We start from the raw sequence: 115,343 nt of genomic DNA on the forward strand, positions 1-115,343 counted from the left end.
TGGTTCCACGTTCATGAGGCATCGGTGGCGTTCCGTGAGAAGCGACGCAGTCGCTCGTACGAGGTGATGTGGCCGAGCCGGTCGGCGTCGACCCGATAGGTAGCCATGACGCTGCTGGTCGCGGGGATGCGCTCCAGCTCCGTCACGTCGACGAGGAATGACCATCCGTCACCGTCGGGCCGCGCTCCGGTCATGGCCTCCGGGGCGAGCCCGGTGAGCTCCGCGAACTCCCCCAACGCGGTCCGGGCGACCTGCGCGAGCGTGACGACACGAGGCGGTGAATCGCTTTTGTCTACTTTGTCTTGTTCGTGCCTTCGTGTCGCCATACCAGCCGAGTTTGCCATATGGGCGGACTTCGGTAACCGTTCGGATGATGTGGGATATGGCACTAACGGCTTGTCCACTTAGTACGAATGACATATAGGCGCATCGGCAACGAGGCCGGCATTGGGGCCAACCGTGGCCGCCAGGAGGCCGTCGCCACCATCCAGATGTGACAGTCAACCGTGGAATTACGCCACTCGGAGCGACGGTGATATTACTTAAAGTAGTCTTCGCTCAAGGCGCGACCGCGACAGGGCGGCAGACGTGTGCTGATGCCCTACGCGGGGCACCTTCCGGTCATGAAGACCACGTGGGAGCCGCATGAAGAGCACGGGGACCTGTCCACGGGCGAACCAGCTACTCCAGCATGGTGACCACGGTGGGACCGATGTCGTCTCCGACGAGTTCCAACGAGTTGGCGGCGCGTGCAGCGAGTTCAAGTGGTCCGACGTTCGAGGAGAGCTTTGCGTGCACGAGCCGGTCGAGACCAGCGCCAACCAGCGGCGCGACGGTGCGCAGAGTTGCGTCCATGCCGATCGACGCAGTCGTGCACCGTGAACGACGATGTTGCGTTGGCGGTATAGCCGGCGCAGGACCGACTCAAAGACTGCCCGCACGTCGGCGAGTTCCTTATAGGGGTTGGCCAGCACAGCGGACATGCGCAGGGCTGCCGCCGCATCACTCGGATCGCGAATGGTGAGGGCCTGCCCAGCGCTGAGTGCATCAGCGACCGCTCGGCAACGGTCGAGGTTCTTGTGAAGACCCTCCAATAGGTTGCTCAGGGCGTCGGGCACAACAGGCTTGTGCCGGTATGACAGTGCCGTCAGCTCGGCGCGTGGCCACGAGCAAGTGACGATCGCGGCCAGCCGGTCAGCCGCGACGACGCGGCCCGGCCTCCCCTCTGCGGTGTCGGATGCCTGCGACAGCAAGGACTCGATCGCTGACCATCCGCCGGAAACCGCTGGAGCCGGTGGTCCGGCGTTCAGCGGTGCCGCCATCTCCAGCGCGTCGTCGAGCAGGTCATGGCTGGACGTGGAGTACATCGTCCTCTCCCGAATCAGAGAGAGCACATCGACACCGCGTGCCGGTGGTGCCACCGGCAGTGCTGGATGGCCTGCGATCCACACCTGACCGACCGGCTCGAGCCGGGATCCGGATCCGCCGCGGGCGTAAGCGGCACGAGCCTGCAGACGCTGCACAAGAGTACCGGCGGCGCGAGCAGCCGCGGTGGGGTCCTTTGCAGTGATCGCGAAAAGGAAGGAACCGTACTGTCGGGGAGGCTTGGTGATGTCGTTAGTTACGAACCAGGAGGCGAGCCCCAACGTGCGCGGCGTGGGGATCTGTGGCCAGGCTTGCAGCCAGACGCGAGGTCGGAGACGTCACGGGGTGTTATGCTTTCATGCAGAGCAGCAGACGCTCGACGTCTAAAGCAGGGGAGTCGCCCACCAGGGCCACTCCCCTCTTTCTTTTGTCCAGAGTCGCCACGGGCCACCTCACCGTTGATCCGAACACTAGAACTGCGAACGATTCGGGCCTGCTTGGCAGATTCCACACATTGCTGCCCCAGCGGGCGGCGGCCCGATGGGTCGGGCTGGACGATGACCACTGACACGCCCATCCCCACCCCTCCCCAAAAGAACGTCCGCTTCCAACGACGGATGCCTCCCACCCGATCGGGTGGGAGGCATCCGTCGTTGGGCCCCAGCTATGGATATGTCAAACCCTGAGCACCTCTAAAAACTACTCATGGGAGACATGCAGTAACTTCCCATGTTCAGCTGCAGCCGCTGGTCGAGCCGCAGCCCTCGCAGACGTAGCAGCTACCGGCGCGCCGCATCTTCGTGCCGCAGGTGAAGCAGAGCGGCGCGTCGGCCGCCATGCCCTGCACCACCTCCAGCAGCTCGGTCGAGGAGTGCGCGACCTTGGCCGGAGCCGGCGCCGGGACCTCCTCCTTGGCCGGCGCCGCAGCGGCCGGCTTCTCCACGACCGTGCCCTCCACCGGGGCCGACGAGGCCATCGCGGTCAGGTCGACCGACACCTCGCCGTTCTCCTCGCGCAGCTGGGCGGCCCGCTCCGCGGCGGTCAGGATGCCCAGCTCGGCCCGCTGCTCGTACGGCAGGAAGTCCAGCGCCAGCCGGCGGAAGATGTAGTCGACCACCGAGGAGGCCATGCGGATGTCCGGGTCGTCGGTCATACCGGCCGGCTCGAACCGCATGTTGGTGAACTTGCTGACGTAGGTCTCCAGCGGCACGCCGTACTGCAGGCCGATCGACAGGGCCACCGAGAAGGCGTCCATCACACCGGCGAGCGTCGAGCCCTGCTTCGACATCTTGAGGAAGACCTCGCCGAGGCCGTCGTCCGGGTAGGACGACGCGGTGAGGTAACCCTCGGCGCCACCGACCGAGAACGAGACGGTCTCGCTGGGCCGCTTCTTCGGCAGCCGCTTGCGCACCGGCCGGTACTCGATGACCTTCTCCACCGCGGGCGCCTGCTCGGCGACGGCGACGGCCTCTTCCTTCTTCGCCGGCTTGGCGTTGGACAGCGGCTGGCCGACCTTGCAGTTGTCGCGGTAGATCGCGAGCGCCTTGAGGCCGAGCTTCCAGCCCTCGAAGTAGATCTTCTCGACCTCTTCGACGGTCGCCGACGCCGGCATGTTGACCGTCTTGGAGATCGCGCCGGAGATGAAGGGCTGGATCGCCGCCATCATCCGCACGTGGCCTATGGGAGCGATCGCCCGCTCGCCCATGGCGCAGTCGAACACGCCGTAGTGCTCGGGGCGCAGCCCCGGCGCGTCGACGACGTGGCCGTGCTCGGAGATGTACTCGACGACCGCCTCGACCTGCTCCTCCTGGTAGCCCAGGGTGCGCAGGGCCCGCGGCACGGTCTGGTTGACGATCTGCATCGAGCCGCCGCCGACCAGCTTCTTGAACTTGACCAGCGCCAGGTCGGGCTCAACACCGGTGGTGTCGCAGTCCATCATCAGGCCGATCGTGCCGGTGGGGGCGAGCACGCTGGCCTGCGAGTTCCGCCAGCCGTTCTTCTCGCCGATCGCGAGGCACGCCTGCCACTGCTTCGCGGCCTCGTCCACGATCACGGTGTCGACCTTGCCGAGCGGCCGGATCGCGTCGTTGGCGGCCGCGTGCTTGCGCATGACGCGCTTGTGCGGCTTGGCGTTGCGGGCGTACCCGTCGTACGCGCCGACCACACCGGCGACCTCCGCCGAGCGGCGGTAGGCGGTGCCGGTCATCAGGCTCGTGATCGCCGCGGCCACGGACCGGCCGGCGTCGGAGTCGTACGCCAGGCCACTGGCCATCAGCAGGGCGCCGAGGTTCGCGTACCCGATGCCGAGCTGGCGGTAGGCGCGGGTGGTCTCACCGATCTTCTCGGTCGGGAAGTCAGCGAAGCAGATGGAGATGTCCATCGCGGTGATGACGAACTCCACCGACTTGACGAACTTCTCGACCTCGAAGGAGCCGTCCTCGCGCAGGAACTTCATCAGGTTGAGGCTGGCGAGGTTGCAGGACGAGTTGTCCAGGTGCAGGTACTCGCTGCACGGGTTCGACGCGGTGATCCGGCCGGTCTCCGGGCAGGTGTGCCAGTCGTTGATCGTGTCGTCGTACTGCAGACCGGGGTCGGCGCACTCCCACGCCGCCTGGCCGATCGCGTGGAACAGCTCCTTGGCGTCGACCGTCTCGATGGTGCGGCCGTCCAGGCGCCCGCGCAGGCCGAACGTGCCGCCCGTCTCGACCGCGCGCATGAACTCGTCGGAGACACGGACCGAGTTGTTCGCGTTCTGGTACTGGACGCTGACGATGTCGTTGCCGCCCAGGTCCATGTCGAAGCCGGCGTCGCGCAGCGCGCGGATCTTGTCCTCTTCGCGCGCCTTCGTCTGGACGAACTCCTGGATGTCGGGGTGGTCGACGTCAAGGATGACCATCTTCGCGGCGCGACGGGTGGCGCCACCGGACTTGATCGTGCCGGCGCTGGCGTCGGCACCGCGCATGAAGCTCACCGGGCCGGAGGCGGTGCCGCCGGACGAGAGCAGCTCCTTGGAGGACCGGATGCGCGACAGGTTGACGCCCGAGCCGGAGCCACCCTTGAAGATCAGACCCTCTTCCTTGTACCAGTCGAGGATCGAATCCATCGAGTCGTCGACCGACAGGATGAAGCAGGCGCTGACCTGCTGCGGCGAGGCGGTGCCGACGTTGAACCACACCGGCGAGTTGAAGCTGAACACCTGGTGCAGCAGCATCCAGGTCAGCTCGAGTTCGAAGATGTTGGCGTCCTCGCGGCTGGCGAAGTAGCCGTGCTCCTCACCGGCGGCGCGGTAGGTCTTCACGACCCGGTCGATGAGCTGCTTGAGCGACGTCTCCCGCTGCGGCGTCCCCACGGCCCCACGGAAGTACTTGGTGGTGACGATGTTCGCCGCGTTGACGCTCCAGAAGGCGGGGAACTCCACGCCGCGCTGCTCGAAGTTGATCGAGCCGTCACGCCAGTTCGTCATGACGACGTCGCGGCGCTCCCAGGTCACCTCGTCGTACGGGTGGACCCCCTCGGTCGTCCACACCCGCTCGACGCGCAGTCCCCGGGCCGCGGCGGCCTTGGCGGTGCCGTTGGCACGCGCACCGTTCCCCCCGCGCGCCTTGCCCGATGACGTGCGTACTGCCTCTGTCATGCCTTCCCCCACCATCTTCAATGCTCTCTCCGTCGGCGCGGAATCTGTCCCGCCCGCGTTATATCCGTCGTCCCTGACACTTCCGCTGTCCTCGCCCGCATGAGCGGGTGAGCGCCGCCGCGGTCGGCGCCCGTCGCGTCAGCCGCTCGCGGCTGACGCGACCTCACGCCCCGACGCCCGCTCCTGCCGGTCGGCCCGCAGCGCGACGATCTCGCGCTCGAAGTCCCCCAGGCAGTCGAACGAGCGGTAGACGCTCGCAAACCTCAGGTACGCCACCTCGTCCAGTTCGCGCAGCGGCCCGAGGATCGCCAGGCCCACCTCGTGGCTGGGCACCTCGGCGGCGCCCCGGGCGCGGACGGCCTCCTCGACCCGCTGCGCCAGCACGGCGAGGGCGTCGTCGTCGACCGGCCGACCCTGGCACGCCTTGCGTACGCCCGAAATGATCTTCGAACGGCTGAACGGCTCCGTGACCCCGCTGCGCTTGACCACCGCGAGCACCGCCTCCTCGACGGTGGTGAACCGGCGGCCGCACTCCGGACACGAACGGCGCCGCCTGATCAACTGACCGTCGTCAGCCTCACGCGAGTCGACGACCCGGGAGTCCGGGTGCCGGCAGTACGGGCAGCGCATCGTCTCGGCCTCTCGTGCATGTCATGGACACGCTGAGCACAGCGACACCTACCCGCCTGGGGGCATCACTGTGCATAACGTGTGGATGAACTGTGGGCGACCGACCCCAACCTGTGGACGTCTTACACCCATGTAACTACTACATCTGGGGGTTGACGTTAGGGCGTGCACCGATCATTCGCAAGTCAACTCGCCCATGTCCGCGGCGCGTCACATCGTCTGTCGCGTGTCTAACGCTCGTAAGCACAATCGGTCGCTGCAAGCCGCGCGCGATGGCACCATGTCGGGGCGATCCGGAGCGGCGACCCCTCCCTTCGTACGGGCGTTCTATCGCACAGATGTACGATGAGATACCAGAGATGGCCACCCCGTGTCGAGCGTCGCGCCACGACACGCCGGCGGACTAGTACAGATGTTTGAAACTGTCCGGCCGTGACGCTACGGTCAATCCGCGAATCGATCACGCATCACGGACCCGGGCCCCCACCCGGGCGGACCGATGCGACAAGGGAGGATGGACGTGGCCACCGACGACCCCGCGAATGCGCTCCCAGCCGACGGCCGGGGCCCTGAGCCCGAGCACACGCCCACCGACAGCCGCCCCGCCGCGGCCCCGTCGGCTCCACGTGCCGGCCGCCCCGCGACCCGCCGCGCCGGCTCGGGCCGCCAGCGCGGTGGCCAACCTGAGATCCGCCCTGTCAAGGCGGTCGTCACCGCGTTTCCGGACGTCGCCGCGGATGACCTAACTCAGCGCCAGCGGCGGATCCTGGAGTTCATCCGGGGAGCCGTCGAACGCAACGGATACCCGCCGAGTGTGCGTGAAATCGGCGAGGCGGTGGGCCTGGTCTCCCCCTCCAGCGTCGCTTACCAGCTGAAGGAGCTGGAGCGGAAGGGCTACCTGCGCCGCGACCCCAACCGCCCGCGCGCCGTCGACGTGCGCCCACCGAGCGAACTGGTCGCAGACCAGGAGGAGGCCGCCCGGGCGGCCCGACCGGCGCCGGCGTACGTGCCGATGCTCGGTCGCATCGCGGCCGGTGGCCCGATCCTCGCCGAGCAGGCCGTCGAGGACGTCTTCCCGCTCCCCCGCGAACTCGTCGGAGAGGGCACCCTGTTCCTGCTTCAGGTCAAGGGTGACTCGATGCTCGACGCGGCCATCTGCGACGGCGACTGGGTCGTCGTGCGCCAGCAGCCGACGGCCAACAACGGCGAGATCGTCGCGGCGATGCTCGACGGTGAGGCGACCGTCAAGACCTATCGCAACCGCGACGGTCACGTATGGCTGATCCCGCACAACCCGGCCTTCGACCCGATCCCCGGCGACGACGCCACCATCCTGGGCCGCGTCGTCACGGTCATGCGCCGGATCTGACCGCAAAACGAACGGGGTGGTGGACTGTGCCACCACCCCGTTCGGAAGGTCTAGATGCGTTCAGAGAAGTAACGGCCGTCGCCGTCGTACTCTGGGCGGTATCCGGGCTGGGCGTACTCCTGACGCCCGCCACGCTGGTCGTACCCCGACTGCGGACGGCCGCCACCGTAGACGTTCCCGCCACCACCTCCACCGCCGCGGCCAGGCTGTGCCGGCCCGCCGCGCTGCGGGCTCGCCGGCGGCACCGCGCCACGGCCCTGCCGCTGCTGCTCCGCGTGCGGCGCGACGGTCGCACGACCCGGCCGCCGACCGTCGGCGGGCGCGGCCGTGGCCCGACCCTGCCGCTGCTGCTCCGCGTGCGGCGCGATAGTGGCCCGACCCGGTGACCGGGGATCGGCGGGGACGGGCGCCCCGGCCGGCGCCGGGCCTTGGCCGCCGCTGCCCTTACCCGGCACGCCAGCCTGACCACCCGTACCCGACACGCTCGCCTGAGCGCCCTTACCGGGCTGGCTCGACGGGCCCTCGTCGACCGCGTTTCGCCGCGCCTTGCGGGACCGCCGGATGCCGATCACACCCGCCACGACCAGCACGAGGCCGAGCACACCGACGCCGGCGACGATGTTGATGATCTGCGGCAGGGATAGCTTCTGGTACCAGGGACGGTTATCGGCCTTGTTGCCCGTACTACCCGCCGCCGCGGGCACCTGCGCAGCGGCCGCGGACACGGGCTGGTAACGCAAGATCTTGCTCGGGCCGTTCTGACTCGCGCAGGTCAAGAACGATTTGCCGTCCGCGGTGTAGGCGATCCCCTCGCCCTGCGCCTCACCGGTCAGCGGCGTGATCCGCGGTTTGCCGGTGGTGATCGCCTTGACGACGTCACCGTCGGGAACGTCCCACTCGTACGCGTCGGAGTAGGTGCGCAGCACGACCCGCTTCCGGTCGGGCGACTGGGCCGCACCGGTCACCAGGATCTGACCGGCGGCACCGAGGAAGTTGGCGGTTCCGGTGCGCTTCGGCTGCCAGGAGCCGACGTTCTTGAGCGGCACACCCTGCGCCGTGCGGGGCTGCAGCGGTGCGCTGGGCTCATAGATCTGCGCGGTCCCGCCCGCCTCCTTGGTGACGATGATCGGGACGTCGTCCGGGCCGAACAGCAGCGCCCGGGCGTCATGCGCGCCGTCCGGGTAGCTGAGGCGGTGGATGATCGGGGTGCCGCCACCGGCCGGCACCTTCCACAGCGCGATGGTCGCCCGCCGGTCGGCCTTGTTGGTCGACGGGTCGCCGGTGTCGGCCACCCACACCGTGCCGTCCGAGGCGACCGCCAGGTCCTCCGGGTCGCGGGGGCTCGCCGGGTAGGACACCGTACGGGTCACCTTGCACTTGCTGTCCAGGTAGTAGACCCGCACCGGGTTCGCCTGGTTCGGACTGGTGTTGACGACCACGTAGCCGCCGTCGGACTTCGCGGTCAGTCCGGACAAGCCCGTTAGTTGGCTGTCATTGAGGGTACAAACCGTCTCGGCTGAACCTGGACCGGCCGCCGCAGGGCTGGGCTCGGCGAGAGCCGGAGTCGCCGAACCTAAGACGGCAACCCCTACCCCGGTGATCAGCAGGCCCAATCGTCGCATCGCAACAGTCTTGCAGAGAGAACGCCGATTCGGGGGTTGGCCGTGCCGACTATGCGGCGTGGCCTGCCGTGGGCCCGCTTACAAGCGAGTACGGAGCCAACTCCGCCGCGAGCGACTCGGGCACCCGTACGTGCATGACCGTGCCATCGCTCGTGTGCTCGGTGCCCAGCACCTCGCCCGTCGAGTGGACGCGCGCCACCAGGTCGCCACGGTCGTACGGCACGCACGCGTGCAGCTCGATCGCCGGCCAGGGCAGCCGGTCCTCGATCGCCGCCCGGACGTCGGCCAGGCCGGCACCCCTGCGGGCGGACACGAAGATCGCCTCCGGCCACTCCCGCTTGAGCCGCAGGAGCGTCTCCTCGTCAGCCGCGTCGATCTTGTTGACGACCAGCAGTTCGGCCACCGTGTCGGCGCCCACCTCCGCGAGCACCTCGCGCACCGCGCGCACCTGCTCTTCGGGGTCGGGGTGGCTCGCGTCGACCACGTGCAGGACGAGGTCGGCCTCGGACACCTCCTCCAGCGTCGAGCGGAACGCCTCGACGAGCTGGTGCGGCAGGTGGCGGACGAACCCGACGGTGTCGGAGATCGTGTAGACCCGGCCGTCGGCGGCCCGGGCCCGCCGGGTTGTGGTGTCCAGGGTGGCGAACAGGGCGTTCTCCACCAGCAATCCGGCCCCGGTCAGGCGGTTGATCAGGCTGGACTTACCGGCGTTGGTGTAGCCGGCGATCGCGACGCTCGGCACCCGGCGCTCACGGCGCCCGGCCCGCTTGGTCTCACGGATCGTCGCCATGCCCGTAATCTCCCGCTTGAGCTTTGAGATGCGGGTACGGATGCGCCGGCGGTCGGTCTCCAGCTTGGTCTCACCGGGACCACGCAGACCCACGCCACCGTTGCCGCTGGCGGAGCCACCGGCCTGCCGGCTCATCGCCTCACCCCAACCGCGCAGGCGGGGCATGAGGTACTGCAGCTGGGCCAGCTCGACCTGGGCCTTACCCTCTTTGCTCTTGGCGTGCTGGGCGAAGATGTCCAGGATCAGCGCGGTCCGGTCGATGACCTTGACCTTGACCTTTTCTTCGAGATTGCGCAGCTGGGACGGGGACAGCTCACCGTCACAGATCACGGTGTCGGCGCCGGTCGCGACGACGACATCACGCAGGTCGGCGACCTTGCCACTACCGATGTAGGTGGACGGGTCGGGCCGGCCACGGCGCTGGATCAGCCCGTCGAGCACCTCGGAGCCGGCCGTCTCGGCCAGCGCCGCCAGCTCGGTCAGGCTGTTGTCGGCGTCCGCGGCGGTGCCTTCGGTCCAGACCCCGACGAGGACGACCCGCTCCAGCCGAAGCTGCCGGTACTCGACCTCGGTGATGTCCGACAGCTCCGTGGACAGGCCGGCGACCCGCCGCAGGGCGTGGCGCTCCTCGAGTTCCAACTCGCCCGTCGTGGCATCGTCGAACTCCCCGTCCAGCTTGAGTTCGAGGTCGAGGTCGTACGCGGATTCCAGGTTTCGTTCTCGCATCGCTTCCGATCGTGTCATGTCGTCGCAGGAGGCGCACCTGCATTGTCGGCCGGCCGTGGTGTCTCAATACCCCTGTACCCGACAAGATAATTACGAATATGGGCGGGGCGGGCGCTGCGGCCGTTCCGGGTGGCCTCAAAATAGAACGCCGTGACCGCACGTCGTCTTCCCAGCGCCGGGTTTTCCATCACCATCCGAGTGGCCGTGACCGCGGACTCTTCCGCGATCGGCCGCCTCACCACAGCCGTCGGCGAGGCGGGTGCCGTTGTCACCGCGCTCGACGTGGTCGACTCCGACCACACCTGCATCATCGCCGACCTCACCTGCGACACCGCCGATGCCGCCCACGCCGACCAGGTCGTTGCCGGCCTGGAAGCGTTGGACGGGGTCGAGGTCCGCAAAGTCTCCGACCGTACGTTCCTCCTCCACCTCGGCGGCAAGATCGAGGTCCAGTCGAAGGTTGCCCTGCGTACGCGCGACGAACTGTCCCGCGCGTACACGCCTGGGGTCGCCCGGGTCTGCCTGGCGATCGCCGAGAACCCCGACGACGCCCGCCGCCTGACGATCAAGCGCAACACCGTGGCGGTCGTCACGGACGGTTCGGCCGTCCTCGGGCTGGGCAACCTCGGCCCGGCCGCCGCACTGCCCGTCATGGAGGGCAAGGCGGCCCTGTTCAAGCGGTTCGCCGGGGTCGACGCGTGGCCGGTCGTCCTGGACACCCAGGACACCGACGAGATCGTCAACATCGTGAAGGCGATCGCGCCGGCGTACGGCGGGATCAACCTGGAGGACATCGCCGCCCCGCGCTGCTTCGAGATCGAGGCTCGGCTGCGGGAGATGCTCGACATCCCGGTCTTCCACGACGACCAGCACGGTACGGCGATCTGTGTGCTCGCCGCGCTCACCAACGCGCTTCGGGTGGTCGGCAAGCAGTTAGCCGATGTCCGCGTGGTGGTCTCCGGCTCGGGTGCTGCGGGCACCGCCATCATGAAACTGCTGCTCCGCCAGGGAGTGGGCGACCTGATCGCCACCGACCGCCCCGGCGCCCTCTACCGGGGCATGCCCGGCCTCAGCCCGTCCTGGCAGTGGTTAGCCGACCACACCAACCGGGACAACTACGCCGGCGACCTGCGCGGCGCGATCCGGGGCGCCGACGTGTTCATCGGGGTGAGCGCTCCCAACCTGCTCACCGGCGACGATATCGCCACGATGGCGCCCAAGTCGATCGTTTTCGCCCTCGCCAACCCCGACCCCGAGGTGGACCCCCGGGCGGCCCGCGAGCACGCGGCGATCGTGGCCACCGGCCGCTCCGACCAGCCGAACCAGATCAACAACGTGCTGGCGTTCCCCGGCGTGTTCCGCGGGATGCTCGACGCGCAGGCGCGCGGGTACACCGATGACATGGCGCTCGCGGCGGCGCGGGCGATCGCAGACACGGTCGGCGCGGACAAGCTCAACGCCAGCGTCATCGTGCCCAGCGTGTTCGACCCGCGGGTGGCGCCGGCGGTCGCGGCCGCCGTGCGCGCCGTCGCCAAGAGCGAGGCGTACGCGGCCACCGGGTTCCGGGGCGGCGTGACGAGCGACACCCCCGGAGGCGCCTTCGACGAGACGCCCGTCCTGCCGGACCCGGAGCTGTCCTGACCGTGCGGGGGCGGGCCGCGCGGCCCGCCCCCGTCGCGTCGCTGTTACGCGGCCCCGGCCTTCGCCGCCTCGACGTCCTTGCGGGCGTTCGAGCGCGGTAACCGCACGTCGAGCGCCTCGGGGGCGACCGCTCCGGTCGCCACGATCACCGCCGGCCCGGCCAGCCAGCACGTTTCCTCGTCGAGCGTGATGGTCAGACGGCCGCCCGGCACGTCCACGGCCACCCGGCCGGTGGAAAGCCCCACGTCGGCCAGGGCCACCGCCGCGACGGCGCAGGCACCCGAGCCGCACGACAGCGTCTCCCCCGAGCCGCGCTCGTAGACGCGCATGCGTACGTGCGCGTCCACCCCGGGCAGCGGGACGCCCGGCGCGGAGAACTCGACGTTCACGCCGGTGGGGAAGTCCGCGTCGCTGAACTCCGGCGACGTGGTCAGGTCGAGCCCAGCCAGCTCCTGGGTGTCGGACACCCGGCAGACCAGGTGCGGGTTTCCCACATCGACGGCCTCACCGAGGTAGCGGTACCCCGCCACCCTCGCCACGCTCTGCCCGTACACGCGGGGTTTGGACAGGCCCGCGGAGATCTCAGCGGGAGTGACCACGACGCGGACGACGCCGGCGCGGGTGGCCACCGTCAGCTCGCCGCCGTCGGCGAAGCCCGCCTCGACCAGGTACCGCGAGTACACCCGCACGCCGTTGCCGCACATCTCGGCGAACGTGCCGTCGGCGTTCCAGTAGTCCATGAACCACTCGGCCGCGCCGGCGTAGCGCGCGGCGTCCGGGTGGGCGTCGGTCCGGACCACACGCAGCACGCCGTCGGCGCCGATGCCGCGGCGCCGGTCACACAGCGCCGCGACCAGCCTCGGTGTGAGCGGCAGCGTTCCGTCAAGGTCGGGAAGGATCACGAAGTCGTTGCCGGTGCCGTGCCCCTTGGCGTAGGTCACCGTGGTGCCGTCGAGTAACACCTCGACATCATGACATCGTGAGGAAGGCTTCCGCTGCGCCGCGAGCATTCTGGACGAAGTCCGGGGCGGCGGCGTCCAACCAACTGACCCGGGAATCACGCCGGAACCAGGACCGCTGGCGGCGCACGAAGCGCCGGGTGGCCCTGATCGTCTCCGCGTGCGCCTCCTCCTCGGTGCACCCACCCGCCAGGAAGCGCAGGACCTGCTGGTAGCCGAGCGCCCGGCTGGCGGTGAGCCCGTCTCGCAGGCCGCGAGTTTCGAGGTGGCGGACCTCGTTGACCAGGCCCGCCGCCCACATGTGGTCGACCCGGGTGGCGATCCGCTCGTCGAGCAGCCCCGCATCGAGGTCCACCCCGAGCTGCAGGGAGCGGTAGCACGGCCGGGGCTGCTCCGGCAGCGCGGCGGCGAACGGCTCCCCGGTCAGCGCGATCACCTCCAGGGCGCGCACGATGCGCCGGCCGTTGGTGGGAAGGATGCGCTCCGCCGCGACCGGGTCCAGCGTGGTGAGCCGGGCATGCAGCGCCTCGGGGCCGAGCGCGGCGAGTTCGGCCTCCAACTCGGCGCGCAGCGCCGGGTCGGTGCCCGGGAACTCGAACTCTTCGAGCACCGCGCGTACGTACAGCCCCGAACCGCCCACCAGCAGCGGTACCCGGCCGCGGGCCAGGATGTCGTCGATGGCGGCGCGGGCCAGCCGCTGGTAGACCGCGACGCTGGCCGGCTCGGTGACGTCCCAGATGTCGAGTACGTGGTGTGGGACGTTCTCCCGTTCGTCCGGAGTGAGCTTGGCCGTTCCGATGTCCATGCCCCGGTACAGCTGCATCGAGTCGGCGTTGACCACCTCCGCACCGCGGGAGTGGGCGAGCGCGAGGCTCAGCGCCGACTTGCCGGCCGCGGTGGGGCCGACCACGGCGATCACGGGTCCTGGCAGCTCCGTCATGACCGGCCCACCCCGAAACATGTGGCCGGCAACCCCCCCAAGACGCACCGGGCGCGGTACGGTGACGACGACTCCCATATCCGGTGACCGTCGCCGTGCGTCACCAACCGCTGGCGGGTCGTCCACGACCGCGTCACGGTGTCGTCGTGCGCGGTCGGCAAAACGTTGATTTCGGTGACACCGGTGGCGAAACCGGGGATTGGGAGCGTCGGGTTCGGGCAGACGGCGGCAACGAGGGGCACGCCGAAAACGGTATCGGGTGGCTTAACCCGGTCCGTGCCGCACTGGGCGAAACCCCAGCGACGGCAACTCGACAGCAAGGTCACGGTTCGGCTGCGGCCGCTCGACGCGGATGGGGTCGGACCTGTGAGAATGATGCCCTGAGTGAACGAACACTGCTGTGCACTGGCGGCGATATCGGGGGTTAGCCGAACCCTGCGAACGCCGGGAAGACGAGGATGGGCACCATGAGCGAGCCGACGACCTTCGGTCGAATCGACGCGGACGGCACCGTGTACCTGAAGACCGCGGCGGGTGAACGCGTCGTCGGGTCGTGGCAGGCCGGCACCCCCGAGGAGGGGCTGGCCCACTTCGCCCGGCGCTTCGCCGACCTGGTCACCGAAGTGGACCTGATCGAGGCCCGCCTCGGAAGTGGCACCGCCGACGCGGCCCATTCCCTGAGCACCATCCGCCGCCTGCGCGGCAGCCTGGACACCGCCCACGTCATCGGGGACGTCGACGGGCTCGCCGCGCGCCTCGACAAGCTCGCCACGATCGCCGAGGAGAAGGCGGGCGCGGCGCGGGCGGCCCGTGACGCGGCCCGCGTGGAGGCCGCCGCGCGCAAGACCGCCCTGGTCGAGGAGGCCGAGAAGATCGCGGCCGAGGCGACCGGCTGGAAGGCTGCCGGCGACCGGCTCAAGGAGATCCTCGACGAGTGGAAGACGATCCACGGCGTCGACAAGAAGACCGACGGTGAGCTCTGGAAGCGGTACGCCGCCGCCAGAGACGGGTTCACCCGTCGCCGCGGCGCCCACTTCGCCGTCCTCGACGCGTCCCGCAAGCAGGCGCAGGGCCGCAAGGATGAGCTGGTCGCCGAGGCGGAGAGCCTGGCCGATTCGACCGAGTGGAACGCCACCGCCACGCGGCTCAAGGAGCTCATGAGCGAGTGGAAGGCGGCGCCGCGCGCCTCCAAGGAGGCCGAGCAGAAGCTGTGGGAGAGGTTCCGGGCCGCCCAGGACACCTTCTTCAGCCGCCGCAGCGAGGTCTTCTCCGCCCGTGACGCGGAGCTGAAGGGTCACCTCGATCGCAAGCAGGAACTCCTGGCCCAGGCCGAGGCGATCGACGTCGATGCCGATCCGCGGGCGGCGCAGGCCAAGCTGCGGGAGATCCAGGGCCAATGGCACGACATCGGTCGGGTTCCGCGCGACGCGGCGGCCGGCCTGGACCGGCGGCTACGCGCCATCGAGGACCGGGTGAAGCACGCCATGGACGCCGCCTGGCGCCGGACCGCACCCGAGGAGAGCCCGCTGCTGGCGCAGATGCGCGAGCAGGTCGCCGAGGCGGAACAGCGGCTCGCCAAGGCCCAGGCGGCCGGCGACGCCCGGCGGATCCGCGAGGCCCAACAGGCGCTGGAGGCCAAGCGGAAGTTCCTGGCGCTCGCCGAGCACAGCGGCTGACCGGACGCGAGGTACGGTCGGAAACCGTGACCATCGTCGAACGCCACGTCCCGTTCTCGACCGTCTTCAACTTCCGCGACCTCGGCGGCTACCCTGCGGCCGAGGGTCGCATGGTCTGCTGGGGGCGGCTGTACCGCTCCGACGGGCTGCACCGGCTGACCGGGGACGACTTCGAGGACTTCGCCGCGCTCGGCATTCGCACGGTGCTCGACCTGCGGCGCCCCGATGAGCTGGAGGCCGACGGCCGGGTGGCGGAGTCGATCGGGCTCGACTACCGCCACCTCAACTTCCACGCCGACCTCTGGCCGCAGCACTCACTGAGGCCGGACGACATGCCCCGATACCTGGCTGACCGCTACGCCGAGATGGCCGAAGGCGGCCTGACCGGCAGGAACGCCATCGCCTCGTCGCTGCGCGCGGTCGCCGACGCCGACGCGGCGCCGCTGGTGTTCCACTGTGCAGCCGGCAAGGACCGGACCGGGGTGCTTGCGGCGCTCGTCCTGAGCCTGCTCGGCGTCGACGACGAGGACATCGCGACCGACTACGCGCTCAGCGCGGAGTCCGAGCGGCGCTTCCGCGAGTGGCGGCGCCGGCTGGCCGCCGGCCAGCCCGAAGAGGACGGCCACGCGCCGGCCTGGGCCATCAACCCCTGCCCGCAGGAGGCGATGCACCTCTTCCTGACCGAGTTGCGCGGACGACACGGCTCGGTCGAGGCGTACGTGCGGCGGGTCGGCATCAGCGACGCCGAGGTGGCGAAGCTACGCGAGCACCTGCTCGACTGAGCGCTCTGAGGAGGGTGCCCTGTTGGGGCGCCCCTGTTGGGGGGCGCCCTCCTCACGTACCGGGGAAGCTAGTCGCAGCCGCAGGCCGCGGCGGTCGGGGTGCTCGCCGGCGCGGGCGCGCCCACTGTGGGTAGCCCGAGCGAGACCCCCTTGGTACGCACGGCGTGGCCGGCCTCCCAGACGTCGCCGGCCCGGGTGCGCCGGTGGGAGACCAGTGGACCGTCGGCGTTGAGGTGGTGCGGCGCCGCGTACGTGACCGTGGTGTGCACGATGTCACCGGGCCGCACATCGGGAGCGCCGACGCCGAGTTGGTCGTTCGCCGCTGGCGCGGCGAAGTGCACCAGACGCCCGTCGCGGGCCCGCCCGGACATCCGGCCGGTGGCCTCGTCCTTGCGCCCCTCCCCCGTCGCGACGAGCACCTCGACGGTCTGCCCGACGAGCTTCTTGTTCTCGGCCCAGGTGATCTCTTCCAGGCAGGCGATCAGCCGGTCGTACCGGTCCTGGACGACCTCCTTGGGTACCTGCTCGTCCATCGTGGCCGCCGGGGTGCCGGGGCGCTTGGAGTACTGGAACGTGAAGGCGCTCGCGAACCGGGCCTGCCGGACCACGTCGAGGGTGCCCTGGAAGTCCTCTTCGGTCTCGCCGGGGAAGCCGACGATGATGTCGGTGGTGATCGCGGCGTCCGGCATGGCCGCCCGTACGCGGTCGATGATGCCCAGGTAGCGCTCGGCGCGGTAGGACCGGCGCATCGCCTTCAGCACCCGGTCCGAGCCCGATTGCAACGGCATGTGCAGCTGGTGGCAGACGTTGGGCGTCTCGGCCATCGCCGCGATCACGTCGTCGGTGAAGGCCGCCGGGTGCGGCGAGGTGAAGCGCACCCGCTCCAGGCCCTCGATACCGCCGCAGGAGCGCAGCAGCTTGCCGAACGCGAACCGGTCGCCGAACTCGACGCCGTACGTGTTGACGTTCTGCCCGAGCAGGGTCACCTCGAGGATGCCCTCGGCCACCAGGGCCTCGACCTCGGCCAGGATCTCGCCGGGTCGGCGGTCCTTCTCCTTGCCGCGCAGCGACGGCACGATGCAGAAGGTGCAGGTGTTGTTGCAGCCGACCGAGATCGACACCCAGCCGGCGTACGTCGACTCACGGCGGGTCGGCAGGGTCGACGGGAAGACCTCGAGCGCCTCGAGGATCTCCACCTCGGCAGCGGCGTTGTGCCGGGCGCGTTCGAGCAGCGTGGGTAGCGAACCGATGTTGTGGGTACCGAAGACCACGTCCACCCACGGCGCGCGCTTGACGATCTCGCCCCGGTCCTTCTGTGCCAGGCAGCCGCCGACGGCGATCTGCATGTCCGGGTGGGCCTTCTTGACGGGGTGCAGGTGGCCGAGGTTGCCGTAGAGGCGGTTGTCGGCGTTCTCGCGTACCGCGCAGGTGTTGAACACGACCACGTCGGCCTGCTCGTCGCCGGTGACCGGCACGTACCCGGCGGTCTCCAGCAGACCCGAGATGCGCTCGGAGTCGTGCGCGTTCATCTGGCAGCCGTACGTGCGCACCTGGTAGGTGCGTGGCTGATCGGGGGCGCTGGCTCGCGCGGTCATGTTACTCATGTCGGTTGTACAGCGTATCCGCACGCGCCTGGAGGCGAAGAATGTGCCGCAGCATAAAAACGCTCCGCCCGCCGTTCGCCCCCGAGGTCAGCCAGGCTGACATCGAGGCCGCCGCGCTCCAGTACGTCCGCAAAATATCGGGTTTTCGGAAGCCTTCCGCCCGCAACACGGACGCTTTTGACCGCGCCGTGGCCCAAGTTGCGGAGGCAACCCGTACGCTGCTCAGCGAACTCGACGTACATGGTGTTACCCGTACGTGACCTCGGGGTACGACGATCGGGCACACACGCAGTTCGAAGGCGGGGTATATGGCAGGGACGTCAAACGGCGAGCCACTGATCGCCATGTCACAGGTCAACAAGTGGTTCGGCTCGCTGCACGTGCTCCGCGACATCGATCTGACCATCGACCGCGGCGAAGTGGTCGTGGTGATCGGTCCGTCCGGCTCAGGCAAGTCGACGCTGTGCCGGGCCATCAACCGGTTGGAGCCCATCGACAAGGGCGAGATCCGCTTCGACGGGCAGGTGCTGCCCGCGGAGGGGCGCCCGCTCGCCCGGCTGCGCAGCGAGGTCGGCATGGTGTTCCAGTCGTTCAACCTGTTCGCCCACAAGACGATCCTCGAAAACGTCATGCTGGGCCCGGTCAAGGTCCGCAAGGAGAAGCCCGCCGCCGTACGCGAGCGGGCGATGGGCCTGCTGCAGCGGGTGGGCATCGCCAACCAGGCCGACAAGTACCCCGCACAGCTTTCCGGCGGTCAGCAGCAGCGGGCGGCGATCGCCCGCGCGCTGGCGATGCAGCCCAAGGCGATGCTGTTCGACGAGCCGACGAGCGCGCTCGACCCCGAGATGGTCGGTGAGGTGCTCGACGTGATGACCTCCCTCGCCGCCGAGGGCATGACCATGATCGTGGTGACCCACGAGATGGGCTTCGCCCGGCACGCCGCCAACCGGGTCGTCTTCATGGCCGACGGCCAACTGGTCGAGCAGGCGCCGCCTACCGAGTTCTTCGCCAATCCGCGCAGCGAGCGCGCCCGCGACTTCCTCTCCAAGGTTCTGACCCACTGAAAGGACATCGAATGCGAGTTAACCGTCTCGCCTTGGTCGCGACGGTCGCGACGCTGGGCTTCGGCCTGGCGGCGTGCGGCAAGTCGGGCACGCCCACCGCGACGCCCGGCAACGGCGCGAGCAGCGGCGCGGCAACCGGCGACCAGTGCTCCTCGTCCGGCGTGACCCTCACCCCGGCCACGAACGCGGCGATCACCGGCAGCCCGACCTTCGACAAGATCAAGACGGCGGGCAAGGTCACCATCGGTGTCAAGGCCGACCAGCCCAACCTGGGCTACAAGGACGCCAGCGGCCAGCGCTGCGGGTTCGACGTCGAGATCGCCCAGCTGATCGCGGCGAAGCTCGGCGTCGCCAAGGACAAGATCGAGTACAAGGAGATCCCGTCCGCCAACCGGGAGACCGCGATCAAGGGCGGTGAGATCGACTACTACGTCGGCACCTACTCGATCACCGACAAGCGCAAGAACGACGTCTCCTTCGCCGGGCCGTACTTCATCGCCGGCCAGGACCTACTGGTCCGCAAGGACGACAACTCGATCACCGGCAAGGACTCGCTGAAGGGCAAGAAGGTCTGCTCCGCGACCGGCTCCACGCCGCTGCAGCGGGTGCGCGACCTGAAGCTGACCGAGGACAGCAACATCTCCGAGTTCAAGACCTACTCGGAGTGCGTGTCGCAGCTGCTCGACAAGCGGGTCGACGCGGTCACCACCGACGACGCCATCCTCAAGGGCTACGCGGCGCAGAACCCGAGCAAGCTCAAGGTCGTCGGCCAGCCGTTCAGCACCGAGAAGTACGGCATCGGCCTGCCGCACGACGACAAGGCGCTGCGCGACTACGTCAACAACGCGCTGGAGGCCGCCGAGAAGGACGGCACCTGGCAGAAGATCTACGACGGCACCCTGGGCAAGTCCGGCTCGTCGGCGACCGCGCCGCAGCTCGAGCGGTACTGACCCGTCGATTCGCACCCGGTGGCCGCGCAACGCGGCCACCGGGTGCGACGTACGTGAGGTTCGCATGAACAGCTTTCTCCACACGCTCACCGACAACGGCCCACTCTTCTGGGAAGGCTTCAAGACCACGGTCGAGCTCTTCCTGATCGCCGCCGTCGGCAGCCTGGTACTGGGCACGCTGCTCGCCGGCGCCCGGGTCTCGCCGGTGCCAATCCTGCGGGCGGTGGGTACGGCCTACGTCCAGACCGTGCGCAACACCCCGCTGACCCTGCTGTTCGCGTTCCTGGTCTTCGCCGTCCCCAAGCTCGACATCCCCATCGACTACTTTCCCAGCGCGTGCATCGCGTTGATCGCCTACACGTCGGCGTTCGTGTGCGAGGTGGTGCGCTCCGGCATCAACACGGTTGCGTCCGGCCAGGCCGAGGCCGCCCGCGCGCTTGGCATGACGTTCGGGCAGGTGCTCGGGCAGATCGTGCTCCCGCAGGCGTTCCGGTCCATCGTGCCGCCGTTGATGAGCGTCATGATCGCCATGCTGAAGAACACCACGATCGCGGCAGGCTTCTCGGTGCTCGAGGCGGGCGCGATCCCGGCGTACATGGCTGAGCGGGGCGAGAACCAGTTCGCCACCCTGATCTGGATCACCATCGGCTTCCTGGTGCTGATCGCCCCGCTGGTGGTGCTGCAGCACAGGATGGAGCGCAAGTGGGCGGTAACGCGATGAGCAACATCCTGTACGACCTGCCGGGACCACGGGCGCGCGCCCGCAACCTGGTCATCGGAGTGGTGACAGCAGTCGCCGTGGTCGCCGTGGCGGTCTACGTCGTCTCGCGTTTCATCGCCACCGACCAGTTCAGCACCCTACGGACGACCCAGTTCCAGTACACGGCCGTGCAGCAGGAACTGGCCAACGGCCTGCTCGCCACGCTGAAGGCCGCCGCGATCGCCACCGTGCTGGCGCTGGTCTTCGGCGCGGTGTTCGCCGCGGCACGGCTGAGCGACCACGCGGTGATCCGGGTACCGGCGGCGTGGATCGTCGAGCTGTTCCGCGCGATCCCGCTGCTCATCCTGATCTTCTTCTTCTACTATGTACCGCTGCAGTACAAGATGCACCTGCCCACGCTGTGGGCGCTGGTCTTCGGCCTCACCCTCTACAACGGCTCGGTGCTCGCCGAGATCTTCCGGGCCGGCATCCTGGCGGTGCCGCGCGGCCAGTCCGAGGCGGCGTACGCGATCGGCCTGCGCAAGAGCCAGGTGATGACGTCCGTCCTGCTGCCGCAGGCAGTCCGGGCGATGCTGCCCGCGATCGTGAGCCAGCTCGTGGTGCTGCTCAAGGACACCGCGCTCGGGTTCATCATCACGTACCCCGAGCTGCTGTACGTCGCCAAGCAGATCGGCGGCCGGGGCTCCTTCGACTTCCCGTACGTCGTCTCGTACCTGGTCGTCGCGGCGATCTACATCGGGATCTGCGGCGCGCTGTCGGCGTTCGCGTACTGGCTACAGAAGCGGATGGGCCGCAGCCGGCGGACCGCGGCGAAGCCGGTCCCGGTCGACCAGGGCAACGCCTCCACCGCCGGCGCGACCGTCTAGCCCGTTCTACGCGGTCTTGGACACTTGGCGGGCCTTATAACCCCGCCGAGTGTCCAAGACCGCGGAAGTTTCTACCGGGCGATCTCGGTGACCCGGGACTCGCGCACGACCGTCACCCGAATCTGACCGGGGTAGGTCAGCTCCTCCTCGATCTGCTTGGCCACATCGCGGGCCAGCACTGCGGCACCGATGTCGTCGACATCGTCCGGGCGGACCATCACCCGGATCTCCCGCCCGGCCTGCATGGCGAAGACCTTCTCCACGCCGGCCTTGCCACCGGCGATCTCCTCGATGCGCTCCAGGCGCTTCACGTAAGCTTCGAGGCTCTCGCGCCGCGCGCCGGGCCGCCCACCGGAGCAGGCATCCGAGGCCTGCGTCAGGACCGCCTCGATGGTCTGCGGGAGCACCTCGTTGTGGTGGGCCTCGATCGCGTGGACGACGTCGTCGGACTCCCCGTACTTGCGCGCCAGGTCCGCTCCGATCAGCGCGTGACTGCCCTCGACCTCGTGGGTGAGCGCCTTGCCGATGTCGTGCAGGAACGCACCGCGCTTGATCAGGGCAGGCTCCAGGCCGAGCTCCGCGGCCATGATGCCGGCTATGTGCGCGGTCTCCACCAGGTGCTTGAGCACGTTCTGGCCGTAGCTGGTCCGGTAGCGCAACCGGCCGAGCAGCTTCACCAGCTCCGGGTGCAGGTCGGTGATGCCCACCTCGACCAGCGCGTCCTCGGCGGCCCGCTGACACAGCCGCTCGACCTCGTGTTTGGCGAGGTCGAACACCTCCTCGATGCGGTGCGGGTGGATCCGGCCGTCGAGGACGAGCTTCTCCAGCGTCAGTCGGCCGATCTCCCGCCGTACCGGGTCGAAGCAGGACAGCAGCACCGCCTCCGGCGTGTCATCGATGATCAGGTTGACCCCGGTCACCGACTCGAACGCGCGGATGTTGCGGCCTTCCCGGCCGATGATCCGGCCCTTCATCTCGTCGCTGGGCAGGTGGAGCACGCTGACGACACTCTCGGCGGTCTGCTCGCTCGCGACCCGCTGTATGGCGTCCACGACGATGTGACGGGCCCGCTGCTCGGCGGTGGACCGCGCGTCGTGCTCGATGTCGCGTACCAGCAGCGCAGCCTCGCGCTTGGCCTGCCCCTCGATGGCCTCGATGAGTTCGGCTCGGGCGGCGTCGGCGGTCAGGCCGGCGATTCGCTCCAGCTCGCGCCGGCGGTGCTCCTCGACCTCCACCAGGACGGCTTCCCGCTCGACCAGCGCAGTCTCGCGGTCGGACAGGTCGGCCTCGGTGGTGGTGATCCGGCGATCCCGTTCGGCCAGCCGTTCGGCCTCCTCCGCGAGGAGGCGCTCCCGCTCGTCGAGGCGCCGTTGGCGCCGCTCGGCGTCCTGCGTCTGCTCCTTCGCGGCGGCGGTGAGCTGCGCGACCTCGCGCTCTCCGGCGCGGCGCGCCGCCACCCGCGCCTGCTCGGCATCGTGCTCGGCCTGCCGGTGCGCCCGGTCGAGCACGGCTTCGGCCTCCGCCCGCGCGGCGTCGAGAATCCGACGGGCATCTGCCCGGGCCGCGCTCGCCTCCGCCTTCGCCGCCGCGGCTTCGGTACGCGCAGCAGCGGCCGCCGCCCGCGCCTCGTCGACCGCCCGCGCCGCCTCTTCCGCGGCGCTGCGCAGCGACGTCAGCGAGTTCTCGTGCCGGTCCTTCTCCGCCAGGTAGGCGGCGTTTGCCTCGCCGTTTTCCGCTGCCTTCGGCGCTTCCTGGAGCCGGCGCATGACCTTCAGGCCGACGACGACGAGGATCGCCAGGAGGACGGCTACGACCGCGACAACCAACACAAGCAGGATCTCTGCCGGTTGCATGGCCTCCCCTCCCCGTCGGCGCCGATCGATCAGCGCGCCGTATACCGGTTTAGGAGATGCCCGAGTCCGCGGTGGGCCTCGTAAGGTCCGTCCCGCGGCGCCTGGCGGGCATCGCGAGCGGTATATGTGTTGGCAGGCGTCGGCGCGACCAGGCCGAACCCGCCATATCTACCCATATGCATAGCAAAACGTTGCTGATCTGTAATCAGATCTATGTTGTGCGGTTGAACCCGCGGTGGTGGGCGCTCTCCTCCAGTAAGGCGAAGGCTAGGTCGTAGAGGGCGCTTCGGTCAAGGAGTCATGATCAGACTCGGAGCGGGACGTACCGTGCACGTGACCGTCTGACGACCGAGTGTCCTGGTCGCGAGCGATTGAAGGTCGGCCGGCCGCCCAAAAATCAGTGCCTATCAGCGCATTTATAGCGGCCGATGCAACGGGCGCCGGGATCGGAGTGTGACGAGCCACTCGGCGGCCTCGGCAGCCCTCACTGCTCCGGCTCGGCTGCCTCGGCCAGCGCGTCGGGATCGATGCCGTCGGCGAACTCCGCACTCTCCGCCTCCGCGGCGAGCGCGTCCTTCACCACCCGGATCGCCAGCCCGGCCGGGTAACCCTTGCGCGCCAGCATGCCGACCAGCCGCCGGAACGCCGCATCCGGGGCGGCGTTTCGCTCGACCCGCATGCGCCGCGCCACCAGGGCCCGGGCAGTCTCCTCCTCCGTCTGGGGATCCAGCTCGTCAAGGGCTTCGTCGACCGCTTCCGCGTCGACCCCCTTACGGCGGAGTTCACCGGCGAGGGCCCGGCGGGCGAGCCCCTTGCCGTGGTGGCGACTGGTCACCCAGGCACGGGCAAAGGCCTCGTCGTTGATGATGCCGACCTCGTCATAGCGGTCGAGCACCTGGTCGACGACGTCCTCGGCGATGCCACGGCGGTGCAACGCCGTAGCCAACTCCGCCCGGGTACGTGGTCGGACAGCGAGTTGGCGCAGACAGATCTCCCGCGCCAACTCCGCCGGGTCTCGGGTGGGATCGGCGGCCGGAGCACCCCGGCCGCCGCGAGTAGACCTTGCGGTCGGGGAGTCCCCCTGAGACGGGTCAGTGGGACCCCCGCCGCGTCGGTAACGACGACCTGCCACGGTCAACCGATACTCAGAAGTCCACCGACGCCATGTCGATCGGGGCGCTGGCCGCGTCGCCCGAGCTCACCCCGACGCCGAGCTTCTCCAGGATCTTCTTTTCGATCTCGGCGGCGACGTCCGGGTTCTCCTTGAGGAAGTTGCGGGCGTTCTCCTTGCCCTGCCCCAGCTGGTCGCCCTCGTACGTGTACCACGCACCGGACTTGCGGATGATGTTCTGCTCGACCCCGACGTCGATGAGCGACCCCTCGCGGGAGATGCCCTTGCCGTACATGATGTCGAACTCGGCCTGCTTGAACGGCGAGGCCACCTTGTTCTTCACGACCTTGACGCGGGTGCGGTTACCCACGACGTCAGTGCCGTCCTTGAGGCTCTCGATACGCCGCACGTCCAGGCGCACCGAGGCGTAGAACTTCAGCGCCCGACCACCGGTGGTGGTCTCCGGGCTACCGAACATGACACCGATCTTCTCGCGGAGCTGGTTGATGAAGATCGCCGTGGTGCCGGAGTTGTTGAGAGCGCCGGTGATCTTCCGCAGCGCCTGGCTCATCAGCCGCGCCTGCAGGCCGACGTGGCTGTCGCCCATCTCGCCCTCGATCTCGGCGCGCGGCACCAGCGCGGCGACCGAGTCGATGACGATGATGTCCAGCGCGCCGGAGCGCACCAGCATGTCGGTGATCTCGAGAGCCTGCTCACCGGTGTCGGGCTGGGAGACCAGCATCGCGTCGGTGTCGACACCGAGCGCCTTGGCGTAGTCGGGGTCGAGCGCGTGCTCGGCGTCGATGAACGCCGCGATGCCGCCCTCGCGCTGCGCGCTGGCGATGGCGTGCAGTGCGACGGTGGTCTTACCGCTGGACTCCGGGCCGTAGATCTCAATGACGCGGCCCCTCGGCAGGCCGCCGATGCCCAGCGCCACGTCGAGCGCGATCGAGCCGGTGGGGATCACCTGCATCTGGGTGACCGGCCGCTCGCCCAGCCGCATGACCGAGCCCTTACCGAATTGCTTGTCGATCTGCGCCAGGGCAAGGCCCAGCGCCTTCTCGCGGTCTGGCATGCCTGCCATGTTTGTCACCCCTATGTTGGCCGTCTTCGCGGATGTGGTCGGTCGCTTCGTCACTCCGAACACGCTAGGCCCTGGGTCTGACAAAAACGCGCCGGCAGGCCGTAGCTGTGGATAGAGCGTCCGCTGTACCGCTGTGGACAATACCCGTACAAGTGTTCGAGACAAGGGGCGACACCCCACCGGCCCCGCTCAGGAGGGTGGATATTTTTTGACTTACGGCACAAACAGGAGAAATCGGGACGGAACACAGGTGCCGCGCCCGGCGGGAGGGAGCAGTGCGGGGCGACGCACATCACGATCCGGTGCCCACGTACGCGCCCCCACCACGATCAGCGGAGCTTCGGCGGCACCCGGTCGGGATAGGCGGCCACCACGGCCCGCCAGACCCTGACGGTCTGCTCACCGGCGGCCAGCGCCTGCTCGATCGTGCGGCCATTCAACTGCGAAAGGACTTGATCGTGGGCGACACTCCTCGCGTACCCAGGCCCGAAAACTTGGTCGAGCCGATCCCAGAAGTCCGTCAGCCGCACCCTCTAGCTCCCTTCCGACATCACCAAGGCCGGCGCCGGCCGGCTTGCCAGGGCGACCAGCGGCACCGTAGCGATCGCCGCCAGCAGAGCCAGGGTCGGGTATCCCCACCACTGCACGACCAGCCCGGAAAGCGCACCGGCCGCCGCCCCGCACAAGCCCATGATGAGGTCGGACAGGCCCTGCACCGCTGGTCGGACCACCGTACCCACCGACTCGGAAAGTAACGTCGATCCGGCGACCATGGTGCCCGACCAGCCCAGCCCCAACAGCGCCAGCCCCACCGAGAGCCGCACCGTGTGGTGCCCGGCGGTCCCCGCCACCGCGCACGCCAGGAGCAGGGTGGCCACGCCGCCGAGGATCACCGGACGCCGCCCCAGCCGATCGGTCAGCCAACCGACGAGCGGTGACAGCGCGTACATGCCGGCGATGTGCAGACTCAGCACGCCCCCGACCACCCGCAGCACGTCACCGTGCAGGTACTCGCCGATGTGCACCGGAGTCATCGACATGACGCCGACCATGACGAGGTGCCCGACGGCCACCGCCGAGATACCCAACCGTGCCGCCGGGTCCGCGCGGACCGCACGCACCGCTTCCCGCAGGCCGGCCGAGGGTACGACCTCAGCCCGCTCCCCCACCCCACGCGCGACGAGCAGCGGGTCGGGCCTGAGCGCGACGGTGATCGCGAGCGCGACGACGCCGAACGCGACGGCGCTGACCAGGAACGGGCCGGCGTACTCGGGCAGACCGATGCGGTGGGCGTACCGGTCGGCGAGCGGGGCAAGGTTGGGGCCGGCCACCGAGCCGGCGGTGGTGGCCCATACGACCAGCGACAACTGCCGACCGCGACGCGCGGTCTCGGCGAGGTCGACGGCGGCGTAGCGGGCCTGGAGGTTGGCGGCGGTACCACCGCCGAACAGGGCCATCCCGGCGAACAGCAGCGCCACCGAACCGGCCATCGCGGCGGCCACCACGACGAGCGCCCCGCACACGCCACAGGCGTACGCGAAGATCAGGCCCGGCCGGCGGCCCCGTAGACGGATCAGCCAGGTGGCCGGGATCGCGAGGAGCGCGCCACCGACGACGGAGGCGCTGGAGGCGAGGCCGGACACCCAGGTGCCGGCCATCCGAGCGGCGAGCAGCGCCCCGACGGCGATCCCGATCGCCACCCCGATGCCACCGACCATCTGGGTCACGAACAGCAGGGAAACCGTGCGCCGCTGTACCGCGGGAATGTCCACTGTGCTCACAGGCCCAGCGACCGTCCGATGATCTCCTTCATGATCTCGGTGGTGCCGCCGTAGATCGTCTGGACCCGACTGTCCAACCACGCCTTGGCGATCGGGTACTCGCGCATGTAGCCGTACCCACCGTGAAGTTGCACACAGCGATCGGCGACCTTGTTCTGCAGCTCGGTCGTCCACCACTTGCCCTTGGCCGCGTCGACCGCGGTGAGCCGGCCGGCGTTGAACTCGGCGACGCAGTGGTTGAGGAACGTACGCGCGATCGTCACCTCGGTGTCCAACTCGGCCAGCAGGAACCGGTTGTGCTGGAAGGTGCCAACCGGCTGGCCGAACGCCTGCCGCTCGGTCACGTAGGCCAGGGTCAGCGCGAGCATCCGCTCCGCCGCGGCCACCGCGGAGACCGCGATGCTGAGGCGCTCCCGGGGCAGGTTGCCCATGAGGTGGTAGAAGCCCTTGTTCTCGCCGCCGATGAGGTTGTCGGCCGGCACCCGGCAGTCATCGAAGAACAGTTCGGCGGTGTCGTTGCCCTTCAGGCCCACCTTGTCCAACCGCCGACCACGCGTGAATCCTGGCGCGCCCCGCTCCACAGCGATCAGGCTCACGCCGTGCGCGCCCCGCGCCGGATCGGTCTTCGCGACGACGATGACGAGGTCGGCGTGCTCGCCGTTGGTGATGAACGTCTTCTGACCGTTGATGACGTACTCGTCCCCGTCACGCACCGCCGTGGTGCGCACGCCCGCGAGGTCGGAGCCGGCGCCCGGCTCGGTCATCGCGATCGCCGTGATCAGCTCACCGGAGCAGAAGCCGGGCAGCCAGCGCTTGCGCTGCTCCGGTGTGGTCAGCTCGGTCAGGTAGGGCGCGACGACGTCGTTGTGGAGCCCGAACCCGAGGCCGGTGAGGCCGGCGCCGACCATCTCCTCGTCCAGCACCGCGTTGTACCGGAAGTCGCGCTGGCCACCCCCGCCGTACTCCGGGTCGACGTCCATGCCGAGCAGCCCGGCCGCCCCGGCCTTGCGCCAGACCTCGCGGTCGACGATGCCGGCCCGCTCCCACTCGTCGTGGTACGGCGCGGCCTCACGGGCCAGGAACTGCCGGCACAACTGCCGGAACTCGTCGTGGTCGGCTTCGTACAGGTGCTGGTCCAAGCGTTCGCTCCGGTGGGGACGGTGCCGGCGGGGGTTTCGCGAGGGTCAGGCGCCGAGGGTGCCGTACAGGCGGTCGGGCGCCTCGACGACCTCGGACGGTGCCGGCCTGGTCGCCGTCACCCTGGTGCCAAAGTCGGAGAACGTCGTGTGCGCGGTGACCTCACTGCCGTTGATCTTCATGGTCATATCCATGGTGGACAACCGGCCCTCGTTGTCCAGGGTTACGTCGAAGGGAACCGCCTTCGCCGAATCACCCATCAGTGACAGTCGCTTGGCGTTGGCCGCCGTGGCAGGAGCCTTCGTCAGGTCGAGGGTCCCCTTGTAGTGCCGGTCACCGACCTTCTGCACCGACGTGGCCGTCTTGAGCGTGTGGTAACCGCCGGTCGGGTCAGTCGGATCCTGCACGCCCAACTTGTCGGGCGAGACCTTCGACGGGTCGAGATGCACCCACTTGTCGCCACCGCCGAGAGCATCGGCGCCCGGCATGCCGGGCGGGAACTTCAGGTACATCTGCCCGTCGACCATCAGGAGCCTCATCGACGCCGCCATCTCCACCGTGGCCGTCTTGGTCACCGGGTCGGCGGCGCCGTCGACGGTGACGCCGGCGGTCGTCGCCGAGAACTTGAAGCTGGTGGTCCGCAGCTTCTCGGCCGCCGCGACCACCTCATCCGCGGCGCGCGTCGCCTTCGCCGTGGCCGAAGCGCCGGCCGAGCCCGATGCCGTTGGGCTCGCCGTGTCGTTGGCCTTGCAGCCGGCGGCCAGCAGAGCGCATCCGGCGAGTGCGAGCGCCGCGATCCACGTCCGGTTCCTCATCGACCCTCCCCGAATCGTGTAGGAACCGGCATGCTATCGCCCGGATGCCAACTGCTCGGTAACAACCCGCAGGTCATCCACGAGGCCCCGGTAGGCCGCTTCGCGGTCGTCCGCGCGCAGCACCGCCGACGGGTGGATGGTCGCCAGCACGAACGCGTCGTCGTGCGCCTCGCCGGTGAAGTCCTCCGGGCGGTACGCGGACTCAGGCCACGGCAGCGGGATCCCGCGCTGCTTGGTCACCCGGAAGGACGGGCCGAGCAGCGCCTTCGCCGCCACCGCGCCGAGGGCGACCACGGCGTGCGGATGCAGCACTTCGAACTCAGCCACCAGCCAGGGCCGGCACGCGACGATCTCGGTCCGGTTGGGACTCTCATGGATGCGGCGCTTGCCCGGCGCCGCCGGCTTGTGTTTGAAGTGCTTGACCGCTTCTCTGGACACTGTTGATGTTGCCGGTTAGCCTGGCAGCGATGATCAACGATCTCGCCAGCAACGGGTGGACCCTCCACTGGGCCAACCCCTCGACCCTCGGAGCGGACTTGCCCGAGTGGCGCGCTGGCGATCGGAAACGAGCAACAGACGGTCTGATGCTCGGCGAGAAGCGATTCCCTGTATTCATCGGCCCTGACGGGTGGCCGGACCGGGACCTTCTTAGATTTGCGACACGCGGGTGGTTGAGACCAAAAAGCCTGACCACCAAACGGAGTTACGCCATCGATATTCGGGTTTGGCTCCAATATCTCCATGTCGCCTGCAATGGAAAGCATTGGCTAGACGCCGATGTCGAGGACACGTTGGATTTCCATTACTGGCGTACGCGAGAGGCCGCCAATCGGGGACGGGTGTTCGGCGACGACGCTGCGCGTGGTCTGTCGGCGCTTGTCCTTCTCTATGGCTGGGCCATGGCTGAGGGTCTGATCGACGCTAGCCCGATCCGCCAGCGCCGCAGCCCCTCAGGGAAGCGCCTGACGACGGTCCAGCAGCCGCGCAACGCCGGCCATCACGACGTGAAGTGGTTGACACGGCGAGCGTTCGATCGATGGAAGCGGGTGGGGTTCGAGGGCTACGACGCCGCCGGGATGCCTCGATCGGCCAACCGGGTGCGAACCCAGAGCCGGAATGTCGCCTTCGCCAATCTGCTCTACGCGACAGGGCTTCGCCGCGCAGAAGGCGGTGCCCTGCTGGATGTCGAGATACCGGTGCCGACGGGAGAGGAACGGCTGCTGTCCGGCGACGTCGCCTCCGGCATCGCAAAGTACCGGAAACGCCGCAAGTTTTACCTAGAGCGGACGCATCTACGCACCGTGGAGGACTACATCCGGTTCGAGCGCGCCGGTGCCGTCCACGTCGCGAACGAGCGTGGCCTCTACGAGCGGCTGCCTGGACGGCTCGTTGTCACCGGCATCGTCGGCAGCGGCAAGGACCGGGTGGTCACATACCAGGACGAGCAAGGCAGGGTGACTCGACAGCGCCTGGACCTGCTGGATGCCGGCATCCGAGCCCGACTCCTGCGCAAGACCCCGCAGGGCTGGCAACCACTCTGGCTCTGGTTGACCGAGACCGGCCTTCCGTTCGAGGTCGATTCCTGGAACAAGACGTTCGAGCAGGCGTCGAGGCGGTGCCAGGTCGCAGGAGTCGACCTTGACGTGACGCCCCACATGCTGCGTCACTCGTATGCGCTGCACATGCTGGTGCAAGCCCAGCGGGCTTTCCTTCTCCGTACCGGGCTGACGGCGGACGAACGCACCCGGTACCAACGGCTGTTCGGCAACGTCTGGGAACTGGTCCGTGACCTGCTCGGGCACGCGTCCGTCGAGACCACCCGGAAGTATTACTTGGAGCCGGTCCGTGGCCTGCAATTGGACCTGCTGCTCACGGCCGCCGCCGACAGTCCGGTGACTGAGGTAGACGCAGTGATCGCGCGCATCGGCTCGGAATCTGGTCTGGTCCAGGACGTCCCCGAGGAGCCGACGTCATGACGGCGCGCGGAGTTCGGGCCACGCTGCCTGCCACGACCTACCACCGGCCCAGCCCACTCTCCCCCGAGTGGGTCGTGTCAGCCCTGGCCGAGGACGGAAGCAGCAACGGGCAGTACGACTTCGCGCGGCTACCCGGAAGTAACGCCTTGTGGGGGCCGTTGGCGGTTTCCTTCGCGCACCGCGTGGACGTCGGCGGCCCGTGGCGCAGGCGTTCGACGGTCGAGGGAGCCTGGGACGGACTATCGCACTTCCTGCGATGGCTGACCGGCGCGCATCCGGCCGTGACAACGCTCGCGTCGCTGACCGTAGCCCATTGGCGCGAGTACGTACTCGCGCAGCCCACGTCGGTGACGGCGTCCCGAGTGACGCGCGTCAAGGCGCTCCTGCTTGAATCCGGGGCGCTTCAGCCGGAGGTCGCTCGTGCCGTCGAAGGTCGCTCGAAGCGGTATCAAGCCAAGGTTCAGCCGTCGCTGACGAGCGAGCAGGCGCGGCTGCTGCAACGCGAGGCGCTACGCACCGTCGTGACAATGGCTCGCCGAGTCCGCCAGGGCTGGACGCTGCTGAACAAGCATCGGGCCTGTGCCCTCGATCCGGACAGCGCCGATGGCCAGTGGGGCGCACTGCTGCACCATGTCTACGAACATCACGACGTTCCCCGTTACACGAAAGGGCGCGCTGTCGCGAGCGAGGTCAGCGGCTTGACTGGTCACCGACGGTCGCTGGCTGTGTTCACCCGGCTCTACATGACCGCCGAGGAGGCCGCCGCAGCCTGCGCGGTCCTCGCGCTCGCCGAGGGGTTCAACCCTGACATCATCCGCAACCTCTCGGTCAACGACATCAGTCGGGTGGACGCCCAGGACGGCACCGAACCCACCGTATTCCGGGTGAAGATCGACAAGCCGCGACGACAAGCGCTGCGGTTCGGCTCGGCGAATCTCGTGGAGACCAGTCGGCACACGCCAGCGCACGTGCTGCGCCTCGTGCTGGAATCGACAGCGCCGGCGCGTGCCCAACTCGCCGAACTCGGCGTCGAGGCCGACGCGTTGTTCCTCCATCTGCGTGGCGGCATGCAGGGCCGGGGATCGGCCTCCCTTCCGCCGCTGACGTCCACCTATGGCCAGAGCCAGCCCTCGTGGAGCCGCGCCTGGCGGTCCTGGCTGTCGTCACTGCCCGGCGATATCCCGCACGTCACACTGCAAGGTCTCCGCCGGTTCGCCGTCACCACCGGACGAGCGCAAGGGCACACCGAGGCGACGAACGCCAACATCTACCGACTTAACGATGCCGGTGTCCGCGCCGCACAGAAGCCGCTCATCGCCGAAGGCATTCAGCACGCGTTCGACGCTGCCCAGGCCGTCGTCCTCGCCACACCCGCTACCGCTGATAACAGCATCGACGCCACCCTTGCCGCGTCCATCGATGCCGGGGACCTGGACACCCCTACTGCGACCTGCACTAACTACGAGCACAGTCCGTTCGATAACGACCGGGTTTGCACCGCGTCGTTCTTACTCTGCCTCGCCTGCCGCAATGCAGTCGTGGTTCCCCGCCTACTGCCCCGCCTTTGCTACCTGCTGGAACGGCTGGACGCGCTACGCGGCAACGTCAGTGAAGACCTCTGGCGTCGGTACTACGCACCGCACTGGCAGCGTCTGACACATCTGCTGGACAGCCACTTCGCCTCAGCGGAACGCGCGGCAGCCCGCGACTCACTGACGACTACGGACCAAGACATGATCGACGCTCTGCTGCGCCGGCGGTTCGACGCATGACCACGACCGCTGGCCGCACCGCAGCAACGCAGCCGTCCACCCTCGGACTGCCGCACGACCATCCCGCCTTCCCGCACGACCACCTCGCCCCCGCTGTCCACGAGCACGGGATCACCCCGCCCCGCTACGGCGACGACGTCTGGCCGCTGCACCTGCTCCACCACGCGGGAACCGCCCGCAGTCTCAACATCGCCTGGAACGACTTCCCCGCGCCGTTCCGCGAGACGATGCGCATGGCCTGCTGGCACATGCTCAATCTCCCGGCCACCATGACCGGCGACGGGCGGCTCGGAACCGTGGACAACCCCAGTCCAGCCACTGCGCATCTGACCGTTGGACACTGGCGCGCCTTCATCCGGTGGCTGCACGCCAACCACCCGAACGTCTCCGATCTGTCGCACGTGATCCGGTCACACTTCGAGGCATGGGCAACCCTCGGGGAAACGGCGGCCACCAGCGAACCCGGTCGGCGCAACCGCCTCGTCGCGCTCTCCCGCCTCTGGGCATACAGCCAGGCCCTGCCTCCACGGCACCGCCTCGCAGAGCCGCCCTGGACACGCCGACGCATGCGCCCCTACCTCGGTGAGGTCCCGGCCCGCAGCGACAACAGCACCGAACCCATCCCCACCGCGACGATGGGGCCACTGCTCACCGCAGCGATGTTCTACGTCGATCGTCATCTCGCCCGCGCCACCAGCAGTCCGGCACTCAAGCAGGCGGACAGGATGGCGCTCAGTGGTGCTGGCCTCGTGGTCATCGCTTACCTCACCGGCATGCGCCCACACGAGGTCATGGCGCTCCGTCGCGGCTGCTCCACGATCGTGGAGGACCCTGACGGCACCCGTCGCTATGAGGTGCACGGCGAGGTCAGCAAGGGTGTCCGCGACGAAACCGGCCGGCACATCACCGCCGGAATCCCACGCGAGCAGCCATGGGTGACGATCGAGCCGGCCTACCGCGCCATCCAGGCGCTGGAACGCCTCGCCGAGGAAGCCGGGCAGGACGTCCTCTTCGGTCACCTCCGCAGCGGCCGAACCGGCACCCGGATCGGCAACATCATCACGGTTGACGGCGGCAACGAGCGCATCTCGGCCTTCATCCAGCACGCCAACGAGCACAGCGCCATCAACGGCTACCCGCCGATCCCGGACGGCCCCGACGATAAACCGACCCTGAGCCGTTTCCGCCGAACCCTGGCCTGGCACATCGTTCGGCAACCCGGCGGTGAGATCGCGCTCGGGGTCCAATACGGCCACATGCGCATCGTGACCGGCCAGGGCTACGCGGGCCGCTCCGAAGCAGGGATGCTCGATGTGATCGACCTTGAGGAGGTCGCCCTGGCACTCGACACTATCGACGCCATCGCCGAACGGCTTAGCGCCGGCGAAGTGATCTCCGGGCCAGCGGCTGACACCGTGAAGGCTCGCGTCGAGCGGGTTCGTCACGAGTTTGCCGGCGTCAAGCGGACTGACAGGGAACTCGCACGACTACGCGGCCTATCGCACCTGCAAGTCTTCGACGTCCCGCACACGCTGGTCGTCTGCGCGTTCCAGCCGTCGACAGCAGCCTGCCTCGACAGCGAGGAGGCTGCCGAGCGGAGGCGGACCCCAGCCGCAGACCGCTGCGTGACCGGGTGCGCGAACGCTGCCCGCACGAACGGACACATCGCGGCCCTACGGCAGCGCGTCCACGAAGCCGAGGCTGACCGCGATGTCTCGCCAGCACCCCTCGCGCGCCGTCTCGACCGTCAGATCCAGGCATGGCGCGACGCCATCACCACCCACGAGCAGGCCGCTGCGGCTGTCACCCAGCGACAACCGACCACAGGCCAAGGACCCGTTGGAGCCCGCAATGACTCCTGAACCCGATGCCGTCTCACGGCAGGAACGTGTCGCCATCCAGGAGGCGATGGACCGACTGCTGCGTGGCGAGCCCCGCCAGTCGGACGGGGCGCTCACGGTGATGTCGCTGGTTCGCGAATCCGGCCTGAAACGTCATCACCTGACACACAAGCACACCGATCTCCAAGCGGAATTCCGGCGGCGCGTCGCGGAATTGAACGCCGAGCCGGTGAAGGTGACCGAACTACGCGAAGAACTCGCCGCGCTACAAGCAAAGTATGCCGAGCGCGGCGAGCAACTACGCAATGCCGAGGGCCAGGTCCGCCAATATGCCGAAAACCTCGCGGTCGCGGTTCTTCAGATTGATCGACTGGAACGACAAGTCGAGGACCTCGTTAAGGAATTGAGCGAGGCGGGAGAGGGAAGACCTCACCTGCGCCCTGTCTGAAGATCAACCCCGCCCATCCATGTTCTCTATTCGGCTGAATATCCGGATCGCCCGATCACCCTGTTGGACACGAGTACCGGAGCCGCCCGGCGGAACTAAGAACGTGTTTGAGAAGCCGCTCTGATCGTCGTGTCGGCGCTGTCGCGGGAGCGGTTGGCACCCGTGGCTGGCTCGGTTACAGGTGTGCCAGCCAGTCGGCGATGACGGCGAAGTCGGTGTCAGTGAGGCCACGGCGCGGATCCACCCGGTGGAGGAGGGCGTGGCCGTGATGGTGTGCCGATACCCAAGCGCGGTCTACATCAGTGATCTCGTCATCGACCCAGACGAACGAGCATCCGGCCGCCCAGTCGACCAGGGTCCGAGTCTTCCAGTGCAACGGGCCGTCCTCGTCGGAGTCCGGCCAGTCCACCACCGGCAATGGGGGCAGGCCGAGCGCCGGGGCAATCACGTCGTTAGCGTCAGCCATCCATGTCGTCGCCCACACCAGATCACATGGCAGCGCCGACAACCGTGATCCGTGCCGGGGGTCGAGCCTGCTCAGTAGGGGGTTTGCGCCTGCCTGGGGAAGGAGCGGTCGCATCTGGTTCGCTGCGTGCCCTACGGAGTGCGACTGTGGTGCACCGAACGGGATGAGTGGTCCATCAACGTCGAGGAACAGCAACGGACGATGGCCTGGGGCAGACATGGCCGCAGGATAGCGGTGGTCTGTTGGTGCGGACACGGCCGCCCGGCCACCCGGCAACCCCGCTGGCACTGGCCCGACACCACGACTTACACCCTTCTCAAACACGCTCTAAGGGGGTGTTCCGCCGTTACGCTCGTGCCGCATGCCCTGCTTGATACGCGGGTATGAACGCGGCATCCGAGCCCACGACGTTGCGGGAGGCTCTCGATGCCCGACCGGGGCGACTATCCGGGTGCCGAGGCGTTCGTGCCGCCTGACGCCACCAGTCGGGAGGATCTCGCCGAAGCCGCACGCGGCTGTCACGGCTGCGACCTCTACGAGCAAGCGACACAGACGGTGTTCGGGCGTGGTCCCACACCCGCGCGGATCATGCTCGTCGGCGAACAGCCTGGCGACGTGGAGGACAAGCGGGGTGAGCCATTCGTTGGGCCGGCTGGACGCCTGCTGGACCGCGCGCTTGCTGAGGCAGGGATCGATCCCGCCTCGGCATATCGGACGAACGCAGTCAAGCATTTCCGTTGGAAGCCGGCCCCTCGCGGCGGCACCCGCCGTATCGGCGTCACGCCTGATGTCCGGCACATAAACGCCTGCCGACCCTGGCTGATCGCCGAACTGAAGGTCGTCAAACCGGATGTGATCGTGACCTTGGGAGCGATAGCCGGACGATCGCTCCTCGGACCGTCATTCCGCGCAACGAAGGCCCGTGGAACCCTCATCGAGTACCGGCCGCCTGACATACCGGGCATGACCGCACTTCTGGTGCCGACCATCCACCCGTCGGCAGTGCTTCGCAGTCCCGATCGAGACGCCGCCTACGCCGGCTTCGTGGATGACCTCCGTGTAGCGGCGCGTGTGCTTGCCTCACCCGACGCCGCTAAACCATCCCCGTAAGCCCGCTCAGCGCCCTGCGTGAGTCCGGATTCCTGGCGGTCAACCACGGGCAACACGCCTACTTTTCAGAGAAGCCGTGAAGACCCCCAAGCACCATCTGGGATGTGCGTAACCTTCCGCCCCCACCCGTCGCCAGCAAGATCGTTGACCATCGCCGCCAGGCTAACCGGCAACATCAACGAACTATCCGGAGAAGACCGCGTTGGTGACGTACGTCCGCGCGCGGTCGAGCCCGGCCTCCGCGATCGCCCGATCGAGGAGCTTTCCGGCCGGGCCGACGAACGGCCGGCCCTCCCGGTCCTCCATGTCACCGGGCTGCTCGCCGACCATCGCCACCTCGGCGTCGGGCGGCCCCTCCCCGAAGACGGTCTGGGTCGCGTCCTTGTACAGGTCGCAGCCCCGGCACTGCTGCGCGGCCGCCCGGAGCGCGTCGAGGTCCCTGGTGGGCGGCACGAACGGCACGGCGGTCGGGACGGTGTCGCTCATGCGTCGACTTCTACCCCTGGGGTACGACAGCTATGCGGATCGCGTAGCCGGACCTGGGCGGACAGCCCGCAGGACGGCGTCGGCGAGCGGCTCGATCCGTGCCGGGTCGAGCGGGCTGACGGTGATCCGCAGCCCCGGCGGCGCGGCGATGCGGTACAGCGCGCCGGGTGCGACGGCGTACCCGTCGTCGCGCAGCCGGGCCACCGCACCGGTCTCGTCGGCGACCGGTACCCAGACGTTGATGCCGGTCCGGCCGTGTGCGGACAGTCCACGTGACCGCAGCGCGGCCAGCAGGGCCTCCCGCCGCGCGGCGTAGCTCTCGGCCGCGGCGCGCACCAGTGGCGGCACGGACGGATCCCGCCAGAGGTCCAGGACCAGTCGTTGCAGCACGGTCGACACCCAACCGGCGCCGAGGCGCAGGCGCCCGTCCACGCGCGCGATGGTCGTCTCGTCGCCGGCGATAACGGCCAGCCGCAGGTCAGGCCCGTACGGCTTGGACACCGAGCGGACGAAGGCCCACGAGCCGGTCGCCCCGGCGAGGGGGTGCAGCGGCACCGGAGACAGTTCGGCGGCGTGGTCGTCCTCCACGACCAGGACGTCGCGGTGGCGGCGCAGCAGCGCCCGAAGCTCAGCCGCCCGGCCACGGCTCACGGCCGCGCCGGTGGGGTTCTGCGCGCGGGCGGTGACGATGACAGCGCGGACGCCACCGGCCAGGGCCGCCGCGAGGCCGGCCTCGGTCGGGCCGTCGTCGTCGACGGGCACCGGTACCGGAGTGAGCCCGAGCGCGGCGATGAGGTCGAGCAGGTTGGCCCAGCCGGGGTCCTCGACCGCGACCCGGTCGCCCGGGCGCAGATGGGCCGCCAGCGCGCGCTCGATGCCGTCGAGGGCGCCGGACGTGATGGTCAGCGCCGGCGCCTTGACCGGCGCGAGCCGCTCCCGGGCCAGGTCGAGCAGTTCCGGCAGCGGGCCGGCGGACGCGTACCCGACCGGGTCGCCATCGATCCGGCGCAGGGCGCCGCGCAGGGAGGGCAGCAGGCGCGGATCGGGCTCACCTTTGGACAGATCGATCGCGCCGGGCGGGACGGGCAACCGCCGGGCCTGCCGGGGCTGCAGCGCCGGCCGGGCGCGGACCCTGGTCCCGGCCCGGCCGGCGGTCTCGATCACCCCGCGTTCCCGCAGCGTCCGGTACGCCGCCGCGACGGTTGCCGGACTTACCCCCAGCGTCGCGGCGAGGCCACGCACCGGAGGCAGCGCGGCGCCGGCGACGAGACCACCGTCACGCACGCCGGCTTCGACACTCCCCGAAATCTCCGCCGCCGTCGATCCAGTGATCTGATAATGTACTGACACAGATCGAAGATTGTACTAGAACATTGGAGGGCGCGCAATGTACGCGACCACCCCTCGGACGACCGCGCTTCGCTATCGTGACCGGTTGAGCTACGACGCCGATGTCGTGCACGCGATCCTCGACGAGGCGTACCTGTGCCACCTGGGTTTCGTCGTCGACGGCGAACCGCGGGTACTGCCCACCCTCCACGTACGCGTCGACGACACGCTCTACGTGCACGGCTCGACCGGGAGCCGGCCGCTGCTGGCCGCACGCGGCCCGTCCGGCCTGCCGGTGTCCGTCGCGGTGACCCTGCTCGACGGCCTGGTCCTGGCTCGCTCCCAGTTCGACCACTCGGCCAACTACCGGTCGGTGGTGGCCCATGGCGTTGCCCGGCTGGTCGAGGACGAGAACGAGAAGCGGCGGATCCTCAACACCCTCATGGATAAGCTCGGCGCCGGCCGGGCCGCCGACAGCCGGCCACCGACGGACCGGGAACTGACCCAGACGGCGGTGCTGGCGCTGCCCCTGCGTGAGGTCTCGGCGAAGGTACGGGCCGGCGGGGTGAAGGACGATCCGGCCGACTACGCGCTGCCGCACTGGGCCGGCGTCGTACCGCTGCGGCTCGTACCCGGCTCTCCGCAGCCTGACGCGGGCGTGACCGTACCGGTCCCGGCCTACCTGCGGCCGGCCCGGTCGCCCTGGCTGGACCAGGCCACGATGCGGGGCAACCACGTCACCCTCGAACCGCTCGATCTGTCCCACGTGGACGAGCTGTTCGCGGCCACCGCCGACGACGAGGTGTGGAGCTGGCTGTCGAACCGCCGCCCGGCCGACCGGGACGAGATGGCGGCGATCGTCGCGGGCGCGCTGGACGCGTGGCACGCGGGCGCCCGGGTGCCGTGGGTCCAGCGGGACTCGACGACCGGCGAGGTCATCGGCACGACGTCCTTCTACAGCATCGACCCCGATCGCCGGGCGGTCGCGATCGGATACACGTTCATCGGCCGGCCCTGGTGGCGTACCGGTGTCAACACCGAGTCCAAACTGCTGCTGCTGAGCCGGGCGTTCGACACGCTCGGCGCGGAGCGGGTCGAGTGGCACACCGACATCCGCAACGAGCGGTCCCAGCGGGCGATCGAGCGCCTGGGCGCGAGCCGGGAGGGAATCCTGCGTCGCCACCGCCAGCACCCCGACGGCACGTGGCGCGACACCGTCCTGTACTCGATGACCGTCGACGAGTGGCCGGCTACCCGGCAGCGACTGTCGGAGCGGCTCGAACGCGCCTGACCGGCGTCGTTCCGGTGGGGCAGGCTACCGCCCGCCGGCCAACTGGGTGAAGAAGAAGCCCTCGTCCGGCCCCTGCCCCAACGTCTCCGCCCCGAGGCCCGACACCCTGGGGCGGTCACTGCGCGGGAACAGCCGGGCGAGGCGGGGGAACCGGCGCGCCACCTCGTCGGCGTCGTCGAAGTCCCAGCGCTCGCCGGTCGGCTCCGGGGACAGCGCAGTGTCGTGCCCCCGCGCCTCCAGCGCCTCGTCGAAGCCGTCCTCCTCGCCGGTCACCTGCGCATACGCCGGGCCTGCGACGTAGTCCAGCGACTCCCACTCCGGCCATTCGTCGTCGGACCAGCTGTCCACCGGGCGACCGGCGAGGCGGCGAACCTGCGGCAGATCGGCGAGGGCGTCCGGGTCGACAATCACCCGTTCGAACGCGTCGCGTCCCAACCCAACCAACCAGGCCTGGAAATACCAGAAGCTATCGTCTGAACACAATCCGTTACAGATCTGGTACGCGGCGCCCCACATCTGCCAGCTGTCGGCCCACCGGTGAAGCCGGTCGAGCCAGACTTGGAAATCCACCATTTCGCCTGGTGGAAGCTGGCTGAGCTGCGCCGCCAGCCACTCCAGCCGCTCATCAGGGTCGGCGGTATGGCGCCAGGAGCCCTCGATGAGGTGCCAGAACGAGTCCATCTCCATGGCAGGGACCCTGACATACGACTGCGACGGGCCCGACAGCGGCTGCCTTGGTGATCGCCTGGCGGTCCGCTTCGGTGATCGCATCGACGCTGGCGTAAGTGCTCGCCGACCTGCTGGCGCCAGTGCTCGCCGACCCGCTGGCGCCAGTGCTCGCCGACCCACTGGCGCCAGCGTTCGCCGACCCGCTGGCGTCAGTGCTCGCCGACCCGCTGGCGTTAGTGCTCGCCGACCCGGTTTCCGCCGCGCGGTCGGGCCGGGACGGCCTCGGGGCCGTCCTCCGAGTGCCGGTGCGGACCGGGCAGCATCACGGCGGCAGCGGCGTCCCGCCGGGCCACCGCACCCTCGGTCCGATGCAGCCGCGACTCGAACTCGGTCATCCGGGTGTCGAACTCGGTCAGCCACGCCTCGGTCTCGGTACGGATCGTGTCATTGACGTTCCAGGCGAAGGCCCGGACAAAGTCGATCATTCGGACGGCGTCGTTACGGTCCGGCTCGCGCGAGGACAGGATGACCATCTCCCTGGCCCACTCGGCCTGGTACTCGATCAACTGGCTGCGCAGCGAGGCCGCCGTGGCGGTGTAGCGATGCCAGGACGACGTGAACCCGAAGAACCGGTCGTACACGGCGCAGCCGGCCGCGAGCGCGAGCAGCAGGAAGCCCCAGTTCCCGGCGGCGGGGCGACCGGCGCTCAGTGCCACGACGGGAACGATGGCGCCGGTGATCGTCAGGGCAAGAGCAAGGGCGCGGAGGGTACGCGACCAGTGCGACTTGCGCCGCTTCTCGGTCACGTACCACCCGATCGCCTCGACCGCGAGGCGCTCAGCCCACGCGTACAGCTCGTCGAGGCTCTGCCGGATGCCGGTACGGGACCAGGTCAACGGCGGGAATTCGGTGAGATCAAGATCGCTGTTGCCGCGGCGCGGCTTCCAGGACCCGTTTCGCGGTTCGCTGACACGGGGCTGGCCAGGCTGGGTAGACAGGTCGGTCACGCAGCCCTCTTTAACCACGCTGAACCGACTTAACCCTTTCCGACCGAGGCGTGTTTTCGGGCTGTGCCGTTCCGGTACGCCCGCGACCACACCGGCGACGCGAATCGTCGTACCCGCGAGGCACCATTGGCGCCATGACCGTGCTGGAAAGGTTCGGGCCGGCGACCCGGGCCTGGTTCGAAAGCGCCTTCGCCGCGCCCACGCCTGCCCAGGCCGGCGCGTGGGAGGCGATCTCGGCCGGCCAGCACGCTCTCGTCGTCGCACCGACCGGCTCCGGCAAGACCCTCGCCGCGTTCCTGTGGTCGCTCGACCGGCTGGCCCAGGCCCCGCCGGCAGAGCCGGCCCGCCGGTGCCGGGTGCTCTACGTCAGCCCCCTCAAGGCGCTCGCGGTCGACGTGGAGCGCAACCTGCGGGCGCCGCTGGCCGGCATCCGCCAGGCCGCCTCCCGGCTCGGGCTCGAGCCCCCGGATCTCACGGTCGGCATGCGCACCGGGGACACCCCGGCCGACGAGCGGCGGGCGTTCACCCGCCGGCCCCCGGACATCCTGATCACCACCCCCGAATCGCTGTTCCTGCTGCTCACCTCGGCTGCAAGAGAGGCGCTGCGCGGGATCGAGACGGTGATCGTCGACGAGGTCCACGCGGTGTGCTCGACCAAGCGGGGAGCCCACGTGGCACTGTCGCTGGAGCGGCTCGACGCGCTGCTGGACCGGCCGGCGCAGCGGATCGGGCTGTCGGCCACGGTCCGCCCGATCTCCGAGACCGCCCAGTTCCTCGGCGGCGCGGCCCCGGTGCAGGTCGTCCAGCCCCGCACGGCCAAGACGATCGAGGTGAGCGTCCAGGTCCCGGTGGCGGACATGACCCGGCTCGACGAGGTGGTCGGCGACGACCTCGACCCGGACGGGCCGCGCCGGGCCTCCATCTGGCCGGCCGTGGAGGAGCGCGTGTTCGACCTGATCCGGTCGCACCGCTCCACGATCGTGTTCACCAACTCCCGCCGGGGCGCCGAACGGCTCTGCGCCCGCCTCAACGAACTCGCCGCGCAGCAGGCCGGCGAGGCGCCCGTACCACTTCCGGCCGGAGCTCAGCCGGCGGGCCGGATGCCGGCCGAGGTCATGGCGCAGTCCGGCCTCGCCACCGGCGCGCCGCCGGTCGTCGCGCGGGCCCATCACGGCAGCGTCTCGCGCGAGGAGCGGCGCCAGATCGAAGAGGCGCTCAAGTCCGGGCAGCTCCCCGCCGTCGTGGCCACGTCCAGCCTGGAGCTGGGCATCGACATGGGCTCGGTCGACCTGGTGGTGCAGATCGAGTCGCCGCCGAGCGTCGCCGCCGGCCTGCAGCGCATCGGCCGGGCCGGCCACCAGGTGGGCGCGGTGTCGCGAGGCGTGGTCTTCCCCAAGCACCGCGGCGACCTCGTGTCCTGCGCGGTGGTCAGCGAGCGGATGACCGGCGGCGCCATCGAGGAGCTGCGCTACCCGCGCAACCCCCTCGATGTGCTCGCCCAGCAGATCGTCGCGATGGTGGCGATGGATCCATGGACGGTTCCGGAGCTGGCCGCGGTGGTGCGCCGGGCCGCCCCGTTCACCGAGCTGCCGGAGTCGGCGTTCACCGGCGTGCTCGACATGCTGTCCGGGCGATACCCGTCGACCGCCTTCGCCGAGCTGCGCCCCCGCCTGGTCTGGGACCGCGCCGCCGACCTGCTGACCGGCCGTCCGGGAGCGCAGCGGCTGGCGGTGACCAGCGGCGGCACGATCCCCGACCGGGGGATGTTCGGGGTTTTCCTCGCCGGCGCCGAGTCAGGCAAACGGGTCGGTGAGCTCGACGAGGAGATGGTGTACGAGTCGCGCGTCGGCGACGTCTTCCTGCTCGGCTCGACGTCCTGGCGCATCGAGGACATCACCCCCGACCGGGTGCTCGTCTCTCCCGCGCCCGGCGCCGCGGCGCGGATGCCGTTCTGGAAGGGCGACTCGCCGGGCCGCCCGATCGAGCTGGGCCGGGCGATCGGCGCCCGGCTGCGCGAGCTGATCCGGCTCGGCCACGACGCGGCAGGCCACCGCCTGCGCGAGGGTGGCCTCGACGATTGGGCCGCCGACAACCTGCTGGCCTACCTGAGCGAGCAGCGGGAGGCCACCCGGCACGTGCCCGACGACCGCACCGTGATCGTCGAGCGGTTCCGTGACGAGCTGGGCGACTGGCGGCTGGCCGTGCACTGCGTCCTCGGCGCCCGGGTCAACGCGCCCTGGGCCCTGGCGATCGGGCGGCGGCTCGCGGAGCGCTACGGCGTCGACGGGCAGGTGCTGCCCAGCGACGACGGCATCGTGGTGCGCCTACCCGATGTGGTCGACGAACCGCCCGGCGCGGACCTGGTGGCGTTCGACCCCGACGAGATCGCCCAGATCGTCGAGGAGACCGTCGGCACCTCCGCGATGTTCGCCGCCCGGTTCCGCGAGTGCGCGGCCCGCGCGCTGCTGCTGCCCCGCCGCGACCCGCGCCGCCGCCAGCCGCTGTGGCAGCAGCGCCAGCGCTCGGCCCAACTGCTCGACGTCGCCCGCGAGTACGCCGACTTCCCGATCACCCTCGAAGCGGCGCGGGAGTGCCTGCAGGACGTGTTCGACGTGCCGGGCCTGGTCGAGGTGATGCGGCAGTTCGCCGCCCGCAAGGTCCGCATGGTCGAGGTGGAGACGCCCCGGCCGTCGCCGTTCGCCCGGTCCCTCCTGTTCGGGTACGTCGGTGCGTTCCTCTACGAGGGCGACGCGCCCCTCGCCGAGCGGCGGGCGGCGGCGCTCGCGCTGGACACCACGCTCCTGGGTGAGCTGCTCGGCCGGGTCGAACTGCGCGACCTGCTCGACCCGGCCGTGGTCACCGAGACCGAGCGCCGGCTGCAGTGGCTCGCGGCCGAACGCGTGCCGCGCGACGCCGAGGACGCCGCCGAGATGCTGCGCCTCCTGGGCGACCTTTCCCCGGCGGAGGCGGCCGAACGCGGGGCGCAGCTCGAGTGGCTGCGCGAACTGGAGACGGCGCGGCGGGCGATCCGGGTACGCATCGCCGGCGAGGAGCGCTGGCTCGCCGTCGAGGACGCCGGACGGGTACGCGACGCGCTCGGCGTCGCGCTGCCGGTCGGGCTTCCGCTGGCGTACCTCGAGCCCGTGGCCGACCCGCTCGGTGACCTCGTCGCACGGTACGCGCGCACCCACGGCCCCTTCACCGCGGTGGCCTGCGCCGAGCGATTTGGGCTCGGCGTGTTCGTGGTGGAGCAGGCGCTCAAGCGGCTGTCGGCCGCAGGAAGGATGGTGGCCGGCGAGTTCTCCCCGGCCGGGGCCGGTTCGGAGTGGTGCGACGCGGAGGTGCTGCGCCTGCTGCGCCGGCGCTCCCTGGCGGCGCTGCGCCGCGAGATCGAGCCGGTGCCGCCGCGCACGCTGGCCCGTTTCCTGCCGGCCTGGCAGCACGTCGGCGGGAACGCGCGCGGCATCGACGCGGTGGCCGCCGCGATCGAGCAGCTACAGGGCGTCGCGGTGCCGGCCTCGGCGCTGGAGCGGCTCGTCCTGCCGGCGCGGGTCCGCGACTACTCCCCCGCGTACCTCGACGAGCTGTGCGCCGCCGGTGAAGTCGTGTGGGCCGGCGCCGGTTCGATCCCGGGCGGCGACGGCTGGGTCAGCCTCGCGTTCGCCGACGCCGCGCCGCTGGTGCTCGCACCGCCAGACCCGCAAGGCCCCACGTCACCCGTACACGAGACGGTGCTGGACGCGCTCGACGGCGGCCAGGCCCTCTTCTTCCGGTCCCTCGCCGACCGCATCGGCGGGGTCAGCGACGACGACCTGCTCACCGCCGTGTGGGACCTGGTCTGGGCCGGCCACCTCGCCAACGACACCCTCGCGCCGCTGCGGGCGCGGTTGAGCAGCGGCGGAGCGCACCGGTCCCGGCCGACCGCGCCGCGCTCGCGGTACCGCCGGCCCGGCCGCCCCTCGATGTCCTCCCTGTCCGCCCTGCGGTCCGGCCCGCCCACCGCGGCTGGGCGCTGGTACCGGCTGCCCGAGCGGGACACCGACCCCACCCGCCGCGCCGCGACGCTCGCGGATGCCCTCCTGGAGCGACACGGCGTGGTGACCCGCGGCGCGGTGACCGGCGAAGGCGTGCCCGGCGGGTTTGCCGGGGTCTACCCGGTGCTCTCCGCCCTGGAGGAGCGGGGCGCCGCCCGGCGCGGCTACTTCGTCGAAGGGCTCGGGGCGGCGCAGTTCGCCCTGCCCGGAGCGGTCGACCGGCTGCGCGCCCGCGACCACGACGCAGGCGCCCTGGTACTGGCCGCCACCGACCCGGCCAACCCGTACGGAGCGGCGCTGCCGTGGCCGGAGCGGGTCGTCGACGCGGGCGACGGCGAGAGCGCGGGCCACCGCCCGGGGCGCAAGGCTGGTGCGCTGACCGTCCTCGTCGACGGGGAACTGGCGCTGTACGTGGAGCGCGGCGGGCGTACCCTGCTGTCCTTTGTCGACGACACGGACGCGCTGGCCGCCGCCGCGAAGGCGCTCGCGGAGGCGGTCCACGCAGGTGCGCTCGGCGCGATGTCGGTGGAGCGGGCCGACGGCGAGGGGATCCTCTCCTCCCCGCTCGGCGATGCGCTGGCGGCAGCCGGATTCCGGGCCACCCCGCGCGGCCTGCGCCTGCGCTCGTCCCCCTAATCATGAAAGGTGGCAAGGTGAAGGCATGCGACTCGTTATCTTCACCGAGCCCCAGCAGGGCGCCTCGTACGACGATCAACTCCGGATCGCGCGGCACGCCGAGGAGTTGGGGTTCGACGGGTTCTTCCGCTCCGACCACTACCTCGTCATGGGCGAGGGCGACGGGCTCCCCGGCCCCACCGACTCCTGGGTGACGCTCGGCGCCCTCGCCGTGCAGACGTCCCGGATCAAGTTGGGCACGCTGGTGACGTCGGCGACGTTCCGCTACCCCGGCCCCCTGGCGATCAGCGTCGCGCAGGTCGACCAGATGAGCGGCGGCCGGGTCGAACTGGGGCTGGGCGCCGGCTGGTACGAACCCGAGCACAAGGCGTACGGCATCCCGTTCCCGCCGGTCAAGGAGCGCTTCGACCGGCTGGAGGAGCAACTCGCCATCGTCACCGGGCTCTGGACGACCCCGGTCGGCGAACGCTTCAACTTCGACGGCACCCACTACCGCATCGAGGACTCGCCCGCGCTGCCGAAGCCGGTGCAGGACCCGGGGCCGCCCGTCATCATCGGAGGCAAAGGCGCCAAGCGGACGCCGATGCTGGCGGCCCGGTACGCCCACGAGTTCAATGTGCCGTTCGCCCCAGTGGACGAAACCGCGCAGATGTACGAGCGGGTCACGGAAGCGTGCAAGCGGGAGGGTCGCGACCAGCTTCCGGTCTTCTCAGCCGCCCAGACGATCGCCTGCGGGCGCACCGAGGCGGAGGCGCGCAAGCGGGCCGAGGTGATCGGCCGGATCCCGCCGGAGTACCCGTTCTACGGCACCCCGGCGCAGGTGGTCGACCAGATCGGGCAGTACGCGGAAGCGGGGGCGACCCGGCTGTTCCTGCAGATCCTCGACATGACCGACCTGGATCACCTCGACGTCATCGCCTCGGAGATCGCGCCGCAGCTGCCCTGAACAGGTCGTGGACACGTGGACCGGCCATGGCCGGTCCACGTGTCCACGGTCGCAGGAAAAGATTAAGTAATACCCATCGCTATCGCCTGGCTCGGTGGGTTGAAGTTCACGACCGGCAGCCCGCCCATCGCGTCAACCATGGTCTTCGCCACCGCCTGGTCCACTGACGAGGACACGCCGCCGCCCACCGCGTCCTGTGGGTTGTCGGGGTTGACCGCGGTGGCTGCGGCGGCGACCTGCGGAGTGAAGCCGGCGAAGCTCTCGGTGCTCTCGCCGTCGGAGGTACCGGTCTTGCCCGCGACGGGCCGGCCGACGATGCCGGAGATCGCGTCGTCGGTGCCGCCGTTGCACTTGCCGTAGAACGCCTGCTGGCCGATCGGGCACCGGGCCGCGTCCGTCGCCGCGCGGGCGACGTCCTCGCTCACCACCCGCTTGCACGACGGGTCACCCGCAGGCAGCTTCCGACCGTCCGGCGTGGTGATCGACAGGACCGGAAGCGGCGGGCAGTACATCCCCTCGGCCGCGACCGTCGCGTACGCGTTGGCCAGGTCCAGCGGGGTGGTCTGGGAGACGCCGAGGGTGAACGGTCCCCAGTCCTCGGGATGCTCGTCGGCGATCCGCGCGTCCGCCTCGGAGCGGAACTGGATGCCGACCTTCTTCGCCATCGCGACCGCCTTGTCGGCACCGATCTTCTCCTCCAGCCACACCCAGTAGGTGTTGACCGAGCGCCCGAACCCGTCCCACATCGTGCGCAGGCCGTTCATCCACCCGGGGTTCGCGTTGGGCGGGCAGTAGTGGCCGCCGCAACTGGCGGCACCGCTGATCCAGTGGGTCACGAGCGGAGACGGCGCGACGAACGAGGTGGACAGCGGAAGCCCGCTGTCGAGCGCCGCGAGCATGGTGAACATCTTGAACGTCGATCCCGCCTGGTAGCCGGCCAGGTTGTCGTCACCGGCGACGAACTGGTTGACGGTGTTCGGGTACGGGGCGTTGTCGGGGTTCGGCTTGAGGCTGTAGTAGCGGTTGACGGCCATGGCGAGCACCCGCCCGGTGCCGGGCTGGACCACGGCCAGCGGCAGGGCGCGGGCGTTGCCGTACGGGTAGACGGCCAGCGACTCGCGCAGCGCGGAGGCCTGCACGTCGGGGTCCAACGACGAGACGATGCGGTACCCGCCCCGCTTGAGGCTGTAGTCCCGCAGCGCTGTCGAGGCGCCGAAGGCCGGCTGCGACCGCCACCACTGGTGGAAGTAGTCGCAGAAGAAGCCCCAGTCGATGTGCTCGGGCGCGACCGCGACGCACTTGTTCGGCGGCTGCGTGCCCTGGCGGACGTTGAGCGGCTGGGACTTCGCCTGCCTGGCCTGCGCGGCGGTGATGACCTTCATCTTCGCCATCGCGTCCAGCACATACGAGCGGCGCTCCATCGTGATTTTCTGGTCGCCGTCGATCGGGTTGTCGACCTCTGGCGACTGCACGAGGCCCGCGATCATCGCCGCCTCGGCGAAGGTCAACTTCTTGGCCGGCTTGGAGAAGTACGTCCACGCGGCCGCCTCGATGCCGTACGCACCGGCGCCGAAGTACGCGATGTTCAGGTACCGCCGGAGGATCTCGTGCTTGGAAAGCTTCCGCTCCAGCGCGAGCGCGTACCGCATCTCCTGTACTTTCCGCTCGGTGGTCTCCACGGTGGCCAGCCGCCGCTCCTCGTCGGTCAGGCCGGGATCGGTCTTGAGGACGTTCCGGACGTACTGCATCGTCAGGGTGGACGCGCCCTGCGTCACCTGGCCGCTGCCCCGGTTGGCCACCAGGGCGCGCACGACGCCCTTCAGGTCGACGCCGCCGTGCTGGTAGAAGCGGCTGTCCTCGGACGCGACGATCGCCTTCTGCATGATCGGCGCGATCTCCGGCAGCTTGACGTCGGTCCGGTACTCCTCGTAGAACGCCGTGATCAGCGTCTTGCCGTCCTTCGCGTACAGGTACGACGTCTGTGCCGGCGGCGGGGTCCGCAGGTTCTGCGGCATCTTCTCGTACGAGTCGATCGCCGTCTTGGCCACGAGTCCGACGCCCAGCGCAGGGGGTATGACGGCACACGCCAAGATCGCCCCGAACAGCATGGCTTGCACGATCGCCGTCGCAATTTTGAAGACCCAGTACCCGATCACGAGCCGGCGCTACCGCCAGCCGGGAACCAATCGCGGGATAGTTCAAAACTGTCGGCAACCTCCCGGAGGATTCCAAGCGTCTTCCCAGATTGGCAACGGACGCGGGCTTACCTGCCGGATCGTCGGGCCGAGCCGATAGTCTCAGCTCCATGGCCGGGTACGACTGGATCAGCTTCACCACCGACTACGGCCTGTCGGACGGTTTCGTGGCGGCCTGCCATGGCGTGATCGCGCGGATCACCCCGGCGGTGCGGGTGATCGACGTGACGCACCAGGTGCCGCCGGCGGACGTGTCCCGGGGCGCCGCCGTGCTGGCGCAGACCGTGCCCTACCTTCCAGCGGCGGTCCACGTCGCCGTGGTCGACCCCGGCGTGGGCACGGCGCGCCGCGGTCTGGCCATCGAGGCGGCGCAGGGCCTGCTCGTCGGCCCGGACAACGGGCTGCTGCCGCCCGCCGCTGACGCGCTGGGTGGCATCCGGCGCGCGGTCGCCCTCGACAACGCCGAGTGGTTCGCCGACCCCGTCTCCCCCACGTTCCACGGCCGGGACATCTTCGCCCCGGTCGCCGCCCGACTGGCGGCCGGCGGTGACCTGGCCGACGCCGGCACCGACATCGACCCCGCGACCCTCGTACGGCTGCCGGAGCCGATCGTCATGGTCGGCGACGGCTGGCTGGAGGCCGAGGTGTCGACGGTTGACCGGTTCGGCAACGTGCAACTCGCGGCGCCCGGTGAGACCCTCGACCGCCTCGGTGAGCTGCTGCGCATCAGCGGCGTCAGCGCCCGCCGGGTGGTGACGTTCGGCGAGGCGACGCCCGGCGCGCTGGTCGTCTACGTCGACTCCGCCGACCGGGTCGCGATCGCCATCAACGGCGGCCGGGCCGTCGTGGCGCTCGGGGTGGCCCCGGGCGACCTCGTGCACATCACCACGGCCTAGACCACCCGACCTGGGTGAAGACGCCTCCCGAAACCGTCTGACACGGTACGACACACGGGTGACCGCACCCGGAGGGAAGCGCCATGACTGCCCAAGACATCCGCACTCGCCGTCCGACTCCTGCCGACCCGATGCCCGGCGAGGGCCCCGATCTCAGCTACCTGGACGAAGAACTACGGCAGATCCCGCCAGAACTCGGCCAGGACGCGCTCGCCGTCCTGGAGGGCCGCAGCTTCATGTACTCCGACTCGGTCGGTGACGTGCCCCCGGGCACGATCGGCGGCCTGGTCAGCGCCGACACCCGGCTGCTCGACAAGTGGGTGCTCACCGTCAACGACGCCCGACTGCTCCCCCTCCGCGCCGGAATCGTCGAGCACTTCCACGCGGCGTTCTTCCTGACCAACCCGGAGATGCCCGGCCTCGACGCCAACACCATCGGAGTACGCCGGCAGCGGGTCATGGGCGGTGGCATGCGGGAGCGGATCGAGATGCGCAACTTCGCCGACCGCCCGGTACGGCTCGAGGTGCGGATGGCCGCCGCGAGCGACTTCGCCGACCTCTTCGAGATCAAGGAGGTCGTCCGCAACCGGTCCCAGCAGATCGCCCACGAGCACGCGCCGGACGGCTCGCGGGTCTCCCTGGTGTACCGCAACAACGGCTTCGAGGCCCGTACGGACGTGTTCGCCACACCACCCGCCAACCGGATCGAAGGCGACGACCTGATCTGGGACGTGGAGCTGCCGGAGGGCGGCGAGTGGGACTGCGACCTGCACATCCCCTTCGCCGGCGAGTTCGACGCCGGGGAGATCGCGCCGACGCGGCACGACTTCAGTACGTTCATCAGCCGGACCGGCGACCCGGTCAACGACTGGCGCGCGAACGTGGCCCGCCTCGAAAGCGACTGCCGCACGCTCGAACTGATCTACGACACGACCAAGAACGACCTGGCCGCGCTGCGTATCCCGACCCGCGCCGGCGACGAGAGGGCGATCCTGCCGGCCGCCGGGCTGCCCTGGTTCCTGACGCTCTTCGGCCGCGACACGATCATCACCGCGTACCAGACCCTCACGATCGGCCACTCCCTGGCCCGCGGCGCGCTGGTCGAACTGGCGGCGTTCCAGGGCGACGAGTGCAACGACTTCCGGGACGAGGAGCCCGGCAAGATCCTGCACGAGGTACGCACCGGCGAACTGACTCAGCTGGGCCTGCGCCCGCACAACCCGTACTACGGCACCGCCGACGCGACGCCGCTGTGGCTGATCCTGCTGTCGGAGTACTGGCGGTGGACCGCCGACAACGCGCTGGTCCGGTCGATGCGCGACAACGTGCAGGCCGCCCTGGACTGGATCGACCTGCACGGCGACCGGGACGGCGACGGCTACGTGGAGTACCAGACCCGCTCGCCGCAGGGGCTGGGCAACCAGTGCTGGCGCGACTCGTGGGACGGGGTGCTGTACTCCGACGGCAAGATTCCGCCACTGCCCATCGCCACCTGCGAGATCCAGGGGTACGTCTACGACGCGAAGATGCGCGTCGCGGAGCTCGCCGACGGCCCGCTCGGCAACCCGGCGCATGCCAAGACCCTGCGTGACGAGGCCGAGCAGCTGCGCGTGCGCTTCAACGAGGACTTCTGGATCGACGCGCGGGGCGGCTACTACGCGCTGGGCCTCGACGGCGACAAGCGCCCCATCGACTCCATGACGTCCGACATGGGTCACCTGCTGTGGTCGGGCATCGTGCCTGAAGACCGCGCCGGCACCGTCGTCGGGCAGCTCATGTCCGACCAGCTCTTCTCCGGCTGGGGCATCCGTACGCTGGCCACGACCGACAAGGCGTACTCCCCGATCGGCTACCACCGCGGCACGGTCTGGCCGCACGACACCTCACTGGTCGTCATGGGCATGCTGCGGTACGGGTTCCGCGACGAGGCCAACCGCGTCGCGATGGCCCAGATCGACGCGGCGTCCTACTCCAACCACCGGCTGCCGGAGGCGTTCTCCGGATACGACCGCCGCTACGGAAGCTTCCCCATCCCGTACCCGACGGCCTGCAGCCCACAGGCGTGGGCGACCGGCGCGCCGCTGATCTACCTGCGCACGATGCTCGGCCTGGAGCCCGTCGCGCGCGAGGTGACCGTGGACCCCTGCGTGCCCGAGGAGATCGGACGGGTCGCGATCAAGGGGCTGAAGGCGTTCGGCACCCGCTGGGACATCGAGGCGATCGGGCGCAAGGGATACGTGCGGTTGGCGCGCTGAGACTCGGTGCGGCTGGCTCGTGAGCGCTCTAGAACGTAACCCGGCTGCGTTCGTGGATGAGGTTGGCCCGCAGCAGCAGGTCCCGGTCGGCGAGGATCTCGCCCGGCGCGCCCGCGTGGGCGATGGTGTGGTTCTCGGCGAAGACCAGGCAGCGGTCGGCGATCGCGTCCAGCGCGTCGAGGTCGTGCGTGGCCAGGACGATCGTCTTGCCGGCGGCACCCAGCTGTCCGATCAGCTCGATCAGCCACGCCTGGGTACGCGGGTCGAGCGCCGCCGTCGGCTCGTCGAACAGCAGCACCTGCGGGTTCATCACCAGCACCGAGGCGATCGCGACCCGCTTCTTCTGCCCGCCCGAGAGCTGGAACGGCGCCCGGTCGGCAAGGTCGCTGATGTCGAGCATCGCGAGCACGTCGTCGACGCGGGCGGCCGTCTCCATGACCGACATGCCGAGCTGGAGGCAGCCGAAGGCGACCTCTTCGCGTACGGTCGGCGAGAAGACCTGGGTGTCGGAGTTCTGGAAGACGAAGCCGACGCGGGAGCGGAAGCCGGCCGAGAACTGCTCGTCTTCGAGGTTGTCCTCGGTGACCTCCTGGCCGAAGGCGGTGAACGTGCCGCTGTCCGGGAAGATCAGTCCGTCCAGGAGCTTGAGCAGGGTGGACTTGCCGCAGCCGTTCGGGCCGAGCAGAGCCACCTTCTCGCCCCGGCGGATGTCCAGGGAGACGCCGTCGAGCGCCGGGAACCGGCCGAGGTAGCTGTAGCGCAGGTCGCGGCAGGCGAAGACCACTTCGCCGGCGGTCATGTCGCTACCGTCCAAGGAGCAGATCCCCTCCGTAGATCGCCACCGCGGCGGCGAGCACGACCGCCGCGGCGAGGGCGTCGGCCGGCGCGAGCCGGAACGTGTGCAGGGTCCGGGCGTTGCCCCGGTACCCCCGGGCCACCATCGCCATGTGGACCTCCTCGGAGAGGTGCCCGGCCCGGCCGAACAGCGCACCGGCCGACGCGGTGACGAAGCGGCGGGCGGCGCGGTCGTGCCGGCCGCCGCTCACCGTCCGGGCCTTGCGGGCCTCGTACATCTCGGTCACCGTACCGAGCAGCAGGAACACGTACCGGTAGGCCATGCCGATGATCAAAATGAAGATCCGCGGTACGCCCAGCGCGCGCAGCGCCGCGAGCAGCCTGGTCCAGGGCGTGGTCAGGGTCAGCAGGACGACGAGCGACACGGATGTGGCCACCCGGCTGACGACGAGCGCGGCGGTAGTGAGCCCCTGCGCCGTGAACCCCTGCGGCGCGCCGTGCCAGTGCCAGAGGGGCAGCACGACCTCCCCCGGCGTCACGATCGACAGCGTCGCCGGCAGCACGACGATCCCGGTGAAGACGGGGACGAACAGCCAGACCCGCTTGACGAAGAACCCGATCGACAGCTTCGACGCGGCGGCGAGGACCAGGGTGCAGGCGTACGCGCCGACCAGCACGCTGACGTGGTGGACCAGGCCGACGGCGACCAGCAGGACCACCAGGGAGACCGCCTTGAGCCGGGGGTCGAGCCGCTGGAGCAGCCCGGGCCGGCCGGCGACGTCCTCGCTGAACATGACCTGGCGCAGCAGGCCGGCGCCGCCGGACAGGGTCTTCTCCAGGAAGGAGCCCTTCCGCCGGGTCCCGCCGCAGCCACAGGGGCCCAGGCCCGCCTCGCCGCGCAGCAGCCAATCGGGCGCGCGTCGGGTCTGGACCGCGGAGCTCATGCGGTCTCCGGCTTGCCAACCTCGCGGTGGCGGGCCACCCGCTCGATCAACGTACTGATCGCGAAGATCACGGCGGCCACGACGGCGATGCCGATGATCGCGGACAGGAGGTACGCGAGGCCGGCGTGCTGGCCGTCGGAGAATCCGTAGTCCGCGAGCAGCGTGTGGCTCCAGAACCCGTTGTACTTGGCCAGCCCGGCCGGGATAGCGCTCAGGCCCAGCTCACGGAGGTTCAGGTCGTGCGGCGCGTCCTCGCCGAACGCGCCTCCCGGCGCGAGCAGGCCGAGCGGGGTGAGGAGCACCATGAGGGCGACGAAGCCCAGCGTCATCCGCGCCGGGGTGAGCCGCCGAGCGCGTGGCGCGGGCGCGTCGCCGGCGGTCGCCGGGATGTCCCGGTGGGTGGCGGCCAGCCGAGCGGGATCGGTACGGGCCAGGTAGGCGAAGACCCCGCCGGTGAGGATCGCCTCGGCGGCGCCGGCGATGGTGAGGTGGGCCAGCGCCATCGCCGGGATGGTCTGGGACAGGCCGTACGGCGAGTACAGCGGGGCGCCGGACGCGGTGTGGAACAGGTCGGGCTGGATGCCCATCTCGACCGCGGTGGCGAGCGCGGCGGCGTTGATACCGGTGTAGCCGGCGATCGCGGCCGCTGCGATCCGGCGCGTCGAGGTCAGCGGCGAGCGGCCGGCGATGAGCCGGTAGACCCCGTACCCGATGAACGGCATGAGGATCGCCAGGTTGAGCGCATTGGCGCCGAAGGCCAGGACCCCGCCGTCGCCGAAGAGCAGCGCCTGAAACAGCAGCGCCACCGAGACGGCTATGACCGCCGCCCATGGGCCCAACGCTATGGCGATGATCACCGCCCCGACGGCGTGCGCGGTGGTGCCGTCCGGGATGGGGATGTTGAACATCATGACCAGGAAGCTGAGCGCGGCGAAGACGGCGAGCGTCGGCACGTTGCGGGTCTTGACCACCCGCGTCACCCGGTTGGCCGCGACCGCCCAGGTCGGGACCGCTACGACAAACGCCGCAGCACAGGTCTGCGGGCTCAGGTACCCGTCTGGAATGTGCATGCGTGCTCCCCTCCCGGCGGCTTATCGCCGACTCTACTTTGTTGCAAAAGATATGCAATAAGGGAGTGATCCAGCTTACCGTGACTCGACGGGCCCTGCTGGGCATGACAGAAGGCAAAGCCCGTCGAGACCCGCTTTCCCAGCGGCCAACCCCGCGCCTGCCCGCGTCATCCTCGCCGGACGATCGAGACCCGGACAGACGGAGACTGATGTGACCAAGCCGGCCGGCGTCATCGAGCGGTCGACACGACTCGCCCCCCTCGATGGCCTTCGACTGGTCGCGGCCCTGACGGTGGTCTTCTACCACTACATCGGACAGGGCACGCGGGCCTGGGGCCAGCCCACCCCTCACCTCTTCCCCACCACCCACCCGGTGGTGTCGTACGGCTGGACCGGCGTGCAGCTGTTCTTCATCATCAGCGGCTTCGTCATCTGCATGAGCGCATGGGGGCGTTCGCTGGGCGACTTCGTGATCTCGCGGGTGGTGCGGCTGTACCCGGCGTACGTCGCCTGCGTGGTGATCACCACCGCCGTGATCACCGCGCTACCACTGATCGACGGCCCGCCGACGCACACGCAGTTCCTGATCAACCTGACGATGCTGCAGGAACCGCTCGGCGTCGGCCATATCGACGCGGTCTACTGGACCCTCTGGGCCGAACTCCGGTTCTACCTGCTGTTCTCACTGGTCGTTTGGCGCGGCGTCACCTACCGACGCGTCGTGACCTTCTGCGTCCTGGGAACTGTCGCCGCCGCCGCGGCCAGGAACACGGACAACGAAGCGCTGCGCATGGCGATCCAGCCGGAGAACCTGAGCTTCTTCCTCGGTGGCGTGACCGTCTACCTGATGTACCGGTTCGGCCAGAACGCAGCGCTCTGGTCCCTCCTCACCGCCTGCTACCTGCTGGGCCAGTTGCGGCTGAGCGACAAGCTGGGCGACATGACCGAGGTGACCGGCGCGCACGGGTCCGCCTGGGTCGTCAGCGTCCTGCTCCTCGCGTTCTACCTACTGGTCATGGCGATCGCGTTCGGGCGGTCGTCCGGGGCCGACTGGGGCTGGCTGACCACTGCGGGCGCCCTCACGTACCCGCTCTACCTCCTGCACGAGGTCATCGGCTGGACGTTGATCAAACGCTTCCACCGGGCGCTACCGCACGAGGTACTCCTCATCGCCGTCGTAGCGGCGATGCTGGCGCTGGCCTGGCTGGTGCACCGGTTCGTCGAACGGCCGCTGGCACCGCGCTTGAAGCGGCAACTCAAGCGCGGATTGGCAGTGCTCCACCGCGAACAGCCTCAGCCGGCGCCGGACCGGCGGATTCCCCGGCAGCGACTGGCGGTCGAGCAACAGACCGACCGGTTCGCGTACGGCGTTACAAATCCACCTCGAGATGGACGGTGCTCGGGGTGAAGCCGCTACGGGCATAGAACGCCAGCGCCCGGTCGTTGGCGGCGTACGCGGTCACCGCCGCCACCTTCGCGCCCCGGCCACGTGCCCACTCGACGAACTCGGCGACCAGTGCGGCCCCGACGCCCGCGCTGCGGTACTCCGGCCGCACGTACATGCACTCCAACTCCGCCACGCGTACCGGCCGCACGGTGCACTCCCGCTTGATCCTGCCGAGCAGGTAGCCGACGGTCGTCCCGTCGACCTCCGCCAGCCAGCACCGGGTGATCGGCCCGGTGAGCAGGCCGCCGTAGTACTCGTGCCCCGCCCGGCGCGGCCAGTCCAGATCGGTGTGCGGGTCGCGCTGCCCCGCGTCCTCGGCGAACAGCTCAGCCGCCAACGCCACGACGTCGTCGAGGTCCCGCCGGCCGGCGGTGCGGATGGTCACCCCCATGCAACTGATCGTAGAGTCGAGGGCTGTGCCCGAGGGTGACACCGTATGGAACACCGCGCAGGTGGTCGGCCGAGCCCTGACCGGGCAGCAGATCCAGCGCGGCGACTTCCGGGTGCCTCGGCTGGCCGGGGCGAACGTCAGCGGCTGGACCGTGGTCGAGTCGGCGTGCCGGGGCAAACACCTGCTGCTGCGGTTGGCGACGCCGGCTGACGAGCGGTACACCCTGCACTCGCACCTGCGCATGGACGGCGCCTGGCGGGTGTACGCCCCCGGCGAACGGTGGCGCCGCCCGGCGCACCAGGTCCGGGTGGCCCTGTACACGCCAGCCGGCGTCGCCGTCGGCTTCCACCTGCACGAACTGGCGCTCGTACCGACCGCCGACGAGCATCGGCTGGTCGGCCACCTGGGCCCCGACCTGCTCGGCCCGGACTGGGATCCCGCCGAGGCGACCCGGCGCCTCGCGTCCCGACCCGACCGTACGATCGCCGACGCGCTGCTCGACCAGCGGAACCTGGCCGGTATCGGCAATTTGTACAAGGCAGAGGTGCTTTTCCTGCGCGGCCTGTCGCCGTGGACCCCGGTAGCGGGCGTGGACGACCTGGACGGGCTCGTGGAGCTGGCGCAACGGCTGATGGCGTCGAATCTCGGCCGCTGGGACCAGGCGACCACGGGCTCGCTGCGCCCGCGCGAGAAGCAGTGGGTATTCGACCGGGCCGGAGCACCGTGCCGGCGTTGTGGCACCACGATCCGCCGCGCGAACCTCGGCGACTACGACCGGATCACGTACTGGTGCCCCCGGTGCCAGCCCGGCCCCGCGCCCGACGGTGGCACCCGCCCGACCGGTGCCCGGGACTAGCGCACCGCCCGCAGCTCGGACAGCCCGGCTGCGATCCCCCGCAGCAGGTCGCTCGCCTCCCGCAGCCGGCTGACGGCCGCGTTCTCGGCGGCCGGCCGGCCGTCCTCGGCGACGTAGCCCGCGGCGGCCGCGACCAACTGCTCGTACGCCGCGACGCCGTCTTCGAGCTGGGCCACCAGCTCGGCGTGGGCCTGCGCCAGCGCCTCGTCAGGGCTCATGCGGACCGCCCGCTCGACGCTGGCCGCCCGCTCGGCCAGGTCGCGGAGCGTACGCTCGGCCACCGCCGCCTCCAGCACCGCCGGCTGCGCCGGACCGCCCAGCCGGCCCGCCAACCCCGACAGGGCCAGGGCGGCGCGGTCGAGCCGTTGCCACGCGGAGGCCACGGCACTGCCCCGCAGCCGTACCCGGTCGCGGGTCCGCCGCAGTTCCCCGAGGGCGCCTTCCCCGCCGGGCAACGCCCGTACCAGGGTCTCCAACCCCCGCCGGGTACGTTCGGCGGCCAGCGCCGGGTCTGGTGCGGGTGGGACGGGCAGCGCCGCGAACGCGCGCGCCTCCGCCCAGCGCAGGCCGGCCAGGGCCATCGAGCCACCGGCGGCGGCCGCCCAGCACGCGTCCGGAAGCCCCAGCCCGTGGTACGGCAGGAGCACGGCGGCCGCGCCGGTGAAGAGCCCGGCCCGGACGGTCCAGCCGCGCGCGGAGCGGCGCAGGCGGTGCAGCCGCCGAAGATGCGCCGTCCGGGGATCCCCTGCCGTGCGTTTTCCCACGCCGACCTCCTTACCGCCGCAAGGCTCAGCCTGCCGAAGCGGCGTCGCCGGTCTGCTTGTCCTTGGTCATGCTGGCCCGGATCTCGTCCAGTCGGGACACGCTGGCGTCGTTGGGCGTGCCCTCCACCGCCTTCGGCTGCGGCGCCCCGGCAAGCTGCTCACCGGCCATGCTGGCGCGGATCTGGTCCAGCCGGGACGCGCCCGCCATGTCCAGGGACGCTTTCTGTACCTCGAGCATGCGCCCCTCGACCGAGTTCGAAGCGAGCTCGGCGCGGCCCGTCGCGTTGGCGTAGCGCCGCTCGATCTTCTCGCGCACCTCTTCCAGCGAGGGGGTGTTGCCGGGGGCGGCGAGCGAGCCCATCGACTCCAGCGACCGGGCCACGGACTCCTGCATCTTGGCCTGTTCAAGCTGGCTGAGCAGCCTGGTGCGCTCGGCGAGCTTCTGCTGCAGTGCCATCGCGCTGTTGTCGACCGCCTGGCGCGCCTGGGCGGCGGCGTTGAGCGCCTGGTCGTGGAGCGTCTTCAGGTCCTCCATCGACTGCTCGCCGGCGACAAGCTGGGTCGCGAAGGTCTGCGCCGTGCTCTCGTAGCGCGCCGCCTCCTGCGCGTCACCCGACGCGCGCGCCTTGTCGGCCAGCACCAGCGCCTGGCGAGCCGACCCCTGCAGCTTCTCGACCTCGGCCATCTGCCGCGACAGCTTCATCTCGAGCTGACGCTGGTTGCCGATGACGGCAGCGGCCTGCTGGACGAGTGACTGGTGCCGCCGCTGGTCGTCCTCGATCGCCTGCTGGATCTGCACCTTCGGGTCGGCATACTCGTCGATCTTGGCGCCGAACAGCGCCATCAGGTACCGCCAACCCTTAGCGAACGGATTCGCCATGTCTCATGGTTCCTCTCTGCGGCTACGTCTCGCCGTGGTGCGACGCGGCGCCGGCAACGTCAAACGAACGTGTCTCCATCGTTGCAGGCGAACGCCATAGCGTCACCCGCCGCTCCAGTGGAGCTCCATGCGAATTTTGTGAACCTTGAACGATTTTGACGCCAAATGTGAAGTCAAATCTTCCAAGATCTAGAAAAGCCTTCCCTGGACACCCGCTCCGCCTCGGCGAGCCCGGCCCGCATGCCCTCCAGATCGCTGGTCAACTCGGCCACCCGGGTTGACGTCAGCGACCCGCCACCGGTCGTGGCGTGGAGCGCGAGCAGCTCGGCCAGCCGGGTCACCAGACCCTCCAGACCGAGTACAGCCGATTGCATCCGCGCCAGCAGCGTCTCGCGCGCCTCGCCGAGCCTCCCGGCCACGTCCAGCTGGTCGACGACGGCGTGCAGCGCCCGCTCGCGCTCCTCGCGCAGCGTCCCCGCCGCCAGTCCGCGCAGGCCACGCTCGATCGAGCCGCGCTCGGTGCGCAGCCGGTCCACCGGTATGTTCGCCAGGGTCTGCTCCAGCAGCGTGACCTGTCCGGCGAACCGCCTCAGGTCAGCCAGTACCCCGGCCGCCTGGTCGTCGACGTCGCTGATCTGATCACGCAGTACCGGGTCCCGCGGCGACTCGGTCTGCTGGCGCAGCGTGCCCACGGCCCCCTCCGCCCGGCGCAGCCACCGCTCGGCGTCGCCGCCGCGCGTGGGCGCGGGCAGCCGCGGGTCGAGGTCGGCCGCGGCGGCCGGTGCGGCGGCGGCATGGTCGGTGATCGCCCCGAGCCCCACCCGTACCGCGTAGACCACCCCCGCGATGCCGAGACCGACGGGTACGCCGACCGGAAATCCGGCTAGTGCGCCCGTGACGGCTACGCCCAGCCCGCCCATCAGCCCCGCGGCGACGATCCCCCACGGCTCGGTCAGATGTTGCCTCACACCCACGCGGCCGCCCCGTCAGAAATTGCTGATCACGTTGACGAGGACGCTGTCGATGCTGACCGCGTCGCGCGCGTCGTACGCCGCCGCCCGCGACGACAGCGAGATGCGCTTGAGCGTGTCCAGGTCGGCCTTGTCACCGTACGCGATCGTGAAGACCCGTACCGAGTTCTCCAGGTTCGAGGCGTCCAGATCCCGCAGCAGGCCGTCGAGGTCCGAGTCCTTGGGGTACTCGTTCTTCCCGTCGGTCAGCAGGACGACCGCGTTGATGCGGTCGGGTGCGGCGCTGGCCAGCAACTTCTGCTGCGCGGCTCGGGTCGTCGCGTACAGCGCGGTGCCACCCTCGGCGTGCATCCCGTTGATGACGGCCTGGATCCGACCGGCGTTGGCGGACACGGTGCCGACCGGCACCTGCTCGGTGTACGGGGTGGTCGCCCCGCGCTGCTCCGTCGAGAAGGTCCAGAGCCCGACCTCGTCGTCCGGGGCAAACAGACCGACCGACCGCAGCGCCGCCTGCTTGGCCACCTCGAGCTTCGACCTGCCGTTGGACGTCAGGTCGCCCATGGAGCCCGATACGTCGAGGACCAGCAGGACGCGGGCCCGCTTGCGCTGCGCGTCCCAGGCGCCCAGGGCTTTCGCCATCACCGCGGAGGCCGGTGGGTCGAGCACCCCGAACTTCTGCGCCGGCAGGAGCCCATTGGCCTGCGACAGCACGCTGCCCGGCGTGCCGTCGAAGCTTCGGAACGCCGCGTCGGTCAGCCGCTTCTGCTGCTCGGGCGACTGCAGGTACGTCAGGAAATCCTCGGCGGCGGCCTTCTGCTCGTCGCTGGCGGTGGCGAGCACGACGTACGGGTTGTCCGAGACCAGGGTGCCTTCCTTCGGGTAGACCGCGACCAGCGGTACCCGAGGCTTTTGTCCCTTGCCGGCGAGCTTGGGGTCGCCGGTCGGGTTGCCCTGGTTGTAGTCGTAGACCGACTTCTCCTCGACCGCCACCGCGCTGATGTAGTTCATCCCCTGGCCGCGCGCGTCCGCGGCGGCGAGGTTGGTCAGGAACGTCAGCGTCGTGTCGCCGTAGTGGACGACGCCGCCCTCCACGCCCCGGACGAAGTCTCCGACCTTCGGGTCGGCCAGGTCGGTCTCGGTGAGGTCCCCCGAGCGGCCGGTCGCGGCGAAGTACGCCCCGACGGTGGCGTTGAGGCCCGAGGTGGAGAAGTGCGGGTTGGTCTTGCCGAGCCGGAAGCCGCCCCACTCGGGGTGGCCGACGGCGCCCCAGCCCTTCGGGTCGTTGGTGAGTCCGAGCACGTCCGACCAGCCCAGCTGTTTGGCGGGCCAGCCGAGCGCCTCGGCCATCGGCTTGGGCATCGCCAGGACCAGGGGCGACTGGGCGATGGACGCCGGCTTGGCGTCGCTGACGAGGGTGCCCTTGTCCGTACTGGCGGCGCGCTGGCGCAGCAAGGAGATCCACGACGAGGCGGCCGGGCTCCACACCTGGGGCACGGGACCGCCGTCCCGCGCCGCGTCCCAGCCTGCCGCGAGGGCCTCCATCGCGGCGCCCGACGCCTTGCTCACGATCCGCACGTCGGCGCACTTGCCGCCGAACGTCCGGCCGCTGGAGTTGTACCGCCCCGCCAGCTCGCCCATCAGGGCGGACTTCTCGCTGGAGGCGGCGACGGTGAGCGCGACACAGCCCGACCGGGCCGCGGTGGAACCACCGCCGTCGCCCTTACCGGAGGGCTTGAGTACCAGGTAAATCCCGATGATCGCGACCAGGCCGACCACGACCGCGATGATCAGCGGCAGGGGGTTGCGTCGCCGCGCCGAGGTGTCGAGCACCACCAGTGCCTCCGAGGGAACCTGGCCGGCTCACGCCGGCCGCAAAGGACCCTCAGTGTGGCAGGTACGGGCGAAAAACCTAAGATCAGCCCACGCAGACGATGTCGCGGTCGGACTGCTGCCGACCCGCACGGGTCGCGCGCAGGGTGGTCTTGAGCGGACCGTCGTGGCGCACCGCCACCGACACCTTGCCGCCGGTGACCTTCGGTACGCGCGCCGCGGTCGCGGGGCTCCCGGCAGCGGACTGGGCGGCTGGAACCAGGCCCTCCATCTGTTCGGCCAGCGCCATGGTGTCGCTGACCTCGCGCAGCACCTCGGAGAGCTGGGCGCCCAGGGCGTCGCAGATCGAGGAAAGCAGCTCGCTCGAGGCTTCCTTCTGGCCGCGTTCGATCTCGGAGAGGTAGCCGAGGCTGACGTTGGCTACGGTCGACACTTCCCGGAGGGTGCGCTGCTGTGACTGGCGCCGCGCTCGGAGCGCATCGCCGATCACTCGACGGAGCAGGACCATCGCACCCCCTTCATCGAAGACCCAAGAATTTGGGACGGGCCAGTCATGCAACCGTACCCGCTTTGTGACGCAATGACACCCTCCATCACCGAAACGAAGAGCAAGATCATCCAGCGCCCAGGGTATCGGCGAGCAACTCGAGGGCCGCCGCCACGGCACCCGCCCGGATCCGACTACGGTCGCCATCGAGCGTCATCCCCCGCACCTCTCCGCCGTCAGGTCCGCGGCAGGCCAGGTAGATCGTGCCGACCGGTACGCCGGCCTGCGGATCCGGACCCGCCACCCCGGTGGTCGCCAGGCCCCAGTCCGCCCCGCAGGACCGCCGCGCGCCGTCTGCCATCGCCAGCACCACGTCCGGATCGACCGGCCCGCGCTCGGCCAGCAGATCGGCCGGCACGCCCGCCAAGGCGCGCTTAAGGTCCGTCGCGTACACCACCAGGCCGCCCCGGAAGACGGCGCTGGCTCCCGCCACGTCCACGATCGTCGCGGCCAGCAGACCGCCGGTCAGCGACTCCGCCACCGCCAAGGTCTGCCGTCGCTCCCGCAGCGCCCGCAGCACCGGGACGGCCAATTCGGTCATCGGACCTGCTCCTCCATCTGGTCGCCGGACTCGCCCAGGCCACCCGGCCCGCCGCCCTCGCGCCGCAACCGCAGGGCACGGAGCACGTAGTCCACGCCGGTCGCCACGGTGACCACGACCGCGAGCCACATCACCCACACGCCCACCCGCGCCGCCGCCCCGGACAGGGGCAGCAGGTACAGCGCGATGGCCAGGATCTGCAGCGCCGTCTTGAGCTTGCCGCCCCGGCTGGCCGGGATCACACCACGACGGATCACCCAGAAGCGCAGGGCCGTCACCCCGATCTCGCGTACCAGGATGATGCCGGTGACCCACCAGCTCAGCCGGTCGTACGCGGACAGCAGCACCAGCGCCGTACCGGTGAGTGCCTTGTCGGCGATCGGGTCGGCGACCTTGCCGAACGAGGTCACCATGTCCCAGGTACGCGCGATCCAGCCGTCGACGAAGTCCGTCAGCGACGCCACGCTGAACGTCACGCAGGCGGCCACCCGCCAGCCCGGCCGGGTCATATCGGACGCGACGACGCAGAACAGGAAGACCGGCACCAGCAGGAGCCGCAAACCGGTCAGGGCGTTCGCCAGGTTGAGCAGTGGCACCCGACGGGCCGGCGCTGACGGCTCAGCCGTCACGGCGCGCCGCCGGCGACAACACCTTCTCCGGTACGGCCACGAGGTCAACCCCGGAACTGCCGGTGACCCGGGCGGCGACGAGATCGCCGGGGCGCAGCGTCGCGAGGTCCAGGCCGCCGTCGACCAGCGTCGTGGAGCCGTCCACCTCCGGCGCCTGGTGCGCCGCCCGGCCCTCGATCTCGTCCCCCTCGATCGAGTCGACCAGCACTTCGACGGTCGAGCCAACCCGGTCCTCGGCCCGCTGCGCGCACAGCTGCTCGACCAGGTCGGTGACCTTCTGGTACCGACGCCGGATCGTGTCGGACCGGACCTTACCGGGCAAGGTCGCCGCCTCGGTGCCGTCCTCGTCGCTGTAGGCGAAGACGCCGACCGCATCCAGCCGCGCCGCCTCCAGGAAGCGCACCAGCTCGTCGACGTCGGCGCGGGTCTCGCCGGGGAAGCCCACGATGAAGTTGGACCGGGCGCCGACCTCCGAATCGAGCGCCCGAGCGGACGCGAGCAGGTCCAGGAAACGCTCGGTCGAGCCGAACCGGCGCATCCGGCGCAGCACCGGCTCGCTGGCGTGCTGGAACGACAGGTCGAAGTAGGGTGCGACGCCGGGCGTGGTGGCGATCACCTCGACCAGGCCGGGGCGCGTCTCGGCCGGCTGGAGGTACGAGGCGCGTACGCGCACGATGCCGTCGACCGCCGCGAGCTGAGGCAGCAGCTTCTCCAGCAGCCTCGGGTCGCCCAGATCCTTGCCGTACGAGGTCGAGTTCTCACTCACCAGGACCAGCTCCCGGACGCCTGAGCGGGCCAGCCACTCGGCCTCGGCGAGGATCTCGTCCGGCGTACGCGAGACGAACGCGCCACGGAAGCTCGGGATCGCGCAGAACGCGCAGCGCCGGTCACAGCCGGAGGCGAGCTTCAGCGAGGCGACCGGGCCGCTGTCCAGCCGGCGGCGCAGCACCCCGCGCAGGTGCGCCGGGGTGTGCTCGTCGACGGTCAGGTGACCGGGCACCACCACGTCGGCGGTACGCCGCTCGACCGGGGTCAGCGGCAGGAGGGTACGCCGGTCGCGGGGCACGTGAGACTCGATCGTGCGGCCGTCGAGCACCTCGGACAGCCGGGCCGACATGTCCGGGTAGTGGTCGAACCCGAGCACGGCGTCCGCTTCCGGGAGGCTGTTGGCGAGCTCCCGCCCGTACCGCTCGGCCATGCAGCCGGTCGCGACCACCTTCGCACCGGTGTCGGCGGCCGCCAGCAGGGTGTCGATCGAGTCCTGCTTGGCCGACGCGACGAACCCGCAGGTGTTGACCAGCACCACGTCAGCGTCGGCCGCATCGGTGCTCACCCGCCAACCATCGGAGGCCAGCCGCGCGGCCAGCTCCTCCGAGTCGACCTCGTTACGGGCACAGCCCAGGGTGAGCAGGGCTACCCGACGGTCGCCGGCAGGAGTGTTTTGCATGCTCCGAGGGTACCGAGGCCGCACGGATTCGCCCGCACCCCACTCCTCATGATCAAGAACTCCCGTCAGCGGGCTACTCCCCCTCGCCTTGCAGGCTGGCCAGGATGTCAGGCAGCTCGTCCGGCTTGACGAGCACCTCACGCGCCTTCGACCCCTCCGACGGGCCGACGACCCCCCGGGTCTCCATGAGGTCCATCAGCCGGCCGGCCTTCGCGAAGCCGACCCGCAGCTTGCGCTGCAGCATCGAGGTCGACCCGAACTGCGACGTGACGACCAGCTCGACCGCCTGCATCAGCAGGTCCAGGTCGTCGCCGATGTCCTCGTCAACCTTCTTCTTTTCGCTCTCCTTGGACGCCGTGACGTCCGGGCGGAACTCCGGCTCCCGCTGCTCCTTACAGAACTTGACGACCGCGCTGATCTCCCGCTCGTCGACCCACGCGCCCTGCACCCGGATCGGCTTGGAGGCGCCCATCGGCAGGAACAGCCCGTCACCCCGGCCGATCAGCTTCTCCGCGCCGGGCTGGTCGAGGATGACTCGCGAGTCGGCAAGGCTGGAGGTGGCGAACGACAGCCGGGACGGCACGTTCGCCTTGATCAGGCCGGTGACGACGTCGACGCTGGGCCGCTGGGTCGCCAGCACCAGGTGGATGCCGGCGGCGCGGGCCAGCTGGGTGATGCGCACGATCGAGTCTTCGACGTCGCGGGGTGCGACCATCATCAGGTCGGCGAGCTCGTCGACGATCACGATCAGGTACGGGTACGGCCGCATGACCCGCTCGCTGCCGGGCGGGGCGGTGATCTGGCCGGCGCGTACCTTGCGGTTGAAGTCGTCGATGTGGCGCACGCCGTTGGCGGCCAGGTCGTCGTAGCGCATGTCCATCTCGCGCACGACCCAGTCGAGGGCGTCAGCCGCCTTCTTCGGATTGGTCACGATCGGCGTGACCAGGTGCGGGATCCCCTCGTACACGGTGAGCTCGACCCGCTTGGGGTCGACCAGCAGCAGCCGCACCTCGTCCGGGGTGGCCCGACTCAGCAGCGACACCAGCAGCGAGTTGATGCACGACGACTTACCGGCGCCGGTCGCGCCCGCGATGAGCATGTGCGGCATCTTGGCCAGGTTGGCCACGACGTACCCGCCCTCGATGTCCTTACCGAGGCCGACCAGCAGCGGGTGGTGGTCGGACGCCGCCTCGCGGGAGCGCAGCACGTCGCCGAGCGTGACGTTCTCCCGGTCGAGGTTGGGAATCTCGATACCGACCGCGCTCTTGCCCGGGATCGGGCTCATGATCCGCACGTCCGGCGACTTCACCGCGTACGCGATGTTCTTGGTCAGCTGGGTGATCCGCTCGACCTTGACGCCGGGGCCGACCTCGACCTCGTACCGGGTGACCGTCGGGCCACGGGTGAAGCCGGTCACCGCGGCATCGACGTTGAACTGCTCGAACACGCCCTGCAGCGCGTTGATGACCTCGTCGTTGGCGCGGGTACGCGCCTTCGGCGCGTCGCCCTTCGCGAGCAGGGTGGGCGGCGGCAGCTTGTAGTCGGCGTCGGTGAGCGCCAACTGCTCGGCACGGGTCGGCAGCGGCGAGTGCTCCGGCGGCGGCTTCGGCTGCTTCTCCTTCTTGCCGGCCTTCACCTCCGACCGGGACAGGACCACGGTCTCGTAGGCCGCGTAGTCGTCGTCGCCGTCGAGCGCCTGACGGTTGGACTCGTCCACCATGGCGGCGTCCAGCGCGGCCTCGGCCAGCAGCGGGTCGCCGCTCTTGGCCTGACGCCGGCGCGACGAGCGCCGCCGGCGCCCCGCTCCGGCCTCCTCGTCGTTCTCGTCGTTCTCGTCGGCCAAATCCTCGTCGATCATCTCGTCGGCGGGCGGAATGCCCATCGCGAGGTCACGCATCTGCCGCAGGCGCTGCGGGATCTGGTTGACCGGCGTCGCGGTGACCACGAGCACCCCGAACAGGCACAGCATCAGCAGCAGCGGTACCGCCACCCAGGGGCTCACGGCGGCGGCGAGCAGCCCACCGCTCAGGCTGCCGAGCAGCCCGCCGGCCTTGTCCATCTGCTCCGGCGCGCTCGGCCGGCCGAAGGCCACGTGGAAGATGCCTGCCGCGCCCAGGAACAGCGCGGTCCAGCCCACGATGAGGCGACCCCGGCTGCCCTCTTCGCCCGGCGTACGCATGAATCGGATCCCGCCGACGACCAGCAGGAACGGAAGCGCGATCGAAACGGAGCCGAAGAACATGCGGGTGACCTCGGACAGCCCCTGTCCCACCGGGCCGCCGGAGTTGCCCCAGATAGCGACGCCGAGCACCAGCGCCAAACCGATCAATGCCAGCCCAGCGCCGTCGCGACGATGCTCAGGCTCCAACTCCCGCGCGCTGGCAGCCTGCCGCCCCACTCCGCGGGCGACCCAGCCGATCGCGTGCGCCAGGCCCATCCACAGGCCGGCAACGGCCCGGATGATCAGGCCGAACAGTCCCCCCTGCGGCGGCCGGCGCACCGGCGCGGCCGGCCGCTGCCTCGCCGCCGCGCGGCCACTGCCGGCGGCGCCACGAGTGGACCTCGCCGCAGTGGCACGGGTGGACGAACCGCGCGCGGAAGTGCTCGTGCGGCGCTTCGTCTGAGGGGTACGACTCGGCACCTTGCCACCGTAACGGTGACGGTCCATGGAATGGGGTTAGGCGCGCCGGGAGCGCAGGCGCCGATACGCCAGCAGCCAGGAGCCGAGTACGACGAGCGCGACCAGTATGTGCACCAGCCACGTGTACCGCCCGGGATAGAGGACACCCTCGATATACGTGTCAATGAAGCCCCTCGTCAGCATAGGCTCCCCCGCCTGCTGACGGACCCAGTTCTCCGTCCAGGTCAGCGGGCAGTCCATCGAAAGCGTGCTGACGAACAGACCCCATCCGGCCGCCACGAGATGCGGCCAGAACAGCCGCGGCCAACGGATCGCGAGCAAACCACCCAGCACCACGTACGCCAGGAACGCGACGTGCACGCCGATGACCGCACCGATCAGGACCCGGTACGCCATGACGCCAGCGTATGACCTTGGCTGTGCCTACCGCTGCGCCCGTTCGGCAACGAACACGCCGCCCCCCAGGCGGAGCTCAGACCTCCACGACCGTGGGAACGATCATCGGCCGGCGCCGGTACTTCTCGTTGACCCAGCGCCCGACCGTACGGCGAACGATCTGCTGAAGCTGGTGCGGATCGGTGATCCCTTCCTGCGCGGCGCGGTCGAGCGCGTCCGTGACGATCGGCAGCACCGCGTCGAAGACGGCGGGGTCTCCGGAGAAGCCCTTCGCCGACACCGTCGGGCCGCCGACGACCTTGCCGTTGACCGAGTCCACCACGACGGTCGCGGCGATGAAACCGCCGTCACCCAGGATGCGCCGCTCGGTCAGCAGCGACTCGCTCACGTCGCCGACGGCGAGCCCGTCGACGTAGATGTACCCCGACTTGACGTGCCCGACGACGCTCGCCTTGCCGTCGACCAGGTCGACCACGTCGCCGTCCTCGCACAGCACGACGTGGTCGGCGGGCACGCCGGACTCGATCGCCAGGCTGGCGTGTGCCCGCAGGTGCCGCCACTCCCCGTGTACGGGCATGACGTTGCGCGGCTTGAGGATGTTGAGCAGGTAGAGCAGTTCGCCGGCGGCCGCGTGGCCGGAGACGTGTACCTTCGCGACGTCCTTGTGGATGACGGTGGCGCCGGCGCGGGAGAGCTGGTTGATGACGCCGTACACGGCCGTCTCGTTGCCGGGGATCAGCGACGAGGCCAGCACGATCGTGTCGCCGGACTCGATGGTGATGTGCCGGTGGTCGCCGTTGGCCATCCGACCCAGGGCGCTCATCGGCTCGCCCTGCGATCCGGTCGACATGAACACGATCTCGTCGTGCGGGAGGGTCGTCGCCTCGTCCAGCCCGACGATGAGGCCGGGAGCGATGCGCAGGAGGCCGAGGTCACGGGCGATACCCATGTTGCGGACCATCGAACGCCCGATGAGGGCGATCTTGCGCCCGTGCGCGGCGGCCGCGTCGAACACCTGCTGCACCCGGTGCACGTGCGAGGCGAACGACGCCACAATGATCCGGCCGCGGGCCTGATCGAAGATCCGGTCGAGCACCGGTCCGATCTCGCGCTCAGGCGTGACGAACCCCGGGATCTCCGCGCCGGTGGAGTCCGACAGCAGCAGGTCGACGCCCTCCGTGCCCAGCCGGGCGAAGCCGCGCAGGTCGGTCAGGCGGCCGTCGAGCGGCAACTGGTCCATCTTGAAGTCGCCGGTGTGCAGCGCGGTGCCGGCCGGGGTCTTGATCGCCACGGCGAGCGCGTCCGGGATCGAGTGGTTGACGGCGAAGAACTCCAGTTCGAACGGGCCCAGCCGCTCACTCTGCCCCTCACGCACGGTCAACGAGTACGGCTGCATGCGCCGCTCGGCCAGCTTCGCCTCGACCAGCGCCAGCGTGAACTGGGAACCGATCAGCGGGATGTCCGGCTTGTGCGCGAGCAGGTACGGCACCGCGCCGATGTGGTCCTCGTGGCCGTGGGTCAGCACGACCGCCTGGACGTCGTCGAGCCGGTCGAGGATCGACGTGTAGTCCGGCAGGATCAGGTCGACGCCAGGCTGGTCGACATCGGGGAAGAGCACCCCGCAGTCGACGATGAGCAGCTTGCCGTCGTACTCGAACAGCGTCATGTTGCGACCGATCGCGCCAAGGCCGCCGAGCGGCGTTACGCGCAGCGCCCCCTTTGCCAGCGGTGGCGGTGGCGCCAGGTCACGGTGTGCTTCAGTCACTCGTCGACTCCCAGGTGGTGCGTGGTCAACGCGTAGGACTCGATAGCAGCAGCGCGGTTGGCATCACCGAGGGTGAGGCCGGCCGCGGCGCAGTCCTCGCGTAGCCGGGCGATCTCGGCCGGGTTGACCTCGCACAGCGGTGGACGGACCGGCCCGGCGGGCAGCCCCTCCAGCATGAGCGCCGCCTTCGCCAGGATGACCCCCTGGGTGCGGAAGAAACCCTCGTAGACCGGCAGCAGCTTGTGGTGCAGTTCGAGCGCGCGCGCGACCTCGCCGGCCTCGTACGCCTGGATCATTTCCTTGGTCTGGCGACCGAACAGGTGCGTCGGCACCCCGACGACCCCGACCGCGCCGACGGACAGCAGCGGCAGCGTCAGCTTGTCCTCGCCGGAGTAGACGGCCAGGTCGGTGCACTTGGTGACCCAGGCGGTCGCGGCCAGGTCACCCTTCGCGTCCTTCACCGCCACGATGCGCTCGTGCTCGGCCAGTTGCACCATCGTCTCGGTGTGGATGGCCGTCCCGGTGCGCCCCGGGATGTCGTACACCATCATCGGCAGGCCGCACTGGTCGGCGACGGTACGGAAGTGGTACAGGATGCCACTCTGCGGCGGCTTGTTGTAGTACGGCGTGACCACGAGGGTGCCGTGCGCCCCGGCCTTCTCGGCGGCGCGGGCCAGGTCGACGGTGTGGCGGGTGTCGTTGGTGCCGACCCCGGCGATCACACGTGCACGGTCTCCGACGGCCTCCAGGACCGCCCGCAGCACGGCGTCCTTCTCGGCGTCGGTGGTCGTGGCCGACTCGCCCGTGGTGCCGTTGACCACCAGACCGTCGTTACCCTGCTCGTCGACGAGGTAGGTCGCCAACCGCGCGGCGCCGTCGGTGTCGAGCGAACCATCCGCGTGGAACGGCGTCACCATGGCGGTGACGAGGCGGCCGAAAGGCCGACGCGCATCGAGAGCAGTACGGGTCATAGAACACAACCTAGCGTGCGCCCGTCAGCGCCTATTTCAGCCCTCAACCTCCGCACCGTCGATCACGCCTCCCATGCGTACGGACTCGCCGCGATCTCCGTGCCGTCGGCGAGCGCGGAGATGGTGAAGTCCCCGAACACGTTGGGCGCCACCCGTTGCAACTCACGCAGGCACCCCACGGCGACCTGCCGCATCTCCACGTCGGCGTGCTCCGTGGCACGTACCGCCACGAAGTGCCGCCAGGCCCGGTAGTTGCCGGTCACCACCATGCGGGTCTCGGCAGCGCCGGGAAGCACCGCCCGCGCCGCCTGCCGGGCCTGCTTACGCCGCAGGATGGCCCCTTGTCCGTCAGCGAACTTCCGCTCCAACCCCTCCAGGATCTCATGGTAGGCGCGCACGCTCGCCTCCGCCGTCTCCACGAACTTCTTGTGCAGTTCAGGGTCGGAGGCGATGACGTCCGGCTCCACGATTTCGGCGTCCGGTTCGGCCAGGTACCGCGGGGAGAGCTCCGAGTACGACAGGTGGCGGTGGCGGACCAGCTGGTGGCCGAGCGCCCGGGAAATGCCGGTGAGGTAGAACGTGGCGACGCCGTGTTCGAGCACCGACAGGTGGCCCACCTCGATGATGTGCCGCAGGAATCCGGCGTTGGTCGCGGTCGCGGGTACCGGCTTGTCCCAGGACTGGTAGCAGGACCGGCCGGCGAACTCCGCGAGGGCCTGGCCACCCTCCGCGTCGGTGGACCACGGCACGTCGTCGGGCGCCTCGAAATGCGTCCACCCGACGATCCGTACCTGCGGCGAAACCACCTTGGCCACGACTGCCTCCTTCTTGCGCGGACCGTCACCAGGCTAGTCGGCCACCTGGTGACGCACCTTTGACGCCGGCTTGCCGCTTGACTGACGTCATTTGTGGCGTCATATTGATGTCATGGATCTCAGCCCGTACCTTGAAGCGCTCCGCCGGGACCTCGCAGCGGCCGCCGCCCCTGGCGGACCGGACGTGACGCGGGCCGCCGAACTCCTCGCGGGGTCACTGGAGGCCGCCGTCCGGCTGTGCCTGCTGGAGGCCCTGTCCGACGCCACTGCTGAGATCACGACGCAGTTGGACTCCGCGAGCGTCGAGGTACGGCTCCGCGGCCGGGAAGCTGATCTCGTCGTCACCGAGACGCCCCAGTTCACCGCCCCTGCGCCACCCCCGCCGCCCGCGGGCGACGCCGGTGACCTCGCCCGCATCACGCTCAGGCTGCCCGAACCGCTCAAGGAGCACGTCGAGCACGCTGCGACCGCCGAAGGCATGTCCGTCAACGCCTGGCTGGTGCGCGCGATCTCCGGGGCGCTCTACGCCGGGACGCACCGGCCGCCCGTACCCCCCACACCGCCCCGACCGCAGCGCGGCCGCCGCATCACCGGATTCGCCCAGTCCTGAGATTTCTGCGAGGAGACCACGATGTACGAGTTCGACTGCCCCGAGCCCATCACCCTGGCATTACGCATCGCCGGCGGCGATGCCGAGATCATCGCCGAGGAGCGGCGCGACGCCACCGTGGAGGTCGGCCCGGCCGACAACAGCGAGGCCTCCCGCGACGCGGCCGCCCGCACCCGGGTGGAGCTTCACGACGGCACCCTGCACATCGAGGCTCCGGAGTGGACCGGCTGGCTGTTCCGGCGCGGTCCACGGGTGCGGATGAGCGTACGCCTGCCGCACGACTGCGCGCTCGCCGTCAAGGTCGCCTCGGCCGACATCCGCGCGACCGGCCGCTACCGGAGCGCGAGTGTGACCTCCGCCTCCGGCGACGCCGACATCGAGTACGTCACCGGAGACGCCTCGGTCCACGCCGCCAGCGGCGACTTCCGGGTCGGCCGCGTCGACGGCAATCTCAAGATCAACACTGCCTCCGGCGACATCACCGTCGGGTACGTGGGCGGCGACAGCATCGCCCACTCCGCCAGCGGGGACATCGCCGTCGACCACGCCGGAGGGTCGCTGCGGGCCACGACGGCGTCCGGCGACATCGCCGTGCGTACGGCGACCACCGGCACCGTACGCGCGAACTCCGCCTCCGGCGACGTCAGCATCGGCGTGGCCGCGGGTACCGGAGTGTGGCTCGACCTGAGCTCGATCTCCGGCGACACCCGCACCGACCTGACCATGCCGGCGGGCTACGCCGACCAGTCCGCCGCCACGCTCACCCTGCAGGTGCGCACCGTCAGCGGCGACATCGACGTGCACCGCGCCACCGTGCCGGCCGCGGCCTGAGCCCTGCGTCTCACGGCCGGCCCAGTCCGGGGTCGACCGTCAGACGTAAAGCCAGGTGAACGGCGCCCAGGGCAGGTTACGCAGGACCGAGAAGACGAACCAGACGGCGAGGAACATCGACAGCGTCATCGGCGACAGCCGGAACGCCGGTAGCACGTCCCGCTTGAGCACCAGCCTGGCCGCCCAGGCCACGTACATGTACAGCAGGAACGGCACCGCGAACACGAACAGAGCGTGGTTACGGGCGGCCTGCGGCAGGTTGCCGTGCAGCAGGTACCAGAACGCGCGGGTGCCGCCGCAGCCCGGGCAGTCGAAGCCGGTGGTGAGCTTGAGCAGACACGTGGGCGGAGAGTACGGATCCGACGTGGTCGGGTCGGCGACCAGCACGTAGCCCACCGCACCGGCGAAGCAGGTCGCGATCGCGGCCGGAGCGGCCCACCCCGGCGTACGCTCGGCGGTCTTCAGAACGAACCGGCTGAACCTGCTGGGTCGGGGCAGCGGGTACGGCGGCACCGGCTGCGCTACAGCCGCCTGCTCGCTGGTCTGGCTCATCGCTGCCTCGCCGGGGCTCGAAGGGTGGGATTCCACATGGGCGATCGACTTCACGGTACACCGGCGGCCCGCGCGGCCGGCTCAACCGAGCGCGCCGGCTCAACCGAGCGCGCCGGCTCAACCGAGGCACGCAACGCAACGGCCAGCGGCTCCGCGAAATCGCCGCCCTCCGGCGCCGCCACGGCGTCCAGCTCCAGCCACCCCGCCAGGCGGGACAGCTCGGCCGCCAACGCCTCGGCCACCTCCCCCGGCGCGGGGTGGCCACGCCCCGCCCGGCCCGCCGGGGCCGGCTCGATCCAGGCGGCGGGCACCCGCAACAGGCCGGCCTGCCGGTCGGCCTTCAGGTCAACTCGGGCGACGAGGCGGTCACCGAGCAGGAACGGCAGCACGTAGTAGCCGTGGACCCGCTGGGCGGCCGGCACGTAGATCTCGATCCGGTAGCGGAAGCCGAACAGCCGCTCGGTGCGCGCCCGTTCCCACACGAGCGGGTCGAACGGGCTGACCAGGGCCGCCGCGTTGATCCACCGGGGTTGCCGGGCCTCGGCGTGCAGGTAGGCCGGCTGCGACCAGCCCTCGACCGTCACCGGCACCAGTTCGCCGGCCTCGACCAGGTCGGCGACGGCGGACCGACTGGCGGCCGGCGGCAGGCGGAAGTAGTCGCGGAGGTCCTTCTCGACCGCCACGCCCAGGGCGCGCGCGGCGACCCGGACGAGGTCGCGCTGCGCGTCGGCCGGCGTCGGGGTCGGCGCGTCCAGCACCGCCCGGGGCAGCACCCGCTCCGGCACGTCGTACACCCGCGCCCAGGCACCGTTCCGCCGCGCCGCCAGCACCTCTCCCCGCCAGAAGAGCCACTCGAGCGCCGTCTTCACGTCGCTCCAGTTCCAACCCCAGTGCTCACGCCGGATCGGCACGTCCTCCTCGATCTCGGCCGCGGTCAGCGGGCCCTTGGCCCGCACCTCGTCGAGTACCCAGCGCACCAGGTCCGGCCGGTCGCGGGTGATCCGGGCCACGCCACCCCAGCCGTGATCCCGATCCATCCGCCACCGCAGCGCCGGGTGCAGCGAGACCGGCAGCAGCGACGCCTCGTGGCCCCAGTACTCGAACAGCTCGCGCGGCGCCCGGTAGGCCGCCCGGTCGAGCAGGTCCCGCGGGTAGGGCCCGAGCCGGCTGTACAGCGGCAGGTAGTGCGCCCGCATCAGGACGTTGACCGAGTCCATCTGCAACAGGCCGACCCGGCCGATCACGCGGCGCAGGTGACGCAGGTCGACCGCGCCGCCCGGCGCACGGTCGGCGAAGCCCTGCGCCGCGAGCGCGATCCGGCGCGCCTGGGCCTGTGAGATCGACGCCTTCGCTGTGGGGACTGTTTCGAGCACCATCGACGCCGAGGGTAGCGGCCGGCTCCGACGAAATCGGCTGGACCGGCGCAGCCCCGGTCGGTACAACCGGTAGATGGATGATGTGACGGTACGGCCGGCCACCGTGGACGACGCCGACCAGACCGGCCGGGTACATGTGCGGTCGTGGCAGGTCGGCTACCGCGGGCTGATGCCCGACGCCGTCCTCGACGGGCTCGATCCGGTCGCCCGGGCGGCCCGGCACCGCGAGATCCTGGCACGCGCCGAGCCGGGCACGGCCACGTTCGTCGCGGTCGTCGACGCGGCGGTGGTCGGCTTCGCCAGTGTCGGCGACTACCGGGACGGATCGGACCCCGACGGCGCGGGCGAGGTGTACGCGATCTACGTGGACCCGTCCGCCTGGGGCGCGGGTGCCGGACGGGCGTTGATGGACGCCGCCGTCGCGTACCTCACCACGACCGGTCCCCGTCCGGTTCGGTTGTGGGCGCTCGACGGAAACGAGCGGGCCCGTCGGTTCTACGAGCGGTACGGGTTCCTCGCGGACGGCTCGGTCCGCACGCACCCGATCGGTGCCGGACTCGACGTGCCCACCGTCCGCTACAGCCTTCAGCCCGCGTGATCGCCGGCCCCGGCCGAGTCCGTACGCTGTGCAACCGTGGCACTCGGATACGTTCGGCCGGCGCGCCCAGACGACGCCGGCGACATCGCGCAGATCCAGCTCAGCACCTGGCGGACCGCCTACCGCAGGCTCATCCCGCAGCAGGTCCTCGACGAGTTGGATGCCGACTGGCTCGCCGCGCGGTGGCACGAAGCGATCACCGCGCCGCCGTCACCGCGGCACCGGGTGCTGATCGCGATCGAGCAGGCCGAGAGCGGCAGCGAGCCCACCGCGCACCCGGTCGGTTTCCTGGCCACCGGGCCCGCGGACGAGGCGGCGCTCGCCCCTGACGAGGAGCCGCTCACCGACGACGTCGCGGCAATCACCGACCTGCTCGTGGAGCCCCGGTGGGGCCGGCGTGGCCACGGCAGCCGGCTGCTCGCGGCCGGGGTCGACCTCTGGCGTACGGACGGCTTCCGCACCGCCGTGGCCTGGGCGTACGAGCGGGATCCGGCCACGCTCAACTTCCTGACCTCGACCGGCTGGGAGCCCGATGGGGCCCGCCGGGCCCTCGACGTGGATGACCTGCTGGTGCCCCAGCTCCGCCTACACGTGGACCTGGGGCACGAAGCGGGCGATTAGTCGAGCAGCGGGCCCAGGCCCACGGTCAGGCCCGGCCGCTGGAGCACCTTACGCACGGCCAGCAGCACGCCCGGCATGAACGACTTGCGGTCGTACGAGTCGTGCCGGATCGACAGCGTCTCCCCCTCGGTGCCCAGCAGCACCTCCTGGTGCGCGACCAGGCCGGTGGCGCGAATCGAGTGCACCGGGACCCCTTCGACCAGGGTGCCCCGGGCGCCGGCCATCTCTTCCTTGGTCGCGTCCGGCATCGCCGGCATTCCCTTACGGGCCTCGGCGATCATTTCCGCCGTCCGCACCGCCGTGCCGCTGGGCGCGTCGATCTTCTTCGGGTGGTGCATCTCGACGATCTCCACCGACTCGAAGTGCCGCGCCGCGCGGGCGGCGAAGTCCATCATCAGCACCGCGCCGATGGCGAAGTTCGGCGCGACGACGACGCCGAGGTCCGGCTTGTGGGCGAGCCACGAGCGGACCCGCTCCAGCCGGGACTCGGAGAAGCCCGAGGTGCCGACGACCACGTTGATGTTCTGGTCGATGCACCAGTGCAGGTTGTCCATCACGACATCGGGCGTGGTGAAGTCGACCACCACGTCGGCGCCCGCGTCGGAGACATTGAACAGCCAGTCCCCGTCGTCGACCATCGCCACGAGTTCCATGTCATCGGCGGCGTCAATCGCCTTGCACACCTCGGTGCCCATACGGCCCCGGGCGCCCAGTACACCTACTTTGATGGGTTCACGCTCGTCGTCCACGATGCACAACCTAATGCACTCAGCGGCCGGGGGCCTATTCGACAATCCCGGAGAAATCGGGATCATCGAACGGCCCGATCACGGCCAACGATGACGGGTTGGACAGCACCTCGGCGGCGACTGCCCGTACATCCTCGGGCGTCACCGCGTCGATGCGGGCGAGCAGCTCATCCACCGAGAGCATCCTCCGGTAGAGCAGTTCACCCTTGCCCAGCCGGCTCATCCGCGAGCCGGTGTCCTCCAGGCCCAGCACCAGCGAGCCCTTGAGCATGCCCTTACCCCGGGCGACCTCGGCGTCGCTGACGCCCTCCGCCGCGACCTTGGCCAGCTCGTCACGGGTGATCGAGAGCACCTCGTCGACCTTGCCCGGGGCGCAGCCGGCGTAGACCGCGAACAGGCCCGAGTCGGCGAACTGCGACGTGTACGAATAGACCGAGTACGCGAGGCCCCGCCGCTCCCGGATCTGCTGGAACAGCCGGCTGGACATGCCGCCGCCGAGCACGTTGTTGAGCGCGCCCAGCGCGAACCGCCGCTCGTCGTCGCGGGCCAGGCCACCGCACCCGAGCACGACATGCGCCTGTTCGGTGTCCTTGTTCTGCACCCGTACCTGCCGCGCTGCCACCGGCACGAGCAGGTCACGGGCCCGCCCCGGCGCCGGGGCGCCCGCCCCGTTGAAGTACGGGCTCTGCTCGAACGCGGCCGCGACCCGCGCCACCACCTCGTCATGGTCGAGGTTGCCGGCGGCGGTCACGACGACCGTGGGCGCCGCATACCGGCTGCGGTAGAACTCCATGATCTGGTCGCGGGTCAGCGCCGCGATCGTCTCCGGAGTTCCGGAGATGCGCCGGCCGAGCGGGTGGTCGCCGTACACGGCCTCGGCGAAGATGTCGTGCACCTCGTCGCCGGGCTCGTCGTCGACCATCGCGATCTCTTCGAGGATCACGCCGCGCTCGGTCTCCACGTCGGCCTCGGTGAGGACGGAGTCCGCGACGAGGTCGCACATGACGTCGATGGCCAGCGGCAGGTCGGCGTCGAGCACACGTGCGTAGTAGCACGTGTACTCCTTCGCCGTGAACGCGTTGGTCTCGCCGCCGACCGCTTCGATCTCGGCGGAGATGTCCAGCGCGGTACGCCGACGGGTGCCCTTGAAGAGCAGGTGCTCCAGGAAGTGGGAGGCCCCGGAGAGCTCCGGGGTCTCGTCCCGGGAGCCGATCGAGACCCAGACCCCGAACGAGACGCTGCGCATGGCAGGAATCGCCTCGGTGAGTACGCGCAGACCGCTGGGCAGCACGGTACGTCGTACCGTGCCGCCCAGCGCGTCAGCCTTGGGCGTGTGCGTCATGTGCCTGCGGATCAGGCGTGGCGCTGGCGCCGACGGCGCGGCTCGCCGCCCTCGCCGCCCTCACCCGCCTGGTCACCCTCGCGCTGGGGGCGGTCGCCCCGCTCGCGGCTGGGGCCACGGTCGGCGCGCTCGCCGCGGTCGCGCGGACCGCGGTCGCCCCGGTCCCCACCGGCCGGACGCTCGCCGCCTTCGGCGGCGGCCGGCGCCTCCTCGCCCTCCGGGCGGACCTTGTCCAGGTAGATCTTGCCGCGCTGGTCGATGTCGGCGATCTGGACCTCGACCTTGTCGCCGACGTTGAGGAAGTCCTCGACCTTCTCGACCCGCTTGCCATCGCCGACCTTGGAGATGTGCAGCAGGCCGTCCCGGCCCGGCAGCAGCGACACGAAGGCGCCGAACGGCGCGGTCTTCACGACCGTGCCGAGGAACCGGTCGCCCACCTTCGGCAGGGTCGGATTGGCGATCGCATTGATCCGCTCGACCGCGGCCTCGGCGGCTGGGCCGTTGGTCGCACCGACGTAGATCGTGCCGTCGTCCTCGATGGTGATGTCGGCGCCGGTCTCGTCCTGGATCGCGTTGATCATCTGACCCTTCGGGCCGATGACCGCGCCGATCTTGTCGACCGGGATCTTGATCGTGGTGACCCGCGGCGCGTACTCCGACATGCCACCCGGGGTGGCGATCGCGGCGTCCATGACGTCGAGGATCGTCTGCCGGGCCTCGTGGGCCTGCTGCAGCGCACCGGCCAGCACGTCCGACGGGATGCCGTTGAGCTTGGTGTCCAACTGCAGCGCGGTGACGAAGTTCCGGGTACCGGCGACCTTGAAGTCCATGTCGCCGTACGCGTCCTCGGCGCCGAGGATGTCGGTCAGCGTCACGTACTGCGTCTTGCCGTCGACCTCGTCCGAGATCAGCCCCATCGCCACGCCGCCGACCTGCGCCTTCAGCGGCACACCGGCCTGCAGCAGGGCCATGCTCGACGCGCAGACCGAGCCCATCGAGGTGGAGCCGTTGGAGCCGAGGGCCTCGGAGACCTGACGGATCGCGTACGGGAACTCCTCGCGCGAGGGCAGCACCGGGACGATGGCCCGCTCGGCGAGCGCCCCGTGGCCGATCTCGCGCCGCTTCGGCGCACCGACCCGGCCGGTCTCACCGACCGAGTACGGCGGGAAGTTGTAGTGGTGCATGTAGCGCTTGGCCTTGGCCGTACCCAGCGTGTCGAGGGTCTGCTCCAGGCGCAGCATGTTGAGCGTGGTCACGCCCAGGATCTGGGTCTCGCCACGCTCGAAGACCGCCGAGCCGTGCACCCGCGGCAGGACGCCGATCTCGGCGGTCAGCACCCGGAGGTCGCGCGGGCCGCGGCCGTCGATGCGGACCTGGTCGCGCAGGACCCGGCTGCGCACCTCCTGCTTGATCAGGGAGCGGAGCGCCGGGGCGATCTCCCGCTCACGACCCTCGAAGCGGGGGCCGATGACCTCGTACGCCTTGTCCTTGATCTCGTCGAGCCGGTTCTCCCGCTCGGCCTTGCCCGCGATGCGCAGGGCCTCGCCGACCTCGTCGCGAAGCTCCTGGGCGACCGCCTCGAAGACGTCGTCCTGGTAGTCCAGGAAGACCGGGAACTCGACGGCCGGCTTCGCGGCCACCGCGGCCAGTTCGTTCTGCGCCCGGCACAGCTCGCGGATCGCCGGCTTGGCGGCCTCGAGGCCGCTCGCGACGACCTCCTCGGTCGGCGCCTGGGCGCCGGCCTGGATCAGGGCGAAGGTGTGGTCGGTCGACTCGGCCTCGACCATCATGATCGCGACGTCGGCGTTGTCACCCTCGCCGATGACCCGACCCGCGACGACCATGTCGAAGGTGGCCCGCTCCAACTCCTCGTTGGTCGGGAACGCCACCCACTGGCCGTCGATGTGGGCCATCCGGGTCGCGCCGATCGGGCCGCTGAACGGCAGGCCGGACAGCTTGGTGGACAGTGACGCGGCGTTGATCGCCACCACGTCGTACGGGTGCGACGGGTCGAGCGAGAGCACCGTCTCGACGACCTGGACCTCGTTGCGCAGGCCCTTGACGAAGCTCGGGCGCAGCGGGCGGTCGATCAGGCGGCAGGTGAGGATCGCGTCCTCACTGGGGCGCCCCTCACGGCGGAAGAACGCGCCGGGGATGCGACCCGCGGCGTACATCCGCTCCTCGACGTCGACCGTCAGGGGGAAGAAGTCGAACTGTTCCTTGGGCTGCTTGCTGGCGGTCGTGGCGGAGAGCACCACGGTGTCGCCGAGCTGGGCGATCGCGGAGCCTGCGGCCTGGCGCGCGAACCGTCCGGTCGAGAACGTGATTTCGCGGGTACCGAAGCTGCCGTTGTCGATAACGGCGCGGCTACCCTGTGTGCCGAGGATTGTACCTTCGGTCATGGTGAGTTTTCACTCCTCACGGGTCGTGGTACACCCGCTAGGGAGCTGGTCCGCGGCCGGTCTTCGATCGAAGCTCTCGGGTGGGTTGAGCTCGTCCCCCGAAAGCCACTACCGAGGACCGGTGCGCCGAGCGGCCCCTGCGGCTTTCGTACCAGTCTGACATTACGCGTCAGGGGAGCGACCGGTAAGAACCACGGGTCGCTCCCCTGACGAAGTGTTACCGACGGAGGCCGAGACGCTCGATGAGCGAGCGGTAGCGGGCGATGTCGGTCTTCTGCATGTAGTTCAGCAGTCGGCGGCGCCGACCGACCAGCAGCAGCAGGCCACGCCGGCTGTGGTGGTCGTGCTTGTGCGCCTTCAGATGCTCAGTGAGGTCCGAGATGCGCTTGGTGAGCATCGCGACCTGCACCTCGGGCGACCCGGTGTCACCCTCGACGGTCGCGTACTCCTTCATGATCTGCTGCTTCACAGCGGCTTCGAGCGCCATGATCTCCCTTACGGTTGGGCTTCGAACGTCCGGCCCCGCGGCGTCGTGCAGGCACGCGGACTTCACGCCGGTTACCCGGCGCGCCATTAGCTTAACAAAGCTTGCCGAACGGGGCCCGGTCCGGGTCAGTCGGGAGATCAACCAGCGCCGGACGTGACACCTTCGGCGAGCTGACGCCCGGTTTGTCCGTCCTAGCCACCGCGGCACCCGCTGCCCGCCGCCGAGCCGACCGCCACAGCGGCCAGCCGAGCGCGACCCCGAAGACCACCGCGCAGAGGTGCCCGACGGAGGAGACCACCAGGTCGGACAGTCCAGGGAACGCGGTCGGGGCGAACAGGACGAAGCCGCCGGCGGCAGCCAGTCGCTGGACGCCCGCCCCGTAGACGGCACCGGCGACGAGCGCGCACGTGACCACGTAGGACGGGCCGACGTCAGTGATGTACCGGTCAGCGGCGGCCGCGTGGCCGCTGGCGATGCGGTACGCGAGGATGCCCTGGCTGATCAGGGTGCCACCCACGTGGGCGCTCACGACGAGCGCGGCGGTGCGCCAGTTGCCCAGGGCCCGATTGGTGACTCCGAGCCCGACCAGCCCCAGCAGCGCCCAACCGACCAGGCTGCCCTCCGTGAACAGCCCCGACGCCACCAGCGCGGGCAGCGGATGGTCGCGCAGGTTCTCCAGGTTCGTACTGGTCCATGCCAGCCACGCCGTACGGTCACGGACCGGCAGGCCGCGGAAGACCAGGGTCGTCGCGACGAAGGTGGCGGTGTACCCGATCGTGACGCCGGCACGTGCCGGAAACTGGCGCGCGATCCGGCCCGCGCTCGACCTCATGCGCCCAGTACTTGGCGCACCTGAGCGACGTCCTCGTACATCTGCGCCACCAGTGGCTCGACACCGGTGTACTTCTGCTGATCCCGCAGCTTCTGAACGAAGTCGAGCGCCAGCCGCTCGCCGTAGAGGTCGCCGTCGAAGTCCAGCACGTAAGCCTCCACCCGGCGCTCCTGCTCCGAGGTGAAGGTGGGGTTGGTGCCGATCGAGATGGCGGCGGGGAGCCGCTCGCCCCGCCCGCCGGCCAGCATCCAACCCGCGTACACGCCGTGGGCGGGCACCGCGGCATGGGGGCTGGTGAGCAGGTTGGCCGTCGGGAAGCCCAGCTCGCGGCCGCGCCGGTCGCCACGCATGACGACCCCTTCGAGACGGTGCGGGCGCCCGAGGGCCCGCGCAGCGGCGACGACATCACCGGCGTCGACGCAGCTGCGGATGTACGTGGACGAGAACACCGTCGAGTCGTCGGCGAGCAGCGGCGCCGCCTCGACCCCGAAGCCGAAGGTCCGGCCGAGCCGCCGCAGCAGCTCGACGTCCCCCGCCGCCTTGTGGCCGAAGCGGAAGTTCTCCCCCACCACGACCAACGCCGCGTGCAGGTTGGCGACCAGCATGTCGTGGACGAACGCCTCGGGTGACAGCCGCGAGAACTCCAGCGTGAACGGCAGCACGCACAGCACGTCGACCCCGAGCTGCTCGATCAGCTCGGCCTTGCGGGCCGGCTCGGTGAGCACGGCCGGGTGGGATCCGGGCCGTACGACCTCAGCCGGGTGCGGGTCGAACGTCACCACCACCGACTGCACGCCGAGCTCCTTGGCCCGCTTGACCGCGTGCCCGATGGTCTCCTGGTGCCCCCGGTGCACACCGTCGAAGACCCCGATCGTGACGACCGACCGGCCCCAGCTGCCCGGCGCCGCGTCGTACCCCCTCCACCGCTGCATGCCCGAAAGACTATACGGCCGGCGTCAGCACGATCTCGGGCTTGGCCCTACCCCCGCGTTCCGACACCACGGCGATCACTTCGCCGTCGGGCCCGAACACCGCGTACGGGCCGGCGATCCCGATCGCGTCCAGCGGGCCACCGTGCCCGAGAACCCGGGCCTCGTCGGCGTCGGCGTCCCGCCGGGGGAAGAACCGGGCCGCGGCGGCCGGCAGCGGCAGGGTCACCGGGTTGTCGCGCTCGCTCAGGGCCTCGAGGCCGAGCGCCTCGGCGAGGGTGAACGCGCCGACCGCGGTACGCCGCAGCGCCGTCAGGTGCCCGCCGACGCCGAGCGCGGTGCCGAGGTCGCGGGCGATGGCGCGGATGTACGTGCCGGACGAGCACTCCACGTCGACGTCCAGGTCCAGCCGACCGCCGTCAGCCGGGCGGAGGTCTCCGAGGACCAGCCGGGACACGGTGACCTTCCGGGCCGCGAGCTCGACGTCCTCGCCGGCCCGAACCAACTTGTACGCCCGCTGACCGTTGATCTTGATCGCACTGACGGCGCTGGGGACCTGCTCGATCTCACCGGTCAGGTTGGCCAGCTCCGCGCGTACCTGATCTTCGGTGATGCCCGCCGCGGAAGCGCGCGCGGTGACCTCACCCTCGGCGTCGTCGGTCACGGTCGCCTCGCCCAGCCGGATCGTGGCGCTGTACCGCTTCGTGCTGCCGATGACGTACGTGAGGAGCCGCGTCGCCCGCTCCACCCCGACGACCAGCACGCCGGTCGCCATCGGATCGAGGGTGCCGCCGTGGCCGACGCGCCTGGTACGCGCGAGGCGGCGTACCCGCGCCACGACGTCGTGGGAGGTCATTCCACCCGGCTTGTCGACGACGACCAGCCCACCCGGTCCCGGAGGCGCATGTTTGCTCACGGGGACCAAGCTTCCCAGACGGCCTAACGGAGCACGCCGACGACCACCCAGCGACCCGAGCGCACCCGGGCGAGCAGCCCCACCAGGCGGATCACGATGAACAGCGCCAGGCCGGCCCAGACTCCGGCGAGGCCGAGGCGCAGCCCGTACGCGATCCAGATCGCGGGCAGGAAGCCGCAGAGGGCGGACACCAGCGTCAGGTTGCGCATGTACCGGACGTCACCCGCACCGATCAGCACCCCGTCGAGCGCGAACACGACCCCGGCGAGCGGCAGCATGCCGACGAACCAGGGCCAGGCGCGCATCGCCTGCGCGAAGACCTGCGGGTCATCCGAGAACAGCTTCGGCAGCACCCCGGCCCCGCCGCCGATCACGACGGCGAACACGGCGCCGGACGCCAGCCCGATCGCGGCGATGCGGCGAGCCAGGGCCTGCGCCTGGGTGGCCGCGCCGGCGCCGAGCGCGGCGCCGACCAGCGACTGCGCGGCGATCGCCACCGCGTCGAGGGCGAACGCGCAGAACATCCACAGCTGCAACGCGACCTGGTGCGCCGCGAGCGCGGCCGCCCCGAAGCGCGCGGCCACGGCGGCAGCGGAGATGAAGCACGCCTGGAACGCCGCACCGCGCAGCAGCAGGTCCCGGCCGAGGACGAGTTGCCGGCGCAGCACCTCTGGGCGCGGCCGGAGCGACACCCGCTCGACGACGAGGGCGCGTACGAACAGCGCGCCCGACACCGTCTGGGCGCCGGCGTTGGCGATCGCCGACCCGATCAGCCCCAGGTGGAGCCCGTACACGAGGATCGGGCACGCGATCGCCGACAGCAGGTTGGCCCCGAGGACGTAGTACATCGGCCGCCGGGTGTCCTGCACCCCGCGCATCCACCCGTTGCCCGCCGTGGCGAGCAGCAGACCGGGGGCGCCGAGCGCCGCGATGCGCAACCATCGTGCCGCGCCGGCGGCTACGTCGGGGTTGTTGCCGGCGAGGGTACTGGCGAGAGGGTCGGCAAGCACCTGCGCCGCGACGGCGATGAGCGCCCCGGCGGCGAACGCGAGCCAGGAGGCCTGGACCCCTTCGGCGACTGCGCCGGCCCGGTCGCCGGCACCGTACCGGCGTGCGGAGCGGCCCGTGGTGCCGTAGGCGAGGACGATGCCCAGCCAGGCGGCGACCGTCAGCACGTTGCCGCCGATGGCCAGCGCCGCCAGCGGTGTGCGCCCCAGATGCCCGACCACCGCGGTGTCCACGAGGACGTAGAGCGGCTCGGCGGCGAGAACGGCGAGCGCCGGGAGGGCGAGCCCGGCCACCTTACGAAGGCTGGGCGTGGCGGCGGGAGCGGCGGAGGTGGTCATCGCCCCGGATCGTGGCACGCCGCAGGTAAGGCTGCCAAGCCCGAAGGCTAGTTACAGGTCCGGGGGGTGACGCCGCGGTCACCGACAACCCGCGGCGTCACGAGATCGCCGTCAGCCCCGCCGGTCCATCGACATCTGGAGCGCGGCCCGGGCCAACTCCCGGCTGTCCTTGGTGGAGGTTTGCGGCTTGGGCTGGGCTTTCTGCTGCTCAGACATGACAGGTCTCCTCGATCGTCGTGGTCACGGCTGTTACGCCGGGCATCTCCTGACCGGGATCACCAGTCGCCGGACCTGCCCTGCGGAGCCGAGTCGACGGGGTGGGTCGACCCTCGCAAACCGAACTGGCATGTACGCGTCACCACGCGTCACGCATTGTCTAAGTTAACGTTAAGTTCCATAACGTGCGCTCAGGTCTTACATATTGAGACGTGAAATTGCCCACGATGTGGCGCGTCAGCGGGCCAGGAAGTGCCAGCCCAGCCACCACCAGAAGCCGAGCAGCGCGACCCGGCCCACGGGAAACGGGCCGACTCGGTACCGCATGACGAGACCGCACAGCGCGGTGAAGGGCGGAATCCTCGAACCGGGGCGCCTGGCCACCCACTCCAGCCCGAGCGCCACGAGGAACATCGAGCCGAAAGCCGCGATCGCCAGCAGGCGGCTGAGGCTGCTCATAACCGAGCCAGTCCCCAGTACGCGGCGAGCCAGCCGAAGTACGCGGCTACCCGAGCGGGGTAGCCCTCGATCAGCGGGTCGGCGAGCCCGGACAGCGTCGGATGGTCGTGCGTCGAGCCGAGCGCGAGGTTCGTCAACTCGACGGCGGTGAGAACGAGGACAGGAAGCAGCCACCAACCGGCGGCCGCGGACATCCGGGGCGGCGACACCCGGCGGAGCGGGCCGGATGTCGAGTCGCGACCGGACAGCCCCAGCCAGAAAAGAGCACCGCCAGCGACCAGGACCACCACATTGGCCCCGACCGAGAACGACGGGAACAAGCCACCGACCAACGAGACCAGGGCAAAGCCCGGCAGCACGACCGCCGGTCGGGACACGGCACGCGAGGCGCGCCCCCGCTCATCCGCGTCCCGCGCCCCCATCAGCGCACCGATCCCTCGGCGCCGCGCCTCTCAGGACTTGTCGCGGGAGGCGAGGGCCTCCTCGTCCTCGTCTTCGGTGTCTTCGTCGACGCGGTACGGCTGCGGGTCACCCGCGTGCTTCGCACCGGCCGCCCTCCGCTGCACCTCCGCGTCGGCCTCACGCGCCGCAGCCAGCAACTCGTCGATGTGCTTGACCTGGTCCTGCACGTTGTCGAGGACGAACGTGAGCGACGGCGCGTGGCGTAGCCCCAGCGCCTTGCCCACGGTGCTGCGCAGCAGGCCCTTGGCACTCTCCAACGCGGCGGCGGTGCCCGCCTCAGCAGCGGCGTCCCCGAGCACGGTGTAGAAGACGGTGGCTTCCCGCAGGTCGGCGGTGATCCGGGCGTCGGTGATCGTAATCATGCCGAGCCGCGGGTCCTTGATCTGCGTACGCACCACCGACGCGACCAGCTCCCGAACTCGTTCGGCGTGCCGGCGCACCCGGGCGGGGTCCGTCATCTCGCTCACCTCCGCGTGTCGACCAATGTCTCGAACATACCTGGGGCGGCTCAGTCGTCGTCGCCGTGGAGGCGCCGACGCACCGAGAGCAGCTCTATCTCCGGACGCCGCACGACCGCCTTCTCGCAGGAGTCGAGGACTTCCGCCACATGACTGGCCTCGGCGGCGACCACCCCGACGCCGATTTCGGCGCGGCCGTGCAGGTCGCGGGCGCCCACCTCGGCGGCCGCGACTTCGAACTTCCGAAGCGCAGCGATGATGGGCCGCACGTATGACCGCTTGGCCTTCAACGATCGGGAGTCGCCCGGCAGCAGTACGTCAAATACCGCAGTTCCGGTGTACACAGTCAAATTCTAGATCTTGCAGTGACCGAGCGCGAACGGGTTACGAACGCGAATGGCCCCGGGGCACTGCCCCGGGGCCATTCGGTGATCAGTTCGATCAGCTACGCGGCTTCTCACGCATCTCGAACGTCTCGATGACGTCGCCGACCTGGATGTTGTTGAAACCACCCATCGTGACACCGCACTCGAAGCCCTCGCGGACCTCGGTGGCGTCGTCCTTGAACCGGCGCAGCGACGCGACCGACGCGTTCTCGGCCACCACGGCACCGTCGCGGACGACGCGAGCCTTGGCGTTGCGCCGCATCAGGCCCGACCGGACGATGCAGCCGGCGATGATGCCGACCTTCGAGGAGCGGAACACCTCGCGCACCTCGGCGGTACCGAGCTGCACCTCCTCGTACTCCGGCTTGAGCAGCCCCTTGAGCGCGGCCTCGATCTCCTCGATGGCCTGGTAGATGACGGTGTAGTACCGCATCTCCACGCCCTCGCGCTCGGCCAGCTCGCGGACCCGCTCGGCGTGCCGCACGTTGAACCCGATGATGATCGCGTCCGACGCGCTCGCCAGGTTGACGTCGTCCTGCGTGATCGCACCGACACCACGGTGGATGATCTTGAGCTGCACCTCGTCGGATATGTCGATCTTGACGAGGGCATCCTCGAGAGCTTCCACCGAACCGGACACGTCGCCCTTGATGATGAGGGCCAGCGAAGTCTTCTCGCCCTCCTTCATCTGCTCGAACAGCGTCTCCAGCGTCGCCCGACCACGCGAGTTCGCCATCTGCGCCGCACGGCGGCGAGCCTGCCGCTGCTCGGCGATCTGGCGGACCGTCCGGTCCTCGTCGGCGGCCAGGAAGTTGTCGCCAGCTCCCGGCACCGCGGTCAGACCGAGCACGAGCACCGGACGGGACGGACCCGCCTCGGGGACCGGCTCCATGTTCTCGTTGAGCATGGCCCGGACCCGGCCGTACGCGTTACCCGCGACGATCGAGTCACCGACCCGGAGCACGCCCTTCTGGACGAGCACCGTGGCGACGGGACCCCGACCGCGGTCGAGGTGCGCCTCGATCGCGACACCCTGGGCGTGTCCGTCGATCGGCGCGCGCAGCTCCAGCGAGGCGTCCGCGGTGAGCAGGACGGCCTCGAGCAGCTGGTCGATGCCGATACCCGGCTTCGCCGCGACGTTGACGAACATCGTCTCGCCGCCGTACTCCTCGGCGACCAGGCCGTACTCGGTGAGCTGCTGGCGCACCTTGTCCGGGTTGGCCTCCGGCTTGTCGATCTTGTTGACCGCGACCACGATCGGCACGTCGGCCGCCTTGGCGTGGTTGAGCGCCTCAATCGTCTGAGGCATCACGCCGTCGTCAGCCGCGACAACCAGCACGACGATGTCGGTCACCTGAGCACCACGGGCACGCATGGCGGTGAACGCCTCGTGACCCGGGGTGTCGATGAACGTCAGCGCGCGGTCATTGCCGTCGTGCTCGACGTGCACCTGGTAGGCACCGATGTGCTGGGTGATGCCGCCGGCCTCGCCCTCGACCACGTTCGCGTGCCGAATCGCGTCGAGCAGCTTGGTCTTACCGTGGTCGACGTGGCCCATGACGGTGACCACCGGCGGCCGGACAACCAGCCGCTCCTCAGCGACCTCGGCGTCGAGGTCGATGTTGAACTGCGCGAGCAGCTCACGGTCCTCGTCCTCGGGGCTCACGATCTGCACGTCGAAGCCCAGGTGCTCGCCGAGCAGCAGCAGCGTGTCGTCGGAGCACGACTGCGTCGCCGTCACCATCTCGCCCAGGTTGAACATCTCCTGGACCAGGGAACCGGGGTTCGCATTGATCTTGTCGGCGAAGTCGGACAGCGACGCACCGCGCGACAGTCGGACAACCTGGCCCTGACCACGCGGGGCGCCCGAACTCATCTGCGGAGCAGACAGGTTGTCGAACTCTTGTCTGCGCTGCTTCTTCGACTTGCGGCCACGCGTCGGCCGGCCACCGGGACGCCCGAAGGCACCCGCCGTACCGCCGCCACGACCACGGCCACCGCCACCGGGACGACCGGGGGCACCGGCACCAGCCGGGGCTCCACCGCCGCCACCGGGACCGCCGCGGTAACCACCGCCGCCGCCACCGGGACCGCCGCCACCGGGACGGAAGCCACCGCCACCGCCACCACCGGGACGACCGGCGCCACCACCGGGACCGCCACGGAAGCCACCGCCACCGCCGCCACCGGGACGACCGGCGCCACCACCGGGACCGCCACCCGGACGGGCCGGGCGCTGGCTAGGCATCTGGGACGGGTTGGGCCGCGGGCCGCCCATGGAGGCCGGGTTGGGCCGGGGAGGCATGGAGGCCGGGTTGGGCCGGGGAGGCATGGAGGCCGGGTTGGGCCGGGGCATACCGGCCGGCGTGGGCCGCTGGCCGCCGCCTGCCGGGTTGATCCCGAACGGGTTGTTGCCACCGCTACGACCGCCAGGACGCCCTGCGGGACGCGGAGCCGGACCGGGACGCGGAGCCGCGGGCGGCGGACCCGGACGCGGGCCCGGACCCGGGGTGGGACCGCCGGCCGGGGGCTCCCGGCGAACGGTCTCACGCTGCTTCGCGGCCTGCTGGGCGGCCTTGACCTGGGCCTCCTGCTCGGCCTTCAGCGCGGCGGCGCGAGCCTCCGCTGCCGCCACTTCGATGTCGTGCGCGCTCGCCGGCTGGACCACCGGCGCCGGGGCCTGCGGGCGAGGCGGACCGGGAACCGGTCCACGCTTCGCCGACGGGGCCGGCTGCGGCGCGCGCTTCGGGGGTGCCGGTCGTGCCGACACCTTGGACTGGGGACTCGCCGGCGCGGCCGGAGCCGGCGCCGCCGAGGAAGCGGTTGCGGCCGGAGCGGACGGTGCCGCCGACCCCGCTTCAAAAGCTGCGCGCAGACGGCGGGCGACGGGCGCCTCCACCGTGCTGGACGCAGACTTCACAAACTCGCCCATCTCCTTGAGCTTGGCGAGTACGTTCTTACTTTCGACCCCGAGCTCTTTTGCAAGCTCGTGTACGCGGGCCTTGCCTGCCACTGCACTCCTCACTCCGAGGCCGGCAGCGGCAAACCCGCACCGACCTCACTCGTGCACTTGAAGCCTGGTCATCTCAGGGACTTCATCGTGTGCTCATGTTGGTCGTCCTACCTTGCTTGTCCGGGTGGGGCGGGACGCGCCCACCATCGGCGGTTCCGAGCGGATCGGCGTGGCCGCAAACGGCCTCGGCGAGCGGACCGGTGTCCAGGACACCGGAGACGCGAAGCGCACGCCCGAAGGCGCGGCGCCGCTCCGCCAGCGCGAAACACGCCGGGTCGGGATGAACATGTGCTCCCCGGCCCGGCCGTCTGCGTGCCGGATCGGGAACAAGGCTGAACGTATCAGCGCTGTTCTCGATCGCGACTGCCCGCAGCAACTCGGAGGCTGGCACGCGCTTCCGGCAACCCACACAGGTGCGTACCGGCCGAGCAAGCTCGACCGTCGCCGAAAGTGCGCGACGTACCATTTAACAATTCTACCCTCTTGGGCATTCCGACGGTTAGCCCGCCTCGCCCGCTCGCTCCGCCGCTGACTGCGTCACAGTCTCGGTGTCCGGCCGGATGTCGATCCGCCATCCGGTGAGCCGGGCCGCGAGCCGGGCGTTCTGCCCCTCCCTGCCGATCGCCAGCGAGAGTTGGAAGTCAGGAACCGTCACCCGGGCCGCCCGGTTGACGGGGTCGACGACCTCCACCCGCAGCGCCCGGGCCGGGGAGAGCGCGTTTCCGACGAACGTGGCCGGGTCGTCCGACCAGTCGATGATATCGATTTTCTCACCGTGCAGCTCGCTCATCACGGCGCGCACCCGGCTACCCATCGGACCGATGCACGCGCCCTTGGCGTTGACGCCGGGGACGGTCGCGCGTACCGCGATCTTGGTCCGGTGACCGGCTTCCCGCGCGATGGCCGCGATCTCCACCGTGCCGTCGGCGATCTCCGGAACCTCCAGCGCGAACAGCTTCTTGACCAGCGCGGGGTGCGAGCGCGACAGCGTGATCTGCGGGCCACGGAACCCCTTGGCGACGTGCACGACGATGCAGCGGATCCGCTGGCCGTGCTCGTACACCTCCCCCGGCACCTGCTCGGCGGGGGGCAGGCTGCCCTCGACCTTGCCCAGGTCGATCGTCACGATGCCCTTCTCGGCCCGGAACTCGTGGGCCTGGATCACACCGGTGACCAGGTCGCCGTCACGGCCGGCGTACTCACCGAAGTGCACCTCGTCGGTCGCCTCCCGCAGCCGCTGGAGGATGACCTGCTTCGCGGTCATCGCGGCGATCCGGCCGAAGTCGTGCGGGGTGTCGTCGTACTCCCGCACCACCCCGCCGTCCGGGTCCGTCTCCTGGGCGATGACGCTCGCAGCGCCGGTCCGCCGGTCGATCTCGACCCGCGCGTGCGGGTTGGCACCGTCGGTGTGGCGATACGCGGTCAGTAGCGCGGTCTCGATCGCGGCGAGGATCGTCTCGAACGGAATCTCCCGCTCGCGTTCCAGGGCGCGGAGAGCCGCGAGGTCGATATTCACTCCTCGTCGCCTCCTTCCTCGTCGTCGATCTCTTCGAGCTCGTCGTCGGAGAGCTCGGTCATACGGCTGAACTCGATCTGTACCCGGCCGGGGCCGAGTTCGTCATACATGAACCGGCGCGGCTGGCCATTGACCTCCAGCTCGACGCCGGCATCATCGGCTTTCTTGATCCGGCCTTCGACGGAACGGTCACCAACAGTGACCTTTACCAGACGTCCGACGTTGCGCCGCCAGTGCCGCGGCAACGTCAGCGGCCGGTCGATCCCCGGCGAGCTGACCTCCAGCTCATACTCCCCCGGGACCAGGTCGCCACCGGACTCCTCGGCCGCGTCCAGCGCGGCGGAGATGTCCCGGGACAGGTCGGCGACCGCGTCGAGGTTGACGCCGTCGTCGCTGTCCACCAGCAGGCGGACCAGATGGCGACGGCCCACCCGCTTGAGCGAAACGTCCTCCAGGTCATAGCCTGCGGCGGACACCAACGGCTCCACAACCTCGCGGAACCGGGCCCGCTGGGCGGCGAGATCCGTAGTCTGGTCAGGCCGCCGCGGCGGTCGGGCGCCGGTCCGTTCGCCGGCATGGCGGCGCCGCTGCTGTGGCATGTACCGCACCTCCCGCGCGATCGTCGGCCCGAGTCCCCCGCGGCTTACGCGTCGCGAGATCTTCAGGCAGCTGGGCCTCCACCCACGTTAAGTACGCGGGTGGTCTGAGGCCTGAGCGTAACGCGTGGCGGCGCTGCGTGTGCCGGTACCGCTCCGATCTGAGACTTTGGCGTGCCGGTACCGGACATGAGAGCCCGGATTGGACGCGATGGTGTTGACTATGGCGGTGCGAATCGGCGAGGAGCGTCGGCGACCCAGCCGGCGGACAGTCTTACGTGCTGCGCTCGGCAGTGCTGCCGGCGCCGTCTCCCTTGCCGCGTGCGACGGTCCCCGGTCGGAGGCTCAGCAGCTGCCGGCCCCGGACCCGCTGAACCCCTTCTACCATGACACGGCCGCCCTGCTCGGACGCTACGACGCGGCGATCGCCACCCAGCCGGCCCTGGCCGAGCGCCTGGGACCGATCCGTGACGCCCATCGCACACACCTGGAAGCGCTGGCCCGCGAGATCGGTCCGGGCCTGGACACCGCGGCGGCCACCAGCCCCGGCCCCGGCCCCGGCGAGCCGTCCTCGCTCGCCGCGCTCTCGGCCGCCGAGCAGGCCGCCTCCGCCGCGGCGCGGGAAGCCTGCCTGCGCGCACCGTCGTACCGCGCCGCCCTGCTGGGCTCCATCGCCGCGGCCCGGGCAAGTCACGTGGCGGCGCTGTCATGACCGCCGCCGAACGGCTCGCGGACGCGCTGCGCGCCGAGCACGCGGCGATCTACGCGTACGGGGTGCTCGGCGCCCGTCTCGACGGCCAGACGGTGTCCGCGGCCCAGACCGCCGAGGCGGCCCACCGCGCCCGCCGGGACGCGGTGATGGTGCGCCTCGCCGCACTGCGCGCGCCGGCACCGCCGGCGGAGCCCGCGTACGCGCTGCCGGCGCCCGTGCCGGACCAGGCCGCCGCGCTGCGGTTGATGGTCGGAGTCGAGGAGCGCTGTGCGGGGATCTGGCGGCAGGCGCTGCCCGAGGTCACCGGCGACGACCGGCAACTGGCCGTGGACGCTCTGATCGACTGCGCCGTACGCGCGACCAAGGCGCGCACCGTCGCCGGGGTTCGGCCGCCGACCGTGCCCTTCCCCGGCCGCCAGTAACCCCGATTTGCCCGGGGGTAGCGCGTGTCGCTTGCCCTCGACATACTCAGTATGCATACTCCGTAGCCATGTCGATCAAGTTCGGTCTACTCGCGCTCCTCGAGCGCGGGACGATGTACGGCTACCAGCTACGAGTTGCCTTCGAAGAGTCCACCGGCGGCACCTGGCCGCTCAACATCGGCCAGGTCTACACCACCCTGTCCCGGCTGGAGCGGGACGGCCAGGTGCGCCCCCTACCCGAGTCGGAAGCCGGCCAGCGGCCGTACGAGATCACCGACGCCGGCCGGGCGGAGCTGACCCTGTGGTTCGCCACCCCGATCAGCCGCGCCGACCGACCCCGCGACGAGCTGGCGATCAAGCTGGCGCTCGCGCTCACCACGCCGGGTGTGGACGTCCGGTCCGTGGTGCAGACCCAGCGCACCGCGACGATGCGCACGCTGCAGGAGTACACCCGATTGAAGGCGCGGTCGGACGCGCCGGCCGACCTGCCCTGGCGGCTGGTCCTCGACGCGATGCTGTTCCAGGCCGAGGCCGAGGTGCGCTGGCTCGACCACTGCGAGGCCAGCCTGGTGCGGCACCGGCCCGAACCGCCGTCGGCGACGGCACAGCCGGAGACCGCACCGTCGGAGCAGGAGGCACGGCGATGACGAACGTGCTGGAACTGCGTGACGTCCACCGGACCCACGGCAGCGGTGAGACCGCCGTACACGCGTTACGCGGGGTCTCGCTGCACGTCGTCCCCGGTGAACTGGTGGCCGTCATGGGCCCGTCCGGTTCGGGCAAGTCCACCCTGCTCAACCTGGCCGGCGGGCTGGACCGCCCCGCTAAAGGCGAGGTCGCCGTCGAAGGTCAGGTACTCGGCGCGCTGCCGCGCCGCCGGCTGGCCGAGGTACGCCGCCGCGCCATCGGCTACGTCTTCCAGTCGTTCAACCTGCTGCCCAGCCTGACGGCGGTGGAGAACGTGGCCCTCCCGCTGGAACTGGACGGCGTCTCGGTGCGCACGTCCCGGCGCGAGGCGCTGCGGTCCCTGGCCGACCTGGGGCTGACGCACCTGGCCGACCGGTTCCCCGACGAGATGTCCGGCGGCCAGCAGCAGCGGGTCGCGATCGCCCGGGCCCTGGTCGGGCCGCGCCGGTTGGTCCTCGCCGATGAGCCCACCGGCGCGCTCGACTCCGAGACCGGCGAGGCGGTCCTGCGCGTCCTGCGCGCCCGGGTCGACGCCGGCGCGGCCGGGATCCTGGTCACCCACGAGGCCCGGCACGCCGCGTGGGCGGACCGGGTGGTCTTCCTGCGCGACGGCGTCGTGGTCGACATGTCAGAACGGCTTGCACAGCCCGAGGATCTGCTCGTACGGCCGGAGGCGACCGCGTGACGGGCCTGTGGACCGGGTGGCGCGCGGCCGTACGGGTGGCCCGCCGCGAAGCCTGGCGTAGCAAGGGCCGGTCGACGCTCGTCATCGCCATGATCGGGCTGCCCGTCGCCGCCCTCGGCTTCGCCGCGGTCACGCTCAACATGTTCCAGCTCACGCCGATGGAGCGGCTGGAGCGCACCGCCGGCGCCGCGGACGCCCTCGTGTACCGCGCCTGGGACGGGCCCATCCGCCAGAAGCCGGACAGTCTCGCGTACGCGTCGGAGGAAAACCCCACGGGTCCGCCCGGCGCGGCCCCGGCGGACCCCGCGGACGCCATGCGCGCGCTGTTACCGCCGGGCAGCCGGCTGATCCCGGATGTCGACTTCTCGGTACAGGCGCACACGGTCAACGGCATCGGCCCGATCGCGGCGCGTGCCCTGGACCTCACCGATCCGCTGACGCGCGGAGTCGCCACCGTCCACCGTGGGCGGAGTCCGCACGGGCCGGGCGAGGTCGCACTGACCGAGCAGGCGGTCACCCGTACGGGGGCCGAACTCGGCGACACCGTGCGGCTGCTCGACGAACAGCGGTACCGGGTGGTCGGGATCGTGGAGTTCCCGAACCGGCTCGGGGAGGTCGTCCTGTTCGATCCCGCCCACCGGCCGGCCGGAAAGGCCGTCCCGAAGATCGACGAGAACGGCCAGCGCTGGCTGGTGGACACGCCGCGGCCGCTGCGGTGGTCGGATGTCCGTCAGCTCAACAAGCACGGCGTCGTGGCCCTCTCCCGGGACGTGATCCGCCATCCGCCCGCGCCGGAGGAGGTGCCCCCGCTGGGACAGCCGGGGGGCTCCGGCTCGGTACAGCAGATGTCGTTGACCGCCCTCGTCGTCGGGGTGGCCGTACTCGAGATCGTCCTGCTGGCCGGGCCGGCCTTCGCCGTGGGCGCCCGCCGGCGCCAGCGCGATCTGGCGCTGCTCGCCGCGAACGGGGCCACGCCCGCGCACCTTCGCCGCGTGGTCCTGGCCGACGGGGTGGTGCTCGGCGCCGCGGGAGCGGTGGCCGGAATCGCGCTCGGCATCATGGTCGCCCTGGTGAGCCGTGGGCCGTTCGAGGACTACATCACCCACTCCCGGGCGGGCGGGTATCGCATCTTCCCGCTCGCACTCGCCGGCATCGCGGCGTTCGCCGTCGTCACGGCGACGCTCGCCGCAACGGTGCCAGCGTTCGTCGCCGCCCGGCAGGACGTGGTGGCGGCGCTGGCCGGCCGTCGCGGCGTCACCCGCTCCCGCAAGCGGTGGCTCGTCCTCGGCGCCGCGCTGACGACGCTCGGTGTGGTCGTCGGCGGGTTCGGCGCCTGGCGGACCACCCCGAACCTGATCCTCGCCGGGCTGGTCACCGGCGAGATCGGGCTGGTGCTGTGCACCCCGGCGCTCGTGGGTCTGGTCGCGCGGATGGCCCGGGTCCTCCCGCTCGCGCCTCGCATCGCGCTGCGCGACACCGCCCGCAACCGCGCCGCGGCCGCCCCGGCGATCTCGGCGGTCATGGCGGCCGTGGCCGGCAGCGTCGCGCTCGGGGTGTACCAGCACGGCGTCGACCTGAAGTCGGCCCAGCAGTACCAGCCGTCGCTGCCGCACGGGTACGCCACCGTCACCTTCGAGGACCACAGGCCCGGGGCCGCCGCCCCGCCGGTCGACCCGGTGACCGCGGTGCTGCGCGACACCCTCCCCACCCGCGAAGTCGTGCCGACCGTCGGATCCACGTGCGCGCAGGACGCGTGCCTCCTCGCCGTACAGGTGCCGCCCGACCGGCGCTGCCCGTTCGTCGGCGGAGGCCGGCACGGGCCGACGACCCCCGCCGAGCAGCGCGCCGCCCGCCGCGATCCACGCTGCGGCACGAGGGCGTCGTTGACCTCCGGGTTCGTTGGTCCGTCACTTCCGGTCGACGACGGTACGGGCCTCGCCGCGCTGACCGGTGCCAGTGGCGAACAGTTGAACCAGGCGATCGAGACGCTCCGCACCGGCGGGGTGGTCGTCTTCGACCCCGTCTTCATCGTGAACGACCACGTCACGATCGAGGTCCGCACGCCGCAGCCCGGCGACGAGGACTGGCTGGAAAAGCCGGCACAGGCCTCGGTCTCGGCGCGGGCGTACGTCATGCACGACGTCGCACGCGCGTCCCAGGCCGTCCTCTCCCCCGCACTGGCCCGGCAGGCGGGGCTGCACGAGCGGGTGACCGGGCTCGTCGCGGCGACCACCCGGATGCCGACGAAGGCCGAGCGGGACCGGCTGACCGCCGAACTGTCCCGGTTCGACGAGCAGTACCCCATGTACGTGGAGGATCCGCAGCGCAGTGACACCGAGATCCTCATGGTGGTCCTGATGGTCGCGGCAGCCGTGATCTCGCTCGGGGCGGCGGGTATCGCCACCGGCCTGGCCGCCGCCGACAGCCGGCCCGACCTGGCCACCCTCGCGGCCGTCGGGGCGTCCCCGCGGGTACGACGGGTCCTGTCGCTGAGCCAGAGCGGGGTCATCGCCGGCCTCGGCTCGCTGCTCGGCACGGCCGCCGGCCTGGGTGCGGCCGCCGGGGTGCTGGCGGCGCTCAACCGCGCCTACGCGGACCTCTGGCCGGCGCCCGTGCCGTACCCGATCACCGTGCCCTGGCTGAACCTGGCGGTGGCGCTGCTGGTCGTACCGGGGGTCGCGATGCTCGGCGCCGGCCTGCTGACGCGCTCACGCCTACCGGTGGAGCGACGCCTGTAAGACGCGCCGGTGAGCGGGGCTGGTCCCCGCTCACCGGCGGCCGCAAAATGATCTGATGGGTGCCTATAACTCTCTCATCCGGCGGCTGGGACATCAGGCCTGGTTCGCGGCCACCGCGCGTCAGCTCGTGCCGATCGACCGCTGGATCTTCCGCCGGACGGGCGGGCGCTGGTCGGTGATCGGCAAGCACGGGCTGCCGTCGCTGCTGCTGACCACCACCGGGCGCAAGTCCGGGCAGCCGCGCACCGCGCCGCTGCTGTACGCCCGCGACGGCGACGCCTTCGTCGTCATCGGCTCCAACTGGGGCCAGCAGCACCACCCGGGATGGTCGGCGAACCTGCTCGCCAGCCCGGAGGCGACCGTCGCCGTCGGCGACACCCAGATTCCCGTACGCGCGGCGCTCACCACCGGTGCCGAGCGGGACCGGCTGTGGTCGCTGGCCCTCCAGGCGTGGCCGGCGTACACCTCGTACGCGAAGCGCGCGAACGGCCGGGATCTGCGGATCTTCCGCCTGGAGCGCCGGTAGCCGGCGCCCCAGGCAGCGCTGCCGTCACCCGACGGTGATGCCGATCACCTTGCCGATCCCGTACGTGATCACCGCGGCCGCGATGCCGAAGACGAGCTGGCGCAGGCCACTGGCCCACCAGGTGCGGTGGGTGAACCGCGCGGTGAGCGCACCGGCGACGAAGAGGCCGATCGCGCCCGCGAGCAGCGCCAGCCACAGCGCGCTCGCGCCGAGCAGGTACGGCATCAGCGGCACCAGCGCGCCGGCCGAGAAGCACAGGAACGACGAGAACGCCGCGGTCCAGGGGCTGGCCGTCTCGTGCGGGTCGATACCGAGCTCCTCCTGCGCGTGTACCCGTACCGCCTGGTCGATGTCGCGCCCCACCACGGTCGCGACCTGGTGCGCCAGCTCCGGCGGCAGGCCCCGCTTGATCCACATCTGGGCCAGCTCCCGAGCCTCGGCCGCCGGGTTGCGCTCCAGCTCGCGCCGCTCCTTGGCGACCTCGTGCTCGACCTGCTCGTTCTGGGTGCGCACGCTGGTGTACTCGCCCAGGCCCATCGAGATGGCGCCGGCGACCAGGCCCGCGACGCCGGTGAGCACGATGCTGCGCGGGCTGACGCCGCCGCCGCCCACGCCGGCGATCAGCGCAATGTTGGTGACCAGGCCGTCCATGGCGCCGAAGACGGCCGGGCGCAGCCAGCCACCGGAGACGTCGGCGTGGTGGTCGTCGTGGTGGGCAGCCGGCGCGGTGTCGGCGTCGCGCAGCCCGGGCGCCTCGGTGCCGGGCACGGCACCGGGCGCGAGGCTCACCTTATTCGTCGGGTCGTCACCAATGTCTGTCACGTACCTGCTCCTATGGAAGCGTCAAGATCTCGCATCCATCTTCGGTCACGACCACCGTATGCTCGAACTGCGCGGTCCATTTGCGGTCGCGTGTCACGACTGTCCAGCCGTCGCGCCACATCTCGTAGTCGTGTGTCCCGAGCGTGATCATCGGCTCGATCGTGAAGGTCATCCCCGGTTCCATGATCGTCGTCAGCGACGGATTGTCGTAGTGCGGCACGTAGAGCCCGGAGTGGAAGGCCGTGTGGACGCCGTGACCGGTGAAGTCGCGCACCACGCCGTAGCCGAAGCGGTTGGCGTACGCCTCGATGACCCGCCCGATGGCGTTGATCGGCCGGCCAGGCGCGACCGCCCGGATGCCCCGCATCATCGCCTCGTGGGTGCGCTCCACCAGCAGGCGCACCTCCTCGGAGACGTTGCCGACGCAGAACGTCGCGTCGGTGTCACCGTGCACCCCGCCGATGTACGCGGTCACGTCGACGTTGATGATGTCGCCGTCCTCGATCACCGTCGAGTCCGGGATGCCGTGGCAGATGACCTCGTTCAGCGAGGTGCAGCAGGACTTGGGGAAACCCTTGTACCCGAGGGTCGAGGGGTAGGCGCCGTGGTCACACAGGAACTCGTGGACGACCCGGTCGATCTCGTCCGTGGTGACCCCGGGCTTGCAGTGCTCGCCCGCGAGCTGCGTGGCCTGCGCGGCAAGACGGCTCGCGATCCGCATCTTCTCGATCGTCTCGGGCGTCTGGACGTCCGGTCCACGGTACGGCTTGGGACCCTTGCGGCCGACGTACTCGGGGCGTTCGATGTGGGGCGGCACCTGCCGCCAGGGGGACGGCTTACCGGGTTTCAGGGAGGCGCGGACGGTCATGCCCCCAGATTAGCCGCCGACGTCGGTACGACCACGCATGATCACAGTGGCCGCGCGCTCACAGCGGCGTCACGTAGGCGCCCGTGATGCCGCCGTCTACGACGAACGCGGCGGCCGTCATGAACGAGGCGTCGTCACTGGCGAGGAACGCCACGGCGGCGGCGATCTCGTCCGGCTCGGCGAAGCGGCCCATCGGCACGTGGACCAGCCGGCGGGCGGCCCGCTCCGGATCCTTGGCGAACAACTCCTGCAGCAGGGGCGTGGAGACCGGGCCGGGGCACAGCGCGTTGACCCGGATCCCCTCGCGGGCGAACTGGACGCCCAGTTCGCGGGTCATCGCGAGAACGCCGCCCTTGCTCGCTGTGTACGCGATCTGCGACGTCGCCGCGCCCATCAGCGCGACGAAGCTCGCGGTGTTGATGATCGAGCCCTTGCCCTGGCGCTGCATGTGCGGGATGGCGTACTTGCAGCACAGGTACACGCTGGTGAGGTTGACCCGGTTGACGCGCTCCCAGGCGTCCAGCCCGGTGGTGAGAATCGAGTCGTCGTCGGGCGGCGAGATGCCGGCGTTGTTGAACGCGATGTCGACCCGGCCGTACCGCTCGGCGACGCCGGCGAAGAGGTCGGCCACCTGCTCCTCGACGGACACGTCGCACGCCACGAACTCGCCGCCGACCTCCTTGGCCGCCGCCTCGCCGGCGTCGGCGTTGAGGTCCACCACGACGACCTTCGCGCCCTCGGACGCGAACCGCCGCGCCGTGGCGAGCCCGATGCCGCTGCCGCCCCCGGTGACCACCGCCACCCGGTCCCGCAACCTGTCCACTGTACTCTCCCTCTGTTTTCCCATGATCATGGTGCGGTCGAAATGAAGACGTTCTTGACGTCCGTGAATGCGCTCAGCGCATCCGGCCCGAGCTCACGGCCGAGGCCGGACTGCTTCATGCCGCCGAACGGTGTCCAGTACCGCACCGACGAGTGCGAGTTGACGCTCAGGTTGCCCGACTCCACGCCGCGCGCCACCCGGATCGCCCGGCCGACGTCACGGGTCCAGATCGAGCCGGACAGGCCGTACTCGGTGTCGTTGGCGACCCGGACCGCTTCGGCCTCCTCGCCGAACGGAAGCACGGAGACCACCGGGCCGAAGATCTCCTCCCGCCAGTGCGGCTCGTTGCCGTCGCGGGCGAGCAGAACCGTTGGCGGGTACCAGAATCCGGCGCCGGACGGGCAGTCGCCCCGAAAGGCGACGTCGGCACCGTCCACATACGACTCCACGACCTCCCGCTGGCGCGCCGAGATCAGTGGGCCCATCTGGGCCGCCTCGTCGGCCGGGTCGGCGCACCGGAACGCCTTGACGGCCGGCTCCAGCAGTTCCAGGAACCGGTCGTACACACTGGCCTCGACCAGGATGCGCGACCGCGCGCAGCAGTCCTGCCCGGCGTTGTCGAAGACGCCAGCCGGGGCGGCGGCCGCGGCCGCCGCCAGGTCCGCGTCGGCGAAAACGATGTTGGTGCTCTTGCCACCCAGCTCCAGCGTCACCCGCTTCACCTGGTCGGCACAGCCGGCCATGATCTGCTTGCCGACCTCTGTGGACCCGGTGAAGCACACCTTGCGTACGGCCGGGTGGGTGACGAAGCGCTGCCCCACCACGGATCCCTTGCCGGGCAGGACGGTGAAGACACCCTCGGGGATGCCAGCCTCCAGCGCCAGCTGAGCCAACCGCAGCGCGGTCAGCGGCGTCAGCTCGGCCGGCTTGAGCACGACCGTGTTACCGGCGGCGAGGGCCGGCGCGAAACCCCAGCCGGCGATCGGCATCGGGAAGTTCCACGGCACGACCACGCCGACCACGCCGAGCGGCTCGTGGAACGTGACGTCCAGCCCGCCCGGCACCGGAATCTGCCGCCCGGCCAACCGCTCCGGCGCACCGGCGTAGTAGTCGAGCACGTCGCGTACGTTTCCGGCCTCCCACCGGGCGTTGCCGATGGTGTGCCCGGAGTTGCGCACCTCCAGTTCGGCGAGTTCGTCGAGGTGGGAGTCGACGAGGGCGGCGAAGCGGCGCAGCAGCCGCGCCCGGTCGCCGGGAGCGACCTCGCGCCAAACCGGGAACGCGCGAGCGGCGCGCTCGATCGCGGCGTCGGTCTCCTCCAGCGAGGTCGACGGGACGTCCGCGACGAACTCCTCCGTCGCCGGGTTGATCACCTGCATGCGCTACAACCTCTCGAAACCGCGGTACAGCTCCCAGTCGGTGACTGCCGCGTCGAACGCGGCCAACTCGACCCGGGCGTAGTTGGCGTAGTGGTCGACCATCTCGTCACCGAACGCCTGCCGGGCTGCCTCGCCGGACTCCCACAAGGCCGCCGCGTCGCGCAGGGTCCGGGGCACGTGCTGCGCGCTCGGGTCGGCGTACGCGCTGCCGGTGACCGCGTCCTCGAGGTCGAGCGCGTTGTCGATGCCGTGCAGCACACCGGCCGCCATCGCGGCGATCGCGAGGTACGGGTTGACGTCGCCACCCGGCACCCGGTTCTCGAAGCGCAGCGCGTCCGCTGAATGACCAACGACCCGTAACGCGCAGGACCGGTTGTCGGTACCCCAGCGCACCGCGGTCGGCGCGAACGATCCCGGCTGGAACCGCTTGTACGAGTTGACGTTCGGCGCGTACATGAGGGTGAACTCCGGCATCGTCGCGAGGACCCCGGCGAGCGCGTGCCGCATGAGGGCCGACATGCCGTGGCCGTCGGTGGCGCCGAACACCGCCTCGCCGTCGAGCGAGCGCAGCGAGAAGTGGATGTGGCAGGAGTTGCCCTCGCGGTCGTTCGGCTTCGCCATGAAGGTGAGCGCCATGCCCTCCTGCGCGGCGATCTCCTTCGCGCCGTTCTTGTACACGGCATGGTTGTCGGCAGCGGTGAGACCGTCGGCGAAGCGGAACGCGATCTCGTGCTGGCCGAGGTTGCACTCGCCCTTGGCGCTCTCCGGTTGCAGTCCGGCACCGGCCATCTCGTTGCGGATGCGGCGCAGCAGCGGCTCCACGCGCGCGGTGCCCAGCAGCGAGTAGTCCACGTTGTAGAGGTTGGCTGGCGTCAGGTCGCGGTACCCGCGCCGCCAGGCGTCCTCGTAGGAGTCCCGGTAGACGACGAACTCCAGTTCGGTGCCGGCGTACGCGACGAGCCCTCGCTCGCGCAGCCGATCCAGTTGACGGCGCAGGATCTGGCGGGGCGAGGCGACAACCGGCGTGCCGTCGAACCAGGCGAGGTCGGCCATCAGCAGGGCGGTGCCCGGCTCCCAGGGGGTGCGCCGCAGTGTGTCCAGGTCGGGCACCATCGCGAAGTCGCCGTACCCGCTCGCCCAGCTCGACATCGCGTACCCGTCGACGGTGTTCATGTCGACGTCGACGGCGAGCAGGTAGTTGCAGCCCTCGCTGCCGTTCTTCACCACCTCGTCGAGGAAGTGCTGTGCGTGGAACCGCTTGCCTTGCAACCTGCCCTGCATGTCCACGACCGCGAGGACGACCGTGTCGATCGTGCCCTCGGCAACGGCCGTGCGTAGCTGCTCAAGCGTCAGCATCCCAGGCCTCTTCCTGTCAAAGGACTAATAGCGAACCATTAACCGAGCAGGCCGCGCAAGAGTTCGGCCGTCGCGTCGCAGTGCTCCTCCATGGCGGTACGGGCGCCGGCCGCGTCGCCGGCCAGGATCGCCGCCACGATCCGGGCGTGCTGGGCGTCGGAGTGATCGAGGTTGCGGCGCAGCACCGGAATCGCCGCGAGCAGCTGGTCGAGGCGCAGCTGGACATCGGCGATGGCCTGCGCGACCGAGGCAGACCCGCTGGCCGCGGCGATCGCGAGGTGCAGCCGGGAATCGCCCGTACGGCGCACTGCGGGGTCCCGCTCCCGGGAGGCGGCGAGAGCGGCGGCCAGGTGCGCGCGGTCGGCCGCCGAGAGCGGCCGGCTGGCCGCGAGCGCCGCCGCGCCGGGTTCGAGTACGCGCCGGAAGTCCAGCGCGTCGTGCAGCGTCTCGCCCATCTCGCGCGCGAGCGTCGCCGCGTCCGGCCGGTCGCCGGCCGGGCCCTGATAGATCACGAACGTGCCGCCGGCCCGGCCACGGCGCGACTCCAGGTAACCCGCCTCCCGCAGCGCCCCGATGGCCTGACGCAGCGTCACTCGGCTGACGCGGAGCTTCTCGGCCAACTCCCGCTCCGGCGGCAACTGCTCCCCCGTCGTCACCATGCCGAGTTTGATCGCCTGGACCAGCCTGGCCACGGTGATCTCGAAGGCGTTGCCGCCGCGCACCGGCCGCCATACCGGCATCCCAGGTTGCAGGTCGTTCTCGGCCGGCATGCTCTTCCTTACGTCTCATCCGCCGGGTGGCGCGGACCGGTGAACCACTTCCGGGCGCTGATGATCCACCACAGCCAGGCGCCGAGCGCGACAACCCCGACGGCGACGATGGTGTAGTTGAAATTGGACAGCTTGACCGGGCTCGCCGTCGGCAACACGAACAGTACGCAGATGAACGCGACCCAGCCGATCGCCGTCCAGCCCACGAGGCCACTCCACCGGCCGAGGTTCCACGGGCCGGGCCGGAAGTCGGGGTTGCGCAGTCGCAGGTAGACCGGGGCGACGTAGGCGATGTACAGGCCGATGACGGCGACCGACGTGGCGGCGAGATAGGCCGTGGTGTTCACCAGCGAGGGCAGCACCAGCACCGTCGAGCACGTCACGCAGAGCCAGATCGAGTTGGTCGGCGTGCCGGTACGCGGGTTGACCCGCTTCCACAGTCGTGAGCCGGGCAGCGCGCCGTCCCGGGCGAACGCGTACGACATCCGGGAGTTCGCGGTCACCGAGGCCATACCGCAGAAAAACTGGGCGACCACGCAGATGAACAGCAGGAACTTGCCGAGACCGGGGCCGGCCGCGTCGATGAAGATCTGCGCCGGCGGCAGCCCAAGGCCGGTCGCGGCCTGCGCGTCGTAGTCCCGGATGGACCAGGTGATCGCGAAGAGCAGGAAGAACCCGGCGACCACCGACACGACCACGGACATCACGATGCCGCGGGGCGCGTTGCGCGCCGCGTTGTGGGTCTCCTCGGCGACGTGGGCGCTGGCGTCGTAGCCGGTGTACGTGTACTGCGCCATCAGCAGGCCAATGAGGACCGCATAGATGGCCGCGCCGGTGAAGCCGAACCCGGTGGCGTTGCGGACCTCGAAGAACACCTCCGAGATGGGCTTGTGCTGGTCGGGCACGATCGCGAGCACGCCGACGATGACCGCCACGCCGACGAGGTGCCACCAGGCGCTGACGTCGGAGAGCACCTTCACCAGGTTGACGCCGAACGTGTTCAGCAGGCCGTGCGCGACGATGATGACCAGGAACGCGGCGAAGAGGCTCCACTTGTTGACCTCGACGCCGCCGGTCAGGCTCAGGAACGCCATGGTCGTGGTGGCGGCCCCGAAGTCGATGGCCGCGGTCACGGCGACCTCGCCGAGGAAGTTGAACCAGCCGACGAACCAGGCCCAGGCCGCCCGGTTGCGCCGGGCGAGGGCGCTCGCCCACCAGTACAGCGCGCCTGCGGTCGGGTAGGCCGAGCAGACCTCGGCCATGGCGAGCGCGACCAGCGTGACCATGCCACCGACGAAGAGCCAGCCGAGCGTGATCGCCAGTGGACCACCGGCGTTCATGGCGATTCCGTACGAGGTGATCGCACCGGCGAGGATCGAAATGATCGAGAACGAGACCGCGAAGTTGGAGAAAGTAGACAGCCTGCGCCGCAGTTCCTGCTTGTAGCCGAGTTGGGCGAGCAGAGATTCGTCGGCGTCCTCGGGACTGACCGGCGCGACGGCTGGCTCTGGCGCGGTGGCGCTCATCGGCGACTCCTCACAGGCGGCGATGAATACAGTGGCATGCGTCACTGTTCGCCCGATGATTCGCCGGGGCCCCATGCGTGTCAATGGATCTCAGCCAGAAAGCGGATCCGGATCAGACCTTTTCACGAGATCGAAATCAGAAGAGCACGGTCGCGAACGTGCCGACCCGGCGGAACCCGCAGTGGGCGTACACCCGGCGGGCCGCCTCGTTGAAGTCGTTGACGTAGAGCGTCACGGTCGGCGCCACCCGGCGCAGCGCGTCGCGTACGACCGCCGCCATCCCGGCCGTGGCGAGTCCCCGGCCGCGCCACTCCGGCGCCGTCCACACCCCCTGCACCTGCGCGGTGTGCCGGGTGATCACCGCCAACTCGGCTTTGAACACCACCTGGCCGTCGATGAACCGCGCGTACGCCCGGCCGCTGCGGATCAGGTCGCGCACCCGATCCCGATAGCCGGTGTCCCCGTCGATGACCGGGGAGACGCCCACCTCCTCGGTGTACATCGCCACCGAGGCCGGGTAGAGCAGATCGACCTCGTCGGGGCGCACCAGGCGGACCTCCGGGTCCGCGGTGACGGGCGCGGGCGCGTCCGCCACGAGCAGTGGCTGGCACTCCCGTACGTCCCGGGCGTACCCCCAGGCCGGGCACAGCCGTTCCCACAGCGGCAGCACCGCCGTCGCATCACCCACGATGGACGAACAGATCCGCCCCTCCGACCCGATCAGGTCGGCGAAGGCGGCCACCGCCGCCGGACCGACGTGCACCGGGATGAGGTTGGCACCCAGCCAGCACAGCGCGTCCAGTTCGCTGCGGTTGCCGCAGCCGAAGATCCGGGCGTCTTGACGGCGCCGCGACAGCCCCGCCGCGGCGATCCGTTCAGCAACCTGCGCGCCCGTGTAGGGCTCGAGATCGAGCAGCCGTTCGACAGCGGCACGATCGGTATCGCCGAGCAGCCGGACGGGCGCCGTGAGCATGTCTTCCAGACTGCCAGATGCGCCGGGCGGACAGGAGAGCACGGTGGGGTTCTCCACATGTTTCCGCCCGGTAGACGGAGCTCAGCCACCGCAACGGGGCAAAGCCGCGCGATCGTGCGCAGTCTCGCGCAACGCGGGTATGCGGTTCGGAACACCGCACCTCGGGCTGGACGCCTCCGGAAAGGAGCGGCGATGAGATGGCCAGAACCCGGATCTCCCGGTCACCATCCGGGTGACCGGCTCTTCGCGTTCGGGCAGGCATGGCAGCCACCGCTCGGGCCGGGGCAGCTCAGTCGCCACCGCGGCGGGCGGGGCCGGCGGGCCAACGTCCGCGAAGCGATCCTCACGCTGCTGACCGAGCGGTCGATGCACGGGTACGAGATGATCCAGGAGATCGAACGGCGCAGCCGCGGCACCTGGCGGCCGAGCCCCGGATCGGTCTACCCGACGCTGCAGCTACTCGAGGACGAAGGGCTGATCGCCCCGGCAGCCGCCGAGGGGGGACGTAAGCGGTACAACCTCACCGAGTCCGGTCAGGCCTCCCAGGGCGGCGACGACGCGGCGCGGGCGCCGTGGGAGCAGTTCAGCGAGGAGTACGGGGAGTCGGTACTCGACACGAGGGCCGCCATCCACGGCGTCATGCAGGCGGTGGGCGAGGTGATGCGGGTCGGCTCCGAGGGGCAGCGCGCGCAGGCCAACCAGGTACTCGAGCAGGCCCGCCGGCAGCTGTACCGGATCCTCGCCGACCGCGAGTGAACCTCGTGAAGCAACTAGTGCACGGTGACCTGGGGAGCCAGCCCGCGCAGCTCCTCGGGCAGCTCGGCGCCCATCTCCTCGGCCAACCGCAGCGCCTCTTCGATGAGGGTCTCGACGATCTGCGACTCCGGCACGGTCTTGATGACCTGGCCCTTGACGAAGATCTGGCCCTTGCCGTTGCCGGACGCCACGCCCAGGTCGGCCTCGCGCGCCTCGCCGGGCCCGTTGACCACGCAGCCCATCACGGCGACCCGCAGCGGCACCGGCAGCCCCTCCAGGCCCGCGGTGACCTCCTCGGCGAGGGTGTACACGTCGACCTGCGCCCGGCCGCACGACGGGCAGGAGACGATCTCCAGGCCGCGCTCGCGCAGGCCCAGCGACTCCAGGATCTGGTTGCCGACCTTGACCTCCTCGACCGGAGGCGCGGAGAGCGAGACCCGGATGGTGTCACCGATCCCCTGGGACAGCAGCGCGCCGAAGGCGACCGCCGACTTGATGGTCCCCTGGAAGGCCGGGCCGGCCTCGGTCACGCCGAGGTGCAGCGGGTAGTCGCACTGCTCGGCCAACTGCCGGTACGCCTGGATCATCACGACCGGGTCGTTGTGCTTGACCGAGATCTTGATGTCGCGGAAGCCGTGCTCCTCGAACAGCGAGCACTCCCACAGCGCGCTCTCCACCAGCGCCTCAGGCGTCGCCTTGCCGTACTTGGCGAGCAGCCGCTTGTCCAGCGAGCCGGCGTTGACACCGATCCGGATCGGGACACCGGCGTCGGACGCGGCCTTCGCGATCTCCTTCACCTTGTCGTCGAACTGCCGGATGTTGCCCGGGTTGACCCGCACCGCGGCGCAGCCGGCGTCGATCGCGGCGAAGACGTACTTGGGCTGGAAGTGGATGTCGGCGATGACCGGGATCTGCGACTTCTTCGCGATCGCCGGCAGGGCCTCGACGTCGTCCTGGCTCGGCACCGCCACCCGGACGATCTGGCAGCCCGATGCGGTCAGTTCGGCGATCTGCTGCAGCGTGGCGTTGACGTCGGCGGTGAGCGTCGTGGTCATCGACTGGACGCTGACAGGCGCGCCGCCACCGACCGGCACCGGACCGACCATGATCTGCCGGCTCTGCCGGCGCGGGGCGAGCGGCTGGACGGGCGCGGAAGGCATACCGAGATTAATCGCGGTCACGAGGCTCTCACTTGGGGAGGGTGATGGGGTTGACGACATCGGCGGTCATGGTCAGCACCACGAAGACGCCGAGGACGGAGATCACCGCCAGGGTGATCGGTGTCAGCTTCATGTAGTCGACCCGGCCGGGGTCGGGGCGGCCCCGGCGGGCCGCGATCCAGGACCTGATCCGCTCGAACCAGGCGATCGCGATGTGACCGCCGTCCATCGGCAGCAGCGGCAGCAGGTTGAAGATGCCGAAGAACAGGTTGAGGACGGCGAAGAGGCTCAGGACGCTGACCCAGTCGCCGATCGAGATCAGCTCGCCGCCGATGCGGCTGGCGCCGACCACGCTGACCGGCGTGTTGGGGTCGCGCTCGGCTCCGAAGATCGACTTCACGAGAGCCGGGATCTTCGCGGGGATCTGCTTGAGCGACTCGAAGGTCAGCACGACGGTACGGCCCATCTGCTTGGCCGTCAGCCCGACGCTCTCCACCGGGCCGGACGTCGTCAGCGGAATCTTCGCCGAGACGCCGAGCATGCCGACGCGCTCCAGGTCGGCGTCGGTGATCTCGTTGGCCTTCTTGGGCCCAATGTTGTCCTTGAGCCGCTGGATCGCCGGAATGCGCACGTCAACGGTCTCGCTCTTGCCGTCGCGGCTGTACGTGAGCTTGGCGTTCTGGTCGCCGAGGCCCTGCACCACCTGGCGCATCTCGGTGTAGTTGGAGATCGGGGTCCCGTTGATCGCCGTGATCACGTCGCCGGGCTCGAGGCCCGCCTTGGCCGCCGGACTGGGCTGGCCGACACCGTCCCTGCACGCCACCGGCTGCTTGGTCTGGGGGTCAATCTTGAAGTCGGTGACGCAGGACGAGACGCCGCCGATCGTCGCCGGCGAGTTGGCTATCTTGCCGGGGTCGGGCGCCCCGATGAACGTGAACAACACCCAGAAGGCCACGAACGCGAGGATGAAGTGGGTGATCGACCCCGCGGACATCACGATGGTCCGCTTCCACACCGGGAAGCGCCACATCGCCCGCTTCTCGTCGCCGGGCTCGACATCGTCGTCCTGCGGCGTCATCCCGACAATTTTGACGAACCCACCCAGCGGCAGAGCCTTCACGCCGTACTCGGTCTCGCCGCGGCGAAACGAGAACAACGTCGGCCCGAAGCCGACGAAGTAGCGGGTGACCTTCATGCCGAACGCCTTGGCCGTGCCCATATGACCGGCCTCGTGCAGGCACACCGAGATCAGGATGCCGAGCGCGAAAACGACAATCCCGAATACCAGCCCCATCAGGCTCCTTCCGCCACCGCCGCGATCAGTTCGCGGGCGCGCGCTCGCGCCCACGACTCCGCGGCGAGCACGTCCTCGACCGTACCTGGTTCCTCGAAATCCGGAGAATCAGTCAGGACGCGCTCGACGGTGTCCACGATCGCGAGGAACGGCAGGCGGTGGGCCACGAAGGCGCCCACGCACTCCTCGTTGGCAGCGTTGTAGATGGCCGGTCGGCACCGACCGGTCTCCCCCGCAGCCTTGGCCAGCGCGACCGCCGGGAAGGCCTCGTTGTCGAGCGGGGACAGCTCCCAGGTGTGTGCCTTCGCCCAGTCCACCGGCGGCGCCGCCTGGCCGACCCGGTCCGGCCAGGCGAGGGCGAGCGCGATCGGCAGCCGCATGTCGGGCGGGCTGCACTGGGCCAGGGTCGAGCCGTCGACGAACTCCACCATCGAATGAATCACCGACTGCGGGTGAACCATGACCTCGATGCGGTCGTAGCCGACGCCGAACAGTTCGTGCGCCTCGATCACCTCGAGCGCCTTGTTGACCATGGTCGCACTGTTGATCGTGACGACCGGCCCCATGTTCCAGGTCGGGTGGGCCAGCGCCTGCTCGAGCGTGACGCCGGCCAACTCCTCGCGCCGCCGGCCCCGGAACGCGCCGCCACTCGCGGTCAGCACCAGCCGGGACACCTCGTCGGCCCGGCCACCGCGCAGGCACTGCGCGAGCGCCGAGTGCTCCGAGTCGACCGGCACGATCTGCCCTGGCTTGGCCACCTTCCGTACCAGCGGTCCCCCGGCCACCAGCGACTCCTTGTTGGCGAGCGCGAGGGTACGGCCGCGGCGCAGCGCGGCGAGGGTCGGCGCGAGGCCTAGCGAGCCGACGACACCGTTGAGGACGACGTCACACGGCCACTCGGCGAGCTCGGTCATGGCGGCCGGCCCGGCAAGGATCTTGGGAATGCGGAAGTCGCCCGTCGCGTACCCCCGCTTGCTGGCCTCCGCGTAGAACGCGAGCTGCAGATCCTGCACCGCGCTCGACTTCGCCACCCCGACGACCTCGACGCCGAACTCCAGGGCCTGGGCCGCGAGGGCGGCCACGTTGCCACCACCGGCGCCGAGACCGACCACCCGGAACCGGCCAGGGTTGCGCCGGACGATGTCGATGGCCTGGGTGCCGATGGAGCCGGTGGAGCCGAGAATGACAATGTCGCGCGGAGTCACGCGCTCATTCTCCCCGATCCGGTGCGGCGAACCGGAACGCCTCCACCTCGACGCCGTACCAGCGGGACGTACGGCCCAGCGGCGCCATGCCCAGCCGCCGGCAGACTGCGATCGACGGCTCATTGTCGGGCCGGACGTCGGGCCGGACGTCGAGCCGCCGCGTCGCGTACACGACGCTCACGCGGCGTCGCCCGCCGCCGCCGACCGCTTGTCGGCGGCGTCGAGGGCGGCAGCCTCCTCCGGTGTCGGCGCGGTGCCGCCCAGGTGCGCCGGTTGCCACCAGCCGTCCTCCGGCCCCTCCGGCTTGTCCGGGTACTCCCGCTGAGCCCGGTCGAGCAGCGCCGAAATCCGGCTGCGAAGCTCGGTCATGACGAGGTTGGCGTCGTCGCGCGGCGCCGGCGTCAGCGGCTCACCGATCAGGATGGAGATCGGGGTGTGCCGGCGGGTGAGGGTGCGGGGTCGCCCCTTGGTCCATAGCCGCTGGGTCCCCCATACCGCCATCGGGATGAGCGGTACGCGCGCCGCGGCGGCCATCCGGGCGGCGCCGTTCTTCGTGTCCTTGAGCGTGAACGACCGGCTGATCGTCGCCTCTGGGAACACGCCGACGATCTCGCCCCCCTTCAGGGCCGCGAGCGCCTGCCGGTAGGAGGCGAGGCCGGCCTCCCGGTCGACCGGGATGTGCCGCATGCCCCGCATGAGGGGCCCGGCGACCCGATTGGTGAAGATCGACTGCTTCGCCATGAACCGGACCAGCCGCTTGGAGGGGTGCGCCCCCAGGCCGCAGAAGATGAAGTCGAGGTAGCTGACATGGTTACTGGCCAGCACGGCACCGCCGGTGCGGGGCACGTTCTCGGCGTTCTCAACCGTGATGCGCAGGTCGAGAACGCGAAACATCGTCTTGGCCGCGGCGATGACCGGCGGATACACGAGTTCCGGCATGGCTTGACGCTACCTGACCTTCCGCCGGGAGTTACGTTGATCTTGGACACTTGGCGGGGTCATGACCCCGCCAAGTGTCCAAGATTCGAAGACTGCCGTCAGATGACGCGGATGTTCTCCGCCTGCGGGCCCTTGCGCCCCTGGCCGATCTCGAACTCGACGCGCTGGTTCTCCTCTAGGCTGCGGTAGCCGTTACCGGCGATCGCCGAGAAGTGGGCGAAAAGGTCGTCGCCGCTGTCGTCCGGCACGATGAAGCCGAAGCCCTTTTCCGCGTTGAACCACTTAACAGTGCCGAGAGCCATGTTTTTCTCCTTCACGGGCTGATGGCGGAATCCGCGCTTCGCGGAGACCGGCGTCGCCGAAAATGAGCACCCGATCCGGAAACAAGCCCGGGTAAACCACAAGCGCCTGCGCGCAGAACGTCGCAGGCGCCTTACACAGTTTCTGGGAACCACAATCGCAACGCGATCACGCTAACACAGCACCGATGACACGCATCGAAACCGTGACTTCCACGGCAGCGCGGGACATCGCGCCACCTGCGCTGCCGCGCACGCGGCTTCCGCCGCCGACTACGACGCCGATTGCGCCGGCTCGTCGGCCCGGCTGGCCCGTACCTTGTGACCGACGCTGGTCAGGCACTTCCCGCTGGCGAGGTCGAACTTCCAGCCGTGCAGCTGGCAGGTGAGCACCCCGTCCTCGACCTTGCCGAACCGGGTCAGGTCGGCCTTGAGGTGCGGGCAGCGCCGCTGCACCACCCAGTCGCCCAGGGTGATGTCCTCGGCGTCGGTGGTCCGCTCATGCTCGTCGTACCAGCCCTCGGCGTACTGCAGGCGCTCCTCGGACAGGCACTTGAAGAAGGCGTAGATGAACTCGTTGTACTGGCCGATGCGCGCCGCTGAGAACCGGCACGACAGGAACAGCGAGTTGACCCAGTCCCCCTCGTCGATGTAGATCAGGTGCTCAATCAGCTCCCGCTGGGTACGGAACCGGTAGCGGACCTTCTCGTCGGCGTACGGGCGGACCTCCTTGCCGAGGAAGTCGACCACGATGGACTCGACCGACTCACCGTCGTAGCTGACGAGGTCGAAGCGCACCGGTCCGCCGACGCCCTTGGCCATGTAGATCGACTCTTCGAGCAGCGGCTCGATCCGCCGCTTCAGCTCCGCGAGGACGTCGATCTCCGGGTGCCGCCAGGACGCCTTCTCCGCCTCGATGACCGGCCGCTTCCGCTCCCGCATCTGGACCAGGTACGGCTTCTTGTTCGCGAAGAACTCGCGCACATCCGGCACCGGGTGGGCGACCTTGCAGTCGTCGGCGGTGAGCTCGGCCACCGTGCCCGGCAGCAGGATCACCTCGTTGTCGCGACCCAGCTCCCGGTAGCGGTCGGAAAACCACTGCTGGTCGGGGAAGATGTTGCCCTCGTCACCGAAGATGTCGTTGAACTGCCACAGGTCGTCGTCGAGGAAGCACGGCGGGCCGGCGATCGGGAACACGTACGACGCCTTCAGGTCGTCGATGTAGCGGACCGTGCGGTCGAGCTGGCGGTCGCGCTTCTGCTTGCCGAAGGCGCGCTTGGCGGCCTCCGGAAGCTCGTAGACCATCGGGTACCAGATCGCGCCGGAGAACTGCAGCATGTGCGCGTGCACGTGGCCCAGCTCGGCGAAGACCGACAGGTCGGCCGGGCGGGCGTCGTTCTGGTTGAGCACGCGGATCCCGTCGTACTCCACCCACAGCGACGAGTCGCCGATCGGCCCGTCGGTCGGCGAGATCAGCGCCTGGATCATGACGTTGAGGCCACCGTCGAGGGCGTGGACCTCGTTGCTCTTCGTACGGATGAAGCTGGTGAAGCCCAGTTCCCGAAGCTCGTCCTCGAGCTGGCTGGTCGGGTACTCCGGCAGCAGGACCGTCGCCTTCTTGTTGACGAAGCGCTTGAGGTGCTCCGCGTCGAAGTGGTCCCGGTGCAGGTGCGACACGTACAGGTAGTCGACGTCGCCCAGCGTCTCCCAGTCGAGCTGGGAGTTGTCCGGAAACGGGAACCACGAGGCGAAGTACGCCGGGTTGACCCACGGATCGCACAGGATGCTCCCCGCCGGGGTGTCGATCCGCATGCTCGCGTGGCCTGTACCCGTCAGTCGCACCGCACGTACCTCCGATCGCGGGTCTTGCTGTCGGCACCGACGCTACCTGAAGCGCGGCGCGAACCGAGGCAGGGCCGACGCGCCGCCGACCCCGCGCTACCCCGCAACCCAGGCGTGCCAAACTAGTGCGCGAACATCCGAGTGGAAGGACCCGAACGTGGCTGGAAACGAGCCTGTTCTCTCGCCCGATCAGCTCAAGCCGACCAACCGGCGTAAGGCTCGCATCGGCGCTGTGTCGGCGATCGTCATCCTTCTGCTCATGACCATCGGTAACCACAAGGGCAACACCGAGAACTACTTCATGTACGGGCTCGCCGGCCTCATCGTGGTCGTTCTCGTCGGCGACTGGGTGCTGCGCCGCAACGGCCTGCGCGACTGACGTCCGCCCGCTGCCGGCCTGCCGCTGACGCAGGCCGGCGCGTTGCCGGTCTCATCCGCCAGTCTCAGCCACCGCTGCCGGCCGGCTTTGGCACGTTCTTGGGCACGGCCGTCACCGGCATCGCCCAACCCACCTCGCCGTACATCCGCACCTCCCACCAGGGCGGCAGCGTCCCGCGGCACAGCGCTTCCCCGCCGGCGCACACGACCGCGTCCACCCGAGGCGGGTTGGCAGGGTGGTTCGGCAACATCGACTGCATCGCGAAAAGCCGACGATCGCTCAGCAGCAGCCACCACGGGTACTCCCAG

At 70.2% G+C, this 115,343-nt stretch carries 106 protein-coding genes and 2 pseudogenes (2 of these 108 only partly in view); 33 read left to right on the forward strand and 75 right to left on the reverse strand.

What is annotated here, in order from left to right:
- The 5 genes from gvpJ to nrdR all read right to left on the reverse strand — a co-directional run.
- A protein-coding gene (gene gvpJ, locus HC028_RS05625; protein ID WP_168073634.1) for a gas vesicle protein GvpJ crosses the window boundary here: on the reverse strand, positions 1-15 show its start. It extends 339 nt beyond the left edge of the window; only the first 15 of its 354 coding nucleotides appear in the window; its start codon is at positions 13-15; the stop codon falls past the left edge of the window.
- Positions 12-326, reverse strand: coding sequence for a gas vesicle protein GvpO (gene gvpO, locus HC028_RS05630; RefSeq protein ID WP_168073636.1), 315 nt, complete (start codon positions 324-326; stop codon positions 12-14). Before gvpO ends, gvpJ begins: the two co-directional genes overlap by 4 nt.
- A gap of 355 nt (positions 327-681) precedes the next feature.
- The gene (locus tag HC028_RS05635) at positions 682-855 is read right to left on the reverse strand and encodes a hypothetical protein (RefSeq protein WP_168073638.1); all 174 of its coding nucleotides are present in this window, start codon (positions 853-855) and stop codon (positions 682-684) included.
- 1,243 nt (positions 856-2,098) lie between these two features.
- Positions 2,099-5,014, reverse strand: a complete 2,916-nt coding sequence (locus HC028_RS05640; protein ID WP_239075370.1) for a vitamin B12-dependent ribonucleotide reductase — start codon at positions 5,012-5,014, stop codon at positions 2,099-2,101.
- 123 nt (positions 5,015-5,137) lie between these two features.
- Entirely contained in the window at positions 5,138-5,629 is a 492-nt protein-coding gene (gene nrdR / locus HC028_RS05645) for a transcriptional regulator NrdR (protein ID WP_168073642.1), read from the reverse strand.
- Positions 5,630-6,317: 688 nt separating this feature from the next.
- Here nrdR and lexA point away from each other — a divergent pair.
- Positions 6,318-6,998 carry a transcriptional repressor LexA gene (gene lexA / locus HC028_RS05650; RefSeq protein ID WP_239075371.1) on the forward strand — a complete coding sequence of 227 codons (681 nt, stop codon included), beginning with the start codon at positions 6,318-6,320 and terminating at the stop codon, positions 6,996-6,998.
- Positions 6,999-7,048: 50 nt separating this feature from the next.
- Here the strand turns inward: lexA and HC028_RS05655 are convergent, their stop codons facing one another.
- Positions 7,049-8,473 (reverse strand): esterase-like activity of phytase family protein, encoded by a 1,425-nt coding sequence (locus HC028_RS05655; RefSeq protein ID WP_168073646.1) that lies wholly within the window; start codon positions 8,471-8,473, stop codon positions 7,049-7,051.
- A 196-nt stretch (positions 8,474-8,669) separates the two neighbouring features.
- Positions 8,670-10,136 carry a GTPase HflX gene (gene hflX, locus HC028_RS05660; RefSeq protein WP_239075361.1) on the reverse strand — a complete coding sequence of 489 codons (1,467 nt, stop codon included), beginning with the start codon at positions 10,134-10,136 and terminating at the stop codon, positions 8,670-8,672.
- 150 nt (positions 10,137-10,286) lie between these two features.
- Between hflX and HC028_RS05665 the strand changes: the two genes are divergently transcribed.
- Complete coding sequence (locus tag HC028_RS05665) at positions 10,287-11,777, forward strand: NAD-dependent malic enzyme (protein WP_168073650.1); 1,491 nt, start codon at positions 10,287-10,289, stop codon at positions 11,775-11,777.
- A gap of 44 nt (positions 11,778-11,821) precedes the next feature.
- Here HC028_RS05665 and dapF read toward each other — a convergent pair whose 3' ends face one another.
- Positions 11,822-12,718, reverse strand: a complete 897-nt coding sequence (gene dapF / locus HC028_RS05670) for a diaminopimelate epimerase (protein WP_168074196.1) — start codon at positions 12,716-12,718, stop codon at positions 11,822-11,824.
- 28 nt (positions 12,719-12,746) lie between these two features.
- A complete protein-coding gene (miaA, locus tag HC028_RS05675; protein WP_239075362.1) occupies positions 12,747-13,676 on the reverse strand; it encodes a tRNA (adenosine(37)-N6)-dimethylallyltransferase MiaA in 930 nt (309 codons plus the stop codon).
- 467 nt (positions 13,677-14,143) lie between these two features.
- On the opposite strand from miaA, the gene HC028_RS05680 reads away from it, so the two are divergent.
- The gene (locus HC028_RS05680; RefSeq protein ID WP_168073654.1) at positions 14,144-15,352 is read left to right on the forward strand and encodes a DUF349 domain-containing protein; all 1,209 of its coding nucleotides are present in this window, start codon (positions 14,144-14,146) and stop codon (positions 15,350-15,352) included.
- A 26-nt stretch (positions 15,353-15,378) separates the two neighbouring features.
- Entirely contained in the window at positions 15,379-16,134 is a 756-nt protein-coding gene (locus HC028_RS05685) for a tyrosine-protein phosphatase (protein ID WP_239075363.1), read from the forward strand.
- Positions 16,135-16,202: 68 nt separating this feature from the next.
- Here the strand turns inward: HC028_RS05685 and miaB are convergent, their stop codons facing one another.
- Positions 16,203-17,729 (reverse strand): tRNA (N6-isopentenyl adenosine(37)-C2)-methylthiotransferase MiaB, encoded by a 1,527-nt coding sequence (gene miaB / locus HC028_RS05690; protein ID WP_168074198.1) that lies wholly within the window; start codon positions 17,727-17,729, stop codon positions 16,203-16,205.
- A 50-nt stretch (positions 17,730-17,779) separates the two neighbouring features.
- Between miaB and HC028_RS05695 the strand changes: the two genes are divergently transcribed.
- The 5 genes from HC028_RS05695 (at position 17,780) to HC028_RS05715 (ending at position 21,339) form a co-directional block, all read left to right on the forward strand.
- Positions 17,780-17,998 (forward strand): DUF2277 domain-containing protein, encoded by a 219-nt coding sequence (locus tag HC028_RS05695; RefSeq protein ID WP_168073656.1) that lies wholly within the window; start codon positions 17,780-17,782, stop codon positions 17,996-17,998.
- Positions 17,999-18,046: 48 nt separating this feature from the next.
- Complete coding sequence (locus HC028_RS05700; protein ID WP_168073658.1) at positions 18,047-18,802, forward strand: amino acid ABC transporter ATP-binding protein; 756 nt, start codon at positions 18,047-18,049, stop codon at positions 18,800-18,802.
- Between the two features lie 11 nt (positions 18,803-18,813).
- Entirely contained in the window at positions 18,814-19,752 is a 939-nt protein-coding gene (locus HC028_RS05705; RefSeq protein WP_168073660.1) for a glutamate ABC transporter substrate-binding protein, read from the forward strand.
- Between the two features lie 64 nt (positions 19,753-19,816).
- Entirely contained in the window at positions 19,817-20,473 is a 657-nt protein-coding gene (locus tag HC028_RS05710; RefSeq protein WP_168073662.1) for an amino acid ABC transporter permease, read from the forward strand.
- A complete protein-coding gene (locus HC028_RS05715; protein ID WP_168074199.1) occupies positions 20,470-21,339 on the forward strand; it encodes an amino acid ABC transporter permease in 870 nt (289 codons plus the stop codon). The genes HC028_RS05710 and HC028_RS05715 overlap by 4 nt, the downstream gene beginning before the upstream one ends.
- Before the next feature lie 71 nt (positions 21,340-21,410).
- Here HC028_RS05715 and rny read toward each other — a convergent pair whose 3' ends face one another.
- The 8 genes from rny to HC028_RS05755 all read right to left on the reverse strand — a co-directional run bounded on the left by rny (position 21,411) and on the right by HC028_RS05755 (position 29,558).
- Positions 21,411-23,105 (reverse strand): ribonuclease Y, encoded by a 1,695-nt coding sequence (gene rny / locus HC028_RS05720; RefSeq protein ID WP_373313869.1) that lies wholly within the window; start codon positions 23,103-23,105, stop codon positions 21,411-21,413.
- 571 nt (positions 23,106-23,676) lie between these two features.
- Positions 23,677-24,324 carry a regulatory protein RecX gene (locus HC028_RS05725; protein ID WP_373313859.1) on the reverse strand — a complete coding sequence of 216 codons (648 nt, stop codon included), beginning with the start codon at positions 24,322-24,324 and terminating at the stop codon, positions 23,677-23,679.
- Positions 24,325-24,337: 13 nt separating this feature from the next.
- Complete coding sequence (recA, locus tag HC028_RS05730; protein WP_168073668.1) at positions 24,338-25,387, reverse strand: recombinase RecA; 1,050 nt, start codon at positions 25,385-25,387, stop codon at positions 24,338-24,340.
- A gap of 329 nt (positions 25,388-25,716) precedes the next feature.
- Positions 25,717-25,917, reverse strand: a complete 201-nt coding sequence (locus tag HC028_RS05735) for a DUF3046 domain-containing protein (RefSeq protein ID WP_168073670.1) — start codon at positions 25,915-25,917, stop codon at positions 25,717-25,719.
- A 3-nt stretch (positions 25,918-25,920) separates the two neighbouring features.
- Positions 25,921-27,168: an MFS transporter gene (locus tag HC028_RS05740; protein WP_373313860.1), complete on the reverse strand. Its 1,248-nt coding sequence runs from the start codon at positions 27,166-27,168 to the stop codon at positions 25,921-25,923.
- Positions 27,165-28,307: an acyl-CoA dehydrogenase family protein gene (locus HC028_RS05745; protein ID WP_168073672.1), complete on the reverse strand. Its 1,143-nt coding sequence runs from the start codon at positions 28,305-28,307 to the stop codon at positions 27,165-27,167. Before HC028_RS05745 ends, HC028_RS05740 begins: the two co-directional genes overlap by 4 nt.
- Before the next feature lie 45 nt (positions 28,308-28,352).
- Positions 28,353-29,120: an SCO4651 family lipoprotein gene (locus HC028_RS05750; protein ID WP_168073674.1), complete on the reverse strand. Its 768-nt coding sequence runs from the start codon at positions 29,118-29,120 to the stop codon at positions 28,353-28,355.
- Positions 29,121-29,153: 33 nt separating this feature from the next.
- Positions 29,154-29,558 carry a uracil-DNA glycosylase family protein gene (locus HC028_RS05755; protein ID WP_168073676.1) on the reverse strand — a complete coding sequence of 135 codons (405 nt, stop codon included), beginning with the start codon at positions 29,556-29,558 and terminating at the stop codon, positions 29,154-29,156.
- Positions 29,559-29,587: 29 nt separating this feature from the next.
- Here HC028_RS05755 and HC028_RS05760 point away from each other — a divergent pair, with 29 nt between their 5' ends.
- From HC028_RS05760 to HC028_RS05775, 4 genes are all read left to right on the forward strand, one after another.
- Positions 29,588-31,096, forward strand: a complete 1,509-nt coding sequence (locus HC028_RS05760) for a tyrosine-type recombinase/integrase (RefSeq protein ID WP_168073678.1) — start codon at positions 29,588-29,590, stop codon at positions 31,094-31,096.
- Positions 31,093-32,868 (forward strand): hypothetical protein, encoded by a 1,776-nt coding sequence (locus HC028_RS05765; RefSeq protein WP_168073680.1) that lies wholly within the window; start codon positions 31,093-31,095, stop codon positions 32,866-32,868. The genes HC028_RS05760 and HC028_RS05765 overlap by 4 nt, the downstream gene beginning before the upstream one ends.
- A 269-nt stretch (positions 32,869-33,137) precedes the next feature.
- Positions 33,138-34,730 carry a hypothetical protein gene (locus tag HC028_RS05770; RefSeq protein WP_168073682.1) on the forward strand — a complete coding sequence of 531 codons (1,593 nt, stop codon included), beginning with the start codon at positions 33,138-33,140 and terminating at the stop codon, positions 34,728-34,730.
- Complete coding sequence (locus tag HC028_RS05775) at positions 34,720-35,157, forward strand: hypothetical protein (RefSeq protein WP_168073684.1); 438 nt, start codon at positions 34,720-34,722, stop codon at positions 35,155-35,157. The genes HC028_RS05770 and HC028_RS05775 overlap by 11 nt, the downstream gene beginning before the upstream one ends.
- A gap of 175 nt (positions 35,158-35,332) precedes the next feature.
- Here the strand turns inward: HC028_RS05775 and HC028_RS05780 are convergent, their stop codons facing one another.
- Positions 35,333-35,842 (reverse strand): HAD domain-containing protein, encoded by a 510-nt coding sequence (locus HC028_RS05780; protein ID WP_168073686.1) that lies wholly within the window; start codon positions 35,840-35,842, stop codon positions 35,333-35,335.
- Between the two features lie 207 nt (positions 35,843-36,049).
- Here HC028_RS05780 and HC028_RS05785 point away from each other — a divergent pair, with 207 nt between their 5' ends.
- Positions 36,050-36,733: a UdgX family uracil-DNA binding protein gene (locus tag HC028_RS05785; RefSeq protein WP_168073688.1), complete on the forward strand. Its 684-nt coding sequence runs from the start codon at positions 36,050-36,052 to the stop codon at positions 36,731-36,733.
- A 183-nt stretch (positions 36,734-36,916) separates the two neighbouring features.
- Here the strand turns inward: HC028_RS05785 and HC028_RS05790 are convergent, their stop codons facing one another.
- Together HC028_RS05790 and HC028_RS05795 are read right to left on the reverse strand one after the other, a co-directional pair.
- Positions 36,917-37,219, reverse strand: coding sequence for a uracil-DNA glycosylase family protein (locus HC028_RS05790; RefSeq protein ID WP_168073690.1), 303 nt, complete (start codon positions 37,217-37,219; stop codon positions 36,917-36,919).
- Positions 37,220-37,249: 30 nt separating this feature from the next.
- Positions 37,250-38,569, reverse strand: coding sequence for an aminotransferase class I/II-fold pyridoxal phosphate-dependent enzyme (locus HC028_RS05795; protein WP_168073692.1), 1,320 nt, complete (start codon positions 38,567-38,569; stop codon positions 37,250-37,252).
- Positions 38,570-38,606: 37 nt separating this feature from the next.
- Here HC028_RS05795 and HC028_RS05800 point away from each other — a divergent pair, with 37 nt between their 5' ends.
- Complete coding sequence (locus HC028_RS05800; RefSeq protein WP_168073694.1) at positions 38,607-39,839, forward strand: bifunctional pyridoxamine 5'-phosphate oxidase family protein/GNAT family N-acetyltransferase; 1,233 nt, start codon at positions 38,607-38,609, stop codon at positions 39,837-39,839.
- Positions 39,840-39,863: 24 nt separating this feature from the next.
- On the opposite strand, the gene HC028_RS05805 is transcribed toward HC028_RS05800, so the two are convergent.
- Positions 39,864-40,526, reverse strand: a complete 663-nt coding sequence (locus tag HC028_RS05805; RefSeq protein ID WP_168073696.1) for a DUF4240 domain-containing protein — start codon at positions 40,524-40,526, stop codon at positions 39,864-39,866.
- A 215-nt stretch (positions 40,527-40,741) separates the two neighbouring features.
- Positions 40,742-41,515, reverse strand: coding sequence for a DUF4231 domain-containing protein (locus HC028_RS05810; protein WP_168073698.1), 774 nt, complete (start codon positions 41,513-41,515; stop codon positions 40,742-40,744).
- Positions 41,516-41,649: 134 nt separating this feature from the next.
- Here HC028_RS05810 and HC028_RS05815 point away from each other — a divergent pair, with 134 nt between their 5' ends.
- Positions 41,650-46,185 carry an ATP-dependent helicase gene (locus tag HC028_RS05815; RefSeq protein ID WP_168073700.1) on the forward strand — a complete coding sequence of 1,512 codons (4,536 nt, stop codon included), beginning with the start codon at positions 41,650-41,652 and terminating at the stop codon, positions 46,183-46,185.
- A gap of 25 nt (positions 46,186-46,210) precedes the next feature.
- The gene (locus HC028_RS05820) at positions 46,211-47,131 is read left to right on the forward strand and encodes an LLM class F420-dependent oxidoreductase (RefSeq protein WP_168073702.1); all 921 of its coding nucleotides are present in this window, start codon (positions 46,211-46,213) and stop codon (positions 47,129-47,131) included.
- A 62-nt stretch (positions 47,132-47,193) separates the two neighbouring features.
- Here the strand turns inward: HC028_RS05820 and HC028_RS05825 are convergent, their stop codons facing one another.
- The gene (locus HC028_RS05825; RefSeq protein ID WP_168074201.1) at positions 47,194-49,239 is read right to left on the reverse strand and encodes a transglycosylase domain-containing protein; all 2,046 of its coding nucleotides are present in this window, start codon (positions 49,237-49,239) and stop codon (positions 47,194-47,196) included.
- Positions 49,240-49,436: 197 nt separating this feature from the next.
- Between HC028_RS05825 and HC028_RS05830 the strand changes: the two genes are divergently transcribed.
- Positions 49,437-50,222 carry an SAM hydrolase/SAM-dependent halogenase family protein gene (locus HC028_RS05830; protein WP_168073703.1) on the forward strand — a complete coding sequence of 262 codons (786 nt, stop codon included), beginning with the start codon at positions 49,437-49,439 and terminating at the stop codon, positions 50,220-50,222.
- Between the two features lie 83 nt (positions 50,223-50,305).
- Positions 50,306-52,477, forward strand: coding sequence for an amylo-alpha-1,6-glucosidase (locus HC028_RS05835; RefSeq protein ID WP_239075365.1), 2,172 nt, complete (start codon positions 50,306-50,308; stop codon positions 52,475-52,477).
- A 28-nt stretch (positions 52,478-52,505) separates the two neighbouring features.
- Here HC028_RS05835 and HC028_RS05840 read toward each other — a convergent pair whose 3' ends face one another.
- The 3 genes from HC028_RS05840 to cbiM are packed head-to-tail and all read right to left on the reverse strand — an operon-like array spanning position 52,506 to position 55,286.
- Positions 52,506-53,276 (reverse strand): energy-coupling factor ABC transporter ATP-binding protein, encoded by a 771-nt coding sequence (locus tag HC028_RS05840; RefSeq protein ID WP_168073704.1) that lies wholly within the window; start codon positions 53,274-53,276, stop codon positions 52,506-52,508.
- Between the two features lie 4 nt (positions 53,277-53,280).
- Positions 53,281-54,216 carry a cobalt ECF transporter T component CbiQ gene (cbiQ, locus tag HC028_RS05845; RefSeq protein ID WP_168073705.1) on the reverse strand — a complete coding sequence of 312 codons (936 nt, stop codon included), beginning with the start codon at positions 54,214-54,216 and terminating at the stop codon, positions 53,281-53,283.
- Positions 54,213-55,286, reverse strand: a complete 1,074-nt coding sequence (gene cbiM / locus HC028_RS05850; RefSeq protein ID WP_168073706.1) for a cobalt transporter CbiM — start codon at positions 55,284-55,286, stop codon at positions 54,213-54,215. Before cbiM ends, cbiQ begins: the two co-directional genes overlap by 4 nt.
- Positions 55,287-55,497: 211 nt before the next feature.
- On the opposite strand from cbiM, the gene HC028_RS05855 reads away from it, so the two are divergent.
- Complete coding sequence (locus HC028_RS05855) at positions 55,498-56,694, forward strand: acyltransferase family protein (RefSeq protein ID WP_203981193.1); 1,197 nt, start codon at positions 55,498-55,500, stop codon at positions 56,692-56,694.
- On the opposite strand, the gene HC028_RS05860 is transcribed toward HC028_RS05855, so the two are convergent.
- Positions 56,657-57,124 carry a GNAT family N-acetyltransferase gene (locus HC028_RS05860; protein WP_168073707.1) on the reverse strand — a complete coding sequence of 156 codons (468 nt, stop codon included), beginning with the start codon at positions 57,122-57,124 and terminating at the stop codon, positions 56,657-56,659. The two genes, HC028_RS05855 and HC028_RS05860, sit on opposite strands and share 38 nt — an antisense overlap.
- Positions 57,125-57,149: 25 nt before the next feature.
- On the opposite strand from HC028_RS05860, the gene HC028_RS05865 reads away from it, so the two are divergent.
- Entirely contained in the window at positions 57,150-57,980 is an 831-nt protein-coding gene (locus HC028_RS05865) for an Fpg/Nei family DNA glycosylase (RefSeq protein WP_168074205.1), read from the forward strand.
- Here HC028_RS05865 and pspM read toward each other — a convergent pair.
- From pspM to thyX, 13 genes and pseudogenes are all read right to left on the reverse strand, one after another.
- A complete protein-coding gene (pspM, locus tag HC028_RS05870) occupies positions 57,977-58,744 on the reverse strand; it encodes a phage shock envelope stress response protein PspM (RefSeq protein ID WP_168073708.1) in 768 nt (255 codons plus the stop codon). The two genes, HC028_RS05865 and pspM, sit on opposite strands and share 4 nt — an antisense overlap.
- A gap of 25 nt (positions 58,745-58,769) precedes the next feature.
- The gene (locus HC028_RS05875; protein ID WP_168073709.1) at positions 58,770-59,624 is read right to left on the reverse strand and encodes a PspA/IM30 family protein; all 855 of its coding nucleotides are present in this window, start codon (positions 59,622-59,624) and stop codon (positions 58,770-58,772) included.
- Between the two features lie 173 nt (positions 59,625-59,797).
- Complete coding sequence (locus HC028_RS05880; RefSeq protein WP_168073711.1) at positions 59,798-60,592, reverse strand: hypothetical protein; 795 nt, start codon at positions 60,590-60,592, stop codon at positions 59,798-59,800.
- A gap of 18 nt (positions 60,593-60,610) precedes the next feature.
- On the reverse strand, positions 60,611-62,428 hold the full coding sequence (locus tag HC028_RS05885; protein WP_203981194.1) for a substrate-binding and VWA domain-containing protein: 1,818 nt from the start codon (positions 62,426-62,428) through the stop codon (positions 60,611-60,613).
- 82 nt (positions 62,429-62,510) lie between these two features.
- A complete protein-coding gene (locus tag HC028_RS05890) occupies positions 62,511-62,933 on the reverse strand; it encodes a helix-turn-helix domain-containing protein (RefSeq protein WP_168073713.1) in 423 nt (140 codons plus the stop codon).
- 106 nt (positions 62,934-63,039) lie between these two features.
- Positions 63,040-63,513, reverse strand: coding sequence for a CinA family protein (locus HC028_RS05895; RefSeq protein WP_168073715.1), 474 nt, complete (start codon positions 63,511-63,513; stop codon positions 63,040-63,042).
- The gene (pgsA, locus tag HC028_RS05900) at positions 63,510-64,142 is read right to left on the reverse strand and encodes a CDP-diacylglycerol--glycerol-3-phosphate 3-phosphatidyltransferase (protein ID WP_168073717.1); all 633 of its coding nucleotides are present in this window, start codon (positions 64,140-64,142) and stop codon (positions 63,510-63,512) included. Before pgsA ends, HC028_RS05895 begins: the two co-directional genes overlap by 4 nt.
- Entirely contained in the window at positions 64,132-65,589 is a 1,458-nt protein-coding gene (rimO, locus tag HC028_RS05905) for a 30S ribosomal protein S12 methylthiotransferase RimO (RefSeq protein ID WP_168073719.1), read from the reverse strand. Before rimO ends, pgsA begins: the two co-directional genes overlap by 11 nt.
- Before the next feature lie 73 nt (positions 65,590-65,662).
- Positions 65,663-68,230, reverse strand: a complete 2,568-nt coding sequence (locus HC028_RS05910) for an FtsK/SpoIIIE family DNA translocase (RefSeq protein WP_373313862.1) — start codon at positions 68,228-68,230, stop codon at positions 65,663-65,665.
- Between the two features lie 36 nt (positions 68,231-68,266).
- Positions 68,267-68,626 (reverse strand): DUF2784 domain-containing protein, encoded by a 360-nt coding sequence (locus tag HC028_RS05915; RefSeq protein ID WP_168073723.1) that lies wholly within the window; start codon positions 68,624-68,626, stop codon positions 68,267-68,269.
- Between the two features lie 76 nt (positions 68,627-68,702).
- On the reverse strand, positions 68,703-70,391 hold the full coding sequence (locus HC028_RS05920) for a ribonuclease J (RefSeq protein ID WP_168073725.1): 1,689 nt from the start codon (positions 70,389-70,391) through the stop codon (positions 68,703-68,705).
- Between the two features lie 68 nt (positions 70,392-70,459).
- Positions 70,460-71,362: pseudogene (gene dapA / locus HC028_RS05925) on the reverse strand (4-hydroxy-tetrahydrodipicolinate synthase); the annotation flags it as partial.
- Between the two features lie 62 nt (positions 71,363-71,424).
- On the reverse strand, positions 71,425-72,168 hold the full coding sequence (thyX, locus tag HC028_RS05930; RefSeq protein WP_168074208.1) for an FAD-dependent thymidylate synthase: 744 nt from the start codon (positions 72,166-72,168) through the stop codon (positions 71,425-71,427).
- Between the two features lie 121 nt (positions 72,169-72,289).
- On the opposite strand from thyX, the gene HC028_RS05935 reads away from it, so the two are divergent.
- Both HC028_RS05935 and HC028_RS05940 read left to right on the forward strand, forming a co-directional pair.
- Entirely contained in the window at positions 72,290-72,787 is a 498-nt protein-coding gene (locus HC028_RS05935) for a hypothetical protein (RefSeq protein WP_168073729.1), read from the forward strand.
- 21 nt (positions 72,788-72,808) lie between these two features.
- Positions 72,809-73,618 (forward strand): DUF4097 family beta strand repeat-containing protein, encoded by an 810-nt coding sequence (locus HC028_RS05940; protein WP_168073731.1) that lies wholly within the window; start codon positions 72,809-72,811, stop codon positions 73,616-73,618.
- A gap of 39 nt (positions 73,619-73,657) precedes the next feature.
- On the opposite strand, the gene HC028_RS05945 is transcribed toward HC028_RS05940, so the two are convergent.
- Both HC028_RS05945 and HC028_RS05950 read right to left on the reverse strand, forming a co-directional pair.
- Positions 73,658-74,170, reverse strand: a complete 513-nt coding sequence (locus tag HC028_RS05945) for a DUF2752 domain-containing protein (RefSeq protein ID WP_168073733.1) — start codon at positions 74,168-74,170, stop codon at positions 73,658-73,660.
- Positions 74,171-74,289: 119 nt separating this feature from the next.
- Positions 74,290-75,546, reverse strand: a pseudogene (locus HC028_RS05950) (winged helix-turn-helix domain-containing protein); the annotation flags it as partial.
- A 73-nt stretch (positions 75,547-75,619) separates the two neighbouring features.
- Between HC028_RS05950 and HC028_RS05955 the strand changes: the two are divergent.
- A complete protein-coding gene (locus HC028_RS05955; protein WP_168073737.1) occupies positions 75,620-76,144 on the forward strand; it encodes a GNAT family N-acetyltransferase in 525 nt (174 codons plus the stop codon).
- A 36-nt stretch (positions 76,145-76,180) separates the two neighbouring features.
- On the forward strand, positions 76,181-76,765 hold the full coding sequence (locus HC028_RS05960; protein WP_168073739.1) for a GNAT family N-acetyltransferase: 585 nt from the start codon (positions 76,181-76,183) through the stop codon (positions 76,763-76,765).
- Here HC028_RS05960 and dapB read toward each other — a convergent pair.
- The 16 genes from dapB to rimP all read right to left on the reverse strand — a co-directional run bounded on the left by dapB (position 76,762) and on the right by rimP (position 92,877).
- Positions 76,762-77,514 (reverse strand): 4-hydroxy-tetrahydrodipicolinate reductase, encoded by a 753-nt coding sequence (dapB, locus tag HC028_RS05965; RefSeq protein ID WP_275408225.1) that lies wholly within the window; start codon positions 77,512-77,514, stop codon positions 76,762-76,764. The genes HC028_RS05960 and dapB overlap by 4 nt on opposite strands.
- A gap of 34 nt (positions 77,515-77,548) precedes the next feature.
- Entirely contained in the window at positions 77,549-78,856 is a 1,308-nt protein-coding gene (locus HC028_RS05970; RefSeq protein ID WP_168073743.1) for a M16 family metallopeptidase, read from the reverse strand.
- Between the two features lie 11 nt (positions 78,857-78,867).
- Positions 78,868-81,258 carry a polyribonucleotide nucleotidyltransferase gene (locus HC028_RS05975; RefSeq protein WP_168073745.1) on the reverse strand — a complete coding sequence of 797 codons (2,391 nt, stop codon included), beginning with the start codon at positions 81,256-81,258 and terminating at the stop codon, positions 78,868-78,870.
- 217 nt (positions 81,259-81,475) lie between these two features.
- A complete protein-coding gene (rpsO, locus tag HC028_RS05980; RefSeq protein ID WP_168073755.1) occupies positions 81,476-81,745 on the reverse strand; it encodes a 30S ribosomal protein S15 in 270 nt (89 codons plus the stop codon).
- A 91-nt stretch (positions 81,746-81,836) separates the two neighbouring features.
- Positions 81,837-82,577, reverse strand: a complete 741-nt coding sequence (locus tag HC028_RS05985; RefSeq protein WP_168073757.1) for a rhomboid-like protein — start codon at positions 82,575-82,577, stop codon at positions 81,837-81,839.
- Positions 82,574-83,509 (reverse strand): bifunctional riboflavin kinase/FAD synthetase, encoded by a 936-nt coding sequence (locus HC028_RS05990; RefSeq protein WP_168073759.1) that lies wholly within the window; start codon positions 83,507-83,509, stop codon positions 82,574-82,576. The genes HC028_RS05985 and HC028_RS05990 overlap by 4 nt, the downstream gene beginning before the upstream one ends.
- Before the next feature lie 10 nt (positions 83,510-83,519).
- Positions 83,520-84,431, reverse strand: coding sequence for a tRNA pseudouridine(55) synthase TruB (gene truB / locus HC028_RS05995; RefSeq protein ID WP_373313863.1), 912 nt, complete (start codon positions 84,429-84,431; stop codon positions 83,520-83,522).
- 14 nt (positions 84,432-84,445) lie between these two features.
- Positions 84,446-85,768, reverse strand: coding sequence for an MATE family efflux transporter (locus tag HC028_RS06000; protein ID WP_168073761.1), 1,323 nt, complete (start codon positions 85,766-85,768; stop codon positions 84,446-84,448).
- A 453-nt stretch (positions 85,769-86,221) separates the two neighbouring features.
- Positions 86,222-86,443 carry a DUF6186 family protein gene (locus tag HC028_RS06005; protein WP_168073445.1) on the reverse strand — a complete coding sequence of 74 codons (222 nt, stop codon included), beginning with the start codon at positions 86,441-86,443 and terminating at the stop codon, positions 86,222-86,224.
- Positions 86,440-86,865: a hypothetical protein gene (locus HC028_RS06010; protein ID WP_168073763.1), complete on the reverse strand. Its 426-nt coding sequence runs from the start codon at positions 86,863-86,865 to the stop codon at positions 86,440-86,442. The genes HC028_RS06005 and HC028_RS06010 overlap by 4 nt, the downstream gene beginning before the upstream one ends.
- Positions 86,866-86,895: 30 nt before the next feature.
- Complete coding sequence (rbfA, locus tag HC028_RS06015) at positions 86,896-87,363, reverse strand: 30S ribosome-binding factor RbfA (protein WP_168073765.1); 468 nt, start codon at positions 87,361-87,363, stop codon at positions 86,896-86,898.
- A 50-nt stretch (positions 87,364-87,413) separates the two neighbouring features.
- Positions 87,414-87,707: a DUF503 domain-containing protein gene (locus HC028_RS06020; protein ID WP_168073767.1), complete on the reverse strand. Its 294-nt coding sequence runs from the start codon at positions 87,705-87,707 to the stop codon at positions 87,414-87,416.
- A 97-nt stretch (positions 87,708-87,804) separates the two neighbouring features.
- Positions 87,805-90,762: a translation initiation factor IF-2 gene (gene infB, locus HC028_RS06025; protein WP_168073769.1), complete on the reverse strand. Its 2,958-nt coding sequence runs from the start codon at positions 90,760-90,762 to the stop codon at positions 87,805-87,807.
- An 82-nt stretch (positions 90,763-90,844) separates the two neighbouring features.
- Complete coding sequence (locus tag HC028_RS06030; RefSeq protein ID WP_168073771.1) at positions 90,845-91,228, reverse strand: YlxR family protein; 384 nt, start codon at positions 91,226-91,228, stop codon at positions 90,845-90,847.
- Positions 91,229-91,261: 33 nt separating this feature from the next.
- Entirely contained in the window at positions 91,262-92,278 is a 1,017-nt protein-coding gene (gene nusA, locus HC028_RS06035; protein ID WP_168073773.1) for a transcription termination factor NusA, read from the reverse strand.
- Positions 92,275-92,877, reverse strand: a complete 603-nt coding sequence (gene rimP, locus HC028_RS06040; protein WP_168073775.1) for a ribosome maturation factor RimP — start codon at positions 92,875-92,877, stop codon at positions 92,275-92,277. Before rimP ends, nusA begins: the two co-directional genes overlap by 4 nt.
- A 220-nt stretch (positions 92,878-93,097) precedes the next feature.
- On the opposite strand from rimP, the gene HC028_RS06045 reads away from it, so the two are divergent.
- From HC028_RS06045 to HC028_RS06070, 6 genes are all read left to right on the forward strand, one after another.
- Complete coding sequence (locus tag HC028_RS06045; RefSeq protein WP_168073777.1) at positions 93,098-93,586, forward strand: hypothetical protein; 489 nt, start codon at positions 93,098-93,100, stop codon at positions 93,584-93,586.
- Positions 93,583-94,008, forward strand: coding sequence for a ferritin-like domain-containing protein (locus tag HC028_RS06050; RefSeq protein ID WP_168073779.1), 426 nt, complete (start codon positions 93,583-93,585; stop codon positions 94,006-94,008). The genes HC028_RS06045 and HC028_RS06050 overlap by 4 nt, the downstream gene beginning before the upstream one ends.
- Positions 94,009-94,076: 68 nt before the next feature.
- Positions 94,077-94,655: a PadR family transcriptional regulator gene (locus tag HC028_RS06055; RefSeq protein ID WP_168073781.1), complete on the forward strand. Its 579-nt coding sequence runs from the start codon at positions 94,077-94,079 to the stop codon at positions 94,653-94,655.
- Complete coding sequence (locus HC028_RS06060; protein WP_168073783.1) at positions 94,652-95,380, forward strand: ABC transporter ATP-binding protein; 729 nt, start codon at positions 94,652-94,654, stop codon at positions 95,378-95,380. Before HC028_RS06055 ends, HC028_RS06060 begins: the two co-directional genes overlap by 4 nt.
- The gene (locus tag HC028_RS06065) at positions 95,377-98,118 is read left to right on the forward strand and encodes an FtsX-like permease family protein (RefSeq protein WP_168073785.1); all 2,742 of its coding nucleotides are present in this window, start codon (positions 95,377-95,379) and stop codon (positions 98,116-98,118) included. Before HC028_RS06060 ends, HC028_RS06065 begins: the two co-directional genes overlap by 4 nt.
- Before the next feature lie 55 nt (positions 98,119-98,173).
- A complete protein-coding gene (locus HC028_RS06070; protein WP_168073787.1) occupies positions 98,174-98,644 on the forward strand; it encodes a nitroreductase/quinone reductase family protein in 471 nt (156 codons plus the stop codon).
- A 24-nt stretch (positions 98,645-98,668) separates the two neighbouring features.
- Here HC028_RS06070 and HC028_RS06075 read toward each other — a convergent pair whose 3' ends face one another.
- The 8 genes from HC028_RS06075 to HC028_RS06110 all read right to left on the reverse strand — a co-directional run bounded on the left by HC028_RS06075 (position 98,669) and on the right by HC028_RS06110 (position 107,161).
- Complete coding sequence (locus HC028_RS06075; RefSeq protein WP_275408227.1) at positions 98,669-99,388, reverse strand: VIT1/CCC1 transporter family protein; 720 nt, start codon at positions 99,386-99,388, stop codon at positions 98,669-98,671.
- An 88-nt stretch (positions 99,389-99,476) separates the two neighbouring features.
- On the reverse strand, positions 99,477-100,334 hold the full coding sequence (map, locus tag HC028_RS06080) for a type I methionyl aminopeptidase (protein ID WP_168073789.1): 858 nt from the start codon (positions 100,332-100,334) through the stop codon (positions 99,477-99,479).
- Positions 100,335-100,392: 58 nt separating this feature from the next.
- Positions 100,393-101,181 carry a 3-oxoacyl-ACP reductase gene (locus tag HC028_RS06085; protein ID WP_168073791.1) on the reverse strand — a complete coding sequence of 263 codons (789 nt, stop codon included), beginning with the start codon at positions 101,179-101,181 and terminating at the stop codon, positions 100,393-100,395.
- 2 nt (positions 101,182-101,183) lie between these two features.
- Positions 101,184-102,536, reverse strand: coding sequence for an aldehyde dehydrogenase family protein (locus HC028_RS06090; protein WP_168073793.1), 1,353 nt, complete (start codon positions 102,534-102,536; stop codon positions 101,184-101,186).
- Positions 102,537-102,539: 3 nt separating this feature from the next.
- Entirely contained in the window at positions 102,540-103,892 is a 1,353-nt protein-coding gene (locus tag HC028_RS06095; RefSeq protein ID WP_203981195.1) for a glutamine synthetase family protein, read from the reverse strand.
- Positions 103,893-103,930: 38 nt separating this feature from the next.
- The gene (locus HC028_RS06100) at positions 103,931-104,662 is read right to left on the reverse strand and encodes a FadR/GntR family transcriptional regulator (RefSeq protein WP_168073795.1); all 732 of its coding nucleotides are present in this window, start codon (positions 104,660-104,662) and stop codon (positions 103,931-103,933) included.
- Positions 104,663-104,670: 8 nt separating this feature from the next.
- On the reverse strand, positions 104,671-106,188 hold the full coding sequence (locus HC028_RS06105) for an amino acid permease (protein ID WP_168073797.1): 1,518 nt from the start codon (positions 106,186-106,188) through the stop codon (positions 104,671-104,673).
- Between the two features lie 136 nt (positions 106,189-106,324).
- Positions 106,325-107,161: a GNAT family N-acetyltransferase gene (locus HC028_RS06110; protein ID WP_168073799.1), complete on the reverse strand. Its 837-nt coding sequence runs from the start codon at positions 107,159-107,161 to the stop codon at positions 106,325-106,327.
- Positions 107,162-107,353: 192 nt separating this feature from the next.
- On the opposite strand from HC028_RS06110, the gene HC028_RS06115 reads away from it, so the two are divergent.
- The gene (locus tag HC028_RS06115; protein ID WP_168073801.1) at positions 107,354-107,917 is read left to right on the forward strand and encodes a PadR family transcriptional regulator; all 564 of its coding nucleotides are present in this window, start codon (positions 107,354-107,356) and stop codon (positions 107,915-107,917) included.
- A 14-nt stretch (positions 107,918-107,931) separates the two neighbouring features.
- Here HC028_RS06115 and ispG read toward each other — a convergent pair whose 3' ends face one another.
- From ispG to HC028_RS06150, 7 genes are all read right to left on the reverse strand, one after another.
- Positions 107,932-109,098 carry a flavodoxin-dependent (E)-4-hydroxy-3-methylbut-2-enyl-diphosphate synthase gene (gene ispG, locus HC028_RS06120; protein ID WP_168073803.1) on the reverse strand — a complete coding sequence of 389 codons (1,167 nt, stop codon included), beginning with the start codon at positions 109,096-109,098 and terminating at the stop codon, positions 107,932-107,934.
- Positions 109,099-109,105: 7 nt separating this feature from the next.
- Entirely contained in the window at positions 109,106-110,371 is a 1,266-nt protein-coding gene (locus HC028_RS06125; protein WP_168073805.1) for a M50 family metallopeptidase, read from the reverse strand.
- Positions 110,371-111,576 (reverse strand): 1-deoxy-D-xylulose-5-phosphate reductoisomerase, encoded by a 1,206-nt coding sequence (gene dxr / locus HC028_RS06130; protein WP_168073447.1) that lies wholly within the window; start codon positions 111,574-111,576, stop codon positions 110,371-110,373. The genes HC028_RS06125 and dxr overlap by 1 nt, the downstream gene beginning before the upstream one ends.
- A gap of 4 nt (positions 111,577-111,580) precedes the next feature.
- Positions 111,581-111,757, reverse strand: coding sequence for a GNAT family N-acetyltransferase (locus HC028_RS27385; RefSeq protein WP_239075366.1), 177 nt, complete (start codon positions 111,755-111,757; stop codon positions 111,581-111,583).
- The gene (locus HC028_RS06140) at positions 111,754-112,515 is read right to left on the reverse strand and encodes a lysophospholipid acyltransferase family protein (protein WP_168073807.1); all 762 of its coding nucleotides are present in this window, start codon (positions 112,513-112,515) and stop codon (positions 111,754-111,756) included. Before HC028_RS06140 ends, HC028_RS27385 begins: the two co-directional genes overlap by 4 nt.
- A gap of 98 nt (positions 112,516-112,613) precedes the next feature.
- Entirely contained in the window at positions 112,614-112,817 is a 204-nt protein-coding gene (locus HC028_RS06145) for a cold-shock protein (protein ID WP_168073809.1), read from the reverse strand.
- 270 nt (positions 112,818-113,087) lie between these two features.
- Entirely contained in the window at positions 113,088-114,656 is a 1,569-nt protein-coding gene (locus HC028_RS06150) for a Rieske 2Fe-2S domain-containing protein (protein WP_168073818.1), read from the reverse strand.
- A gap of 157 nt (positions 114,657-114,813) precedes the next feature.
- On the opposite strand from HC028_RS06150, the gene HC028_RS27390 reads away from it, so the two are divergent.
- Positions 114,814-115,035 carry a DUF2631 domain-containing protein gene (locus HC028_RS27390; RefSeq protein ID WP_239075367.1) on the forward strand — a complete coding sequence of 74 codons (222 nt, stop codon included), beginning with the start codon at positions 114,814-114,816 and terminating at the stop codon, positions 115,033-115,035.
- A 64-nt stretch (positions 115,036-115,099) separates the two neighbouring features.
- Here HC028_RS27390 and HC028_RS06160 read toward each other — a convergent pair whose 3' ends face one another.
- Positions 115,100-115,343: the 3' end of a hypothetical protein gene (locus HC028_RS06160; RefSeq protein ID WP_168073822.1), read on the reverse strand. 1,859 nt of this gene lie beyond the right edge of the window; 244 of the gene's 2,103 nt are visible here — the last part of the coding sequence; its start codon lies off the right edge, out of view; it ends in the stop codon at positions 115,100-115,102.

The sequence above is a fragment of the Planosporangium flavigriseum genome (assembly GCF_011947225.1).
GTDB lineage: Bacteria > Actinomycetota > Actinomycetes > Mycobacteriales > Micromonosporaceae > Planosporangium > Planosporangium flavigriseum.

Excerpts from the sequence above, each read along its gene's own strand:
- HC028_RS05895 (WP_168073715.1), bottom strand. The coding sequence starts at position 63,513 with ATGACCGAATTGGCCGTCCCGGTGCTGCGGGCGCTGCGGGAGCGACGG.
- HC028_RS06125 (WP_168073805.1), bottom strand. The coding sequence starts at position 110,371 with ATGGGGCTGGTATTCGGGATTGTCGTTTTCGCGCTCGGCATCCTGATC.
- HC028_RS06090 (WP_168073793.1), bottom strand. The coding sequence starts at position 102,536 with ATGCAGGTGATCAACCCGGCGACGGAGGAGTTCGTCGCGGACGTCCCG.
- HC028_RS06140 (WP_168073807.1), bottom strand. The coding sequence starts at position 112,515 with ATGCCGGAACTCGTGTATCCGCCGGTCATCGCCGCGGCCAAGACGATG.
- HC028_RS05860 (WP_168073707.1), bottom strand. The coding sequence starts at position 57,124 with ATGGGGGTGACCATCCGCACCGCCGGCCGGCGGGACCTCGACGACGTC.
- HC028_RS05955 (WP_168073737.1), top strand. The coding sequence starts at position 75,620 with ATGGATGATGTGACGGTACGGCCGGCCACCGTGGACGACGCCGACCAG.
- miaB (WP_168074198.1), bottom strand. The coding sequence starts at position 17,729 with ATGACCGCGCGAGCCAGCGCCCCCGATCAGCCACGCACCTACCAGGTG.
- HC028_RS05935 (WP_168073729.1), top strand. The coding sequence starts at position 72,290 with ATGGATCTCAGCCCGTACCTTGAAGCGCTCCGCCGGGACCTCGCAGCG.
- HC028_RS05790 (WP_168073690.1), bottom strand. The coding sequence starts at position 37,219 with ATGAGCGACACCGTCCCGACCGCCGTGCCGTTCGTGCCGCCCACCAGG.
- HC028_RS06115 (WP_168073801.1), top strand. The coding sequence starts at position 107,354 with ATGAGATGGCCAGAACCCGGATCTCCCGGTCACCATCCGGGTGACCGG.
- cbiQ (WP_168073705.1), bottom strand. The coding sequence starts at position 54,216 with ATGAGCTCCGCGGTCCAGACCCGACGCGCGCCCGATTGGCTGCTGCGC.
- HC028_RS06055 (WP_168073781.1), top strand. The coding sequence starts at position 94,077 with ATGTCGATCAAGTTCGGTCTACTCGCGCTCCTCGAGCGCGGGACGATG.
- recA (WP_168073668.1), bottom strand. The coding sequence starts at position 25,387 with ATGGCAGGCATGCCAGACCGCGAGAAGGCGCTGGGCCTTGCCCTGGCG.
- HC028_RS06050 (WP_168073779.1), top strand. The coding sequence starts at position 93,583 with ATGACCGCCGCCGAACGGCTCGCGGACGCGCTGCGCGCCGAGCACGCG.
- rpsO (WP_168073755.1), bottom strand. The coding sequence starts at position 81,745 with ATGGCGCTCGAAGCCGCTGTGAAGCAGCAGATCATGAAGGAGTACGCG.
- HC028_RS05780 (WP_168073686.1), bottom strand. The coding sequence starts at position 35,842 with ATGTCTGCCCCAGGCCATCGTCCGTTGCTGTTCCTCGACGTTGATGGA.
- HC028_RS05835 (WP_239075365.1), top strand. The coding sequence starts at position 50,306 with ATGACTGCCCAAGACATCCGCACTCGCCGTCCGACTCCTGCCGACCCG.
- HC028_RS05890 (WP_168073713.1), bottom strand. The coding sequence starts at position 62,933 with ATGGTCCTGCTCCGTCGAGTGATCGGCGATGCGCTCCGAGCGCGGCGC.
- HC028_RS05990 (WP_168073759.1), bottom strand. The coding sequence starts at position 83,509 with ATGCAGCGGTGGAGGGGGTACGACGCGGCGCCGGGCAGCTGGGGCCGG.
- nrdR (WP_168073642.1), bottom strand. The coding sequence starts at position 5,629 with ATGCGCTGCCCGTACTGCCGGCACCCGGACTCCCGGGTCGTCGACTCG.
- gvpO (WP_168073636.1), bottom strand. The coding sequence starts at position 326 with ATGGCGACACGAAGGCACGAACAAGACAAAGTAGACAAAAGCGATTCA.
- HC028_RS05820 (WP_168073702.1), top strand. The coding sequence starts at position 46,211 with ATGCGACTCGTTATCTTCACCGAGCCCCAGCAGGGCGCCTCGTACGAC.
- HC028_RS06110 (WP_168073799.1), bottom strand. The coding sequence starts at position 107,161 with ATGCTCACGGCGCCCGTCCGGCTGCTCGGCGATACCGATCGTGCCGCT.
- map (WP_168073789.1), bottom strand. The coding sequence starts at position 100,334 with ATGACCGTCCGCGCCTCCCTGAAACCCGGTAAGCCGTCCCCCTGGCGG.
- HC028_RS05680 (WP_168073654.1), top strand. The coding sequence starts at position 14,144 with ATGAGCGAGCCGACGACCTTCGGTCGAATCGACGCGGACGGCACCGTG.
- HC028_RS05700 (WP_168073658.1), top strand. The coding sequence starts at position 18,047 with ATGGCAGGGACGTCAAACGGCGAGCCACTGATCGCCATGTCACAGGTC.
- HC028_RS05915 (WP_168073723.1), bottom strand. The coding sequence starts at position 68,626 with ATGGCGTACCGGGTCCTGATCGGTGCGGTCATCGGCGTGCACGTCGCG.
- rimO (WP_168073719.1), bottom strand. The coding sequence starts at position 65,589 with ATGCAAAACACTCCTGCCGGCGACCGTCGGGTAGCCCTGCTCACCCTG.
- HC028_RS05750 (WP_168073674.1), bottom strand. The coding sequence starts at position 29,120 with ATGAGGAACCGGACGTGGATCGCGGCGCTCGCACTCGCCGGATGCGCT.
- hflX (WP_239075361.1), bottom strand. The coding sequence starts at position 10,136 with ATGCGAGAACGAAACCTGGAATCCGCGTACGACCTCGACCTCGAACTC.
- HC028_RS05775 (WP_168073684.1), top strand. The coding sequence starts at position 34,720 with ATGACTCCTGAACCCGATGCCGTCTCACGGCAGGAACGTGTCGCCATC.
- HC028_RS06085 (WP_168073791.1), bottom strand. The coding sequence starts at position 101,181 with ATGGGAAAACAGAGGGAGAGTACAGTGGACAGGTTGCGGGACCGGGTG.
- HC028_RS06010 (WP_168073763.1), bottom strand. The coding sequence starts at position 86,865 with ATGGGGGCGCGGGACGCGGATGAGCGGGGGCGCGCCTCGCGTGCCGTG.
- HC028_RS05770 (WP_168073682.1), top strand. The coding sequence starts at position 33,138 with ATGACCGGCGACGGGCGGCTCGGAACCGTGGACAACCCCAGTCCAGCC.
- HC028_RS05975 (WP_168073745.1), bottom strand. The coding sequence starts at position 81,258 with ATGACCGAAGGTACAATCCTCGGCACACAGGGTAGCCGCGCCGTTATC.
- HC028_RS05805 (WP_168073696.1), bottom strand. The coding sequence starts at position 40,526 with ATGGAGATGGACTCGTTCTGGCACCTCATCGAGGGCTCCTGGCGCCAT.
- HC028_RS05635 (WP_168073638.1), bottom strand. The coding sequence starts at position 855 with ATGGACGCAACTCTGCGCACCGTCGCGCCGCTGGTTGGCGCTGGTCTC.
- HC028_RS05940 (WP_168073731.1), top strand. The coding sequence starts at position 72,809 with ATGTACGAGTTCGACTGCCCCGAGCCCATCACCCTGGCATTACGCATC.
- HC028_RS05640 (WP_239075370.1), bottom strand. The coding sequence starts at position 5,014 with ATGGTGGGGGAAGGCATGACAGAGGCAGTACGCACGTCATCGGGCAAG.
- HC028_RS06145 (WP_168073809.1), bottom strand. The coding sequence starts at position 112,817 with ATGGCTCTCGGCACTGTTAAGTGGTTCAACGCGGAAAAGGGCTTCGGC.
- HC028_RS05760 (WP_168073678.1), top strand. The coding sequence starts at position 29,588 with ATGATCAACGATCTCGCCAGCAACGGGTGGACCCTCCACTGGGCCAAC.
- HC028_RS05825 (WP_168074201.1), bottom strand. The coding sequence starts at position 49,239 with ATGCTGTTCGGGGCGATCTTGGCGTGTGCCGTCATACCCCCTGCGCTG.
- HC028_RS06105 (WP_168073797.1), bottom strand. The coding sequence starts at position 106,188 with ATGAGCGCCACCGCGCCAGAGCCAGCCGTCGCGCCGGTCAGTCCCGAG.
- rbfA (WP_168073765.1), bottom strand. The coding sequence starts at position 87,363 with ATGACGGACCCCGCCCGGGTGCGCCGGCACGCCGAACGAGTTCGGGAG.
- HC028_RS05710 (WP_168073662.1), top strand. The coding sequence starts at position 19,817 with ATGAACAGCTTTCTCCACACGCTCACCGACAACGGCCCACTCTTCTGG.
- HC028_RS05815 (WP_168073700.1), top strand. The coding sequence starts at position 41,650 with ATGACCGTGCTGGAAAGGTTCGGGCCGGCGACCCGGGCCTGGTTCGAA.
- HC028_RS06005 (WP_168073445.1), bottom strand. The coding sequence starts at position 86,443 with ATGAGCAGCCTCAGCCGCCTGCTGGCGATCGCGGCTTTCGGCTCGATG.
- HC028_RS06100 (WP_168073795.1), bottom strand. The coding sequence starts at position 104,662 with ATGCCGGCCGAGAACGACCTGCAACCTGGGATGCCGGTATGGCGGCCG.
- HC028_RS05785 (WP_168073688.1), top strand. The coding sequence starts at position 36,050 with ATGCCCGACCGGGGCGACTATCCGGGTGCCGAGGCGTTCGTGCCGCCT.
- HC028_RS05800 (WP_168073694.1), top strand. The coding sequence starts at position 38,607 with ATGTACGCGACCACCCCTCGGACGACCGCGCTTCGCTATCGTGACCGG.
- HC028_RS05695 (WP_168073656.1), top strand. The coding sequence starts at position 17,780 with ATGTGCCGCAGCATAAAAACGCTCCGCCCGCCGTTCGCCCCCGAGGTC.
- HC028_RS05970 (WP_168073743.1), bottom strand. The coding sequence starts at position 78,856 with ATGACGCACACGCCCAAGGCTGACGCGCTGGGCGGCACGGTACGACGT.
- HC028_RS05985 (WP_168073757.1), bottom strand. The coding sequence starts at position 82,577 with ATGAGGTCGAGCGCGGGCCGGATCGCGCGCCAGTTTCCGGCACGTGCC.
- miaA (WP_239075362.1), bottom strand. The coding sequence starts at position 13,676 with ATGACGGAGCTGCCAGGACCCGTGATCGCCGTGGTCGGCCCCACCGCG.
- rny (WP_373313869.1), bottom strand. The coding sequence starts at position 23,105 with ATGCGCCGGCTCCAGGAAGCGCCGAAGGCAGCGGAAAACGGCGAGGCA.
- rimP (WP_168073775.1), bottom strand. The coding sequence starts at position 92,877 with ATGCCACAGCAGCGGCGCCGCCATGCCGGCGAACGGACCGGCGCCCGA.
- HC028_RS06095 (WP_203981195.1), bottom strand. The coding sequence starts at position 103,892 with ATGCTGACGCTTGAGCAGCTACGCACGGCCGTTGCCGAGGGCACGATC.
- HC028_RS06000 (WP_168073761.1), bottom strand. The coding sequence starts at position 85,768 with ATGACCACCTCCGCCGCTCCCGCCGCCACGCCCAGCCTTCGTAAGGTG.
- HC028_RS05840 (WP_168073704.1), bottom strand. The coding sequence starts at position 53,276 with ATGACCGCCGGCGAAGTGGTCTTCGCCTGCCGCGACCTGCGCTACAGC.
- HC028_RS06045 (WP_168073777.1), top strand. The coding sequence starts at position 93,098 with ATGGCGGTGCGAATCGGCGAGGAGCGTCGGCGACCCAGCCGGCGGACA.
- HC028_RS06060 (WP_168073783.1), top strand. The coding sequence starts at position 94,652 with ATGACGAACGTGCTGGAACTGCGTGACGTCCACCGGACCCACGGCAGC.
- HC028_RS06070 (WP_168073787.1), top strand. The coding sequence starts at position 98,174 with ATGGGTGCCTATAACTCTCTCATCCGGCGGCTGGGACATCAGGCCTGG.
- HC028_RS05875 (WP_168073709.1), bottom strand. The coding sequence starts at position 59,624 with ATGGCGAATCCGTTCGCTAAGGGTTGGCGGTACCTGATGGCGCTGTTC.
- cbiM (WP_168073706.1), bottom strand. The coding sequence starts at position 55,286 with ATGCACATTCCAGACGGGTACCTGAGCCCGCAGACCTGTGCTGCGGCG.
- HC028_RS05765 (WP_168073680.1), top strand. The coding sequence starts at position 31,093 with ATGACGGCGCGCGGAGTTCGGGCCACGCTGCCTGCCACGACCTACCAC.
- HC028_RS06030 (WP_168073771.1), bottom strand. The coding sequence starts at position 91,228 with ATGGTACGTCGCGCACTTTCGGCGACGGTCGAGCTTGCTCGGCCGGTA.
- HC028_RS05705 (WP_168073660.1), top strand. The coding sequence starts at position 18,814 with ATGCGAGTTAACCGTCTCGCCTTGGTCGCGACGGTCGCGACGCTGGGC.
- HC028_RS05830 (WP_168073703.1), top strand. The coding sequence starts at position 49,437 with ATGGCCGGGTACGACTGGATCAGCTTCACCACCGACTACGGCCTGTCG.
- HC028_RS05715 (WP_168074199.1), top strand. The coding sequence starts at position 20,470 with ATGAGCAACATCCTGTACGACCTGCCGGGACCACGGGCGCGCGCCCGC.
- HC028_RS05945 (WP_168073733.1), bottom strand. The coding sequence starts at position 74,170 with ATGAGCCAGACCAGCGAGCAGGCGGCTGTAGCGCAGCCGGTGCCGCCG.